This window comes from Halobacillus sp. ABA4_118, assembly GCF_056160205.1.
On sequence record NZ_JBSWWS010000001.1, the window covers coordinates 1,321,569 to 1,436,911 of the forward strand.

General features: G+C 46.5%; 105 protein-coding genes, 1 pseudogene and 1 riboswitch (1 of these 107 only partly in view). Of the genes and pseudogenes, 31 read left to right on the forward strand and 75 right to left on the reverse strand.

Translation table 11 applies throughout. The features are described 5' to 3' along the window. The first annotated feature begins 88 nt into the window (after positions 1–88). A complete protein-coding gene (gene ymzB, locus ACXAGL_RS06450) occupies positions 89–436 on the forward strand; it encodes a protein YmzB (protein ID WP_474970021.1) in 348 nt (115 codons plus the stop codon). Positions 437–491: 55 nt separating this feature from the next. Here ymzB and ACXAGL_RS06455 read toward each other — a convergent pair whose 3' ends face one another. Beyond that, a complete protein-coding gene (locus tag ACXAGL_RS06455; protein WP_474970022.1) occupies positions 492–869 on the reverse strand; it encodes a hypothetical protein in 378 nt (125 codons plus the stop codon). Between the two features lie 224 nt (positions 870–1,093). Between ACXAGL_RS06455 and ACXAGL_RS06460 the strand changes: the two genes are divergently transcribed. After that, positions 1,094–2,596: an esterase/lipase family protein gene (locus ACXAGL_RS06460; RefSeq protein ID WP_474990449.1), complete on the forward strand. Its 1,503-nt coding sequence runs from the start codon at positions 1,094–1,096 to the stop codon at positions 2,594–2,596. Positions 2,597–2,652: 56 nt separating this feature from the next. Here ACXAGL_RS06460 and ACXAGL_RS06465 read toward each other — a convergent pair whose 3' ends face one another. From ACXAGL_RS06465 to ACXAGL_RS06495, 7 genes are all read right to left on the reverse strand, one after another. After that, positions 2,653–4,638 carry an acyltransferase family protein gene (locus ACXAGL_RS06465; protein ID WP_474970024.1) on the reverse strand — a complete coding sequence of 662 codons (1,986 nt, stop codon included), beginning with the start codon at positions 4,636–4,638 and terminating at the stop codon, positions 2,653–2,655. A gap of 473 nt (positions 4,639–5,111) precedes the next feature. Beyond that, entirely contained in the window at positions 5,112–6,440 is a 1,329-nt protein-coding gene (locus tag ACXAGL_RS06470) for a glycoside hydrolase family 68 protein (RefSeq protein ID WP_474990451.1), read from the reverse strand. A gap of 62 nt (positions 6,441–6,502) precedes the next feature. Continuing rightward, the gene (locus ACXAGL_RS06475) at positions 6,503–7,780 is read right to left on the reverse strand and encodes a glycoside hydrolase family 68 protein (protein WP_474990453.1); all 1,278 of its coding nucleotides are present in this window, start codon (positions 7,778–7,780) and stop codon (positions 6,503–6,505) included. Positions 7,781–8,265: 485 nt separating this feature from the next. Continuing rightward, on the reverse strand, positions 8,266–9,717 hold the full coding sequence (locus tag ACXAGL_RS06480; protein WP_474990455.1) for a glycoside hydrolase family 32 protein: 1,452 nt from the start codon (positions 9,715–9,717) through the stop codon (positions 8,266–8,268). Between the two features lie 3 nt (positions 9,718–9,720). Then, complete coding sequence (locus ACXAGL_RS06485; RefSeq protein WP_474990457.1) at positions 9,721–10,677, reverse strand: aminoimidazole riboside kinase; 957 nt, start codon at positions 10,675–10,677, stop codon at positions 9,721–9,723. Between the two features lie 85 nt (positions 10,678–10,762). Beyond that, positions 10,763–12,145 (reverse strand): sucrose-specific PTS transporter subunit IIBC, encoded by a 1,383-nt coding sequence (locus ACXAGL_RS06490; RefSeq protein ID WP_474970716.1) that lies wholly within the window; start codon positions 12,143–12,145, stop codon positions 10,763–10,765. A gap of 207 nt (positions 12,146–12,352) precedes the next feature. Beyond that, the gene (locus tag ACXAGL_RS06495; protein WP_474990459.1) at positions 12,353–13,177 is read right to left on the reverse strand and encodes a PRD domain-containing protein; all 825 of its coding nucleotides are present in this window, start codon (positions 13,175–13,177) and stop codon (positions 12,353–12,355) included. Positions 13,178–13,380: 203 nt separating this feature from the next. On the opposite strand from ACXAGL_RS06495, the gene ACXAGL_RS06500 reads away from it, so the two are divergent. Genes ACXAGL_RS06500 through ACXAGL_RS06510 form a run of 3 tightly spaced genes read left to right on the forward strand, consistent with a single transcriptional unit; the run spans position 13,381 to position 17,002 of the window. Beyond that, positions 13,381–14,109, forward strand: coding sequence for a GntR family transcriptional regulator (locus ACXAGL_RS06500; RefSeq protein WP_474970031.1), 729 nt, complete (start codon positions 13,381–13,383; stop codon positions 14,107–14,109). After that, positions 14,102–15,637, forward strand: a complete 1,536-nt coding sequence (gntK, locus tag ACXAGL_RS06505; RefSeq protein ID WP_474970032.1) for a gluconokinase — start codon at positions 14,102–14,104, stop codon at positions 15,635–15,637. Before ACXAGL_RS06500 ends, gntK begins: the two co-directional genes overlap by 8 nt. An 18-nt stretch (positions 15,638–15,655) precedes the next feature. After that, positions 15,656–17,002 carry a GntP family permease gene (locus ACXAGL_RS06510; protein ID WP_474990461.1) on the forward strand — a complete coding sequence of 449 codons (1,347 nt, stop codon included), beginning with the start codon at positions 15,656–15,658 and terminating at the stop codon, positions 17,000–17,002. 43 nt (positions 17,003–17,045) lie between these two features. On the opposite strand, the gene ACXAGL_RS06515 is transcribed toward ACXAGL_RS06510, so the two are convergent. Further along, on the reverse strand, positions 17,046–18,158 hold the full coding sequence (locus tag ACXAGL_RS06515) for a copper resistance D family protein (RefSeq protein ID WP_474990463.1): 1,113 nt from the start codon (positions 18,156–18,158) through the stop codon (positions 17,046–17,048). A 10-nt stretch (positions 18,159–18,168) separates the two neighbouring features. Then, the gene (locus tag ACXAGL_RS06520) at positions 18,169–18,747 is read right to left on the reverse strand and encodes a copper resistance CopC family protein (protein WP_474970034.1); all 579 of its coding nucleotides are present in this window, start codon (positions 18,745–18,747) and stop codon (positions 18,169–18,171) included. A gap of 422 nt (positions 18,748–19,169) precedes the next feature. Between ACXAGL_RS06520 and ahpC the strand changes: the two genes are divergently transcribed. Then, positions 19,170–19,733: an alkyl hydroperoxide reductase subunit C gene (gene ahpC / locus ACXAGL_RS06525; protein WP_027956005.1), complete on the forward strand. Its 564-nt coding sequence runs from the start codon at positions 19,170–19,172 to the stop codon at positions 19,731–19,733. A 15-nt stretch (positions 19,734–19,748) separates the two neighbouring features. Then, positions 19,749–21,284 (forward strand): alkyl hydroperoxide reductase subunit F, encoded by a 1,536-nt coding sequence (gene ahpF / locus ACXAGL_RS06530; protein WP_474970035.1) that lies wholly within the window; start codon positions 19,749–19,751, stop codon positions 21,282–21,284. Positions 21,285–21,330: 46 nt separating this feature from the next. Here ahpF and ACXAGL_RS06535 read toward each other — a convergent pair whose 3' ends face one another. Both ACXAGL_RS06535 and ACXAGL_RS06540 read right to left on the reverse strand, forming a co-directional pair. Next, positions 21,331–23,535 (reverse strand): hypothetical protein, encoded by a 2,205-nt coding sequence (locus ACXAGL_RS06535; RefSeq protein WP_474990465.1) that lies wholly within the window; start codon positions 23,533–23,535, stop codon positions 21,331–21,333. 277 nt (positions 23,536–23,812) lie between these two features. Next, positions 23,813–24,799: an aldo/keto reductase gene (locus tag ACXAGL_RS06540; RefSeq protein ID WP_474970037.1), complete on the reverse strand. Its 987-nt coding sequence runs from the start codon at positions 24,797–24,799 to the stop codon at positions 23,813–23,815. Positions 24,800–24,939: 140 nt separating this feature from the next. Here ACXAGL_RS06540 and ACXAGL_RS06545 point away from each other — a divergent pair, with 140 nt between their 5' ends. Then, positions 24,940–25,269 carry a hypothetical protein gene (locus ACXAGL_RS06545; RefSeq protein ID WP_474990467.1) on the forward strand — a complete coding sequence of 110 codons (330 nt, stop codon included), beginning with the start codon at positions 24,940–24,942 and terminating at the stop codon, positions 25,267–25,269. Between the two features lie 40 nt (positions 25,270–25,309). Here ACXAGL_RS06545 and ACXAGL_RS06550 read toward each other — a convergent pair whose 3' ends face one another. The 4 genes from ACXAGL_RS06550 to ACXAGL_RS06565 all read right to left on the reverse strand — a co-directional run bounded on the left by ACXAGL_RS06550 (position 25,310) and on the right by ACXAGL_RS06565 (position 30,360). Further along, positions 25,310–25,582 (reverse strand): zinc ribbon domain-containing protein, encoded by a 273-nt coding sequence (locus ACXAGL_RS06550; RefSeq protein ID WP_337192730.1) that lies wholly within the window; start codon positions 25,580–25,582, stop codon positions 25,310–25,312. A gap of 12 nt (positions 25,583–25,594) precedes the next feature. Then, positions 25,595–26,773, reverse strand: coding sequence for a formamidase (gene fmdA / locus ACXAGL_RS06555; RefSeq protein WP_474990469.1), 1,179 nt, complete (start codon positions 26,771–26,773; stop codon positions 25,595–25,597). 152 nt (positions 26,774–26,925) lie between these two features. Beyond that, a complete protein-coding gene (locus ACXAGL_RS06560) occupies positions 26,926–28,221 on the reverse strand; it encodes an acetamidase/formamidase family protein (protein ID WP_474990471.1) in 1,296 nt (431 codons plus the stop codon). 618 nt (positions 28,222–28,839) lie between these two features. Continuing rightward, positions 28,840–30,360, reverse strand: coding sequence for a malate:quinone oxidoreductase (locus ACXAGL_RS06565; RefSeq protein ID WP_474992341.1), 1,521 nt, complete (start codon positions 30,358–30,360; stop codon positions 28,840–28,842). Between the two features lie 411 nt (positions 30,361–30,771). Here ACXAGL_RS06565 and ACXAGL_RS06570 point away from each other — a divergent pair, with 411 nt between their 5' ends. The 3 genes from ACXAGL_RS06570 to ACXAGL_RS06580 all read left to right on the forward strand — a co-directional run bounded on the left by ACXAGL_RS06570 (position 30,772) and on the right by ACXAGL_RS06580 (position 33,280). After that, complete coding sequence (locus ACXAGL_RS06570; protein WP_474990473.1) at positions 30,772–31,311, forward strand: hypothetical protein; 540 nt, start codon at positions 30,772–30,774, stop codon at positions 31,309–31,311. Positions 31,312–31,725: 414 nt separating this feature from the next. After that, entirely contained in the window at positions 31,726–32,628 is a 903-nt protein-coding gene (locus tag ACXAGL_RS06575) for an NAD(P)/FAD-dependent oxidoreductase (RefSeq protein WP_474990475.1), read from the forward strand. 205 nt (positions 32,629–32,833) lie between these two features. Then, positions 32,834–33,280, forward strand: a complete 447-nt coding sequence (locus ACXAGL_RS06580; RefSeq protein ID WP_474990477.1) for an Rrf2 family transcriptional regulator — start codon at positions 32,834–32,836, stop codon at positions 33,278–33,280. Between the two features lie 226 nt (positions 33,281–33,506). Here the strand turns inward: ACXAGL_RS06580 and ACXAGL_RS06585 are convergent, their stop codons facing one another. The 3 genes from ACXAGL_RS06585 to ACXAGL_RS06595 all read right to left on the reverse strand — a co-directional run bounded on the left by ACXAGL_RS06585 (position 33,507) and on the right by ACXAGL_RS06595 (position 34,823). Beyond that, positions 33,507–34,187 carry an LrgB family protein gene (locus tag ACXAGL_RS06585; protein WP_474990479.1) on the reverse strand — a complete coding sequence of 227 codons (681 nt, stop codon included), beginning with the start codon at positions 34,185–34,187 and terminating at the stop codon, positions 33,507–33,509. Then, positions 34,184–34,549 (reverse strand): CidA/LrgA family protein, encoded by a 366-nt coding sequence (locus tag ACXAGL_RS06590; protein ID WP_474990481.1) that lies wholly within the window; start codon positions 34,547–34,549, stop codon positions 34,184–34,186. The genes ACXAGL_RS06585 and ACXAGL_RS06590 overlap by 4 nt, the downstream gene beginning before the upstream one ends. Before the next feature lie 88 nt (positions 34,550–34,637). Next, on the reverse strand, positions 34,638–34,823 hold the full coding sequence (locus ACXAGL_RS06595) for a hypothetical protein (protein WP_474970045.1): 186 nt from the start codon (positions 34,821–34,823) through the stop codon (positions 34,638–34,640). A gap of 111 nt (positions 34,824–34,934) precedes the next feature. On the opposite strand from ACXAGL_RS06595, the gene ACXAGL_RS06600 reads away from it, so the two are divergent. Next, complete coding sequence (locus ACXAGL_RS06600; protein ID WP_474990483.1) at positions 34,935–35,135, forward strand: hypothetical protein; 201 nt, start codon at positions 34,935–34,937, stop codon at positions 35,133–35,135. 130 nt (positions 35,136–35,265) lie between these two features. Then, the gene (locus tag ACXAGL_RS06605) at positions 35,266–35,499 is read left to right on the forward strand and encodes a hypothetical protein (RefSeq protein WP_474970708.1); all 234 of its coding nucleotides are present in this window, start codon (positions 35,266–35,268) and stop codon (positions 35,497–35,499) included. 513 nt (positions 35,500–36,012) lie between these two features. Here ACXAGL_RS06605 and ACXAGL_RS06610 read toward each other — a convergent pair. The 3 genes from ACXAGL_RS06610 to ACXAGL_RS06620 all read right to left on the reverse strand — a co-directional run bounded on the left by ACXAGL_RS06610 (position 36,013) and on the right by ACXAGL_RS06620 (position 38,888). Continuing rightward, on the reverse strand, positions 36,013–36,882 hold the full coding sequence (locus ACXAGL_RS06610) for an alpha/beta fold hydrolase (protein ID WP_474990485.1): 870 nt from the start codon (positions 36,880–36,882) through the stop codon (positions 36,013–36,015). Between the two features lie 122 nt (positions 36,883–37,004). Continuing rightward, positions 37,005–38,114 (reverse strand): GGDEF domain-containing protein, encoded by a 1,110-nt coding sequence (locus tag ACXAGL_RS06615; protein ID WP_474990487.1) that lies wholly within the window; start codon positions 38,112–38,114, stop codon positions 37,005–37,007. A 144-nt stretch (positions 38,115–38,258) separates the two neighbouring features. Beyond that, positions 38,259–38,888, reverse strand: coding sequence for a 2OG-Fe(II) oxygenase (locus ACXAGL_RS06620; RefSeq protein WP_474992343.1), 630 nt, complete (start codon positions 38,886–38,888; stop codon positions 38,259–38,261). A gap of 298 nt (positions 38,889–39,186) precedes the next feature. Here ACXAGL_RS06620 and ACXAGL_RS06625 point away from each other — a divergent pair, with 298 nt between their 5' ends. Beyond that, complete coding sequence (locus ACXAGL_RS06625) at positions 39,187–39,972, forward strand: SDR family NAD(P)-dependent oxidoreductase (protein ID WP_474990489.1); 786 nt, start codon at positions 39,187–39,189, stop codon at positions 39,970–39,972. Between the two features lie 97 nt (positions 39,973–40,069). Here the strand turns inward: ACXAGL_RS06625 and ACXAGL_RS06630 are convergent, their stop codons facing one another. Together ACXAGL_RS06630 and ACXAGL_RS06635 are read right to left on the reverse strand one after the other, a co-directional pair. Next, positions 40,070–41,218 (reverse strand): M20 metallopeptidase family protein, encoded by a 1,149-nt coding sequence (locus tag ACXAGL_RS06630; protein WP_474990491.1) that lies wholly within the window; start codon positions 41,216–41,218, stop codon positions 40,070–40,072. A 28-nt stretch (positions 41,219–41,246) separates the two neighbouring features. After that, on the reverse strand, positions 41,247–42,668 hold the full coding sequence (locus ACXAGL_RS06635) for a YfcC family protein (RefSeq protein WP_474970055.1): 1,422 nt from the start codon (positions 42,666–42,668) through the stop codon (positions 41,247–41,249). A gap of 314 nt (positions 42,669–42,982) precedes the next feature. Between ACXAGL_RS06635 and ACXAGL_RS06640 the strand changes: the two genes are divergently transcribed. The 4 genes from ACXAGL_RS06640 (at position 42,983) to ACXAGL_RS06655 (ending at position 48,680) form a co-directional block, all read left to right on the forward strand. Continuing rightward, positions 42,983–43,660 carry a response regulator transcription factor gene (locus ACXAGL_RS06640; protein WP_474990493.1) on the forward strand — a complete coding sequence of 226 codons (678 nt, stop codon included), beginning with the start codon at positions 42,983–42,985 and terminating at the stop codon, positions 43,658–43,660. Beyond that, positions 43,657–45,000, forward strand: coding sequence for a sensor histidine kinase (locus ACXAGL_RS06645; RefSeq protein WP_474990495.1), 1,344 nt, complete (start codon positions 43,657–43,659; stop codon positions 44,998–45,000). The genes ACXAGL_RS06640 and ACXAGL_RS06645 overlap by 4 nt, the downstream gene beginning before the upstream one ends. Before the next feature lie 79 nt (positions 45,001–45,079). Further along, positions 45,080–48,184, forward strand: a complete 3,105-nt coding sequence (locus tag ACXAGL_RS06650; RefSeq protein ID WP_474990497.1) for an efflux RND transporter permease subunit — start codon at positions 45,080–45,082, stop codon at positions 48,182–48,184. Between the two features lie 361 nt (positions 48,185–48,545). Next, a complete protein-coding gene (locus ACXAGL_RS06655) occupies positions 48,546–48,680 on the forward strand; it encodes a hypothetical protein (protein ID WP_474990499.1) in 135 nt (44 codons plus the stop codon). A 759-nt stretch (positions 48,681–49,439) separates the two neighbouring features. On the opposite strand, the gene ACXAGL_RS06660 is transcribed toward ACXAGL_RS06655, so the two are convergent. Genes ACXAGL_RS06660 through ACXAGL_RS06675 form a run of 4 tightly spaced genes read right to left on the reverse strand, consistent with a single transcriptional unit; the run spans position 49,440 to position 56,243 of the window. After that, a complete protein-coding gene (locus ACXAGL_RS06660) occupies positions 49,440–51,167 on the reverse strand; it encodes an allophanate hydrolase (protein WP_474992345.1) in 1,728 nt (575 codons plus the stop codon). Continuing rightward, on the reverse strand, positions 51,167–54,799 hold the full coding sequence (gene uca, locus ACXAGL_RS06665; protein ID WP_474990501.1) for an urea carboxylase: 3,633 nt from the start codon (positions 54,797–54,799) through the stop codon (positions 51,167–51,169). Before uca ends, ACXAGL_RS06660 begins: the two co-directional genes overlap by 1 nt. Before the next feature lie 50 nt (positions 54,800–54,849). Next, positions 54,850–55,500 carry an urea amidolyase associated protein UAAP2 gene (locus ACXAGL_RS06670; protein ID WP_474992346.1) on the reverse strand — a complete coding sequence of 217 codons (651 nt, stop codon included), beginning with the start codon at positions 55,498–55,500 and terminating at the stop codon, positions 54,850–54,852. A gap of 23 nt (positions 55,501–55,523) precedes the next feature. Next, positions 55,524–56,243, reverse strand: coding sequence for an urea amidolyase associated protein UAAP1 (locus ACXAGL_RS06675; RefSeq protein WP_474990503.1), 720 nt, complete (start codon positions 56,241–56,243; stop codon positions 55,524–55,526). Between the two features lie 54 nt (positions 56,244–56,297). Continuing rightward, a riboswitch (guanidine-I (ykkC/yxkD leader) is annotated at positions 56,298–56,400 on the reverse strand. Positions 56,401–56,744: 344 nt separating this feature from the next. Between ACXAGL_RS06675 and ACXAGL_RS06680 the strand changes: the two genes are divergently transcribed. From ACXAGL_RS06680 to ACXAGL_RS06690, 3 genes are all read left to right on the forward strand, one after another. Next, positions 56,745–58,112 carry an APC family permease gene (locus ACXAGL_RS06680; protein WP_474990505.1) on the forward strand — a complete coding sequence of 456 codons (1,368 nt, stop codon included), beginning with the start codon at positions 56,745–56,747 and terminating at the stop codon, positions 58,110–58,112. 153 nt (positions 58,113–58,265) lie between these two features. Next, positions 58,266–58,436 (forward strand): hypothetical protein, encoded by a 171-nt coding sequence (locus ACXAGL_RS06685; RefSeq protein ID WP_156896506.1) that lies wholly within the window; start codon positions 58,266–58,268, stop codon positions 58,434–58,436. Between the two features lie 20 nt (positions 58,437–58,456). Continuing rightward, positions 58,457–58,747 (forward strand): hypothetical protein, encoded by a 291-nt coding sequence (locus ACXAGL_RS06690; RefSeq protein ID WP_474990508.1) that lies wholly within the window; start codon positions 58,457–58,459, stop codon positions 58,745–58,747. Positions 58,748–58,798: 51 nt separating this feature from the next. Here ACXAGL_RS06690 and ACXAGL_RS06695 read toward each other — a convergent pair whose 3' ends face one another. The 5 genes from ACXAGL_RS06695 to ACXAGL_RS06715 all read right to left on the reverse strand — a co-directional run bounded on the left by ACXAGL_RS06695 (position 58,799) and on the right by ACXAGL_RS06715 (position 64,593). Next, complete coding sequence (locus tag ACXAGL_RS06695; protein WP_474990510.1) at positions 58,799–59,623, reverse strand: PP2C family serine/threonine-protein phosphatase; 825 nt, start codon at positions 59,621–59,623, stop codon at positions 58,799–58,801. 18 nt (positions 59,624–59,641) lie between these two features. Continuing rightward, positions 59,642–61,348: an ABC transporter permease gene (locus ACXAGL_RS06700; RefSeq protein WP_474990512.1), complete on the reverse strand. Its 1,707-nt coding sequence runs from the start codon at positions 61,346–61,348 to the stop codon at positions 59,642–59,644. Beyond that, entirely contained in the window at positions 61,332–62,381 is a 1,050-nt protein-coding gene (locus ACXAGL_RS06705; RefSeq protein ID WP_474990514.1) for an ABC transporter ATP-binding protein, read from the reverse strand. Before ACXAGL_RS06705 ends, ACXAGL_RS06700 begins: the two co-directional genes overlap by 17 nt. 87 nt (positions 62,382–62,468) lie before the next feature. Next, positions 62,469–63,524, reverse strand: a complete 1,056-nt coding sequence (locus ACXAGL_RS06710; protein WP_474990516.1) for an extracellular solute-binding protein — start codon at positions 63,522–63,524, stop codon at positions 62,469–62,471. A gap of 211 nt (positions 63,525–63,735) precedes the next feature. Beyond that, positions 63,736–64,593 carry a glycerophosphodiester phosphodiesterase family protein gene (locus ACXAGL_RS06715; RefSeq protein ID WP_474990518.1) on the reverse strand — a complete coding sequence of 286 codons (858 nt, stop codon included), beginning with the start codon at positions 64,591–64,593 and terminating at the stop codon, positions 63,736–63,738. A gap of 136 nt (positions 64,594–64,729) precedes the next feature. On the opposite strand from ACXAGL_RS06715, the gene ACXAGL_RS06720 reads away from it, so the two are divergent. Together ACXAGL_RS06720 and adhP are read left to right on the forward strand one after the other, a co-directional pair. After that, a complete protein-coding gene (locus ACXAGL_RS06720) occupies positions 64,730–66,904 on the forward strand; it encodes an extracellular solute-binding protein (protein ID WP_474990520.1) in 2,175 nt (724 codons plus the stop codon). A gap of 185 nt (positions 66,905–67,089) precedes the next feature. After that, positions 67,090–68,112: an alcohol dehydrogenase AdhP gene (gene adhP / locus ACXAGL_RS06725; RefSeq protein WP_474990522.1), complete on the forward strand. Its 1,023-nt coding sequence runs from the start codon at positions 67,090–67,092 to the stop codon at positions 68,110–68,112. A 42-nt stretch (positions 68,113–68,154) separates the two neighbouring features. Here the strand turns inward: adhP and ACXAGL_RS06730 are convergent, their stop codons facing one another. The 3 genes from ACXAGL_RS06730 to ACXAGL_RS06740 all read right to left on the reverse strand — a co-directional run bounded on the left by ACXAGL_RS06730 (position 68,155) and on the right by ACXAGL_RS06740 (position 70,472). Beyond that, entirely contained in the window at positions 68,155–68,913 is a 759-nt protein-coding gene (locus ACXAGL_RS06730; protein ID WP_474990524.1) for an HAAS domain-containing protein, read from the reverse strand. Further along, the gene (locus ACXAGL_RS06735; RefSeq protein WP_206934796.1) at positions 68,910–69,242 is read right to left on the reverse strand and encodes a PadR family transcriptional regulator; all 333 of its coding nucleotides are present in this window, start codon (positions 69,240–69,242) and stop codon (positions 68,910–68,912) included. The genes ACXAGL_RS06730 and ACXAGL_RS06735 overlap by 4 nt, the downstream gene beginning before the upstream one ends. A 600-nt stretch (positions 69,243–69,842) precedes the next feature. Beyond that, the gene (locus ACXAGL_RS06740) at positions 69,843–70,472 is read right to left on the reverse strand and encodes a hypothetical protein (RefSeq protein WP_474990526.1); all 630 of its coding nucleotides are present in this window, start codon (positions 70,470–70,472) and stop codon (positions 69,843–69,845) included. 300 nt (positions 70,473–70,772) lie between these two features. Between ACXAGL_RS06740 and ACXAGL_RS06745 the strand changes: the two genes are divergently transcribed. After that, positions 70,773–71,771, forward strand: coding sequence for a tRNA dihydrouridine synthase (locus ACXAGL_RS06745; protein WP_474990528.1), 999 nt, complete (start codon positions 70,773–70,775; stop codon positions 71,769–71,771). 102 nt (positions 71,772–71,873) lie between these two features. Here ACXAGL_RS06745 and ACXAGL_RS06750 read toward each other — a convergent pair whose 3' ends face one another. Then, positions 71,874–72,086, reverse strand: coding sequence for a hypothetical protein (locus ACXAGL_RS06750; RefSeq protein ID WP_474990530.1), 213 nt, complete (start codon positions 72,084–72,086; stop codon positions 71,874–71,876). Between the two features lie 328 nt (positions 72,087–72,414). Here ACXAGL_RS06750 and ACXAGL_RS06755 point away from each other — a divergent pair, with 328 nt between their 5' ends. After that, positions 72,415–72,606: a hypothetical protein gene (locus tag ACXAGL_RS06755; protein WP_474990532.1), complete on the forward strand. Its 192-nt coding sequence runs from the start codon at positions 72,415–72,417 to the stop codon at positions 72,604–72,606. 81 nt (positions 72,607–72,687) lie between these two features. Here ACXAGL_RS06755 and ACXAGL_RS06760 read toward each other — a convergent pair whose 3' ends face one another. From ACXAGL_RS06760 to ACXAGL_RS06775, 4 genes are all read right to left on the reverse strand, one after another. After that, entirely contained in the window at positions 72,688–72,861 is a 174-nt protein-coding gene (locus ACXAGL_RS06760; protein WP_474990534.1) for a hypothetical protein, read from the reverse strand. A 64-nt stretch (positions 72,862–72,925) separates the two neighbouring features. Beyond that, positions 72,926–73,363: a GNAT family N-acetyltransferase gene (locus ACXAGL_RS06765; RefSeq protein WP_474970070.1), complete on the reverse strand. Its 438-nt coding sequence runs from the start codon at positions 73,361–73,363 to the stop codon at positions 72,926–72,928. A 503-nt stretch (positions 73,364–73,866) separates the two neighbouring features. Continuing rightward, positions 73,867–74,121, reverse strand: a complete 255-nt coding sequence (locus tag ACXAGL_RS06770; protein ID WP_474970071.1) for a hypothetical protein — start codon at positions 74,119–74,121, stop codon at positions 73,867–73,869. Positions 74,122–74,517: 396 nt separating this feature from the next. Then, a complete protein-coding gene (locus tag ACXAGL_RS06775) occupies positions 74,518–74,874 on the reverse strand; it encodes a hypothetical protein (RefSeq protein ID WP_474990536.1) in 357 nt (118 codons plus the stop codon). A 613-nt stretch (positions 74,875–75,487) separates the two neighbouring features. On the opposite strand from ACXAGL_RS06775, the gene ACXAGL_RS06780 reads away from it, so the two are divergent. From ACXAGL_RS06780 to ACXAGL_RS06790, 3 genes are all read left to right on the forward strand, one after another. Beyond that, a complete protein-coding gene (locus ACXAGL_RS06780; protein WP_474990538.1) occupies positions 75,488–75,787 on the forward strand; it encodes a hypothetical protein in 300 nt (99 codons plus the stop codon). 89 nt (positions 75,788–75,876) lie between these two features. Further along, on the forward strand, positions 75,877–76,566 hold the full coding sequence (locus ACXAGL_RS06785) for an ABC transporter permease subunit (RefSeq protein ID WP_474990540.1): 690 nt from the start codon (positions 75,877–75,879) through the stop codon (positions 76,564–76,566). Continuing rightward, a complete protein-coding gene (locus ACXAGL_RS06790; protein ID WP_474990542.1) occupies positions 76,566–77,495 on the forward strand; it encodes an ABC transporter ATP-binding protein in 930 nt (309 codons plus the stop codon). The genes ACXAGL_RS06785 and ACXAGL_RS06790 overlap by 1 nt, the downstream gene beginning before the upstream one ends. Before the next feature lie 135 nt (positions 77,496–77,630). Here ACXAGL_RS06790 and ACXAGL_RS06795 read toward each other — a convergent pair whose 3' ends face one another. From ACXAGL_RS06795 to ACXAGL_RS06835, 9 genes are all read right to left on the reverse strand, one after another. Further along, positions 77,631–78,920 carry a TRAP transporter large permease gene (locus tag ACXAGL_RS06795; protein ID WP_206934818.1) on the reverse strand — a complete coding sequence of 430 codons (1,290 nt, stop codon included), beginning with the start codon at positions 78,918–78,920 and terminating at the stop codon, positions 77,631–77,633. Then, the gene (locus tag ACXAGL_RS06800; protein ID WP_027955955.1) at positions 78,917–79,393 is read right to left on the reverse strand and encodes a TRAP transporter small permease; all 477 of its coding nucleotides are present in this window, start codon (positions 79,391–79,393) and stop codon (positions 78,917–78,919) included. The genes ACXAGL_RS06795 and ACXAGL_RS06800 overlap by 4 nt, the downstream gene beginning before the upstream one ends. A gap of 70 nt (positions 79,394–79,463) precedes the next feature. Next, a complete protein-coding gene (locus ACXAGL_RS06805; RefSeq protein WP_474990545.1) occupies positions 79,464–80,495 on the reverse strand; it encodes a TRAP transporter substrate-binding protein in 1,032 nt (343 codons plus the stop codon). 30 nt (positions 80,496–80,525) lie between these two features. Beyond that, positions 80,526–81,182 (reverse strand): bifunctional 4-hydroxy-2-oxoglutarate aldolase/2-dehydro-3-deoxy-phosphogluconate aldolase, encoded by a 657-nt coding sequence (locus tag ACXAGL_RS06810; RefSeq protein ID WP_474990547.1) that lies wholly within the window; start codon positions 81,180–81,182, stop codon positions 80,526–80,528. Positions 81,183–81,194: 12 nt separating this feature from the next. Then, on the reverse strand, positions 81,195–81,752 hold the full coding sequence (gene hxlB, locus ACXAGL_RS06815; RefSeq protein WP_474990549.1) for a 6-phospho-3-hexuloisomerase: 558 nt from the start codon (positions 81,750–81,752) through the stop codon (positions 81,195–81,197). Then, entirely contained in the window at positions 81,715–82,371 is a 657-nt protein-coding gene (gene hxlA / locus ACXAGL_RS06820; protein WP_474990551.1) for a 3-hexulose-6-phosphate synthase, read from the reverse strand. Before hxlA ends, hxlB begins: the two co-directional genes overlap by 38 nt. 9 nt (positions 82,372–82,380) lie before the next feature. Beyond that, entirely contained in the window at positions 82,381–83,334 is a 954-nt protein-coding gene (locus ACXAGL_RS06825) for a sugar kinase (RefSeq protein WP_474990553.1), read from the reverse strand. A gap of 26 nt (positions 83,335–83,360) precedes the next feature. Then, positions 83,361–84,362 carry a LacI family DNA-binding transcriptional regulator gene (locus ACXAGL_RS06830; RefSeq protein WP_474990555.1) on the reverse strand — a complete coding sequence of 334 codons (1,002 nt, stop codon included), beginning with the start codon at positions 84,360–84,362 and terminating at the stop codon, positions 83,361–83,363. 256 nt (positions 84,363–84,618) lie between these two features. Continuing rightward, the gene (locus ACXAGL_RS06835; RefSeq protein WP_474990557.1) at positions 84,619–85,431 is read right to left on the reverse strand and encodes an AbaSI family restriction endonuclease; all 813 of its coding nucleotides are present in this window, start codon (positions 85,429–85,431) and stop codon (positions 84,619–84,621) included. Here ACXAGL_RS06835 and ACXAGL_RS06840 point away from each other — a divergent pair. Both ACXAGL_RS06840 and ACXAGL_RS06845 read left to right on the forward strand, forming a co-directional pair. After that, positions 85,372–85,512 (forward strand): AbaSI family restriction endonuclease, encoded by a 141-nt coding sequence (locus ACXAGL_RS06840; protein ID WP_474990559.1) that lies wholly within the window; start codon positions 85,372–85,374, stop codon positions 85,510–85,512. The genes ACXAGL_RS06835 and ACXAGL_RS06840 overlap by 60 nt on opposite strands. 111 nt (positions 85,513–85,623) lie before the next feature. Then, positions 85,624–85,947: pseudogene (locus tag ACXAGL_RS06845) on the forward strand (family 1 glycosylhydrolase); the annotation flags it as partial. On the opposite strand, the gene ACXAGL_RS06850 reads toward ACXAGL_RS06845, so the two are convergent. From ACXAGL_RS06850 to ACXAGL_RS06940, 19 genes are all read right to left on the reverse strand, one after another. Beyond that, positions 85,850–86,131, reverse strand: a complete 282-nt coding sequence (locus ACXAGL_RS06850) for a family 1 glycosylhydrolase (RefSeq protein WP_474990561.1) — start codon at positions 86,129–86,131, stop codon at positions 85,850–85,852. The pseudogene ACXAGL_RS06845 and the gene ACXAGL_RS06850 overlap by 98 nt on opposite strands. After that, the gene (locus tag ACXAGL_RS06855; protein WP_474990563.1) at positions 86,061–86,660 is read right to left on the reverse strand and encodes an RNA polymerase sigma factor; all 600 of its coding nucleotides are present in this window, start codon (positions 86,658–86,660) and stop codon (positions 86,061–86,063) included. The genes ACXAGL_RS06850 and ACXAGL_RS06855 overlap by 71 nt, the downstream gene beginning before the upstream one ends. 220 nt (positions 86,661–86,880) lie before the next feature. Beyond that, the gene (locus ACXAGL_RS06860; RefSeq protein ID WP_474990565.1) at positions 86,881–89,394 is read right to left on the reverse strand and encodes a DEAD/DEAH box helicase; all 2,514 of its coding nucleotides are present in this window, start codon (positions 89,392–89,394) and stop codon (positions 86,881–86,883) included. 1 nt (position 89,395) lies between these two features. After that, positions 89,396–91,708, reverse strand: coding sequence for a site-specific DNA-methyltransferase (locus tag ACXAGL_RS06865; RefSeq protein ID WP_474990567.1), 2,313 nt, complete (start codon positions 91,706–91,708; stop codon positions 89,396–89,398). Positions 91,709–91,997: 289 nt separating this feature from the next. Continuing rightward, positions 91,998–92,720, reverse strand: a complete 723-nt coding sequence (gene istB, locus ACXAGL_RS06870; RefSeq protein WP_474992347.1) for an IS21-like element helper ATPase IstB — start codon at positions 92,718–92,720, stop codon at positions 91,998–92,000. A 17-nt stretch (positions 92,721–92,737) separates the two neighbouring features. Further along, entirely contained in the window at positions 92,738–93,100 is a 363-nt protein-coding gene (locus ACXAGL_RS06875) for a hypothetical protein (RefSeq protein ID WP_474990569.1), read from the reverse strand. A gap of 291 nt (positions 93,101–93,391) precedes the next feature. After that, positions 93,392–93,634, reverse strand: coding sequence for a helix-turn-helix domain-containing protein (locus tag ACXAGL_RS06880; protein ID WP_474990571.1), 243 nt, complete (start codon positions 93,632–93,634; stop codon positions 93,392–93,394). Positions 93,635–93,792: 158 nt separating this feature from the next. Next, positions 93,793–95,694 (reverse strand): DrmB family protein, encoded by a 1,902-nt coding sequence (drmB, locus tag ACXAGL_RS06885; protein WP_474990573.1) that lies wholly within the window; start codon positions 95,692–95,694, stop codon positions 93,793–93,795. Continuing rightward, positions 95,691–99,221 carry a helicase-related protein gene (locus ACXAGL_RS06890; RefSeq protein ID WP_474990575.1) on the reverse strand — a complete coding sequence of 1,177 codons (3,531 nt, stop codon included), beginning with the start codon at positions 99,219–99,221 and terminating at the stop codon, positions 95,691–95,693. The genes drmB and ACXAGL_RS06890 overlap by 4 nt, the downstream gene beginning before the upstream one ends. Before the next feature lie 17 nt (positions 99,222–99,238). Then, the gene (locus ACXAGL_RS06895) at positions 99,239–100,762 is read right to left on the reverse strand and encodes a DrmE family protein (RefSeq protein WP_474990577.1); all 1,524 of its coding nucleotides are present in this window, start codon (positions 100,760–100,762) and stop codon (positions 99,239–99,241) included. Positions 100,763–100,766: 4 nt separating this feature from the next. Beyond that, positions 100,767–101,750, reverse strand: coding sequence for a hypothetical protein (locus ACXAGL_RS06900; RefSeq protein ID WP_474990579.1), 984 nt, complete (start codon positions 101,748–101,750; stop codon positions 100,767–100,769). A gap of 47 nt (positions 101,751–101,797) precedes the next feature. Next, positions 101,798–102,601 carry a hypothetical protein gene (locus tag ACXAGL_RS06905; protein ID WP_474990581.1) on the reverse strand — a complete coding sequence of 268 codons (804 nt, stop codon included), beginning with the start codon at positions 102,599–102,601 and terminating at the stop codon, positions 101,798–101,800. Positions 102,602–102,739: 138 nt separating this feature from the next. Further along, complete coding sequence (locus tag ACXAGL_RS06910) at positions 102,740–103,888, reverse strand: DNA cytosine methyltransferase (RefSeq protein ID WP_474972402.1); 1,149 nt, start codon at positions 103,886–103,888, stop codon at positions 102,740–102,742. A 233-nt stretch (positions 103,889–104,121) separates the two neighbouring features. Then, positions 104,122–105,684: a hypothetical protein gene (locus ACXAGL_RS06915; RefSeq protein ID WP_474990583.1), complete on the reverse strand. Its 1,563-nt coding sequence runs from the start codon at positions 105,682–105,684 to the stop codon at positions 104,122–104,124. 515 nt (positions 105,685–106,199) lie between these two features. Beyond that, positions 106,200–107,345 (reverse strand): DUF262 domain-containing protein, encoded by a 1,146-nt coding sequence (locus ACXAGL_RS06920; protein WP_474990585.1) that lies wholly within the window; start codon positions 107,343–107,345, stop codon positions 106,200–106,202. Next, on the reverse strand, positions 107,338–108,138 hold the full coding sequence (locus tag ACXAGL_RS06925) for an FRG domain-containing protein (protein WP_474990587.1): 801 nt from the start codon (positions 108,136–108,138) through the stop codon (positions 107,338–107,340). The genes ACXAGL_RS06920 and ACXAGL_RS06925 overlap by 8 nt, the downstream gene beginning before the upstream one ends. Before the next feature lie 377 nt (positions 108,139–108,515). Continuing rightward, positions 108,516–108,959: a hypothetical protein gene (locus tag ACXAGL_RS06930; RefSeq protein ID WP_474990589.1), complete on the reverse strand. Its 444-nt coding sequence runs from the start codon at positions 108,957–108,959 to the stop codon at positions 108,516–108,518. Positions 108,960–109,183: 224 nt separating this feature from the next. Then, positions 109,184–109,348 (reverse strand): recombinase family protein, encoded by a 165-nt coding sequence (locus ACXAGL_RS06935; RefSeq protein ID WP_474990591.1) that lies wholly within the window; start codon positions 109,346–109,348, stop codon positions 109,184–109,186. Beyond that, the gene (locus ACXAGL_RS06940; protein WP_474990593.1) at positions 109,348–109,620 is read right to left on the reverse strand and encodes a recombinase family protein; all 273 of its coding nucleotides are present in this window, start codon (positions 109,618–109,620) and stop codon (positions 109,348–109,350) included. Before ACXAGL_RS06940 ends, ACXAGL_RS06935 begins: the two co-directional genes overlap by 1 nt. A gap of 48 nt (positions 109,621–109,668) precedes the next feature. Here ACXAGL_RS06940 and ACXAGL_RS06945 point away from each other — a divergent pair, with 48 nt between their 5' ends. Next, entirely contained in the window at positions 109,669–110,025 is a 357-nt protein-coding gene (locus ACXAGL_RS06945; RefSeq protein WP_474990595.1) for a hypothetical protein, read from the forward strand. On the opposite strand, the gene rlmH is transcribed toward ACXAGL_RS06945, so the two are convergent. From rlmH to ACXAGL_RS06975, 6 genes are all read right to left on the reverse strand, one after another. Continuing rightward, the gene (gene rlmH, locus ACXAGL_RS06950) at positions 109,997–110,476 is read right to left on the reverse strand and encodes a 23S rRNA (pseudouridine(1915)-N(3))-methyltransferase RlmH (protein ID WP_474990597.1); all 480 of its coding nucleotides are present in this window, start codon (positions 110,474–110,476) and stop codon (positions 109,997–109,999) included. The two genes, ACXAGL_RS06945 and rlmH, sit on opposite strands and share 29 nt — an antisense overlap. Positions 110,477–110,766: 290 nt before the next feature. Beyond that, entirely contained in the window at positions 110,767–112,050 is a 1,284-nt protein-coding gene (locus tag ACXAGL_RS06955; RefSeq protein WP_160837508.1) for a GntP family permease, read from the reverse strand. 36 nt (positions 112,051–112,086) lie between these two features. Continuing rightward, positions 112,087–113,265 (reverse strand): acetyl-CoA C-acetyltransferase, encoded by a 1,179-nt coding sequence (locus ACXAGL_RS06960; RefSeq protein ID WP_474990599.1) that lies wholly within the window; start codon positions 113,263–113,265, stop codon positions 112,087–112,089. A 17-nt stretch (positions 113,266–113,282) separates the two neighbouring features. Then, on the reverse strand, positions 113,283–114,059 hold the full coding sequence (locus ACXAGL_RS06965; protein ID WP_474990601.1) for a 3-hydroxybutyrate dehydrogenase: 777 nt from the start codon (positions 114,057–114,059) through the stop codon (positions 113,283–113,285). A gap of 13 nt (positions 114,060–114,072) precedes the next feature. Next, entirely contained in the window at positions 114,073–114,753 is a 681-nt protein-coding gene (locus ACXAGL_RS06970; RefSeq protein ID WP_206934889.1) for a 3-oxoacid CoA-transferase subunit B, read from the reverse strand. An 18-nt stretch (positions 114,754–114,771) separates the two neighbouring features. Then, positions 114,772–115,343, reverse strand: the 3' portion of a protein-coding gene (locus ACXAGL_RS06975; RefSeq protein ID WP_474990603.1) for a CoA transferase subunit A. It continues 124 nt past the right edge of the window; 572 of the gene's 696 nt are visible here — the last part of the coding sequence; the start codon falls outside the window, past its right edge; its stop codon occupies positions 114,772–114,774.

The window sequence follows — 115,343 nt, forward strand, 5'->3', positions numbered from 1 at the left end:
CCTCCCCCTTCCATTCCCCCCGCGACCACTATTTAACAGCGTAGAGCGGGTTTCCTTTGGAGACGATAAAGTCAGGAGGGATCTCATCATGGATGGACAACCATTAACGATTGAACATTTCAACGAACGCTTCCAGCGATGGAGCGGTGCCGATATTGTCATTACGAAACTGGAACTGAACGATAAGGATACAACAGAGATGCATCTGGATCACATCGCTTACGGGACGGATGCTGCACGTCTGGATGAATACCTGCCTATGCATTCCCTGTTTTTATATGGAGATGGCGAAGCGGAAATCGGCCCTCAGCAGATGGAGCCGCTCCCAGCACCCTATTACGAAATTCCTCTGCAGGATACGACGCAGTACCTATACAGTCCGGAGGGCTTTATTGTCACGACGGACCGGGCAACCTATATCATTCAGAAAAAATAACGGCCTCGGCAGCGGGGCCTTTTTACAAAAATAAAAACAGGGAAAATCCCTGCCGTCAAAATTTATATCCGAACACCACAACATCCACGGCATTCAGCCCCGTTCCTCCATCAGCCTCTGTTTTTATCGTCAGTCCCGTCCCAGGTACATTAAAAACCCTTGTAAACTGCTGTCCCGGAATGACCCGGAAAGAATCCAGCAGGAGGAAATTCACACCTTCCACTTTCACAATCAATTTGAACGTGACAGGCCCTTCCGACACCACCCGGTTGCCGCCGGCCACCCGGATGGAGTAGAACGGGCGGACATCAATGCCGCCGGGCAGATCTTTCGTCACATCCACGGTAGCCCCTGATTCAACCGTCTGACCTCCCGGCTCCGTCATGAAAATTAAATTATTCCCGCGTGAAACAGCCTCAGCCACCTCAACCACTCCTCCCCTCCTCTATCCTATGAAACCATGGGGGATTTAGGGAGTAGAAATCACACCTTTTCGTTTTCTTCCGCTCCTGATGCAGACGCTCCTTCCCTTCCCGGACTTTCTGCCTGTTTCCAATGCACCTTGTCAGATTTTCCAGGTTGCGTACGATAGAAATGGTGGACACCCCTGGATCAAACCTCATGACCTCCTCAATTCAATTGTGAAGGAGAATGTACATGGATCTGCTGACCAAAGGTCTCTTTACCTGCGCTTTCCTGCTTTTCTTTTTTCCCATCACCAGCCACGCCGGCTCCATTAAAGATGGAGCCTCCGGGAATCCCGGGGAATGGTACGTGGGAGACACGCCCGCCTCTGTAACAGAAGAGAAACGCCCCATTCTTTTCATTCACGGCCTCAACAGTTCATCAGAGACGTGGTACGAGAGTAATGATATGTATACCACCGCTCTCGATAACGGCTACGAAACAGCCTTTATCGATTTGTACCCAACAAAAGATATGTGGGACAACGGGGAGCTGCTGGCCGGAAAAATCGAAGACATGTATCATCATTTCGGTGAAAAAGTCGTTATCGTGGCTCACAGCAAAGGCGGCATTGATACACAGGCGGCGCTTGTTCATCACGGCGCCTCTCCCTATGTGGATCGTGTCATTACCTTATCCTCCCCGCACCACGGCTCGCAGCTTGCCGATCTCGCTTACAGCAGCTGGGCCGGATGGCTTGCGGGAATCATCGGCAGTAAAAATGAAGCCACCTATTCCCTGCAGACTGGATACATGAGCTATTTCCGCTCCACCACCGACAGCAGACCAGGAATCGATGCCGTCCCGTTTTACACGTTCGGCGGTACGGAATGGGGCAGCTTCGGCAGCTCCCTGTACTGGGGAGGCTTGTACTTAAGCTCTTACGGCAGCAACGATGGGGCGGTCACAGTGAAAAGCTCACGCCTTCCTTACGCCCAGGAATTGAAAGTTGGAAAATGGGATCACACGAGCATTAAAGAAGGCTCCTCCACGTTTCCCCTTTTCCGTCCTTACTTGAATGAGACCGCTCCGCTGGCGGCATTCGGACTCGAAACAGCCGCTGTGTCAGAAGAATCCGAGCCGGCGGCCGGCCAGTACGTCTCAGGCGGCGAATACACAGGACGCACACGGGAGACCGTTATTGTAGAATCCGGAGCAGACGCCGTCACCTTCGACTGGATCAGTTCCAGCCCGGATGTTGACTTGAAGCTTGTCTCCCCTGATAAAAAAACCTACAGCGGCTTTAAAGCCGCGAAGGATGAAACCGAGGTGCTTGAAGGATCCTATCATCACACATTGAGAATCGATGACCCCGCAGCAGGCAGATGGAAACTGGAAGCCCGGAGCCCTGGCGGAGAATCCTATCTGCTCAACACCTCCTTTGACAGTGAGTTGAACGATAAAATCAGCGCCTCCATGAATGTGGACGAGCTGAAAGTGAAAAACAAAGATACCCGTCTGAAATATAAGACAGATATGACCGTCACCCACTATAAAAACGGACGGGAAAAAGAAACAAAACTGAAAGCGAAGAAGCAGTCGGACGGTGTCTACCAGCTTCCGAAGCTCGGAGAAGGTGTGTACAGCCTGACCATCGAAGTACAAGGAACCTACCAAAAAGAAAAGTTCGCCCGGACGATGATTTCCTCGGTCTATATCGACCAGAACGGCAGAGTATACAGCGAGGACTTTTAAAACGGGTGGACAAATAAAAACGGCAGGAGAACATGTGACGTTCTCCTGCCGTTTTATCAGGATTGTTTCTGCAGCGCTTCCTCTAAAGGCTCCTTCAATGCGGGCGCAAGGGTTTTGGAGTAAGCTGTACTCAAGTGGTGCTTGTCGCGGTAGACAATCACATTACCAATGACAGGCTCACACACTTCTTCCCCGCAGAAGTAATCCGACAAATCCACAAATGTGACATTCTCCGGGATCCCATCCGTGTTTTCCCATGGAACGACATCGGATAAAGCTTCATCTCTGGAAACCGAGCAATCCTCGATCGACCCCTTTTCCTCAATGCAGAGCGGCGTATCCTCTTTCATCCGCGGATTATCACGGACAGCCATGATATGGGTCGTCCCTTCAAGTTTTTTCCACTGTTCAAGATAGCCGTCCGGCACCGTCGTTCCACTGTTGACGGTGGATGTTGTAAAGACAAGGTCCGGCGGGTCCTCCTGGAGATCCTGCAGCACTTTTTCATTCCAGTCCATACATGTTTCGTTCAACAATCCGTCAAAATCATCGTTGGAGAACCGGCAGGCATCCTTATTGTAAAGCTCGATTTTCAAATTCAGGTCATCAGACAGTTCACTGAGGGCCGGGAACCAGTGTCCCGAGTGGGATCCGCCGACGAGGGCAACCGTATAGTCGGGATTCTCCGTTTCTCCCATTGAACAAGTTTTCATCCCTTCTTCACTCGTATACATGAAGCATTCTCTGTCCTCATAAAAGGCCGGCAGCTCCTCCTGCACTTCAATAGTCGATGGATAAGGATCCAGTTCTTCCGCATCTACGTTATAGAAGACGGCCTGAGCACCTGGATAGTCCCCCGCCTCATAAGCCTTTCCCTGCATCTGACTCACGTAAAAATTCCATCCGCCATTGACGAGAAGAACAGGGACAATCAAGGCGGTGAGCGCTTTTCCGATTTTCACCTTCGACGTTTTCACGCTCAAGTTACGAACAGGCGCTTCAATGTAGGTTACCGTTACATAAGCAAGCACAAGGGCAGCTGCTATAATGACCGCCCCGGCGAATATCGATGCCTGACCGGTATCAAACCAGGCAAAATAGAAAATCAAAAGCGGCCAGTGCCACAAATAAAACCCGTAGGAAATGCTTCCGAATTTGAGGAAAGGCTTGGAGCCTAACAGACGGTCCACACCGAAGCCACCGCTGTTTTCAGCCGATATAATAACAAAAATCACGCCGGAGGCCGGTAAAAGAGCGACCCACCCGGGAAAAACAGTAGATACCGGAAGCAGAATACCCGTAAGCGAAATAACGGCCAGGCCGGTCCATCCAAGAATCACAGACACATGTCTGTTCAGCTTCACATAAGGCAGCAGCAATGCGACGATGCCTCCGAGACTGAACTCCCACGCACGCGCAAACGTATCAAAGTAGGCCCACGGCTGGTTTACAGCCGTTTTGTAAACAGAGTACGAGATAGATAGCACGAACAATGTGAGCAGCACACCGAGCAGTGTTTTCCGGACCGGCGTTTTCAAAACCTTCCGCGCAAGAAAATACGCGGCCGTGATGACAATCGGCCAGGTTATGTAAAACTGTCCCTGTACAGATAAGGCCCAGAAATGCTGAAAAGGGCTTGCCTGGTTGTTCTGAGCCAGGTAATCAACGGAACTGAAGGCCAGCTGCCAGTTCTGGAAATAAAACACCGAAGCGAATCCTTCAGAGATGATCTGCTTCCACTGGGCCTGCGGAAGAATCCAGATGGAGCCGGCAAGGGTGAACAGCACGACGATAAACGCCACCGGGAACAGCCGGCGTCCGAGCCCCAGCAGGTATTCTCCTAAATGGATATTTCCCTGCTTGAGCATTTTGGAAAGCAGGGAGGTCGTTATCAAGTAACCGGAAACGATAAAGAATACATCCACACCGCCGGAAACCGATCCAAGCCATATATGGTACACCGCCACAAGGAAGGCGGCAACCGCACGCACGCCTTCGATTTCCGGACGGAATCTTTTCTCAGGGGTCCTTAAATCATTCACTCATCACCATCTCCATTTCTCTCTTCCTCCTATGTATCCCTTCAGCTTATCGGACCCCACCAGAACTGTGAACCTATCAGGAGAGATTTTTACTGGATTTGCAGAGTTTTTACAAAAGGAATCAGAGGTTAATCGCCTGCCCTATTGGCAGGTTTCATTCAAGGTTCTTTGACATCCACGACAATCCCCCCCGCCAAGAAGGATATAATCGCGGACCGTACGCTTTCGGACCGCTTCCTCAGGGAGCCTTGGGAATCTAATCTTTTCTCACAAGCAGAAGTGGGGCACCTTCCCTGACGGCTCAGTCTTTTCCTACACTCCTCCGGTCTCCCTAATCATCTATAACTCTACCATTTATAAAAATAATTGGAATACTTGTGAGAAAATCTGCCAGCTGATCTTTCACAATTGTACTTTTATAACAAATTCAAAAAACCACCGGCTCTTATGAAGAGCCGGTGGTTCAATCGAAGTTATTTAATTTTTCCCGGATGGCCGTCCTTGATGACTTTGGTTTTGTCATTCTGGATCGCGAGCTTGATGGTCGGCGCCAGTGTACCACCGAAGTGGGACATCTGATACTCCGGAGTCGTTCCTCCAAGATCTGAGATGTTCTTTCCATCAAGATCATGGAAGTTATAGAAGCTAATCACTTTTCCGTTTGGAAGAACCATCCAGGAGTAGGATTGGTACGCGTGTTCTTCCGGATTGGCCAGGACTAACCCACTGTCATTCAGCGGCTCATAGCCGGACGTCAGCTCATCGGATGAAAAGCCGTACAGGCCGTCCGGTGCATCGAGGTCCGGACCAAATTTGTGTTCATGTGTATTCGTGAACAGGTAGTATTGATTACCCTTGGTTACGATATGGGGACGCTCAAGCTCCTGGTTGACGTAATTCGCTTCCAGAATTGGTGGTAGAGCTTCATATTCGGTGTAGGAATCGTTCGTTGCTTCAGCAATTCCGATCGCCCCGTTGAATAATTTTGCAAATCCTTCGTCTGTGAAGCTGAAGTCATCCTGGAAAGAACCGCTTCCGATATAATCGGTATCCAGCGTACGCTCCGCTGGTGTTCCGGCTGAGTTTCCTTCAAACAAGATATAGTCTTTCCCTGTTTTTGGATCTTCAAAGAACCATGGATCACGGAACGTGTAGCCGATGTCACCCTGTTCTGCCTGCTCCTCAGTCTGATAGTGCTCGCCTTCAGGCTCAAGGATGATGGAGTGATCGAAGTTTTCGAAGGAAATGCCTTCAGAAGATGCGTTCACTTCCCCTTTAGCAAGAGCAAGACGCTGTTCATAGGTGACGCCCTCCTCCCCTTTACGACCTGTAGCTGTATAGAACAGGTTCAGTTCACCGTCTTCAATCATCGCAGAGCCTGCCCACTGCCTTGAACCGTAGGCGCCTGTTGGATCAAACGCCTCTCCGCCAAGCTCCCAGCTCTTGCCGTCTTTGGAATAGAAGTAGCGGATCGTCGCTACATCATGTCGTTTACCTGGAAGCAGGTCGGACGGAGCCGTCAGGGAGAAAATCACGTAGTAGCCGTTCACTTTGGCGACCGAGCCGTCTTTGTTACGAAGCGGCCACGTATCCCAAACATGAAGTTCTGGAGCAATTTTTTCAAAATCCGGCTCGATATAAGGGGCGGTTGTATCTTTCGTGCGCTCAATCTGTGAGGCATCTTCAATCGTCCAGTTGGAAGTCTGACTGGTTTCTGCAGAAACAGAACTGCCAAATGCCAACGTGGAAACAAGAGCGGTCGTCACTAAAAAGGAACGTTTCATCCATGTATTTGTTTTCATCGTTCTCCTCCTTATTTATAAACAGGGAGCCGGCAGGTCGTGCCGGCTTTGTTCATCAAAACTTACCCGTGAATTTCACCTTCACCCATCTCACGCTTAATTTCAGAAGTATCACCTTTCAACTTCAGTTTAAGCGTTGGGGCAAAGGATCCACCCTGTTGGAAGTTTCCATTTTCATCATGGTATTCGTTCACAAAGCTGATCACCTGTCCGTGTGGAAGCACAGCCCAGGAGTATGCCTGGAATGGATCTTCAGCCGGGTTGGCTATAACAAGCCCCGTATCGTTCATCGGCTCGTAATCACCGAAAAGGGAGTTGGCGTGGAAGCCGTAAAGACCATCCGGACCTTCAATTCCAGGAGCAAATGTGAACTCATGGGTAATCGTGAACAAGTAATAGTCATCACCCTTCTGGACCACGTGTGGACGTTCCAGCTGCTGGTTCACACCATTCGCTTCAAGAAGAGGCGGCATTAATTCAAATTCTGTCAGATCCTCGTTTTCTGCCTTAGCAATCCCGACATTTCCGTTATAGTCTTCAGCGCCGGCAGGAACGTCTTCGTCTACATCACCCAAGTGTTTCTCTTCGAGTGTCTTTTCATCGCCACCGGTATTTCCTTCGAAGATGATGTATTCTTCGCCGGTTTCAGGATGTTGGAAGAACCAAGGATCACGGAAAGAATAGATAATGCTTCCGGTTTTTTGTTCCTGTGTCTCGTAATACTCGCCATCTGCTTCAGCAAGAATCTGGTGGTCGCCATTGTTCGTTACCTGGAAACCTTCTTTGTTGTCGTAATCCATTTCAAATGTCGTCTTAGCCAGACGCTGTTCGAATGTCGGACCTTCATCCTTACGTCCTGCAGCCGTGTAGAACAAGTGGATCGTGCCGTCTTTCTCCATCATAGCTGATCCGGCCCACTGGCGGTAACCAAGCGCCTTGTCCGTGTCATAAGGGACCGTACCCATTTCCCAATCTTTACCGTTCTTAGAATAGAAGTAGCGGATTTCCGCATGATCGTGGCGGCCGCCCCATGTGTATTCTTTGCTCGCTGTCAGCGCGAACTGTACATAGTACCCGTTGATCTTGGCGAAAGAACCATCACGGTTACGAAGCGGCCATGTGTCCCAGATCCAATAGTCCGGGGCAACATCAGTAAAGGAATCAATGTTTGGGGCTGTGTTTTCGTCTGTTAACGTGAAGTTCTGCGCGTCTTCACGGGACCACACAGGTGTGTCATCTGTGGATGCTGCGTGAGAAGTTGTTGGGAGCTGGGCAAACGTGCCGGTCAGGATAAAAGCAGAAAGCGCCAGTTTAGATAAGATCGAATGATTTCGTTTCATGTTTTCTTTCCCCTCCAGAATTGTTAAGTATATGAAGTGTGCTCCGGAACACGTCTTAACTTTACGTGGTAAAACAGGGGGGGTCAACGCCGGAAATCCTGCCATTCACGCTTATGCCAAAAGTCATGAAAGGGCACCTTTCACAAGGATGACAGCGATTTCCCCACTACTGTGCAAAGGATTGCACAAAATGTAAAATTAGGGGAGAAGAGGGATGTGCATTGTAATAAACTTCCATTTAAATGATTCTAAAATCCAGTTTCATACGTCCTTTATACCCCTTTTTTATTTTTATGAATTGAATATAAAGAACCAATATTCCAACGAATGTTTGTTCTTTTCCGAGAATGGTAGAATTACGATTAAATCCTTTCATATCAGTGTTTTCAAGCCGTTTATAACCATTACAATGTGAAGCGCTTTATAGGAAATAAGACATAAAAAAAGACAGACGGGTCCCGTCTGTCTTTTGCACATCTATATACCTAGAAAACTTTTGCAAGGTTCCATTTGTGAAGATAGAAGCTTGCAGCTGCTGAACTGCTGAAACGAATGCTCGTGTCCTGAACAGATGGATAGAACCGGGCGGTCATCACGCAGGCACCATCATTAGCGAAAACTTCGATAGAGGACGTATCTACATATATCCTCAGACTATCAAGCTGCGGTACTTCGATCTGGCGCTTTTCGACGGTTCCATCCACATAGCTCTGACGTTCCAGGGTGAGCACCTGTTGATCGCTGGAATATAGAATCCTTGCATTTCCACCGATGGCCACACTCATCCAGCCCTCTGCAACGTCGATATCACTCATCATCAGTTCAACGACCTTCCCATCAACACCGTCCAAGCTCCGGCTTTCTTTGTTGAGGGTGACTTGATGTTCAACCACTTCCCCCTGACGGAGCGCTTCCAATTCCTGAACCGGCTGTTGGTACAGCTGACCATCCTGCCATGTCAATTCCCGTGGAAGCGTCATGTTGTGCAGCCACTTGTATGCGATCGTCGAGTGATCCTGCTCATTCTGATCCGGTACGCTCATCCAGCCGAACATCAGCCGGCGGCCGTGCGCATCCAAGGTCGTCTGCGGCGCGTAAAAGTCAAAACCGTGATCAAGCTCTGTAAATGCACCATGCTCGTATGTCCCTTCTTCCGGATCGAAGGCCCCTGTCACATAACCGGCTTGATAAACGTTTTGATAGTTCATGCCGTCCGCTTCCAGTCCCTGTGGAGAGAAGACAAGCACATCCCGTCCATCCAGTTCAAATAAATCCGGGCACTCAAACATATACCCGAACTCCCCGAGAGGTTCCTGACCAGCGCCGGCAAGAATACCGGCATGGGTCCAGTCCATCAGGTTCTGTGAGGTGAATAGAGCGACTGCCCCTTTCTCATCTTCCGTCTGAGCGCCGATGACCATAAACCAGCGGCCGTTCTGCTTCCATACTTTAGGATCGCGGAAGTGGGCGGTATAGCCGTCAGGCAGATGGGCGACGGGCCCTTTCTTATCAAAATGAATGCCGCCTTCGGATACAGCGAGACACTGGTAAGATTCCCGGTTTCCATTTTCATCTTTGACGTTTCCTGTGTAAAAGGCATAGAGCTTTCCGTCATGCTCGATGGCACTGCCGGAATAGCAGCCGTTTTTCTCAAACCACTCGGACGGGGTCAGAGCGATCTCTTCATGCGTCCAGTGGACAAGGTCCTCAGACGAATAATGCCCCCACAGTTTAGCACCGTGGTCGGTTTTATACGGCATCCACTGATAGTACAGATGGTACGTGCCCTGGAACTGAATGAAGCCGTTCGGATCGTTCAACAGTCCGACCGGAGGCATGATGTGGTAATGGAGACGATACGGATCACTCTCTACTAGAGACTGATGCTTTTCGATTTCTTCATAAGCGCTCTTTCGCAGTTCTTGATCTTTAGACATCGGTTACTCTCCTGACTGATGAAGGCGTGTTTGAACTTCTTCGATAGTCGGAAGAGCCGTCATCGCTCCCTTTGTCGATGCAGCCAGTGCTCCGGAAACGGCTGCGAACTCTGCCATTTTCACAGCTTCCGAAAGCGTCAGCTCCTCCATGTTCCCCTCATAGCGGTTCAGCTGATAAAGCATACCGGAGACAAACGCATCTCCAGCCCCTGTTGTATCGACCGCTTTTACTTTCATAGCCGGAACGTGCTCGAGGCCTTCTTTCGTAGAAACATAGCTTCCGTCCCCGCCCATCGTAATGAGAACGAGAGGGATTTCATACTTCTCGAGAGCTTTCAGGCCGGGTGTGATTTCTTTTTCTCCCGTAATGAATGCCAGCTCTTCTTCAGAAAGCTTAAGCATATCCGCTTCTCCGAGCATGGAAATGATCGTTTCGCGGGCCTGTTCTTCAGATGGCCAAAGCATCATGCGCAGGTTGGGGTCATAGGAAATCACCATCCCTTTTTCTTTGGCCAGCTCCACAGCCCGCTTCGTTGTATCTTTTACCGTATCTCCGATCATGGATATGGAACCGAAGTGAAGCACCTTGTGTGTATCGAAGTCAGCTTCCTGAAGATCGGAGCGCTCTAAAAACTGGTCTGCACTGGGATGAATATAAAAATCGAAGCTGCGTTCTCCGTCTTCCGCGTTCGTTACGAACACCACACCTGTACGCACATCACCCGTCAACGGCATGGCGTGGGTCTGCACACCGAAATCTTCGAGGGTGGTCTTCAGGAACCGTCCGAGAACATCATCGCCGACCTTCCCTAAGAACGTGGATGGAACCCCGAGTCTTGCGAGACCGACCGACACGTTGGCCGGAGCACCGCCGGGACTTTTCTGGTAATTCACATTGTTTTTATCCAAGGGAATAAAATCGATTAACGCTTCACCGAGCGAGATGACACCATTTTTCATCACTAATTCCTCCTTTGAACCTTTGTATGAATCATACGAAACAAATCCCTACCAGACAAGCTGGTAAGGACTTGAAAAAAGGGGTTTACTTCGCTTCTTCCTTCCATCCAAGAAGAAGAGTGGCAGTGACCGCACCGCCGACAGCGATCAGACAGCCGATGCCGTAGTTGATCGGGTCCTGCGCAATCGCAAACATCGGTATACCTGTCAGACCGATACCGTTTGCCATCACTTTGGTGAAGACGACGTAAGCTCCGCCGAGCGCACCACCAATGGCTGCACCGATGAACGGGCGGCGGTGCTTCAAGTTCACACCGAAAATCGCCGGCTCTGTAATCCCGAGGAATGCGGAGATGGCAGCAGGAAGAGCGATTTCTTTCGTTTTCTTGTTGCGTGTTTTAAAGAAGACGGCAAGTGTCGCTCCCCCTTGAGCAATGTTGGCCATCGCCCAGATTGGAAGCAGGTAGTTTCCGCCGACGTTATTCAACAGTTCCGCCTCAATGGCGTGGAAGCTGTGGTGCACCCCTGTCAGTACGATCGTAGAGTACAAGCCCCCGAAGATCAGTCCGGCAATCGGACCGGCCGTTTCATAAACGACATCAAGAGCGGTTGTCAATCCATTCCCAAGCGCACGGCCGAGCGGTCCTACAACAAGAAGCGCTACGAAACCGGTGAAAATAACAGTCAGGAACGGGGTAAGCAGAAGATCGACCGCGTTCGGAACGATCTTACGGAAATTCTTTTCAAGCCAGGACATGACGTAAACCGTCAACAGAACAGGGATAACCGTACCCTGATAACCGAGCATTTCAACGCCGAAGCCGAAGAAATCAAGGGTTTCCGGCTGGGCATCAGCAAGCCCCCAAGGGTTTAACAGGGCCGGATGGGTCATAATTCCCCCGATAACCGCACCGAGGTACATGTTTCCTCCGAATTCCCTGGCTGCACTGAAACCGATCAGGATCGGAAGAATGATAAAGGACGCTGAGGAGAACATATCCAGCATGACAAACAATCCACTTGCTGGATCCATCCATTCGTACGTACGCATTAAGCCGAGCAGCCCCATCAGCATACCGGCAGCTACGATCGCCGGGATGATCGGAACGAAGATGTTGGAAAGCGTCCGCGCGAAGCGGGCGAACGGGTTCATTTTACTTTTCGCTGCATCTTTATGGGAAACCGAGGCGTCTTTCTTTTCTTCGTCATCTCCCATGGACGCACCTACAAGCGGGCCGAAATGGGCGAACACTTTGTTGACGGTCCCTGTTCCGAAGATGATTTGATACTGTCCGGAGCTTGAAAACGCTCCTTTGACCCCATCAAGTTCTTCCACAGCCGATTTATCTATTTTGCTCTCATCATCCATTACAAGGCGGAGACGAGTGGCACAGTGAGTGGCGCTGACAATGTTTTCTTTTCCACCAAGCAGAGGGACAAGCTGTTCAGCAACTTCTTTGTGATTCATGAAGATTCCTCCTTTATTTTTCCAATAAAAAAGACCTAAAACGCATAAAGAATGCGGATAGGTATCAAAATGAATACACCTATGCTTCTTTACACATTTTAGGTCTTGCCTGCTTCTGCAGTAACAATCCTGCGTTATTTAACTTTAGATTGATTCCTATTTTATACGATGAAAACGCTGTCGTCAACCATTTTCAATTAAAAACAATCACTTCATTAAACGCTGAATATGGAGGGCGATATAGGCGATTTCAGACTCTGGAAAATCGATATTGTACTCCGCTTTCAAGAAGTCTGCCACTTCTTCAGACGTCCGGAATGCGTCGCTGTATTTCATTTTTATCAATTCGAGCATATCTTCGTCAATCGGTTCGAACTGACTGCCTTCCTCCACACGGCTCAGTGCAAAGCGCAGATGGGTGACCAGGCGCTGATAATTGATACTTGTCTCTTCAATCGTAATCCCTGCAGTCTCTTCCACTTTCTCAACAATATCCCTGAGGACCGTCGCTGTCTGAAGCGATTCCCCCATCGACGGAGATCCCATTTTCGCAGTATGGATATGCAGCGCGATATGCGCGACTTCATCAGGTGGAATATCAACACCCATCACTTTCCTGATTTCTTTTTTTGCCCACATCCCCGCCTCAAATTCCTTCTTATAGAGAAACTTGATTTCGTGTGTAAGCTTATTGTGAATCGGAAACCCCTGCTCCAGACGTTCAAGTGCAAACGAAAGGTGATCGGTGAGTGCCATATGAATGTGGTCATTCAAAGGCGCTTCCAAATGGCCTTCTGCATAGCTGATGATCCGTTCAGCGAGATCTATGTGAGCTTCAGGGAGAGTCGAAAGCAGCTGCTGGAACTTCTCTGATGACTGATCCCGAAGCAGGAAGATCTTTTCGATTTTATTTTTCGGGACGATATCGTTGCGCCTCTTTTGAAAGGCAAGCCCCTTCCCCATCACAATCTTTTCCTGTCCTCCGTCGTACACCACAACAGCGTTGTTGTTCAAAATTTTAAAAATGCGCATAAAGCCCCTCCGGTCCATAATATCTCCTACCAGTTTACCACGAATGTATCTCCTTATGACACATTCAGGCCCCATCAGCACAGGACCTGAAGAAAGCGTTTCAAAAAATTTTATTAAAAGCGTTTTCAATTTTTATGATCTATGCCATAATACTTGTATACAAGTTAAACAAGTATACGAAAATCATTAAAGAAGGTGAATCGATGACAGATTCCATCCCTTATTTATATCCTGAAAAATGGCTGAATAAAGCATCGGCCGGCGAACGTGTCGCCTCTGAGCTTCGGATCCGGATTATTGCCGGTTTGATTGAAAGCGGTTCAAAGCTGTCCGAAAACCAGATGGCTTCCGAATTTTCCGTCAGCCGCTCCCCTGTCCGTGAAGCCCTGAAGCTGCTCGCATCAGAAAACCTGATCCGTCTCGAACGGATGGGGGCGGTTGTTCTTGAACTGTCCGAGAAGGAAATCCAGGAAATCTACGATGTCCGTCTTTTAATCGAAACATTCGTATTCGAACGGCTCGTCAAAATGGACACAGCAGGTCTCGTGAAAGAACTGAGCAAGACACTGGAAATGATGAAGATTGCGATCAAGTACAAAGATGCTGATGATTTTTCATTTGAAGATGTCCTGTTTCACGAAACGATCATCCGCGCTATTGATCATTCCCACATTCTCATGATCTGGAAGAACCTGAAGCCGACACTGGAAAGCCTGATCCTCATTTCCATGCGCATGCGCTTCAAGGAAAAGTACGACGATTTCGACCGGATTATCAACAACCATGAATTGTATATCGAAGCGATCCGTCAGAAAGACCGCGATCTTATGGTCAAATCGCTGCACAAAAATTTCGATGACGTCCAAGGAAGTGTCGAGGATTTATGGAGGTCGCAGCAGATCTATTCAAAAGGAGTCGAAAGCGATGACTAACTATATGATGGGTGTCGATATCGGCACCACCAGTACAAAAGCCGTCTTGTTCACCGAACAGGGAGATGTCGTGGAGAAAGCGAATGTCGGCTACCCTCTTCATACGCCGGACATCTCAACAGCTGAGCAGGACCCGGAGGAAATTTTTCAGGCTGTTTTGGAAGCGGTCACACTTGTTAAACAGAAGCATACGGACAAAGCCGTATCCTTTGTATCCTTCAGCAGTGCGATGCACAGCCTGATTGCTGTCGATAAGGACGGCAGTCCGATCACCCCCTGCATCACATGGGCGGACAACCGCAGTGAGAAGTGGTCGGAAAAAATCAAAACCGAGTGGAACGGGCACAACATTTACCGGAGAACGGGGACACCGATTCATCCGATGAGCCCGCTCAGCAAAATTACATGGCTTGTCCAGGAACAACCTGAAATCGATTCCAAAACCTATAAATATATCGGAATCAAAGAATATGTCTTTTATAAACTATTCGGTACCTATGTGATCGATCATTCCATCGCTTCAGCAACAGGGATGATGAATCTGGAGAAACTCGACTGGGATGAAGAAGCCCTTGAGGTTGCCGGCATCGGCCGTGAAAAACTGTCCGAGCTTGTTTCCACGACTTCTCAGTTTACCGGACTGAAAGAAGAATACGCCAAGGTCACCGGTCTTGATTCCAACACTTCCTTTGTGATCGGAGCCAGTGATGGCGTTCTATCCAACCTTGGGGTCAACGCCATCAAAAAAGGAGAAATAGCCGTTACCATCGGAACAAGCGGAGCGATCCGGACCGTGATCGATAAGCCGCAGACCGATGAAAAGGGCCGGATTTTCTGCTACGCGCTCACCGAAGATCAATGGGTCATCGGAGGACCGGTCAACAATGGCGGCATGATTCTCCGCTGGATCCGTGATGAATTTGCTTCATCGGAAGCAGAAACAGCGAAACGTCTCGGCATCGACCCGTACGAAGTGCTGACGAAAATCGCAGAAGGCGTCCGACCAGGATCTGACGGACTGCTCTTCCATCCTTACCTGGCTGGTGAGCGGGCCCCGCTTTGGAACCCGGATGTACGCGGATCCTTCTTCGGACTGACGTTATCCCATAAAAAAGAGCACATGATCCGGGCTGCTCTGGAAGGTGTCATCTACAACCTGTACACCGTTTTCCTTGCGCTGACGGAATGTATGGACGGACCGGTGACAAGAATCCAGGCGACCGGCGGGTTTGCCCGCTCGGAAGTGTGGCGCCAGATGATGGCCGATATCTTCGAATCCGAAGTTGTCGTGCCGGAAAGCTATGAAAGCTCCTGTCTTGGAGCCTGTATTCTAGGACTCTACGCTACAGGCCGGGCGGATTCACTAGACATTGTATCCGGGATGATCGGCAGCACCTTCAAGCATACACCGGAGGAAGAAGCGGTCCATGAATACCGCCAGCTGCTTCCGATGTTCATCCAGCTGTCCAGATCTCTGGAAGAAAACTACGCCACCATTGCCAATTACCAACGAAACTTAACCAACTAAACAAACGGAGGGTTTACGATGCCATTATTAATGGTCGCTATAGGAATTGTCGCGTTACTTATCTTGATTATGGGACTCAAACTGAACACGTTTGTTTCCCTGATTATCGTCTCCTTCGGTGTTGCCGTCCTGCTCGGCATGCCGCTTACGGATATTGTACCAACCATCGAGGCCGGTCTCGGCGGAACACTCGGCCACCTCGCCTTGATTTTCGGTCTTGGAGCTATGCTCGGTAAACTGATTACAGACGCCGGTGGTGCCCAGCGCATTGCCATGACCTTCGTCAATAAGTTCGGAGAAAAGAACATCCAATGGGCCGTTGTCGCCGCATCCTTCATTATCGGGATCGCGTTGTTCTTTGAAGTCGGCCTCGTGCTGTTAATCCCGATCGTTTTTGCGATTTCAAGAGAACTGCGCGTATCGATTTTGTATCTGGGAATCCCGATGGCAGCCGCCCTGTCCGTCACTCACGGCTTCCTGCCGCCTCACCCGGGCCCGACAGTGATCGCTGGTGAGTATGGGGCAGACCTTGGTGAAGTACTGCTGTACGGAATCATCATTGCTGTTCCGACGGTCATTCTTGCTGGTCCGATTTTTACAAAAATGGCGAAGAAACTCGTGCCGGACTCTTTTAAAAAGCAGGGGAACATCGCTTCTTTAGGCGAACAGAAATCCTTTAAGCTTGAAGAGACACCAGGCTTCGGTATCAGTGTCTTCACAGCTATGCTGCCCGTTATTCTCATTGCTATTTCTACAATTATTACGTTGATTCAGGAAACCATGGGTGTAGAATCCGGCGGTTTTCTCTCCGTTATAAACTTAATTGGAAACGCATCCACAGCGATGATCATCTCCCTGCTTGTGGCGGTTTACACGATGGGGATTGCTCGTAACATTCCGATGAAAGACGTGATGGACTCCTGCTCCACAGCTATCGCCCAGATTGGTATGATGCTGTTGATTATCGGAGGCGGCGGTGCCTTCAAGCAGGTCCTGATTGATGGCGGTGTCGGTGATTATGTGGCGCAGATGTTTGAAGGCTCTTCCATGTCTCCACTGCTGCTTGCGTGGATTATTGCTGCCATTCTTAGAATCTCCCTGGGTTCTGCTACCGTAGCTGCCTTGACGACGGTCGGCCTTGTCACACCGCTTCTTGGCCAGACGGATGTGAATCTGGCACTGATGGTGCTTTCGACAGGAGCCGGAAGCTTGATCGCTTCCCACGTCAACGACGCTGGTTTCTGGATGTTCAAGGAATACTTCGGCTTAACGATGAAGGAAACGTTCGCTACATGGACGCTTCTGGAAACGATCATTTCCGTTGCCGGTCTTGGATTCGTCCTTCTGTTCAGCCTTTTTGTTTAACGAAAAAACCCGTACGAGGATCCTCCTCGTACGGGTTTTCCTTTTATACAGCCGTCATGACAGCCAAATAAAACGATACAATCATTAAACTCCCTGCAGCCGTCACTATCCCAAGTGAAGGCCTCTTCACTGCGGAAGCGATAGTGAGCAGCAGGAACAAAGAGCCGATCAGACCGAGCATCCAGCTGACCGGTCCGAACGACATCGTCACTTCAATGAGTTCCGAGCCGCTTTCCCCTGTAAACGCCCGGTACAAAAAGGAAGCTTCGTCTCCTATCGTTCCCTCCTGATTTGGGGTACCTGCCCGCCCCATGGCAGCCGTCAAAGCAAAAGCGCCGAGAGCAAACCCACTTTCCGCCTTCGTCCACGGAAGCGGATTGAAACGCTGATCACCGGCTTTTTTACGGAACAACACCCCGTTCATCAAGGCGAACAAAAGGATGCCGATGACAAACAGGTGCTTGACGAGAAGGGCCTGACCGTAGTTCGATGGCAGGGCTTGAGAATAGCCTTCCAACGCATTCATATCTGGAGCACCGTAGCTGTACAAATCCACGGACATCGTGAAATACCCGGCGGCAAACACGACAACCAGACTGAAGACAGCCGTCGGTGTGTACCACCGTAGAAAGGAACCCCAGTTCTTCTTAGACACCGCAAACCAGCTGACCATCAGGAGCAGGCCGATCCATACGGATGCCCCGAGAAAATGCAGGGTATGAAACACATGCCCGGACGCTCCTCCGATGGATGCCGCATGAGCAGCCATCGAGTAAGAAGCCGTCATCGCAGCGACAAGCCCTAAAGATAGATAGAGCAGACCCGCTTTTTCCTTCACACCTTCTGACGTCCAGATTAGAAGAAGGAGCATAGAGAAAAGGGCGGTCAGTAAAAAGGCACGTCCGACGGCAAACTCAAAAATCACCTGAATGAAGGCGCTCCCCCACCCTTTTGATGATGCAAGCAGATCGACGATGGGCAGCACCGGCAGGAAAGATCCGAACGTCACCAGCAGGGCACATGCCTGAATCAGCCTTTGATCTATGCGTACCGGAGGTTTCAGATGGTCCGGCACAAGCAGCAGGATCAGAGATCCCATTAATAAGGAAAACGAAAGGTACAAAAGCAGCTCAGTCAATCCAATCAGAATCCCCATTGGTACCGACTCACTTCTTGCTGCTGAACAGCTTCACGGCAAGTACGATGACAATGACAAGAAGCAGGAGCGCAACAACAATCATGAACACAGGGAGGCTGTTTTCCTCTTCTGTTTCCTGTTCGCTGTCCACATCTGTTTCCGTTTGTTCCGCATCGGTGTCCGTTTCTGTACCGTCCTCCTCTTCAGGAACCACTTCTTCAGTCGTTTCTGTGTTTTCTTCAGGAGCTGGTCCATCTACAGTAAAGCTGAACTGTTTCTCAATCACATGACCGTCGGCACCGATGATTTCCCAGTTGACGGTATACTCACCGTTTTCAAGGGCATCATCAAACACGGCGGTCATCGTCTGATCAGAGATCGTCACCTCGGACGGTGCAGGAGCCTCTCCTTCCGCTTTCGATAATTCAAGCGTGCTTCCTTCTTCAATGACTGTATTGAAGTTCAGTTCGATCGTATCCAGCGGTTCTTCCACCGTCTCCCCTTCAGCGGGCGTCGAGTTTTCCAATGATGTATGAGCATGGACTGCCGGGGTGAACAACCCAAGAGCGACGACCAGTGCCAGTAACGCAGTAGAAATTTTGTGCATAATTTTTCCATCCTTTCTCCATATTAAGACTAAGTAAATGAAAGCCTTATGATTGGCTATTGCAGCCGGAGTATTTTACTATAGAGATAACGGGTATCATCCCTTTACGGATCATCCATCCCGTGATGACAGACTTCCGTAACCAAGCTAAGTTTATGTGATAGAATCATTCAAAGTCAAAGTTTCTCATCGTTTGTCACAAAATCTCCATGTTCCCCGTTCTATGGGATCCATCCCCTACCTATCCCCTACTCTGCTGAACCGCTCTACACAGCTCTTCAGAAGAAATTCTGACAAAACCTTATAAATGTTGACAAATAAAACAATGTATATAATAATAGTTACTGGATAATAATTATTATAAATAACTGCGCCCATTTTTCTGCAGTTAAATCTCTACCTATATCAGGAGGAATTTTACTATGTCCCTAATCGGAAAAGAAGTACAATCATTCCAGGCGAAAGCATTCAAACAAGGTGAATTCATCGACGTTTCCAACGAAAACTTCAAAGGTCAGTGGAGCGTTGTTTGTTTCTACCCGGCAGACTTCTCTTTCGTATGCCCGACAGAGCTTGAAGACCTGCAGAACAACTATGCAGCTCTTAAAGAACTAGGTGCAGAAGTATACTCTGTTTCTACAGATACACACTTCGTACACAAAGGCTGGCACGACAGCTCTGAAAAAATCGGTAAAATCGAATACGCTATGATCGGGGATCCTTCCCAGCAGCTATCCCGTCAGTTCGACGTTCTTAACGAAGAAGACGGCCTTGCTGACCGCGGAACATTTATCATTGATCCAGACGGCGTTATCCAGACGGTAGAAGTTAACGCAGGCGGAATCGGCCGCGATGCAGATAACCTGATCGGCAAAATCAAAGCCGCTCAATACGTTCGCAACAACCCAGGCGAGGTTTGCCCTGCCAAATGGGAAGAAGGCGAAGAAACACTTACACCAAGCCTTGATCTAGTTGGTAAAATCTAAGGAGTGTCTTAATCCATGGTTCTCGATGCACAAATAAAAGCACAACTGGAACAGTACCTGCAGCTTTTAGAAGGTGACATCGAGCTGAAAGTCAGCGCGGGGGACGACAAAGTCTCCCGTGACATGCTGGCTCTCACCGATGAACTTGCATCCATGTCACCGAAAATTACTGTCCAGAACACAACACTTAATCGCACACCAAGCTTCAGCGTAAACCGCCCTCAGGAAGAAACGGGCATCACGTTTGCCGGCATTCCTCTCGGTCATGAATTCACCTCTCTCGTCCTCGCCCTCCTTCAAGTGAGCGGCCGTGCTCCGAAAGTGGATGACACGATGATTGAGAAAATCCAGAACATCAAGGGCGAGTTTCATTTCGAGACATTTGTCAGCCTGAGCTGCCACAACTGTCCGGACGTCGTACAGGCCTTGAACATCATGAGCGTGCTGAACCCGGGCATCACCCATACGATGGTGGACGGTGCTGCCTTTAAAGAAGAAGCAGAAAGCCGCAACATCATGGCGGTTCCATCCGCTTTCCTTAACGGTGAATTCTTCAATGGCGGCCGCATCAGCCTTGAAGAGATCGTTGCTAAAATCAGTGAAGGCCCTTCTGCTGAAGAATTTACAGAGCGTGAACCTTATGACGTTCTTGTCGTCGGTGGTGGACCAGCTGGTGCGAGTTCTGCAATCTACTCCGCTCGTAAGGGAATCCGTACCGGTATCGTAGCGGAACGCTTCGGCGGACAGGTGCTGGATACGATGACGATTGAAAACTTCATCAGTGTGAAAAGCACGGAGGGACCAAAGTTTGCTGCAAGCCTTGAAGAACACGTCAAAGACTATGATATTGATATCATGAACCTGCAGCGTGCCAAGGATCTGCGCAAAAATGAGGAAGGCATGTTTGAACTTGAACTTGATAACGGCGGCGTACTGAAAAGTAAAACCGTCATTCTTTCCACGGGTGCCCGCTGGCGCGAAACCGGCGTTCCGGGAGAAGACGAGTACAAAAACAAAGGTGTCGCATTCTGTCCGCACTGTGACGGTCCTCTATTCGAAGGCAAAGACGTAGCGGTCATCGGCGGAGGAAACTCCGGCGTGGAAGCAGCGATCGACCTTGCCGGTATCGTCCAGAACGTCACCGTCCTTGAATTTGCAGACACGTTGAAAGCTGATGATGTGCTTCAAGATCGTCTCCACAGTCTGCCAAACGTCGAAGTGAAGACAGGCGCCCAGACAACAGAAATTACCGGCGATGAGAATGTGAACGGCATCACGTACATCGACCGTGCTTCCGGCGAAGAACAGCACGTGGACCTTGAGGGCGTCTTCGTCCAGATCGGTCTCGTGCCGAACACGGAATGGCTCACCACAGATGTTGAAACGAATAAGATTGGTGAAATCATTACAGATAAACACGGATCTACAAGCATTCCTGGTTTGTTTGCTGCCGGTGACGTTACCGACAGTCCGCATAACCAGATCATCATCTCCATGGGAGACGGTGCCAACGCAGCGCTTGGCGCATTCGATTATCTGATCCGCAACTGATCTTTCTATAGAAAATCCCGCATCCAATAAAGGATGCGGGATTTTTTTATGCCTGCTTTCGTTGTTTCGATTCTGACTTAGATGTAGAACGTTTCCTGAAGATAACCCAGCCGCCGATGAGGGCAACAATGACTGCTGCACCTGACAACCAGAAAGCACGATATTTCTGCCATGCATTTTCCTCACGAATGGCCGTGTCTACTCCTAAAGTCGTCAGAACTTCTTCCGCTGGTACATAGAGCTCGCCATTTTTCTCATAAGGGGCTTCTGTGAGCACCGGGGCAGCTTCCAGCTGATCTTCATCACCAGGGGCGCCGCTTCTGGTCACTTTAGCGTCTTCTTTATAACGCTCCATATTCATGCGGTACGTTTTTTCTCCCGGGGTCAGATTCATCGTTTGGTTGTTCACGATAAGCGTCCAGTAATCTGCCGGCTGCTCCGAATCACTATCATACAAGTGAATCGGATATACATCCGCGCTCTTCTCATATAGTTCCTTGACGCTGGATAGTGCGACCATCGTCGTTCCATTTACGACTTCAGTATTCTGATCCAGCTTTACCTGCTCTCCATTCGCTGCGGCACGGGCACTTTCTTTATAAAGGACGGCCGTGTCAGCAGTTTCTGCATTCTCCTCTGCCAGCTGGTCTTCGAAGAAATCAAAAATCGGTTCAAGAACAGCGGCATACGAATAGGAATGATCTCCGTTTTCCACTGTCATGTAACGGGCATTCTCAAGCTTCGGCATGACGGAGGAAACGATGGATCCAGGCGATTCTCCACTTCCAACCTGCACCTTGAAAGAGGTGGTCGTATCTGCCGTCCCCTGGACAATGAGCGCGGGCAGGTCCTTCACAGCACTCAAGTCATAGTCCGTGCCCTCAATGTTCACCATCGTTCCCCCTTCAGGAGCACGATCCGTAATCTTAGGAGCTGCAGGCGCTATCGCTTGGAAACGATCCGGGAAGCGGGCCGCAATTTCCAGCGTGCCGCGTCCACCAAGGGAGTTCCCGGTTATGAATAGATGATCATCCGGGACAGGGAACTGCTGCTGGGTTTCCGCCAGTGACCGCTCTACGGAATAAAGCGCCTGCTTTTCCCTCCACACCGGGTTCTGCGTCCATCCATTCGGAGACAGAAGGATATAATTGTACTCTTCAGCATAGGTCTCTACAGGAATGCCCCCTTTCATCAGACGGTAGGTCGGGGTATGCTCATTCCCCGTTCCACCATGCAGCATATACGTCAGCCGTGTCTTTTCCGGATCATACGTAGAGGGCACGTAGAGGGAAAATGGCACGATACGGTCAGCTTTCACATGGACAGGATCTCCATCTTCATCCTTGAAGGAAGCATCGGAAGCAACATGAAACGACTGCCACAGCCAGCCGGTTTGACGCTCGCCATCATCGACATCTTTCATATAATCCGCCCATGTGTAGGTCTCATCATCCCCGCCCTGCCATGTATTGGACGGCTTCGGAACGACAATATCACTTACCTCGACATCCGGGCGGTCTACAGAAGTGGTCACGTCTGCCAGACCCTCAGACTGGACAGTCAGATAACCTTGTTCCTCAAAGGAGGTTTTGCCCATCCATTCCATCAAAGATGCAAGAGGAACATATACACCACCTTCCTTCTGTTCAATCGAACCGGACGAGAGTGTGAAGGATTTTCCAGTAAAGCCAGCCTCCTCAATCAGCTCATCCGGCGTAACAGCGCCTTTGTTCCTGCCACCTTCCACCGGCTGAAACTCACGGTAATCATAAGTGCCCTCTACTTCAGACAGATCAATCGAAAGGTCCCACACCTTTTTCGTATACTGTATCGTCGTAGATCGTTCACCAATGCCGGAGGTTAACAGCTTGTCAAAAGCGGTGTGCCGGATGCGGAGCGTATCCTCTTCCATCGTGTAATCGAAATACGGGTCGTACATTTTCTTCATATCCTCGATGTGAACCATGAGAGCGTCATCTTCCCCGAAATAATAGCGATGTTCCAATTCGTACGAAGTTAAAGGATCATAGCCTTCCACTTTTACGGTCGGATCAAACGGTGAGAAAAAATCAAAAAAGGCCGTACTCCTATCTCCCCCATCCGTACGGAAAAACCATGTAGAACGGTCACTGGAAAAATCGACGTACGAATGTTCCGGAAGTTCTTCCGCCTGTGTTTTCGTATGTACAGCCAGATCAGCCAGTCCAAAAAGGACCATCGTCACCAGCATATGCTTCATCAAATGCTTCATTGTTATCCTCCTCATAATGATTATGATAATCATTATCATCTATAAACCGAAGACTTTCAATAGGCTTTAGCCTTTTTGTCCCACAAAAAAGCTCCCCTTTGTAGAGAGGAACTTTTGGATTCCATTATTTCCAGACATCTGCACCCATCTCGAGAACATGGCGGATATTCGCCCACTGCAATAAAAAGGGAAACCGCCGATGCGGTTTCCCAAGGCTGTCGATAAAAATAGCGACCGCTTATTTTAGTTCCGAAAAGATAAGATGAACCCTTTTCGTTTATTTAGGTAGTGGTGCCTGCGGGGAAATGAAGCCGCGCTCCACAAGTTCCTGCCAGAAAGCTTCTGGAATGTCGCGCTGGATCATTTCAAGATCCTCTTTAATGCGTTCCGGACGTGTGGATCCAGGAATGACGGATTTCACAGCCGGATGGGCAGTAGAAAACTGCAGGGCCGCCGCTTTCAAGTGGACACCATGCTTATCACCGATTTCCTTCAACTGGTTCACACGGCCGATGATGTCTGCGCCCGCTTTTTCATAGTTAAAGTGGTCACCGCCGAACAAAGCACCGGAGTTGTAAGGGCCGCCGACGACGATATCAATGCCTTTTTCCTCCGCCGTCTTCATCATACGCTCAAGCGCACGATCGTGCTGAAGAAGGGTATACTGGATGGCTGACAGGTTGATGTCCGGACGGTTTTCCTCCAGCTCCATCGCAATCTCGATCGGCTCGGTCGTATTCACGCCAAGGCCCCAGCCTTTGATGATGCCTTTTTCACGCATCTCGGACAGCACACGGAAAGCTCCTGTCCGTGCTTCCTCGAACTTGGAAATCCATTCGTCGCCGTGAAAGTCCGGCGATAAGTCGTGCACATAGACGATATCGAGGCGGTCTGTCTTCAAACGTTCCAGGCTCTGTTCAATTGATTTCCTCGTTGCCTCTGCGGAATAGTCCGTGATGACCTTGTTATTGCGTCCATGCGCAAACAACCCATCTTTGTCTTCTTCCTCCTGCGTCATGTAGCGGCCGACCTTCGTACTTATGACGTACTCATCACGGTCATATTGGGACAAGACATCCCCAAGACGGCTTTCCGCCAGACCCGCGCCGTAAAAAGGAGCCGTATCAAAATAACGGACGCCCTGATCCCAGGCAGTCTGAATCGTTTCCCGTGCTTCTTCCTCCGGGACATCTCGGAACATGTTGCCAAGCGGTGCGGTTCCAAGACCTACTCTATGTTTTAATGCGTTTTCCAACGTTTTCATAATGAAGATTCCTCCTTTAGAAGACTATATTTCTATATCCGTTCCTATCTTATTTCAAACGAACCTTCAGGAGCAAAGGTTTCCACTTGAGGCGAAAAAGGTATAGATAGAAAAAGAATAGTGAAATGGAGGAGAACACCGTGACGACGTGTATCCAGTGTAAGCAGCGATGGAGCTTTCGGGCAGCGTTCAGCCAGCAGCCACTCTTGCTGCAGGAGAAAAAGGCTGCCTGTCCCCACTGTGCTTTCGAACAATATTTGAGACTGGATGATTCTGTTTTCCTGTTCTTCATTTTTCTTCCCATCGTCCTTGTGATCTTGAAAGTCACATTCGGGCTGCCCGGATCGTTTTACGGGTTGGGAGCCGCCGCGGGATTCATCTCCCTCTCTCTATTGACTCCGTTTCTGACCAAAGCAAGGGCATGGAAAGAACCCTCCCCATGGGAAGGATTCCGAAGAAGGAAAGCCTGAAAAAGCAGCGGACATCAAGCGTCCAGCTGCTTTTTTTGACTTAATGACCAGCCTGCCACGGCCGGGCTGTTGTCTGGCGCCGCGGGCGTGAAGCTGGAAGGTCCTCACGCCTGACGGTCCGGGGCTCCATGCCGTTTTCGATCCGCTGTTTGACGCGGCTGTCCATCCTGGACGTCATCGGCGGCTTGAAAACCCGCTTTGAAACGCCCTGACAATCCGGACAGGAAGCCTCTCTCCTGCTTTCTTTCATGCCGGTCATCCAGATTGTGAATTCTCCGCACGCTTCACATAAAAAAGAAAAATGGGCCAACACGTATCCGCTCCTCTACTTCGGCAGAATATCTTTCGTGAAAATTTCCTTCGGCAGGGCCAGTGTACAGCAGGAATTCGGGATATCGACGACGCCGGCCAGATGCCCCTGCACAGGTGCCGTTCCAAGCAGCATGTACGCCTGTTCACCCGTGAATCCGAATGTCTTCAAAAATTCAATGGCATTCAGACAGGCATTGCGGTACGCCGTATTGGCATCCAAATACGTCTGCTTGCCGGAAAACTCGTTGACGGACACGCCCTCAAAGACGAGGAATTCGTTATAGTGTGGCATCACGGGACCGGGGCGGAACGCCGGATTTCTCTTAATCTGGTATTTGTTCATGCCGTCCTTGATGACTTCGACCTTCAAATCGATCCATCCGGGCATCTCTATTCCGCCGCAGAAGGTGATTTCGCCGTCCCCCTGGGAGAAGTGCAGATCACCGACAGACAGCTTGGCCCCGTCCACAAAGACAGGGAAATAGATTTTCGAACCTTTAGAGAGATTCTTAATGTCACAGTTTCCCCCGTTTTCACGCGGGGGTACTGTCCGTGCCCCTTCTCTGGCGACTCGGTCAAAGTCGGCTCCCTTCAGACTGCCTGCAACGGCGTTCTCCTTAGTCGGCAGGTTGGCCAGTGGAGGAACGCGGTCCGGATCCTGGCTGACGAGCTCTTCTTCTCTTCTGTTCCATTCATCCAGCATCTCCTGGGACGGGGCTACACCGATGAGGCCCGGGTGGATGATGCCGGCAAATTTGACGTTCGGTACGTGGCGGGAGGTGGCGTAAATCCCTTCAAAATCCCAGATTGACTTAGCGGCTTCCGGATAGTGATCCGTCAAAAAGCTGCCGCCGTTTTCCTTGGAAAAAATCCCGTTAAAGCCCCACTCATGGGAGGAAAACGTGCCGATATCGAGAATATCGACGACTAATAAATCTCCCGGCTCCACGCCATTGACGTAAACCGGTCCACTAAGTACATGCACCCGGTCGAGATGGACGTCCCTGATATCTGAAGGGTCATCATTGTTCTTAATCTGTCCGTCCGTCCAGTCGAGGCATTCCATACGGAACGATTCTCCGGGATTGACAGAAAAGACAGCGGGAATATCCGGGTGCCAGCGATTATGTCCTACAACATCCTGTTCATCCATACGCTTGTTCAAATCGACTTGAAAAATCTGTTTCGTCATCGACTCATCCTCTCTTCCTAGATCGGTTCGAGCGCCAGTGACTTCCGGAAATAGGACATACACCTCCCCCATACCACAAATTATTACACTTCTTCCCCCGCTTCTGGAAAGCTAAACGGAAGATTTTGTCACCAATCACCTGGCGATCTGCTTTAAAGCTTGTAATAACCCCTTACAAGCGTCTCCAGTTTTATTTTTTCCAGGTAGTGGGCCGGTGCAAGGAACGTCACCGTAACCACACCAGGGTGCCGGCCGATATCGATTGATCCGGTAATGGTGGAACGGTTCATCACTTCAGGAACATCGATTCCAAAAGCCCTGGCTGCCCTTTCCATGCCATTCGCTGTCGCTTCATTCAAACCCGCCCCTGTTCCGATGAAGGAAACGGGATAGGAATCCTCCAGCTGTTCCACCTGCCATTTCTCCGCAAGTTTCAAGGCCTGCTGTTTTTCTTTTTCTGTGAAAGGCTTGGCGAGGTACGGCAGGTCTTCCTCCACCGGAAGCAGCACCGGGCCCTCCAGATTTACGCCTTTCAACACATCGATCTTCAAGCTGACAATACCCGAAACATCTGTCGTGTGGCCGGCGATTTCGCCGTTCCCCTGCATCGCATGCATATCGCCCACATACACACCTCCGCCTTCCACTTTGACGGGGCAGATGAGGACAGCCCCTTCGCGGACACGATTGATGTCCATATGTCCGTCCGTTCTCTCTTCAAGCTCCTCAGCTGTTAAGCCGAAATCGTGCGGGGCATCAATCAAAAATTGTCCGAAGTCACCAGCGTTGTGGGAATCTGGAATCGGACGGGAGGGTGTAGTTCCGAGCTGGCCTAAAAACGGACGCAGACGAGCCACGGCTCCGACGATATCATGGGGAGCGAACGTGACAACCGGGTTTTGGATTGATTCCTCCGGTGTCCGCATGTAAGCCTTGGCATCGCGGGCCACTTTTTCAGCGGCTTCCTGGTGGAGCGTGAGTCCAAGTTCTTTCTGTTCATCGAAAGCCATCGTGTACGCATTCGTAAATACAAAGGGGGTGACGTCTTCTCCACACACTTGACAGCGGACCGCCTGCTGGCCGATTCCTTCGATATACGTATCCGGATTTTTCGTCCCGCAGCTCGGGCATTGGCCATCGACGAAGGGGTCGCCTGTGAACCGGCCTTCCACCGGCTGATCATTGCCGGAGGCTGTGGCCATCGACGTCACTTCTATGGACTGGATATGAATGACGACAGCGTCCCCCACCTCGGCCCCTTCAACATACACAGGCTTCGTCACTTCATGACCGCCCTTCAACGCCGGCGTAATCATCGGCCCCCAGCACCCGGGCGTCGTATTGGCGATAATATGTCCGCCGTCCTTCACTTTGTATTCCATAGCTTTACCTGGGTCCAGCACTCCGTCTGTAAAAGTATTCACATACACGGTCTGTTTCGCTTCCACATGATCTCCTCCTTTTCTAAAATTGTAAAATTATTCTGATATTTTTACAATAAAAGTGACTTTTCTACATACAAAGCTTTGTTAAAGTCTGTTGTTGATATTTTAAATGATTACTAAATTGTCTCCGTCTGGAATCAGGGGTCCGGTCCGTTGTTTACTTAGAGCATGGGATGGCAGGGAAAACCGTCCGCTTTCCGCGGGGAACGATGAGCCTCCTCGAACTTCGTTCTCCGGGGTCTCCCCTTGTTCCTTTTTCCCGCAGGAGTCTACCTGTTTTCCCTGCCATCCCTTTCGTAGTGGTGTAACGGACTTCGGTTATGTCCTTTCTAACCATCCTTCTTTGAAGAGGCGGCCTTGGGAATGGCGAGACTCCTGTGGGATGAAGGTACATCGTGAGACCCCGGAAGGCGCTGCCTGAGGAGGCTCACGGTACCCCACGGAAAGGGAGTCATTCCCAAGGCCGCCTCATACATATCCCATGACAGAAAGGAGTGATATAAGCTCACATGTTAAATAACAACACCAAGCAATAACAGAGCCACATACAAAAAAGCCCTTCATCCGACAAAGATGAAGGGCTTTGATTTCTCATTCAGCTGCTGAGGCGGTCACCTCTCCTCAATTCATTACGAGCTTTTTTTCCGTCAGTCCGAGCGCTTCGCCTGTCTCAGCATGGATCTTCTCAACGAGAGACGGGTCGTTCTGAAGGGATGTGCCGTAGCTCGGAATCATTTCCTTCAGCTTCGGCTCCCACTGGGCGAACTGGTCCGGGAAGCAGCGCTGCAGCACATCAATCATGACATGGACAGCGGTGGATGCTCCCGGGGATGCTCCAAGCAGGCAGGCGACGGTTCCATCGGAGGAACTGACGACTTCCGTACCGAACTGAAGCGTCCCTTTTCCTCCATCCTCGGTATCCTTGATCACCTGCACACGCTGACCGGCAACAACAAGCTCCCAATCTTCACTTTTCGCATCGGGAACGAACTCCCTCAATGCTTCCATCCGCTGCTCCTTGGACTGGAGCACCTGCTGGATCAAATACTTCGTCAAGGCCATTTCCTTCATACCGGCAGCCAGCATCGTCATGACATTGTTGGCATTGACCGATGTCAGCAGGTCCATATTGGATCCGGTCTTCAGGAATTTCGGTGAAAAACCGGCAAACGGTCCGAAAAGAAGGGTCTTCTTATCACCGATGTAGCGGGTGTCGAGGTGCGGCACACTCATCGGCGGTGCGCCGACCGGTGCTTTGCCGTACACTTTAGCGTGGTGCTTTTCTGCGACCTCCGGTTTGTTGCAGACGAGGAATTGTCCACTGACAGGAAAACCTCCGATGCCTTTTCCTTCAGGAATCCCCGATTTTTGAAGCAGATGGAGACTGCCTCCGCCTCCTCCGATGAAGACGAACTTCGTTAAGTAGCGGGTGGTCTCCCCGTTGGCATTTTTCACTTTCACACTCCACGTACCACCGCTCGTCTGCTCGAGGTTTTCGACGCTGTGGTTATAGTTCATCGTCACGTTCTCATGCTCCAGGTGGTCGAACATTTTGCGTGTGAGGGCGCCGAAGTTCACATCCGTACCGGCATCAACTTTTGTTGCGGCTGCAGGCTCTTCCGACGTGCGCTCCTGCATAATCAACGGCATCCATTTTTTCAAGGTTTCCGGATCATCAGAAAACTTCATATCTTTGAAAAGTGGGTTCTGCGCCATCGTTTCATGGCGTTTTTTCAAAAACTTGATGTTCTCGATTCCGTATACGAGACTCATGTGTGGAAGCGGCCGGATGAATTCCTCCGGCTTTTCTATACGGCGGTTGTTCACGAGATAAGACCAGAACTGCTTGGAAACTTGAAACTGTTCATTGATTTTCACGGCTTTCGTCATATCAATCGAGCCGTCCGGCTTTTCGCTTGTGTAATTCAATTCACAAAGGGCAGCGTGTCCAGTGCCTGCGTTATTCCATTCGTTTGAGCTTTCCTCACCTGTACGGCCGAGCTTTTCAAACACGGTCACCTTCCAGTCCGGGGCAAGCTCGTGGAGCAGCGACCCAAGTGTCGCGCTCATGATTCCAGCGCCAATCAAGATCACGTCTGTTTCGATTGCTCTGTTGCTCATGTCTACCATCCTTATAACTATGATTTTGCAGAAAAACCACCGCCGGATGCAGCCGCTTTTCTGTTAAGATATACTCGTTACCTCTATGATAACGCTTTATAGATGGAAAAGTCACGATAATCTAAAAATTCCCCACACGAATAATGTAAGAAGAAACACCTCGATCCGTGACGATTCGGACGAGCATACCCGGAAAATTTTTCATTTCCTTCTTATTCTTCTTATAACCTGTCCGGTTTATTCCAAAACGAATGGATGCCTTTTCCATACATGAAGTCCGTGTGAAACGATATCTTTATTGATTCGTATAGAAACGGGAGCGTATTCCTGCAGAATATAAGGTTTAGAGAGAGGTGGGAGATGCTGACGACCTACAATTTCCCACTCAAGAAAGGCTGACAAAAACATTTGGATAGGTATGGGTGAGATGGATTGAAGAAATTAATATATGCCATAGTTCTTCTTGCAGTGAGTTTTATCAGTTGTACAGGGTATATAAATACCCAATATACCATCGATGCTGGTGAAATGGATGTACAACAGAATATAAAGGAATGGCTGAATAGAACATCAGGGAGTGTGGAGCCGGAGATGATCACGATTGTTCAATTGGACGATACAACATCCTACGCAGCTTTATTTGAAACACAGCAGCATGATCTTGGGTATGCCCACTTGATTAAGGGGTGGAATGGGAAATATAAAATCGACCATTCCGGATATGGTTCCAACTCCGTTTCCTACGAAGAAATAAAAACAAATCAAGGCAGTTATGCTATCCTGACAGGGAAAAATCCTGATTTAAAAATAGAACACGTAAAAGCTGTATCAATGAATGAGAACTACACATTCGTATCGGATGTCTCCAGTGATGAAAGATTTTTGAAGTATGAGAAGCTGCCTGCTGATGTGGACCATACTTTTCCGGCAGAAGTGACGCTTTACGATAAAAATGATGATGTCATTAGATAATGAACCCTGGTTATTAAGCCATTTTCAGTTAAACTATGAAAAGTTCAGGCATCAAATACGTCTTGAATATGCACAAGAGGCGCTCTAATCAAACCTGGAGTGCCTCTTTTCATGAGCCTCAACACTGGATTAGTGAAGATGATCAAAACGGACGGTCCCGCCATGGCCGGTGCTGATTACGAATAGACACAGCTTCTTTTGAAGAGCGGATTAAGCTGATTCATTGACTCCATGATTACGTAAGAGCTACTATTACAGATATACATTGTCTATAATTAAAAAACTTGGAAACGGGTGCTTATTCTAGATAAAGGGTTACAAAACCATAGTGCTGTGTAAAAGCACCTTTCATTTTTTTAATTTAATTATAGATATAATGTGTCTTTAATATCTATTTATAAGGAGTTGGTTAAAATGATGTTGGATTGTGCCATTATCGGTGGAGGGCCGGCGGGTTTGAATGCTGCCCTTGTATTAGGGAGAGCAAGGAGAAAAGTAGTCCTAATAGACAGCGGTTCTCCGCGAAATGCGGTTACCCACGAATCCCATGGATTCATCACAAGAGATGGTGTGAAGCCGGATGATTTTAGAGATGCCGCCCATGAGGACATAAAAAAATACCCCTCCGTATCATTCGATAACTCAAAAGTGTCTCATGTAGAACAAGATGGAAACCATCACTTTCGATTGATAACAGAGGATGGGAATTGTTACTACAGTCGTAAGATCATTCTTGCTACCGGATTAAAAGAAGAGCTTCCAGCTGTAAATCGAATCTCCGAATTTTATGGGAAGAGTCTATTCAGCTGCCCCTATTGCGACGGATGGGAATTAAGGGACCTGCCATTGGTGGTCATTGCGGAAAGTAAAGCAGCCTATGATAAGGCGAAAATTGTCTCCAATTGGAGCGGTCAGTTGACGGTCTGCACAAACGGCCGGGATGTGTTATCCGAAGAAGAGATAAATACTTTAAACAGTAGAGGAATACAAGTGAAGGAATCCCCCCTTACAGCTCTGGAGGGAGAAGCAGGACAATTACAGAAGGTGACATTCGAAGATGGTACGGAAGCAGCTTGTAAAGGAGGCTTCGTTATTCCAAAAGTAGAACAAGCTTCGAATTTCGGGGAGAAACTCGGATTGGAACGGACGGAAAATGGAGGAATAAAGACAGACAATATGGGGAGGACCAGTGTTAAGCATGTGTATGCTGCTGGAGATACCTCTCAAGCCGTAGCCCAGCTTATTGTAGCTGCTGCAGAAGGCAGTAAAGCAGCCATTGGTGTGAATCATGATCTAACCTTTGAAGATTTTGATTAACAATGGAATCGAAAAGATACTGCTCTGACAAAAGTTCCGGCCCTATCGTGGGCTGGAACTTTTCATTTTAAGTTGGATCTTTCAGTTGAATACATTCCCTTATCCCACCAATAGCTCCGGGGTTGTCTTTAAGTTTGACCGGCTGATGAAGAAAACTTATTCTGTATGATAGATGATGAATATCTATAAATAAGGGTGATCACTTTTGAAATATACAAAAGCAACGAACTATGCGCTCCATACCATTTATTTTCTTTCCATGGTTCCTAAGGGAAAAGCAGTTAGTGTTAAGCCATTATCGGAGGTTTTCAATGTTTCCCCAACATACCTTTCAAAGATCATTACGAAGTTAGTGAAAGCAGGGTATTTAGATTCAACTCCCGGAGTGAAGGGTGGTTACACATTAGCTAAACCTGCTTCCGATATTACTTTTTTGAATATTATTCATACCATTGAAGGAAAAGCCGCTCTGTTTAAATGTAATATCGATGGGGAATATCATGCACCCGGCGAAGACCATTGCCTTATTCAAGATGTGATGGATGAGGCAGAATCGAAGATGGAAGAATTACTAAACAATAGAACCATCGCTGATCTACCACCTTTGACGAATCATAAGATTATAAGTTATATGGAGTCTCAGACGACTTAGTCTTCTCATCCTAAAACGAATGGGCTGAAGGACGCTTGAAAGAACCCTTACCCATTTCGGATAGAGAAAAGAAGGTTTAGATGATGCACATGTGCATGGGATCTCAGACGTTGAAACATTCTGAACGACCATTATTGAAAAGTCCACATAGCGAAGAGGCACTTCCATTCCATTTGAAGTGCCTCTTCTTTCTTATCAACACCCTCTTCATAAGGGAGGGTCCTTTTCACATGAACAACAGCGTAAGACCAGGAGCGATGATGGAGACGATGACAGCACTCAGCACCATCGCCACGGTGCTGATCGATCCTTCCAGCGTATCGCGCTCCATCGAAGCGGATGTGCCGATGGCGTGGGAGGCGCTGCCCATGCCGACACCACGGCCGATCCGGTGGGTCAGACCGCTCACTTTCAACACGAACGGGTGAATCAAAAGGCCGCCAATGCCGGCAATCATAACGAATACGGCTGTGAGCGGCATGACCCCGCCCGTCGATTCTGAAATCGACATCGCCACAGGCGTCGTTACCGATTTTGGAACGATCGAATGGATGATCAAGTCACTGAATCCGGCCCATTTGCTGAGCAGCAGTCCGGAAACGATTCCAACCACCGCACCAATTACCGTTCCTGTCATAATCGGAACGAACATCTTTTTCAAAATGTCCCGGAATTGATAAAGCGGGTACGCAAGCGCAACGACCGCGGGCCCGAGCAGCCGGTCAATCCATTTTCCGCCGGTCATATACGTTTCATATGGCAGATGAAAGACTAATAGAATGATGACAATCAAAGCAGTAGAAACGATAACGGGTGTTGTGTACAGCCGCCTGTGTCTGCGGTAGACGAACAGGGTCGCTATGTAAATGGCAACTGTCATCACCATCATCAAAAGAGCGGTACTCATGCCTCCTCCCTCCTTTTGACGAGCGTCTGGGTCACCCGTCCGGAGACAGCCATGACCAGCGCTGTACTGAAGAGACCGATGGCAATAAGCAGCAGGCCTTTCCCTTTAAACACGTAGGCGTAGCTGATGATTCCGACGGTTGCCGGTATGAAAAAGAACGGCAGGTGACGGATCATAAACGCCACGCCCTGCTGGAGCAGCCGCTCCGGAATAATTTTCAAAGATAAAAGTACAAACAACAGCAGCATGCCGATCACACTGCCCGGAATGAACAATCCAAGCGCCTGCTGGACCCACGACCCGGCAAGATACAGCGCGTAAAGACCGGCAATCTGCAAGACGACAATGACAACTCTATTCAACGTACATCCTTCTTTCCCATGGTTAGAATCTTTCATTATGATAACACTATTTCAGGAAAAACAGGCGGCCAGCCATGGAAGGAAGCATTCAGGATTTATTTTTATTCATCTCTGTAAACGCACGCTGGACAACGAACCGGACGATGAATCCTGCTGCCAGTCCGGTACCCATTACGACAAAAATGTTTTCCGAGAAAGACATCCCGGCGAGCACCCCAATAAACAGCGCTGTTCCTATCGCCAGCCCTAAAATGATCTGCTGCGTTTTATTCAAACTCCATCCCTCCCTCACACGTGTTACTAACGGTTTCCCTTATTTGGAAAAAACGACACACGTATGCTCTACTAGAGATAACACGGATACATAAAGGAGACGGAAGCTCCCATGAAAACAATCGCTTCGATCATTATTTTTCTCTTCTACTTTTCTGTTTTATGGAAAATCACAGGGGAGATCTGGGAAAGAGTGGTGCCATTAACCTGGAAAACGAACCTGATTGCCCTTCTGGTCGTTCCTATACTGGTCACGACCGCCTATCTATTCTCTTCGTTGACCTTAAAATGGGTAAAGTACGGGCGGAATTGAAATCCATTGATTGAATGAAGACCATTATGGAAGGAAATAAATTTCATTCGATTGAAACGTAAGGTTGAATGTGCGGGATCAACCATAAATAATGAGCAGGGGAAACATTTAGCAGAGGAGTGGTTTGAACGTGGTTTATATGAAGTATGGCTTATTTCTTTTGATAGGTGCTTTTGCTCATTACACTCTGGTCATGATGTATACCCAATGGATCATGTTACAAAGATTAGACATAGCAGGATCTGCAGGCCCGCTGGAAGCAGAAGTTTTCCCGGGATTCTCCTTGATTTTCAAAGTAGAAATTGGAATCGCAATGGTGTTCATCGCATTAGGCATCTACCAGATCATCAAAGAAAATCGATAGTTACACAGCATAGTGGTGTATAAGTGTAAGGAGCTGTCTATCGTAGGCAGCTCCTTTGGCTGTAGAAAAAGCCTGTGTTAATCAGTTAGAGTTGGCCATTTGTCGTATGAAGGGTCACGTTCCGCTTATCGGTGGATGCTTGCCGCGGGCATCACCACCGAACGCTCCTCGTGCCGACGTTAGTGTATAGGAAAGAGATTGTGCCCTATGCAGATTCAAAAGAACAGGCGCTGATGACAGCTGCCTCCCGTACTATGAAAAAGATTGTCCTCCATCCAGCAAGGGCGAGCAGGGTGAAGGAGACTTTGTCGATGTTAAAGAACTCCCAAGGAGCGGTTCCCCCTTCCACTCCTGCGGAAGAACGAGTGGTCCGTGATCGCCGAGCGTGGGTGTTGCGAGGGCGCTCGGGCGCGGAAAGGGAAGGGGCTTTCGCTCCTGGCGGCAAGAAAGAAAAAAGCTTGTAGAGAAACCTCTGAAGCCAAAAGGCCGTCCCATGCAGGAACGGCCTTTCTATTATTTCTCCGCTAGAAATTCACGCATCAACCGGTTCACTTCGTCCGGTTTTTCAAGGTGCGGCGCATGTCCGACACCCGGGAAGCGGTGGATGGTCAGATCAGACAGGTACTCTTCCATCCCGTCGAGGTTGCTGTTTTCAAAGGCGGCGTCCGCATCGCCCCAGAACTGCAGCACCGGCTGATCAAACTGCTCATAAGGCAGCTGTACCGGCTGTTTCACATGCTCTTCAAACGGATAGAACGAAATCGCACGGTAATAGTTCAGCATCGCCTTCATAGCACCGGGCTGCTTCCAAGCCTCTATGTACTTCTCGACCTCCGCCTCGGTCATCGCCCCTTTTGCCACGAGTGGATCAAACAGCATCTGGCGCAGCTTCTCTCCATCGTTGGCTAACAGACGCTCGTGGGAATCCGGGCGCTGGAAATAGCCCATATAGCTCGACGCCTCCCGCTGTGCCGGATTTTCAGCCAGCTCACGGCGGAATGTGTACGGATGCGGCGCATCAAACATGATCAGTCTGCTGATGTATTCCGGACTTGAGTAGGCAAGTGTCCATGCGACCGCTCCGCCCCAGTCATGGCCAACGAGGATGCATTCCTTTTCCCCAAAGGCTTCAATCAGCTTTTTTACATCATCCACGAGAATTGACATGTCATAGGAAGCCACATCCTCCGGTTTGTCCGACAGGTTGTAGCCCCGCATATCGACAGCCACCACTTGATAATCCTTGGAGAATTCTTCGATCTGATGGTGCCAGTTGTACCAGAAGTAAGGAAAACCGTGCAGGAACAGCATCAGCTTCCCCTCTCCGGCTGTAACATAGTGCAGGTCCACGTCATTGATGGTTACGTAATCTTCTTTCCACATCGCTATCCATCCTTTCTGAACATTCTATCATCGAGACACATTACGCCTCTTGGATGAATTTCACAAACGAGAAGGGAGGAATTTTGGAAAAATAGGAATTAAAACCTACTGCAAAAAGGCAGTCAGATGGACCGTCCTTTCCGCTTATCCTTATACATTTTCTGATCGGCTGATGTATACAGATCTTCCATCGACATACCCTCTTCGTAACAGGACCATCCATAGCTGAACTGAAGGTTTCGGATGAATGGATCCTGGTACGTCTGCAGACGGGCAGACACTTTTTCCATGGATTCCCTGACCAGATGTTCTCCTTCATGAAAGACGATGACGAACTCATCCCCGCCCAGCCGGGCCGGCAGCCCATGGTTTTTGAACGTTTTCTCCAGCACCCCCGCAAACTCAATAAGCACCTGATCCCCCTGCTGGTGGCCGAAATGGTCATTGATTTCCTTGAAATGATCGAGATCGATGAGAATGATCCCGAAAGGCCGGCGGATTTCGGTCATATGATTGAGGTAGATTTCATAGCTCTGCCGGTTATACAGTTTTGTGAGGAAATCCTGCTCTGACGTCGTCGATTCCAAAAACGTATAGGCGACGAGAATTCCAAGCACGATCGACGTCCACGAAAAATACAGCTTGGAATCGAACAGCTGGACAATCATGCCGCCAATCGGCAGTGCAAAGAAAACGGTGAAAATCCAGTACGTCGAGCGGCTGACTCTTGGTTTATTCTTAATCAGTAACCGGAACATCGAAATGTAAATGCCGGCAAGGATGAGGTAGTGAAATTCTTTGAGCGGTCCGCTGCTGAAACCGTTGAAGACAGGGTCCACGTCAAAGTAAACAGGGTAAAATACATTGATCAGGAGAACAACGAACGTGAAGATGGTCATGTGCTGATAAAACAGCTTCTTATACACACGCGAAGGGGCTTTGAAGAGATGATAATCCACATACGAAAGCATCAGACCACCGAGGACAGGGCCGATGAGAAACAAGCCGAAGTTCGTCCAATACTCCAGCAGATACGCTCCGAAAAAAAGCTTCCGGTCGAAGATCCACGTGAGCGGTTCAAGGATGACAGCCGCTGCAGTGGCTGCCATAATCATCCGGAGCAGACGCTTTCCGAAGCTTTCCACCTTGGATTTCGTTCTCATAATGACATACAGGACAGCCAGACAAAGAAGCGCAAATACGTTCAACTGGAACTGTACAAAATAGTCCATCACCCTGCTCCTCTTTTTCGATGCCTTTCGTGGTGCTTTCCGCCTATTTTTCTATATCATACTTCGAAAATTCAGGCTAGTCAAAACATTATAATGAACAAAAAGGGTAAAAAAACACCCTCCTCTATTAGGAAGGTGTCTGCTTTATCTGTACTGTTTACGTCTCACCCACATCGTTGCTGCCCACTTTTCCCCTTCAATGACAGGCGATCCGCCGTGAAGCGTCCGTTCATTCAACTCCCTATCATTGTAGAAGTATTCAAAGTAGACCGCCATCCCTTTTTGCGGGGATACCGATAGATTCATATGCGGAAAAAACGTCTCTCCGCCTTCCTCGACATCGTTCAAGTAAATCACCAGCGTAGAAATCCTCGGATTGGCCGCCGCTCTTGAATTGGCACGGAAATAATCATAATGGGCCTTATATTCCTGGCCGGGCTTATAGTTCAACATGTGAAGTCCTTCTCCATGTTCGACGGGTACGTTCATGATCTGCGCCATCCGCTTCTCGACTCGTGCCTTCACATCGTCTTCCGGAATAAATGTGCTGCTGCTCGTCCGGATCTCGCTCACATCACGGCTGGAGCCGATTTTGGAACGGTCCATCCGGTCTTTGGACAGCTGGATGAGACTGTCGCATTCTTCATCACTGACCACATTTCCCAGAATGACGATTTTCGGATCCTCCATCTTCGCAATCACAGAAATTTCACGGTCGTCGGTGACAATCCGGTTTCCCTTATGGTCGAAAATAGATACTTCTTTCACTTGCATATTCACGTGTCCTTCACCTTTTCCTCATAATGATGAAACGCTTTCAAAAAAGCGTTCGCTCCTGAATGGATTTTCAGGATATGAGAAGTATTTTACCATCTTTTTACTTTAATTTCCTTAATTTTTCAAAAGATTATTGAAATTGGTCACAATGACCCTTCCTTCTTTATTGAAACCATACGCCTTCCCGGGCTCCCCTCATGTTTGATATGTACAGCCTGTGGGAATTCATCTCTCATGCGCAGATGCTTGATAACGAATAAGTATGGTTCCCTATATATTTTGAGGAGTGGTTACGATGACAGATAGAAAATTAGTAATGATTACAGGATCTACATCAGGGCTCGGTTTTGAACTGGCTAAATTATTTGCGAATGATGGCTATGATGTGGCTATGTCCGGGTCCAGTGAAACCATCTATCAATCCGCAGAGGAAATCGAAGAATTAGGAGTAGAAGCTTATCCATTCCAGGCGGATGCATCGACGTATGATGGGGTGGAGGCTTTCTGGCAGTTTGTGAAAAACAAGGGAAGAAAACTGGATGCGGCTGTTCTCAATGTCGGCATCGGCATGGGAGGATCCTTCTTGGAAAATGATCTACAAGAAGAGTTGAAGCTCATCGACATCAATGTCTCAGGAACCGTCCATATGGCTAAGCGCGTCGTTCAGCATATGGTCCCGAATCAAGCAGGCGACATCATGATCGTCTCTTCGGTATCAGCGACATTACCTACGCCTTACGAAACGGTCTACGGTCCATCCAAAGCCTTCGGATTCATGTTTGCTGAAGCATTAAGAGAAGAGCTGAAAGAAACCGGCGTCAATGTGACCGCCATGCTTCCTGGTGCCACAAACACAAGCTTCCACCACAATGCCGGTATGGATGATACTTACTTTGGAGACGAGAACAACAAAAACGATAAAGAACTAGTCGCCAGGCAGGGGTATGAAGCTCTGAAGAACAAAGTGGATCAAGTCGTCGGTGGAGATGAAGCGACGAAAAAAGAAGCCGAGGAAAATAAACGAACGGCCGAAGATGTTCTGGCAGCGAAGCATGCGGAAAAAGCCAAGCCTCAGCAGTAATATTTTCTTTTCATAAAAGGGGGGATCTTCTGTTTAACAGAAGATCCCCCCTTTTGTTCAATTCTCATTTTCAAAAGGATATGAAAATACGCTTCTATTATCCTCTCAAAGCCAGCTGAATCATCAGCTCAAGCCCCGTCGGAATGGTATCTTCATCCACATCAAACTTCGGATGATGGTGGGGATACGCACTCTTCTCCCCTGCCATCCCGACATTAATGAAAGCTCCGGTTTTCTCCTTCAAGTAATAGCCGAAGTCTTCCGCTCCCATCGTCGGTTCGACCTCTGTAAACACATCGTCTCCGAACGTCGACTGGATGATGCCGCGGGCCGTGGCACAGGCATCCGGATGGTTGTACACCGGCGGCGTGCCTTCGATGTAATGGTAGTGGCCGACAGCGCCGAAGCTGTCGCTGATTTTTTCTGTCAGCTCGACCGTGCGCTTGTACATCAGCTCCTGACCTTCAAAGCTGAGTGCACGGATCGTCCCTTTCAGCGTCACCTGGTCGGGAATGACGTTGTAGGAATTGCCCGCTTCCATCTTGCCGAACGAAATGACGCCGGGGTGAAAAGGATTCAGGTTCCGGCTGATGATCGACTGGAAGCTCTGGATCAAATGTGTCGCGACATAAATCGGATCGACCGTATCCTGCGGAATGCCGCCGTGGCCGCCGTTTCCTTCGATGACAATGTCAAAATCGTCACTGGACGCCATCGAAAAACCTTCCGCAAAGCCGACTTTCCCCAAAGCTACATTGGACATGTAGTGCAGGCCGTAGATGGCATCCACGCCTTCAAGCACTCCGTCTTTAACGAGCTGCTGGGCACCACTCGGCGATTCCTCCTCGGAGCTTTGGAAAATGAGCACGATGTTGTTTATCACAAGCTCCGGATGCTCACTCATCCACTTCGCTGCTCCAAGCAGTGTCGCCGTGTGGGCATCGTGCCCACAGGCGTGCATCACGCCGGGAACCGTGGAAGAGAACGGCTTTTCCACCTGCTCGTGCACCGGCAGGGCGTCCATGTCGGCTCTCAAGGCCACCGTCCGGCTCCCTTCGGTTCCTTTGAAGAACGCCACGACGTTCGGCGCTGTGAAGCCGTCAAGCAGGGGAATGCCGAACGCCTCAAGGCGCTCCTTCACATAGGCGGCGGTATGATGTTCTTGTCCGGAAAGCTCCGGATGTTTATGGAAATGACGGCGCTGCTGCACCGTCCATTGGGTCAATTCAGCTGTTGTGTGTGTCATGACGTGTTCCTCCTGTTATAAAGACTGATCAGAATGGGCCGTACTGGATGGTGTGGGCGATGAATAAAAATACAAGCGCAAGTCCCACTTCAATAAGGATGAATGGGAAAACCCATTTCGCCCACTTCGTATAAGGGATGCCTGCCATCGCAAGGCCGGCAATCAAGACGCCGGAGGTCGGAAAGATCGTATTGGAAATCCCGTCCCCAAGCTGGAAAGCAAGAACAGCCGTCTGTCTCGTCACTCCAACAAGGTCGGCGAGCGGCGCCATGATCGGCATCGTAAGCGCCGCCTGTCCGCTTCCGGATGGGATCAGGAAATTCAAAAACAGCTGGACGAAAAACATGCCGGCTGCGTTGAACACCGGAGGCAGCTGATTCAGTACGGAAGACGCAAAATACAGGACAGAATCCATCAGCAGTCCTTCTTGGAAGACGACGAGGATCGCCTGGGCGAACCCGATGATCAACGCTCCTGTCATCACTTTTTTCGCCCCGTCCATCAAGCTGTCGGCCATTTCGTTCGGCTTCAATTTCCCGATGGCGCCGACGATGATGCCGAACAACAGGAAGAGAGCGGCGATTTCGGTAATGTACCAGCCAAGCTGAAGCACACCGTAAATCAGCACGACAAAGTTTAATAGAAAAATAGTCAAAATCACTTTGTGACGCGTTTCAAGCTTCGCCGGTCCGGCCATTTTCGGCTTGTTCTCGGAAAACGTGCCCATGTAGCGGAGCTCCGGATTTTTCTTCACTTTTCTCGCATAGCGGTAAATGTAAAGCACGGCGGCTACGTAAAAGGTGGCCAGCAGCACGAGACGCAGCCCCATGCCGGAAAACATCGGCAGTTCTGCGACACTCTGGGCCACACCGACGTTGAACGGGTTGGTCAAAGCACTCATAAATCCGATGTTCGCCCCCAGGGCAACCACCGCATAACCGACGATGGCATCAAACCCGAGCGACATCGCAAGCGGCACGACGATGGCAATGTAAATAATCGTTTCCTCGGCCAGCCCCATCAATGATCCCATCACCGCAAACAACAGCGTCAGTGCTGGAATCAACAGCAGCTCCTTGTCGCCAAGCTTTTTCGTCAGCGTCCGGATCAGTGCATCAAGCGCTCCTGTCGCACTTAAGATCCCGAAAGACCCTCCGACGATCAATACGAAAAAGATGATGCCCGCGCTATTGACGAGCCCTGTATGAACACTTGTAAAAATATCAAAAAATCCGACCGGCGACTGTTCGGTGAACTGGAACGAATCGGGTACGACGACGGTACGGCCGTCCTGATCGACTCTTTCATACTCTCCTGCCGGCACGATGTACGTCAAGATGGCAGCCAGGACAATCACAGAGAAGATCAATACAAAAGCGTTGATGTTGATGCCTTTTTTCTCCTGTTTCTGCTGTGGCTCCCGGGCAGTCTGTTTTTCATTCTGTAACATGTTGTGCTCCCCCTCTTTTTCTATCCAAACAAAAAAGCAGCGAGGACCCGCTGCTGAACCATACTCATTTCCTCTATACATATTGAAGTCACGCTTCGCTTGTATCCTACCACTGAGTGTCTGGCTGTCTGTTTGTCCTGATGTGTGAATCTATGAATTTTTATTCATGTTATTGTATTTCATATTCATAGATTTTGCAAGCCCCTTTTCCCAATCGATGGCAGAAAAAATGAAGATCCTTCCAAAAGAAGGCGGAAGCAGATGAGACGGCTGTGGTACACTACAACTAAAAAAGGAAGCAAGGAGGACGGCTGATGATCCATATTCTCGTCGTCGACGACGATCCGCATATTCAGCAGCTGATCACCATGTACATAAAAAACGAAGGGTACGAAGCGCTGACCGCTGATGATGGCGAGCAGGCGCTTGACGTGCTCGGCTCCACCGCCGTCGACCTCGCTGTCATCGATGTGATGATGCCGAACATGGACGGCTATGAGCTGTGCAGAGAAATCCGCCGCTTCTATGAAATCCCGGTTCTTATGGTGACAGCAAAGGGAGAGGTCCAGGATAAAGTGAAAGGATTCGAACTTGGGACCGATGATTACATCGTGAAGCCGTTCGAGCCTGTGGAGCTGATGATGCGCATCAAAGCGCTGCTGCGGCGCTATCAGATCCGTGCCTCCCAAACCATTGAAGCCGGCAGCGCCATCCTTAACGAAACGAACAAAACGATCACCATCAACGGAGAAAGTGAACTGTGGCCGCTGAAGGAATTCGAGCTGCTGTATACCCTCGCTTCCTATCCGGAGCAGATTTTCACTCGCAACCAGCTGATTGAACGCATCTGGGGATTCGAGTACGAAGGCGATGACCGTACCGTTGACGTTCATATCAAACGGATCCGCGACAAACTGAAGAAAAAAGGCGCCGGCATATCCGTGAAGACGATCCGCGGTGTCGGCTACCGGATGGAGGAGGTCACGCCTTGAAAAGTTTGTATGCTCAAATTGTCGTGACATTCATCGCTGCCATCGTCATCGGGCTCGTCATCACGTTTTCGATTTCCGGACGACTCCACGCCCTGCAGGTGGCCGAGAAACTGGAAACCCAGATGGTGAATATCGGGAAGGAGTTCATCGAGCTGTATAAAAAAGAGCCCGACACCGATGCCGACCTCTATCTCGACGCCATGAGCTCGGGCAGTTTTGAAGTGCTGCTGTTTAAGGACGATGCGGAGGAAAGCCTTTATTACGAGGAAGGACAGGACTGGGATATCGATCAGGCCGACGTCGAGCGCGTTCTGAACGGCGACGTCCACAATGAGTACCTTCTTCCTCCACGGATCAACATCGGACTCCCTTTTGAAAAGGACGGCAGCTCCTACGCGTTGTTCCTGCGGCCGGATTTTGAATTCTTTTTCGAAGGCTTCCGTCAGATCGTCCTAATCCTTTTCCTGACCGTTCTATTGATTGGAAGCTTCGTATTCATTCTTTCGACGCGCTGGATTGTCAGACCGATCAAAGCGATGACGGAAACGGCCGGCGAGCTTGCCAAAGGCAACTTCGATGTCCAAGTGGAGACAAAGCGGAAGGATGAGCTCGGCAGCCTGGCCCACAGCTTCAATCAGATGGCCCACGGCCTCGGTGAACTGGACGGCATGCGCCAGCAGTTCGTTTCCAACGTCTCGCATGAAATCCAGTCACCGCTCACATCCATCCAAGGCTTTGCCCGGGCTTTGAAGGATGGCGTTGTTACGGACGAGGAAAGCAGGCAGGCCTACTACGACATCATCGAAAAGGAAAGCCGCCGTCTGTCAGTCCTCAGTCACAATTTATTGAAGCTTGCCACTCTCGACAGCGACCACCCGCCGTATGAGCCATCCTTCTACAAGCTGGATGAACAGCTCCGCCGGGTGCTCGCCCACATGGAGCCGCAGTGGTCGGATAATAAAATCACCATCGACGCAAATCTTGAGGATTGCAGCCTTTATGGAGATGCCGACCAGCTCGAGCAGGTGTGGGTGAACATCCTCAGTAACGCTATCCGCCATACACAGACGGAAGGAACGATTGCCGTTCGTCTGAAGGCAGATACGGATGGTGCAGAAGTGACCATTATAGATGACGGTGAAGGCATGAGCCCCGAGGATCAGCAGCGAATTTTCGAGCGTTTTTACAAAGCGGACAAATCAAGGACGAGAAAACAAGGCGGAAGCGGCCTCGGCTTATCGATCGCCGAAAGAATCGTCCAGCTTCACGACGGAACCATCCATGTGACGAGCCGGCCCGGAGAGGGGGCAGCTTTCACTATCCATCTCCCCCGCCGCTGAAAAAATTTTGGTTGTTCATATTCAGTTCATACAACGGTTTTATGATGAGGCTACCATCTTGAAAAAGGAGCCATGATGTATGAACTGGTTAACAAAATTCAGCTTGAAAAATACGGTCGCCATCCTGATTCTGACGGTCCTTGTGATCGCCATGGGAATCTTTGCGACGAACAAAATCAAAGTGGAAACCTTCCCGGACGTCAGCTTTCCTGTCCTGACGGTCCAGACGGTCTATCCGAACGCCTCGACGGAGGAAGTGGAGGAAAATGTGACCACGCCTCTCGAGGAAGCCCTTCTGAACATGGAAGACTATGACGCGATGACGAGTACGTCTCAGGAGAACGCGTCTTTTATCACCATCACCTATCCATTCGGTGAAGATATCGAAGAAGCTCAATCAGACATCACCAATGCAATCGCCGATGTAACGACACCGGAGGATGCGGACACCGAGGTGACCGCCCTGTCGATCAACTCGACACCGATCTACCAGGCCGCACTTTCCTCCGAGGACCTGCAGGCGCTGCAGGCCGATGTAGAAGATACGATCGTTCCGACGCTTGAGAACCTTGAAGGTGTAGCTGGTGTGCAGGTGACAGGAAGTGAGGAATCGAAGCTGCAGATCGAAGTGGATGAAGAAGAAGCTTCCACGTACGGACTGACCCTGTCTTCCATCCTTGAGGCTGTTGAGCAGTCCGAATACAAGCTTCCCGCCGGATCCCTCCAGCAGGACGGTCTGTCCACGCCGGTGGAAATCTCAGGAACACTTGATGATGTGACCGCTCTTGAAGACCTCACCATCCCGGTTTCACCAGCGGGTGCTCAACAGCAGCAGCCATCACAAAAGGCAGGGTCTGAGGCTGCCGCAGGAGCACAGGCAAATGCAGCTGTACAGGCGGAAACCCCTCAGGAAGTGACCCTCGGGGAAATCGCCGATATCACTCAAGTGACCGATCGCAGCGAAGTCTCCCGCTTCAACGGGGAAGACAGTGTATTGATTGAAGTAACAAAAGCCCAGGACGCCAACACCGCCGACGTTGCCGATGCGGTGAAGTCCTATTTGAATGAAGAAGTGGATGACAGCGGCTATGAGCTATACACCGTCCTCGACCAGGGCGAAGAAGTGAACAAATCCATCTCCGCATTGTTGAAGGAAGGCGGATTCGGTGCCTTGTTCACCGTCATCGTCATCCTGCTTTTCCTAAGAAACATCCGGGCGACGATCATCGCGATCCTGTCGCTGCCGATTTCGATTCTCGGATCGATCGCCCTGCTTGAAACATTTGATTACACCTTGAACATTATGACGCTCGGCGGTATGGCCGTCGCCGTCGGACGAATCGTCGATGACAGCATTGTCGTCATCGAGAACATCTACCGCTGGAAACAGCAGTATCCGGATATGAAGCAGCGGGATGTCGTCTTCAAGGCGACGAAGGAAGTGCTCGGCGCTGTCGCCTCTTCCACGATTGCGACCCTGATCGTCTTCCTGCCGCTCGCCTTTGTCGGCGGTATTCTCGGTGAGTTTTTCCGACCGTTCAGTCTCGCCGTCGTGTTCTCGATCACCATCTCCCTGCTGGTCGCGCTGATGCTCATCCCTGTGCTCGGCAAGTTCTTCTTCAAGGACGTGAAGCACGAGGAAAAATCGAGCCGGCTGGCCACATGGTATGAAAAATTCTTAAGAGGATCCTTGAAGAAGAAAGGACTCGTCTTCACCCTTTCGTTTGTCCTGTTGTTCGGATCGTTCTCCTTCATTCCGGCACTCGGCGTATCGTTTCTGCCGAGTGAAGGCAGTGAAACGTTCGAAGTCGAACTGACCCTTCCGGATGAGACGACGTTTGAAGAAACGACAGCGCTTGCGCAGTCGATGGAAGCCACCCTTCTGGATGACGATCAGATCGACTACACGCAGGTATCCATCGGCTTTTCCAGCCAGCAGCAGCTTCCAGGCATGAATGCATCTGTTTCTGAAAACATCGCCCGCTTCTACGTCCAGCTTCAGGAGGACGTCCAAGCCGATGCAGTAATGGACGACTATGAGGAAGATCTGCTTGCCCAGGCGCAGGAAGCCTACCCGGAGGCTGTTGTAAGTGCTGCGGAAGTCCAGCAGGATGGACCGCCATCCGGCAATACGATTGATGTGAATTTGTACAGTGATGAAAATGAAGATTTGAGAGAGGCCGCCAACCAGGTCGTCCAGCTTTTTGAACAAAACGATCAATTAAAGAATGTATCCAACGATATGGAGGATACGCAGACGAAATACGATATTTCCCTTAATGAAGATGGCAGAGAGCTCGGTGTGAGTCCGTATCAGCTGATGCAGCCGATCCGCGAACGGCTTCAGCCCCTTGATGGCGGCACACTCACCCTGACTGAGGAATGGGAGATGGAGCTTGCCTTCGATGAAGCCTTCACAACGAAGGCGGATATCGAAACGTATACCATCATGACACAGGACGGGGCCAAAGAGCTGCAGGAAATCGCTTCGATTGAGGAAGTGGAGGTGCCGAAATCCATCAAGCACCAGGACGGTGAAACGGCAAGCACGGTCTCCGCGACGATCATCGGAGACGACACCGCTGCCGTTTCCCGTGACGTGGAGGCCGATGTCGATTCCCTCACCCTGCCGGACAGCGTGGAAGTGGAACTGACCGGAGGACTGGAAATGATTAATGAAGGCTTCGCCGACCTCGGGCTTGCCATGGCCGCTGCTGTCGGACTCGTGTTCCTTGTACTCAGCATTACATTCAGGGGCATCCTGACACCGATTGTCATCCTGTCCTCCCTGATCTTCATCCCGATCGGCTCGCTTGCCGGCTTGTTCCTATCCGGCCAGACGCTGTCGATGAGCGCAATGATCGGAATGCTGATGCTGATCGGAATCGTCGTCACCAACGCCGTCGTGCTGCTTGACCGTGTTGAAAGCAACCGCCGCGAAGGCTACGAGCTCACAGAAGCGATCGTCGAAGCGTCCCGTACGCGCCTGCGTCCGATTCTCATGACCGCCCTGGCCACAATCTTCGCTCTCGTGCCGCTCGCCCTTTCGAACTCGGCTTCCGGGCTGATATCCAAAGGACTTGCGATTACGGTCATCGGTGGCCTGACGACATCGACGCTGCTCACCTTGATTTTTGTACCGGTCTTCTATTATGCGGTTGGGAAGTTCCGGAGAATGGAATAGATGATGGAGCCCGCAGGCCTTTGAGGTCTGCGGGTTCTTTTATCGCGTTTTTTGAAATTTTTTATCGTGATTTCAAGCGACAAAAAGCTGATTATTAATAAGAATATACACAGCGCTGCTTATGTATTTAATTCTCTTTTTCTTGGATTTCAATAGATTTGTTCGTTATTCATTCCTAAACTAACTACCTTTACTGAAATTCACTAAAAGGCTTTAAAAAGGGTATCGAAGTATGAAAAAATAACCAACGAAATAGATATAAAAAAGATTTAGAGTCGGCGCTATCAGTGGAATTGCCGGCGGTGGTGTGCACCACCTTGGCACCTGCTGATGGTAGAATACTACACAAGGTGGTTTTGTAATGAGCGATAAAAGAGACAATTCCAATGAAATCAACATGAGTAAAAAACGATTTTACATAGTGTTCGGTGGCACGATTGCTGTCGTTATCCCTCTTTATGCAATCGTTACTCAAGGTATTGAAAGGCTGTTTTAATAAAAAGCCCTTATTTACAGGGCTATTTTTTCAATGCAATGGGAAAGGGCTGGGGGGGGGGAAGTAGAGAGCTTTAATAAGGCAGCTATCAGCTCTCCTGGTAGTCAGGATAGTCTTCCCCGACTTAAATGAAGGCATCCTTATCTGGCGGCCTGCTGCCAGGTTGATCACCATAGGCCAAGAATATTTACATGGGAGTGGGAATGATGTCATCGATGGAGAGGAAAGCCCGAATATTACAAGTCTTATCTATTATTATATTAATCATTGCCCTATTCTTATATATTAACGGAGCAGGAGAAACGGTTTATTTTGCATCAGCAATGATAGCTGCGCTGGGAGTACTTTTAAAGTGGTCCATGATCGACCACAAGATCAAAAAGCAGGAACGAAGCAAAAGTGAGTGATACGGATACACCTAAGCTGATCACCTCATCATGAATCGACGTATTCAACGATAGCGGCTTTAGTTAAATAAGCCGAAATCATTTAGACTGACCTTTCTTCATGTGAACTCTGTATACGAATATCTCTATTAAAATTAATATCAGCACCCCTAAGATAAACACAGGCAGTTGATTCCAGATTAATAAGAAAGATAGCACGAATACTAATAGTAAACTTCTTATCCACTGTTTATATAATAAACTCATATAGAACCCCAATCCTAATGTGAATTTCTCTTATGGCTTATATACGAAGCCTATTCTTTTTCGTTTCATAAAAAAACCGGAAGAGAACCCTCTTCCGGTCACCCATTCACTTTACAGTCTGAAGATTCCTCCACCCGCCAAGCTCTGAAATATCTTCTGCGATTTCCCCCGCATAGCCTTCACAAATAAACCCGGACACTTCTGATCCATCTTCCAGTTCAACCTTTCCGATACCCAGCGGCGCAGGAATGGAAGTGGTGAAAGCACCGAGTGAATGGAGAGGCATGTCCCAGATTTCCACCTCCACCGAAGGGCCGCTGTGAAGCTGCTTGATCATGCCCGGCTTTTCCGGTTCACCCGGAAGCTTCACAAGCTGATAGCGTGCGGCGGTTTTCTCTTCTTTTACAAAAACCGCTCCCGCTTCAATCATCTGTGTCTCTAATGGGAAGCCGCGCATATGCAGTCCGCAGACGGCGAACGGAATGGTTTCTCCATAGGAGGACGTAAAAAGTTCCGCAGCTTCAACCATGAGGTGTTCCTGCTCGGCAAGGCTGAACAGTGTGAGGCCGAACGGCAGGTCTTCACCGGCCCAGCCGGCAGGAACGGAGACGCCGGCCATATCCAACAGGTTACAGTGGTTCGTATAGCGTCCCATGTCACTGTTGGCTGCAACCGGATTTTCCCTCACCTGTTCCCTCGTCCATGTGCCTCCGCACGTCGGCATGACGAGCACAGCGTCCTTGATCAGTTTTTCTGCTTCCAGCTTCAGCGCCTGCAGCTGATGCATCGCATCGAATAAAGCGGCGGCGTCATACTGATCCGGGGCGCCGGAGCGGAGGACCTGTTCGGTTACAGGATGGACGGCCCCCGGGTTGTTTTCCACGAAACTTCCGACAGCTGACCAACGCTCGGCAATCCACGGTCCCCCGTACAAAATCTCCGCGGCCTTTTCAAAGAGTTCCGTGTCGACATAGGCGACCGGGACGCCCAGGCGTTCAATTTTCTCGACCGCTTTTTCCCACGCCTTCTGATATTCCGCGGCATAGCTGCCATAAAAGGCCGGTGTCTCCTTAGGCAGGCAGAAGGTTTGCAGCGATCCTTCCGCTGCTTTTGAAAAGTCCTTCGACCATGGGTCGCGCTCATCACGGACGCGCACTTGTCTATCAACCGTCAGAGCGTCATCAAGGGAATGCGCGAAAACGGAGATCGTATCGATGCTTTCACAGGCCGGTACGACCCCGCGCTTCGACCAGGCCCCAAGACTCGGTTTATAGCCGACGAGGTTGTTCAAGGCCGCTGGGACGCGCCCGGACCCTGCCGTATCTGTTCCAAGTGAGAATACCGCCTGGCCGCGGGCAACGGCGACGGCTGAACCGGAACTGGAACCGCCGCTGATCAGTTCCGGACGAAGAGCGTTATGTGCCTCGCCGAACGGACTTCTCGTACCGACGAGCCCTGTTGCAAACTGGTCGAGGTTCGCTTTCCCGATAGGAACCGCCCCGGCCTTCACAAGTTCAGCCACCACCCCTGAGTGCTCCTCAGGCGTGTACGTATAGTCGACGCTGCCTGCGGTCGTCGGGATTCCAGCTACATCAATATTATCTTTAACGGCAAAAGGAATGCCCCAGAGCGGTGCCTCCACCGGGTCAAGGGTATCCAGGTTTGTCAGATACCCTTCAATATGCTCAAAGTCCGGCGGCGTAATCCAGATGTTCATCTCTTCATCACGCCCGGAACGCTGGATGATTTCCTTCATGACCTCACGTGGAGTGAGACGGCCATTTTCATAGTTTTCCTTGAGCCACTGGATCGTCAGTTCCTTTGGAAATGTCATCAATGGACAGACACCACGCTTTCTTTTTCTTCTTTTATACTTGCAATCAACTGGCCGGCCTGTACCTGGTCCCCGGGAGCCACATGTAAGGAAGCGACATAGCCGTCACACGGCGCTGTCTGTGGAAACTCCATTTTCATACTTTCCTCGATTAAGAGGGTATCACCCTTCTGCACATAATCCCCTGGAGCAACGAGCACCTTCCAGACGCTTCCCGGCATCTGTGACCGCGCAGCTGTCTCCCCTTCCGGTACTTCTTCCTCCATAATGGAGCGGCCATCGTCCTCGTCCTCGACGTGTTCGGCAATGCCCTGTTCCTTCCAACGTTCACGCTCTTCCTGGAAGGCGGCCTGCTGGCGTTCTTTGAATACGGCAGCGCTGTCTTTGATGGATTCCTGAAATTCCAGGTATTCACCGAGGTTGAATGTCGTTTCGGTAATATCCGCTTCAAACCGGCCGCGAAGGAAGTCCTCTCTCATGTCCATCAGCTCATCCGCCGTTACCGGATAGTACTGGATCTGGTCAAAGAAGCGCAGAAGCCAAGGTTTACCGGGCTCAAAGCTTTCTGTGGACTGCATCGAATTCCACACTTGAATCGTCCGGCCGACAAACTGATAGCCTCCAGGCCCTTCCATGCCGTAAATACACATGTACGAACCACCGATCCCGACGGCATTTTCCGGTGTCCACGTCCGGGCAGGATTGTATTTCGTCGTAACAAGACGGTGGCGCGGATCGGTCGGTGTAGCAAGCGGCGCCCCGAGATACACATCCCCAAGGCCAAGCACAAGATAGTTGGCATCAAAAACGATGCGCTTCACATCCTCAAAGCTGTCGAGACCGTTAATACGACGGATGAACTCCAGGTTATCCGGACACCACGGGGCATCCGGCCGGACATTCTGCTGGTATCGTTCGGTCGCCAGCTGTGTCGATGGGTCGTTCCAGGATAACGGCAGGCGCACAATCCTGGAAGGGACCTCGATTGATTCCAATGGAGGCAGATCAGCATCAAGCGCAAGCACGTATGCGGCCGCTTCCTTCACAGAAATTCGGGATGGGTCGATGTGGATCTGGACAGAGCGGACACCGGGCGTCATTTCAATGACCGGAAGCGTGTTCTGCTTTTCGATTTCTTCCATTAACACCTGCACTTGAAAACGGAGCTTCAAATCCAGCTCCATCTCCCCGTACTCGACAAGCAGATGCTCTACGCCGCTCAAACGGATGGTAATCGGGAAGTTATGCCCCGTTTCTTCATATTGGAGGACCGGATAATCGGACGATATCTCCGGATTCACTTCCGGAAGAGCATCTGCCTGGGTGAACCCGCCTTCTCCGATGCGCTGGAGGTTCTCTTCCTGAGCATTTCTCAACTCTTCGGCTTCTTCCACACTGATCAGCTGAAATTGGATTTTATCTCCAGGAAATAACTGGCCCACCTTCCAGAATTCTGAGGTGGCTGTGGTGACCGGGCAGACGAATCCCCCGAGACTCGGACCGTCGGCACCAATCAAGATCGGCATATCCCCCGTCAGGTCGAGAGCACCGACAACATAGGCGTTATCGTGGATGTTGGATGGGTGCAGCCCGGCTTCACCGCCGTCCTCCCGCGTCCATAAGGGGGCCGGTCCTTTCAGACGAATGCCGGTCCGCGAACTGTTGAAGTGGACTTCCCACTCGGTTTCCGTCAGCTGATCCAAATAGTCTTTCTGCAGGAACTCCTCCGTACAATGCGGACCTGGAATGACGCCGATCGTCCACGTATTCACAAGCTTGGGACGAGCTTCTTCTTTCAGTGCTGATGTTCCGACGGGTTCTGTTCCTTTCTTCACGCCGAGCACGTCACCCGGGCGCAGTTCGCGGCCGCCGTGACCACCGAAACCGCCGAGCGTGAATGTGGAGGAGCTGCCGAGGATTTTCGGCATATCCAAGCCGCCTTCTACGAGAAGATAGGCGCGCATCCCTTTTTTCGATTCATGGAACGTCAGCGTCTCTCCCCGCTCTGCTTTCACCGGCTGATACAGCGGCACATTCTCCCCATCCAGATCCGCATCCATATCCGCTCCGGTCAAACAGAACCACATAGCACTTCGGAACTGGTAGGCGCCTCCCTTTAACGTCAGCTCAAGTCCCGGAGCGTCCTCGTCGTTACCGAGCAGCTGATTGCCGATACGGAACGAGTAGGCATCCATCGGCCCGCACGGCGGAACGCCGACATCCCAGTGGCCGGTGCGGCCCGGATAATCCTGCACAGTCGACTGCACGCCTCCGTCGATCACCTCAAGCGCCGGCTCTTCCGGATGGAAGTCAGCAAGCAGCTGTGTGAACACATCCCCTTTGACAAAAGCCTCCTCCTCAAGCAGGGCGGTTACGTAGGAAATGTTGGAGGTCAATCCGTACATCTTCGTGTCACCAAGAGCCTCCTTCAAACGGGCAATGGCAGCTTCACGGTCGTCCCCGTGGACGATGACTTTCGCAAGCATCGGATCATACAGCGTCGTGACGGTCACCCCATCCTTCACCCACGTTTCATTACGGGCCTGTTCAGAAAAAGTGACCTGATCGAGCGATCCTGCACTCGGACGGAAGTCGTGATGGCAGTCTTCCGCGTATATCCGTGCCTGAATGCTGTGGCCCTGTGGACTGGACAGAGAAGTCTCGTCGTCCGTGAGATCGCCGGACGCTTCCTTCACCATCCACTCAACAAGGTCAACATCTAGCACTTCCTCGGTAACACCGTGCTCCACCTGCAGCCGCGTATTCACTTCAAGGAAATAAAAGGCTTCCGTTTCCGGATCGTATAAAAATTCGACAGTACCCGCACTCCGGTATCCGGAAGCCGCCGCCAGACGTTTCGCCGCCCCGGACATCGCTATGCGCGTCTTTCCCGTCAATCCAGGAGCAGGACTCTCTTCGACGACCTTTTGGTTACGACGCTGGATCGAGCAGTCGCGTTCTCCGAGTGTAATGATTTCGCCATTGGAGCGGCCAAACATCTGCACTTCGACGTGGCGGGCTTTGGGGATGAATTTTTCCAAAAACAATCCCCCGTCCTTAAAGTTCGTCTCCGCTAAGTGACGGACTCCGGCAAACGCCTCCTCAAGCGCCGCTTTGTCCTGACAAACCCGCATACCGATACCGCCGCCACCGGCGGTACTTTTCAAAATGACCGGATATCCGATCTCCTCCGCTGCTGCTTTCGCTTCTGTCACGTCCTCGATCAAATCCGTTCCAGGAAGAAGCGGCACGTGAGCCTTTTCCGCCATCGCACGTGCCGAGTGCTTGAGCCCGAAGATTTCCATCTGATCGGCGGTCGGCCCGATGAACGTGATGCCCTTTTCTTCACAGGCTTTCGCAAATGCAGCATTTTCACTCAAAAATCCGTAGCCCGGGTGGATGGCTTCCGCTCCTGTATCGACGGCTGTCTGCAGAATCAGCTCGGCGTTCAAGTAGCTGTCTCCGGCTGGACCCTCCCCGATTTCCACCGCTTCATCCGCATGAGTGACATGCAGGCTGTCCTGGTCCGCTTTCGTGTGGACCGCGACAGAGGCAATCCCCAGCTTTTTCAATGTGCGTTCAATGCGGACAGCAATCGGTCCACGGTTGGCAATCAATACTTTGTTAAACATCAGATGACCTCCTGTTATGGTTGGAATATTTCGATAATTAAAGGTAAAAATTATTGGTCCCAGATGAGCAGGCGGATGGCTGTCGGGTTGAAACCACTGCATGGGTTGTTCAGCTGCGGACAGTTGCTGATCAGAATTTTGACCCGGCGTCTGGCAACCATCTCGACATAGTGCCCGGGGCCTGAAATCCCGTCTTCAAAAGACAATCCGCCCTCCGGCGTCACCGGAACATTCATGAAGAAGTTGATATTCGGGGCGATGTCACGCTTCGTAAACCTTTCGCCGTGCTTGGCCAGCTGGTGCATGAACGTGTCGCGGCAGTTGTGCATCGGCAGCCGGTCATGCGCATAACGAACTGTGTTACTTTGTGCTGAGCAGGCGCCGCCTAATGTATCGTGTCGTCCAACAGTGTCTCCGATGATCTCCAACAGCTCTTTTCCGGATTCAGAGAGCAGCTTCGATCCGGTTGTCAGGTAGACATTCTCCTGAGCCGCAATCGTCTGGATGGCGCTGTAATGGTCTTCCGGATGCTCCGCGTCATAAAACAATGTATCCGCGGCCTGGTTTCCTTCGGTGTCGACCATGCGGAACACCTGGCCGGGCTTCAGTTCATACATCCAGCCTTCTCCGGCAGGCAGACTGTAATCATACAAGGCATCTTCAGCTTTACGCGTCTCTTTCTGGTCGGTCATTGTCGTCATCATTAAACTCCTCCTTTATTGGTTTACAGCGTGACAAGAGCTTCGTAGTTCCATGTATTTTCATAGGCCCGTTTATTTTCAGGGCGGTAGGTGACGCAGTAATCATCTTCTTTGACCGGGGCAGCCTTCATGACGTCGATTTCTACGGGAACGGATGGATAAGAAGAACGCGGATCGAGCGGATGCGGCGTATTCGATACGATCAGGATGACATCCATTTCGGTTCTCAGCGTAATTGTATCCCCTTTTTGACTGTGGTTTTCGATGTACTGCATACCGCCGGCCTCATCGACCTGAATCTTGGAAAAGAGGTTGAACACCGGGACCATGTCACGGAATTCCAAGCCGTTTCTCATCAGTTCTATCGAAAAGTTCTCCTCCCCGCTCCGGTGCCAGTCGTTCAAGTTTTCCTGAAAGGAGGTTTTTCCGTATTTGTCATCGGTCTTTCGGCGTGATGTATAGCCGCCGATCGGATCGTGCCAGCCAAGATCGTCTTCCACGATGCCCGCCATCGCCCGGCCATTATCACTCATAAGTACGTTTCCTCTCGTCAGGCGTGACGTGTGCTGGGCCTTAAGCGTATCCGGCATGTTGTAGCTTTCCGATACATCCGCCGCGTTATAGAGGAGACCGGAGACGTTCGCCCCGTCTTCCATCGCCCGGAAGCGGATCGTTTTCCCCTTCGAAATGCGTCCTGACCATTTGGCTCCTGCTTCCAGCGTCAAACTCCACAGCTTCTCCATCATGATTCCTCCTCAAGAATTTGGATAAAAAAATAAAAGCCCGGGAGATTTGTCATCTCCCAGGCTTTTGTCCCTCCGTGTATACAAGGTTTCCCTTGTACCGCCTTCTCTCGGACCAGACCTGACACTCGTCAGCGGAACCCTAGAAGGCTTGCTCCCCCAATCCATGGGGCCGATATGGAATTTTTTGTTGTTGAATGCAGTATAGCGGGCTTTTGAAAAGGGCCGCAACACTTTTGTTAGATTATCTCACACACTTTTTTTAAGCTGATTTTTCCTTTTCTGGATCCGTATATTTTACTGAAAAATTAAACAAAACATAAAACCTCGGCATGACAATCATGTAAGGGGATACAAAACTTGGCCGTTTCAAAAAAGTATGTGAGAAAACCTTACATAATCATTGCATTTTTTAGTTTCCCTTTGAAAAATGAAGGCAGTACGAAGGGTCGAACGCATCATCTAAAAATCCAAGCCTTCTTCCATTTGAAAGGGGTCATTATGAGCACTCAAACCGAACTGAAAAGGACACTGACGTTATGGCAGGTTATCTTTCTCGGCCTTGCCTGGAACACCCCGATGATTTATTTCTCCGTTTTCGGCGTTGCCTATGAAGGGTCGGGCGGCTTCCTGACAGCCGCGTATATTGTAGCTGTCACGGCCGTCTTGTTTACAGGTGCCAGCTACGCGGTGATGGCGAAGAAATATCCCATCTCCGGATCCGCCTACACGTTTGCAAGAAAAGCAATCCACCCGAACGCCGGGTTCATCGTCGGCTGGGTTCTGCTGCTCAACTACTTGTTCGCACCGATCATTGCCTGCATCACATTCGGCATCTTCCTGCATGCTGAATTCCCGGCCGTACCCGCCTACATATGGATGATTGGACTGATCGTCCTGCTTGCCGGCATCGCCATCCGCGGTGTGAATTCCTCAGCCAATATCAGTCGGATGTTCGTCATTCTTCAGATGATCTTTATGGTGATTTTTTGCTCCTACCTGGCTTATGGACTGTTCAGTGACGGTGGCGCTGCCCACCTTGTCTCCACAGCTCCATTTATCGATGTCGATATGTCCCTGCCCGTCGTACTTGCCGGTGCTTCCATCGTCGTCTTTTCCTTCTTAGGATTTGATACCATGACGACCCTTTCGGAAGAAACCATCCAGCCGAAAAAGACGATTCCCAAAGCCATCTTTATCATGATCGCCATTGTCGCCGTCCTTCACGTCGGAACGTCTTATTTCATCCAGACGGCCCTGCCGGAATTGATTTTTTCCGATCCTGATTCTGCGGCCCTCGAACTGATGAGCATGGTCGGCGGCAGTCTGCTGCGCTCCATCTTCATTACAGTGCTGATTGCGGCGATCTTCACTCAGGGCCTTGCCTCCGTGACGAGTGTTTCACGGCTGCTATATGTGATGGGACGCGATTCCATCCTTCCGAAAAAATGGTTCGGATCGCTTCACCCGAGCTTCAAAACACCGGTCCTGAATATCATCGTCGCTTCCGTCGTTTCCCTGCTCGCGATCTTCATCAGCATTGATGATGCCTTACGATTCGTAAACTTCGGAGCGCTCAGCGCCTTCTTCTTCGTCAATGTGTGTGTGATCCGGTTATTCTTCAAAGAAAAGAAAAGCCGCTCCTTTACAGGAACGATGAGGAACCTCGTTTTCCCGCTGATCGGCGCCGGATTCATTGCCTGGCTGCTCGCTCTTCTGGACACCCCGACCATTGCCGGAGGGCTCATGTGGGTCGGTATGGGCGCGGTGTACCTCATCTACTTAACGAACTTCTTCCGCAGGCCGCTTCCGGAAGTAGAAACAGGTGAGAGCGTCGAAGCTCCGCCAGCGACGAAAAAAGCAATCTAATGATAACCCCCGATCCTTTTTTAATTAGGAACGGGGGTTATACTTTTTTGTTTATCTAAATAATCTAAATGGTATTTAATTCCACATCAAGCAACCTATGATACACTAATAATATCCAATCGAAGATGGAACTCAGTCTCTGGAGGACCACTTATGAAAGAAAAATACTTGATACCCATCCTGATCTTTTTCGTCCTGGGTTCCGCTGCAATTAGTCGTATCCATTCGCTCAGCCAAACGTTTAAATCGTTCTTTTACGGTACCGCTTTAGTCGTTCTCCTTGTGATAGGGATGATACGCACCTATCACTATTTCAAATCCTGATGGTAAGGAGTTGATCGTAAATGAAGCTGTTTAGGATCGGTGCAGGCGGGCTCAAAATGGCCATTCTTTATATCGTTCTTACCCTCCTGTCCCCTTTCATCCTCCATCTGACAGGGAGACGAAATGTCCTGTCTGAGCCTGAATGGATGGGCGGAAACCTTTGGTTCATTGAAGTGAGTGAAGATCAAATGTATGCAACAGCAACAGCAACGGGAATTGGCGTTTCCTTTCTTCTTGGAGTAGTTTTGTATACCCTGCTTCACTTTTTCTTTTCCTTTAGAAAAAAGAAGCAGAACGTCATTCCTTCATAAAACAAGAGCACCTGTGTCCATCTACACAGGTGCTCTTTTAGCCAGGAGCGGTCATGACAGCTTCATCCTTACGTACGTCCGGTCATCGTAGGAGATATGTGGGGACTGCACCCCTTTGGTGGATTGGAAAACCCGATGGCACAGCGGATCTTCCTCAAGAGTCTCCGCCAGTCGTTGTTCTGTTTTTTCAAGGTTTGGAAGTAATGAAGGATATCCGTCACTGGCCAGAACCAACTCCTCCACGTCCTCTGCCGGAACAATTTTGATGTCGCTTTTGTTCATCGGAAAGCCGTCGGCAACCGTGTATGCGAGCGGTGATTCCGACGGAAGATTTTGATAGAGGTACTGCTGTTTTTGAAACGGTGCAAGATCACGGGCGCTGAGGTCGCGCTCCACAAGGTCCTCGACTGAATAAGATTGGAGATAGTGGTCCAGAAGCTGGACGCGTATGTCAGCAAGGAGCTGGTCCACCAGTTTTTCATTCGTCTCCACCCGACCGTCCAGCATACACTGACAGTCACCGATCATCCATACTTCCATGTGATGCTTTGAATAAAGAATCAGGTTCGCTCCCATCCGTTTGTGAGGATGGACTGTGACTTCTTCAACAAGCTGGTGCTCAACGTAATAGGCGTTCAAAGCAGCTTCTAATTGCTCCGCCGCTTCTTCCATGGAAACGTCCGCCTGAAAATGCCGGATGGTCTCCACGATCCGCTTCACAGCGATTCTTGCCGGAGAGACGCCCCCGTATAAATCCTTTTCTTTTGGCGTCATCCCATCAATGACGGCGGCAAAGTCATTCGTCACCACATAAGCGTCTTCATTGTTTTCTTCCCTCCCTGTTTTGGACAGGGTCAGTGCTTCTACCATCTCCATGTGCCCACTCTCCTTCTACTACTTGGATTTCCTGCCGTACACAAAGTACAGCGCCACGGATGAAATCACCATCAGAACGACTGAATAGACGAGCATAAGCGCCTTTGCATCCGTGGACGCCTGCGGATCGGTACTGCTTTTGATGACGATGCCTAAAGGTTCAAGCAGCGGCTGGAACAGGAATACCGTCAAATCATAATCCGCCAGCATGTTGTTGAAGTTCAACACCATAACCGCAAGCGTGGACGGAAGGATGACGGGAAGCAGGATTCTACGGAACGTATACATAGAAGAAGCTCCTAAATTTTTCGCTGCTTCTTCCAGGGAATGATCGATGGTGAAAAATGCCGCCTTCAGCATGCGCAGGGTGAACGGAAGCTGGACGATAATATAAGCGACCAGTAGCATCCATACCGATCCGGTCAGCACCTGGTTTCCGAGCAGGCCGTTCGGTTTATCATACGTAAGAATCAGACCGAGCGCAATCAATGTTGATGGCAGCAGCCAGGGAATCATCATCGAATATTCCAACAGCTGGGTGTAGATGTTTTTATGCCGCTGCAGAATCCGGGAAACGAGCAGCGTGATCATCACCACGATGAAAGCGGACGCCGCCGAATACGCGATACTGATGAAGTACGGGCGGAACGCAGAAAAGTCCGTAAACAGCAGCAGATAATTGTCCAAGGTGAAATGGTCGAGAGCCAGTGTCGCATTTTCGATGCTGAACGTATCGGTAAAGGAAAAAATGATGATCAGCACAACAGGCAGCGCATAAATGACGAATAACAGATAGGCGGCGATATGAACAAGCGCATTGGCCCATTTGTTTTCGATCTTCTGCTTTTTGATTGTCGACTTCACCTTCGATACGGAAATGAAATTGCCGTTGTTCTCCATCCGCTGCATGAACATAAGCAGCACCATCGTCGCAATACCAAGAACAATCGAGAGAATGGCCGCGATATCCCGGGAGGTGACGCTTTTGGCAAAGGTCAGGATCATCGGGTTGATTGTCTGAAACTCCTGTCCGCCGACAATCAATGGAGCGGACGTCGCACTCAATCCAATCAGAAAGATGAGGATGGTCACGGCAAATATTGTCGGCTTCAAGACAGGAAGCACCACTCTCCGGATAATATAAAAATCGGAGGCACCCATGCTTTTGGCCGCTTCAATCGTCTGATAATCCACCTTCTTGATCGCGTTCGACAGGAAAATGACGTGGTTGGAGGTAATCGCAAACGTCATGACAAAAAGAACTGCCCCATATCCTGTAAACCATCCTGTATCAAAGCCCGGGAAGATCCCCGCAATCAGATTGGTCAAAAATCCCTGCTCCCCGTAAAGGAATTTATAGCCGGCCACAAGCACCACACCACTGTAGATGAGCGTCGTGTAGTATCCGAGCGAAAGCACCCGGATGCCTTTGATATCAAAGTAATTCATCACAAGGACGAGGAAAATCCCGACGATGTTCACCGTCATGACAAGCGAAACCGCCAACAGGAAGCTGTTGATCAGACTCTGCACGGCCCGGCTGGAGCTCACCAGCTTATTGACCGCCTCCAGGGACAGCGATCCGTCAATGATAAAGGTCGTTTTCAACAGGTTCACATTCGGATAGATCAGAAAAGCGACGATGAACCACGCAAAGAACAAAGCGATGAGCAGGCCGGCGAGTTTGGTTGAAGCCGTCCCCCTCCATTTATTGATCCACTGCATAGCTGTGTCTCTCCCGATAAGTCATCACATCATGAATATCGATATAAATATCCACTTCGTCCCCGATGTTGTGAGGGGCTCTTCCATCTTCCCTCTCAATATTCTTTATAACGGTGCCGTTGACGAGAAACGAGTATTTCGTATACACGCCGTAGAATTCCGCATCCTCCACCCGGCCTGTCAGTTTGAGAACAGACGCTTCCTTTCCGCCTCGCCACTGGCGGGTATGGACCCGTTCCATCCGGACATAGTGACGCTCATGTTCCAGATAACCGCCGCCTATCTGCTCATTCAGCTCTTTGACGACAGGAGTCTCCAGATGGTTGATGTCGCCGATGAAATTGCAGACGAACTCGGTTTCGGAGTGGCTGTAAATTTCCTTGGGTGTTCCGACCTGCTCTACGACACCCTTATTGAAAACGGCAATCCGGTCCGAAAGCGTGAGCGCCTCCTCCTGATCATGCGTCACATAAATGGCGGTGATCCCGAACTGTTTCTGCAGATTTTTCAACTCTCTCCTCAACTGGACACGCAGGCGGGCGTCGAGGTTGGACAAGGGTTCATCCAGCACGAGGATACGGGGCTTAAGGACGAGCGCTCTCGCTATCGCCACCCGCTGCTGCTGCCCACCGGATAGCTCGGACACCTTCTTTTTCAGCTGTTCTTCACTGAGGTCGACCTTGGCCGCCATGTCGCGGACCTCCCGATCGATCTCCTGCTTCGGCACTTTCTTCACCTTCAAGCCAAAGGCGATATTTTCATAGACATCAAGCGTCGGAAACAAGGCATAGCTTTGGAAGACCATGCTGACTTCCCGTTTTTCTACAGGCAGCGATGTAATGTTCTCGCCGTTCAGGAAAATCTCGCCTTGTGACGGATGGACAAAGCCGACGAGACTGCGAAGCGTCGTCGTTTTCCCGCACCCGGACGGACCGAGAAGGGTGAAAAATTCCCCTTCGCGCACGTTCAGGTTCAAATTCTTTACTGCTACGAAATCTCCATAGTTGATCTGCACATTTTTGAATTCAATCACAATCGCTTATCCTCTCTCTATAAAATTCCCTCACTCATGGAAAGAGGAACAGCCCAAGTATTGGACTGTCCCCCATGCTATTCCTTCTTAAGGAAGCAGCTGCAGTTCAACCTTTTCGACCCATTGATCTATGTTTTCTGAAACGAATCCCCAGTCAATATCCTGAACAGTCACGGACTCAGCAAGCTCCTTCGTCGCTTCATCTGCATATTCCAAGGCTCCTTCATTCGCCGGCAGGGTGGAGAATTCCTCCGTCCACTTTCCTTGGACTTCACTGCTGCCGAACCAATCGACGAACGCTTCCGCCGTGTCCTGCTGTTCTGTACCTTCTACAATGGCCACCTGCTCAACGACGTGTGGAACGCCCACTTCCGGCGTGGCATACGCTACATCCACACCGAACTCTTCCTCTTTCGGCACGATGCCGCTCGACCAGATGCCTGAAATCGGTACACTTCCATCAGCGACCTTCGCGAAAAAGTCTTCCCCTTCTGCCGGGTGATAGCCGTTCGTTAAGTATTTTTCAAGCTCGTCCCAGCCTTCCTGGGAAATCCCGTACTCGCCGTTCTCATCCTTATAGCGGTTCAAGATGCCAGCGATGATCGCCCGGCCGGTTCCACCTTCATGGCCGAGGATGGCATACTGTCCGTGGTACTCAACGTTGTTCCAAAGCTCCGGCCAGTCTGCCGGGGCAGAGGAAGCGTTATAGTTCTCCGTATTGTAAATCATAAGAATCGCCTGTTTGACGATGGAATGATAGTAGCCTTCCGGGTCATTGATGTCACCCTGGATCTCTCCAGCCCAGGATGGAACGTACTCAGCAAGCATGTCCTGCTTTTTGAAATTTTCATAGTCCATCGTGGACAACCCGTAAACGACGTCGGCGACCGGGTTGTTCTTTTCTGCGACAAGACGGTTGGCGATATCTCCGCCGCCACCCTCAACGATTTCAATATCAAAGCCCTGTTCAGAAGCCTGTTCCTTCAGCCAGTCGCCACGTCCGTCAGAAGCGGAGTTCGTATAGACCACCAGCGGCTCCTTCGCCGACTCCCCTTCCGCTGCCGATTCCTCTGTTCCTCCACATGCCGCAAGAAGCGTCGTCAAAGCCAAGCCTGTCGTCAACATCATGTTCTTTAATTTCATCTCATCCATCTCCTTAAGTATCCATATGAAATAAAAGCGGTCCTTCCTTGTGTTCGTCCTTCCTCTCATTTTTGGAACGTGTCAATTTTGATTCTAGAACCAAAAACCCCTGCGGTAAATACCAAAAACAACTTCTTTACATACTCTTAGCAATCCATTTACAAACAAAAAAACACCCGCTGCAAAAAATGCAGCGGGTGCCTGGTATGGTTTATCGATTCAATTTTCCATCGATGTACGGAACGAGAAGAGACGGCCAGTCGGTTTGAATCATGTCGACACCCTTATCGATCAGTCTGCCCCAGCCGTGCTCAGGGCCGTGGATCAATGACGTGTTGTCATCCAGACCAGCATACAATATTTTTTCATCATCGAGGGTAATGGCATTCGCCCAGACGAACAAGCCGGCGTCATGCACCCGGCGGATGACAGCATCGTCAAACAGCGGGTGGTCCTCAGAATCTGCAATCAGCTCGATGCCGACAAGGTTGATGCCGGGACTGCTCATGACCAGCTCCAGCTCTTCCACCGTCTGAACAATCGGCATGTACATGTATTTCCGCTCATGGTTCTGCAGCTGCCTGAGATAATCGCGGTGGACAGGACTCTTCAAAATGAGCTGATCCATCATGTCATAGCCATCCAGCAGCGGCAGAAGCTCTGCCCAGTCCTGCCAGGAGCGGTCGATGTTCAGGAGCGTATCCCCTTTCAGAAAGCGCAGGCCGTCATCCAGACTCTCGACCCGATAGCTCACAGGCAGCGAAAGGCTGTTGTAATACGTCATGGCGGCCACCGCCTCCGTCGTCATCTCTCTTATATTCTGATCCACGCCGAAAAGACGCTTTTCCTCACCATCATGGAAAAGATAAAAATTCCCATCAGCTGTCCTGGAGACGTCGATTTCCAACGCGTCACTCCGCAGACGGAGCGCAGCCTGAAAGGCCGGAATTGTATTCTCAATGATGTTTCCTCCAGGCAGACCTCTATGTACCGCTGTAAGCACCTGCTTTTCCTCAAGCTTCCGGCTCAGCAGCCCGTTGATGTGCTGATACTCCTTTTTCCCTGCCACAAAACCCCTCCTCCATCGTCTTACTATTTTCACGGATAAATATATACATGATATTGGAACGTGTCAATACTGGAATCCCATGTTATATTAGAAAAAGATACATACGGATACACCGCAGTAATGGAGGTTTGTAAGAGTGACAACAATTAAAGATATCGCTAAAAAAGCCGGCGTTTCACACGGGACGGTTTCAAACGTATTGAACAAAAGAGGCAATGTGAGTGTAAAAAAAATCAAGATGGTGGAAGAGGCGGCCCACGCCCTCGGTTATAACCTGAACCGAAAAGCCCATACGCTGCGCTCAGGGACGAACCATGCCGTTTCCCTTATCCTGCCGAGCCTCGAGCAGACGGAGTATGTCCAATTTTATGAAGGCGTAAAAAAAGCCTTACGTGAACAGGGCTACTCCGTCCACCTGTATATCACCTATGACCTCCCCCACTATGAGGAAAAGATTCTTGAGGAAATCGCCGCCGAACGGGTGACAGGGGTTCTGGCCGTTTCCTGTCTTGATGATGCCCGTACCTATTATGAAAAACTGCACATTCCGGAAGATCACGTCGTGTTCATCAACCGCCAGGTCCGGAACAGCCGGGCGTCTGTATCGTTCGACTTCACCGAGGCGGGCAGAGATATCGCCGCCTACATTTTAGATCAAGGCTTTGAGTCCGTCGGTCTGTTTACAGGGGAGGAAAAACACTCCAATGAGCGCAGCTTTACAGATGTGCTGGCGAGAGACCTCAGTTTTCTTCCGACCCGTATTGAACGGACAACGTTGCAGCAGGCGCACAGCTCGGCGTTTTCCTTTTTCAAGGACCAGTCCTTCGATGTTCTCGTAACAAGCAGCCCGAACTTTGCCGATCACTTACGGAAGGCGCACACGTTCGGGTCACTACATCCTATGCCCGCGCTGATTACCCTGGACCCGTCCACACGTGGATCGGGGGCGGGTACAGTTTCTTATCTCCAAAACTATCAGCTTCTCGGAAAAAAGACGGCCGGCTGGCTGCTGGATCATGTCCATGATGTGAAGACGATGGAGCCTCACGTGATTCTTTCAAATAAAGGGTTTGTAGATACGGAGGTTACAGCATCTGAAAACGATTCCGATACGATCAAGCTACTCACCCTGCCCAGTCCGACTACAGATGCTCTGCAGAAGATCCTGCCCCATTTCCAGAAGCAGACCGGGATCCGTGTCGAGGTGGATGTCCAGTCGTTCGACCAGATGTACGAGGAGTTAATGTCCAAATCGCAGGAGAGGGATCATGACTTGATCCGTCTCGATATGGCCTGGCTTCCTTGGCTCGGGGAGGAACTGTTCACCCCCCTCCAAGGGCTGGATGGAGAAATCGACGACAGACTCGCGTCACTGCCCAAGTATTTGAAGCGCAACTATTCAGAAGTGAACGGCCAGGCGCTCGTCCTTCCTTTTGATCCAAGTCTGCAGATGCTCTTTTACCGGAAGGATTTATTTGAGGACCCGAAAATCAAGCGGATGTTTTATGAAACGTATAAAAAGCAGCTGACGATTCCGGAAGACTTCGAGTCGATGAATGAGATCGTCCATTTCTTCTCTCGCGCCTCATACAGCGATTCACCGATCGAATACGGGACAGGGATGATCTTAGGAAAGCCTTCAATCATGGCGCTCGATTTCCTCGCCCGCTACTACGAGCGAGGCGGCCGCCTCGTCCAGGAGAATCATTTGATGCTCGATCCAGCTAAAGCAGAAGCGGCGCTGGAGAACTACTTGGAAACGGTGAAAATGGCTAAGCCGTTCCTGAACCAGTGGTGGACCGAGGAGGTAAGCAGCTTCGCCCGCGGCGAGATGGCGATGATCATCGGATTTATCAACCATGCTTCGAAAATTTCCCTGAGTGAAGTCGGTCCGCTGGTCGGTTCCGCCCTCCCGCCAGGAGGCTCTCCGATTTTAGGCGGCGGTGTTATCGGTCTTTCCAAGCAGAGTAGAAAAACCGACGCGGCTCTCACCTTTTTGAAATGGATCCATGAAGATTCCGTCGCCGAACAGATCACGATGCTCGGAGGTACGACAGCAAAGCTTGAAGTGTGCGACAACCAGACCATCCACTCGATGTACCCGTGGCTGTCCAATTCGTATGATACGAAGTTCAAAGGGATCCGGGAAAAGCAGTTCAAAGACGGCTCCTATTTCAATACGAAAGCGGTCGAAGAAATTATCGGGACGTCCCTGCAGCGTTCCCTCAGTCAAAAACACGCGGTTTCCGACATCATTGCGGAAATCAACGCCAAGCTCGAAAACTACGCGGATACTTTTGTCCGATCATAACTGAAGAAAAGAAACGCCCTGCTTTTACACGGAAGCAGGGCGTTTCTGATTGGTTCTCCTCAACGTTCATACTTTGTTCAATATTTCACAAAGTTTCCTTCGTTACTAGTGCTATGATGAATATGTAAGGAAGATCTTCTCCACACACCATTCCATTATTCATTGAATATAAGGGGGAAACGCATATGAAAGCTGTTGTAGTCAATCCACATGCGAAAGCCAACGTTGAGGTTATTGAAAAGGATGTCCGTCCACTGCAATCCGGGGAAGCCCTCGTCGATGTGGAATACTGCGGGGTCTGCCATACGGACCTGCACGTCGCTGCCGGTGATTTCGGTGATGTCGAAGGTCGTGTTCTTGGGCATGAAGGCATCGGCGTTGTTTCACAAATCGCTGATGATGTCACAAGCTTGAAGGTCGGCGACCGAGTGAGCATCGCTTGGATGTTCCATGCCTGCGGGCGCTGCGAATACTGCACGACCGGACGGGAAACGTTCTGCCGGAATGTCCAGAACGCCGGTTACAGCGTCGACGGCGGTATGGCCGAACAGTGCATCGTGACAGCTGATTATGCGGTAAAAGTACCCGACGGACTCGATCCGGCTCAGGCCAGCAGCATCACCTGCGCCGGCGTGACGACGTATAAAGCGATCAAAGTATCTGATGTGAAAGCCGGTCAGTGGATCGCCATCTATGGCTGCGGCGGCTTGGGCAACCTCGCCATCCAGTATGCCAAACACGTCTTCAACGCCAAAGTGATCGCAGTCGATATCAATGACGATAAGCTCGCCCTCGCCAAAGAGATCGGCGCCGACATGACAATCAATCCAACAACGGATGGAGATGCAGAGAAAATCATCCAGGAGCAGCTCGGCGGTGCGCACGCCACTGTCGTTACGGCGGTTTCTAAACAAGCGTTCAACTCTGCTGTCGATGCCGTCCGCGCCTGCGGTAAAGTCGTAGCGGTCGGACTGCCGTCTGAAACGATGGATTTGAACATTCCAAGACTCGTCCTTGATGGCATTGAAGTGATCGGCTCTCTTGTCGGTACGCGTAAGGACTTAGAAGAGGCCTTCCAATTCGGAGCCGAAGGAAAAGTCGTTCCTGTCGTGCAGACACGCCACCTCCACGAAGTTCAGGACGTCTTCGAGGAAATGGAGCAGGGGAAAATCCAAGGCCGTATGGTGATCGATTTCCATCAGCACTAAACATAAAAACCGCCCGCGCCTGCTCCGGCACGGGCGGTTTCTTTATGTCGTCTGCTTTCTTTTTTCCATAAAGGTATGAATCACGATATACAAAAAGATCAGCCCTAAAGGAAGGAACGCTTCAACCATCAGGCTCGTATCAGCCTGGACGCCTGCTGCTTCCAGGAGCAAAGGCGGCACATAGTAGACCAGCGCCACGAAAGCCAAGAAGAAGCTTTTCCACTTCCAAGAGAGCGCCGCAAGGGTCAGAGCGGATAAAACGAGGATGACCTCTTCCGCTGTCGGTCCAGCCGTCCATACAGCCGGTATCGAAAGCGTTTGATCCATGAAAATCAATCCTAAGAACAACAGCATGAACCCGCTGCTGATGACCGCATAGAAGGTGAATTCCTTTTTCTTTGTCGGACGCTTCGAGGATACGTAGCGGAAGGACAAAATAATGGCTCCTAAATAAAGCAGGGCGATGACAGGATAGCCGATCAGTTCGAGAAGCGAATACGACAACTCCCCTTCCAAAGCATCTCCAAGCAGCAGGAAGGCGGCGATACCGAGGATAAACCCCTGGATCCACCCGGCGATCTGTTTCTTATCCAAAGGCATCTCCCCCGCCAGTTCCTTTATATACGTTTCCGGAGACTTTCCAGTAATATGCTCCGTGCTTTTTCCTTCTTGTTCAGCTTCAAGGAGATGATCCTCAAGCTCTTCTGTAATCTCCTCCACCTCGGCTTCATTCCTGCCACTCGTAAGCAGATACAGCCTTAAATGATCGACGAATTCCCGGCTTTCCTCTGATAAAGTCATATACGCTCTTCCCCTTCCAGTAAATTCTCAACGCCACCGGAAATGCTTTTCCACCGGACTTTGAAGGCTTCCAGCTCGTGTCGGCCTTCTTCAGTAATGGCGTAGTATTTCCGCTGCGGGCCGCCGGACGGATGCTTTTTCTTCGTTGTGGTAACCAGCCCTTCTTTTTTCATTCGCAGAAGCAGCGGGTAAATGCTTCCCTCCTTGACCATGGAAAAGCCATAGCCGTTCAGTTTTTCAATCATTTCATAGCCGTAGGTCTCCCCTTTACCGATAATGGCGAGCAGACAGCCTTCAAGAATTCCTTTCAACATTTGGCTCGACGACATCCAGACGTTCCCCTCCATTCTTGCATTGCAAGGTAGTTAGGCAAAAAATAAAAACGTTCTATATTGTTATGCAAGTTAGTTTAAGCTTACAGGTTTAACCCATTTATTTCAAGGATACTTGTAAATATTTCCTATAAATACTTTTGAAGTCTTTTCAGGTACTACTCTAATTATGGAAGGAGTTTCAGAAAGGACATGGGTAACGTGATTCTTCGATTGCTTAGTGTTGCAATAGTGGAAATACCTTTTATCTTGTATTATGACGACCTGCCTGAGGAAGCGATAGCCTTAAACTACTATTTTCTAGGCTTTTGTGCTGTCTATTTGTGCTCCGAAGCCTTTGATCCCTTTGGCAAAAGAACGCACTGGATCCACATCTTTCAGATCAGTGCGCTCATCATTCTGACGACCGGAATGCTCCGAAACTTCGATTTTATAACAAACACCATGTGGAGGGACGTATTTTTTATATTGTATGGTGCCTATATCGTATTTAAATTGATCGAGGTTATTATTTTAAGAAAAAAGCAGAAAGAAGATTATTCTTCGGAGTATAAGCAGAACAGATGCGTCCTCTTCCTGTTCTGCTTTCAAACGTTCTCAATACTCTTCTATAATATTTTCCTTTTCGAAACTTTGATCATCCACTTTCAGCCCGGCATGAGGGATTTCGAGCTCATTTTTCAAGATATCCATTAACTCATCCACTCTTCTTTGATCGCCCTCTTCCGCGTCCCGATCGAGCCAGACGATGATGGACGGAGAAGCTTCCAGTTCACGAATCTCCGGAAGGTCTACTTCACCCTGAAATTTTCTCTGGATCCCTTCATCGTATGAAACCGTGACCATCCCAATAGGACTAAACCTCTGTTCTATATCGTCAATGATCATGTCATACAATTGATCTTCGTAATATCTGACCGCATAGTCGTCGACCATCCTGCCGCTGCTTCCATCTTCATAGACTAAGAAGCTCACGTCGTTATCATTATTCGTTACCTTGGCAGCGTACTCAAACCCAGCGAAGTTTCCCATGTTATCGTACAGCGTATCGAAGATTTCCATTTGACCGGAATACGTCTCTTCCAAGTAAGCGGCTGCTTTTTCCTTCACCTTTTCTTCTTTTGATGAATTTGGTGTCATATCGATGATAAAGATAACGATCAGGAGCCCGATACAAGCTGCCATAGAACCAATCGTGATTAGAATCCATTTCCCCGCTTTATTCATAAGTTTCCTCCTGCCCCTCCGGATTACTCATGCATAAATTTTACCATATTAAGGAATTTGATGTGCCGGAATTTGGAGTAAGACCTATTCCATAAAAAAGAACCCCTCTACCCATTACACAGAATATGACTTCATGTGCATTTATACCCAGCCAAACCATCTCGTTCCCTTGCACTTTTCGTAAGATACTATTAAAGTATATACTGGTTGAAATCCATTCAATATGGTAATGGATATAGATAGCGTCGCTTTTTAGCTTTGGGAATCAAACTTCTCATAAAGAAAGGGTTCAGATATATTATGAAAGATAATTTTTGGCATGAGCTGCCCCGGCCGTTTTTCATTCTAGCGCCGATGGAAGCCGTGACAGATGTTGTGTTCCGTCATGTGGTGACGGAAGCAGCACGACCTGATGTGTTTTTCACTGAGTTTACAAATACAGAAAGCTACTGCCATCCGAAAGGGAAGGACAGCGTGCGCGGCCGCCTGACGTTCACAGAGGATGAACAGCCGATCGTCGCCCACATTTGGGGAGACAAACCTGAATACTTCCGCGAGATGAGTATCGGCATGGCGGAGATGGGCTACCGTGGGATTGATATCAACATGGGCTGCCCGGTTCAGAACGTAGCCGGAAATGGAAAAGGCTCCGGCCTGATCCGTCGTCCGGAAGTGGCTGCTGAAATCATTGATGCAGCGAAAGCCGGCGGACTGCCTGTCAGCGTGAAGACCCGTCTTGGCTACACGAACCTCGACGAATGGCGTCCATGGCTGAAGCACCTCTTGGAACAGGACATCGTCAACCTGTCCATCCACCTTCGGACGAAGAAGGAAATGAGTAACTTCGATGCCCACTGGGAGCTGATCCCTGATATTATGGCGCTTCGCGATGAAGTGGCTCCGAACACGCTGATCACAATTAACGGAGACATCCCTGACCGTCAAAAGGGACTGGAGCTCGTTGAAAAATACGGCGTCGACGGCATCATGATCGGACGCGGTGTGTTCCACAATCCATTCTGCTTCGAAGTGGAGAAGAAGGAACACACAAGTGATGAACTGCTGGACCTTCTACGTCTGCAGCTGGATCTTCACGACAAGTATTCCGAAGAGCTGGAGCCGCGTCTTTTCAAACCGCTCCGCCGCTTCTTCAAGATTTATGTCCGCGGCTTCCGTGGAGCCGGTGAGCTGAGAAATCAGCTGATGGGCACCCATTCTACGGATGAGGTACGTGCGCTGCTGGATGAGTTCGAGGAAAAAGGTGGCATAAAGGAAGAAGAAGGATTCACGATTTCTTAATCAGACGAAAGAGGCGAGCCTTACAGGTTCTCCTCTTTTATTATTTGGCTGATTCAACTAATGCCTTCTTGAAGACTCAGTCGTGAGATCTCCCACCTTTTGCTATCCTTCGTTTTTATAACGTTCCTCATTGAAGAAGTTTGATATGATTAACATCAATAATCCTATTACAATCATTGGGATGAATGCAGACCTTAACAAACTTGGAGTACCTTCAATTCCTATAATTTCACTAAATGCAAATCCCGCAGCAAACATCCATAAACCTAAATAAGCCAGCCATTTTCCCGTTGTGGTTTTCCCCTTTGAAAACATCTGCATTCCCCTCTCTCAGCTATTGTGGTTTCACTTCATTTTTCAAAGTGATTTGATGAATGAATCAATAAGATGTAAATGTATCATACCAAATATGCAGTTTTATGGAAAAAACACCCATGTTAATTGTATGCTTATTCTCCCCGCCACCGATTTTTGCACAACCCGGGCCTATTTTCAGTTTAAAAAAAGCGATTATATTTTGAATAATCGCCCCGGTTTTATAAAACTCCATTACAAGATACATTTATAAACGACAACAAACATCTCCCACTTAGTTTTACACAGAAAGGAAAAGGATACTGGATATGTAAAAGGAGGTAAATGAATGGAAGTATTAGCTGTCGTTTTAGTTATGATTGGTATAATAGCTGTCCGAGTGATCAGCTTTTTTTATCCAGATTGGAAAGCTGTTCAAGGAGAATACTTGTCAGAACGTAAACATCTTGGATACAGTGTGTTAGGCATTGGTCTATTTCTTGTAATGTTTATACTGAGTCAATTCATTCTAAGAATATAGGACAATGGCATTTATTGAACAAACGTCCCTGTTACAGGGAGAATAGAATTCGCGATACTTCCATCGCTGCGGTACTCCATTCTATAGGATAGATACGAGCACATCGACTAACAATGGTGCCAAAAGTAAAAGTCCGGCAATGCCGACTACAATTATAACCGGCGTTGTGAATGGAATAGGTTCATTTAATTTATCAAGCTTTTCATTCATTTTCTTCATTTCATGTAAGATTTCTTTTTCATTCTCTTCAGACATAGGATCACCCGTCAGCTTAAGACTTAAATTATAGGTAAATATTGGATAAATAGTTCTTAACTTTCTATTTTATAACTTTATACATAATGACATGGGGACCAATTGGATGGTAATCAAAAACTTCTCCAAAAGGCTTAAATCCCAGCCTTTCATAATATTTTTGGACAGAAGTTCTTCCTTTACACCAAAGAAAGTCAGCTTTACGTTCTCTCAAATCCCTCTCGGCGAAATTCACTACCTCCCTCCCCGCTCCCATACCTCTAAACTCTTCCACAGTAGCCATAGCCCTTAATCTATATTGGTGAGAGCTTCGAAATTCAGGATGGGATTCAAGATAAAAAGAAGCCACACTTATCAAACCTTCATCATTAAACGCCCCGATATGGAAAGCATCATCGTCATGATCTGTATGATATTGACATGCCTCGAACGGTTGATGAGGTCTAAGTATTTTGTGTCGGAGATTATAAGTTTGTTCTGCTTTTATCCTTTGTACTTTCAACTTGATCTCCCCCGTTAACAGTTGAGTTATACATTCTGGATTTGGTAAAAGAGACGTTTTCCTTTGCTACAGTAAATCCGACGTAACAGGAAGGTTTGGTTTCAAGATGTTCATTACTTATTCCTTGTTCAGAAATAATTTATATAAGTGATAAGTTGTGCCCAAAATCGCTAAAACAATGGTAAGGATTAGTAAAGCCGTGTTATCTACAGATATACCGTTATCATTTACTAACACAAAAGTCACTAACCCCCAAAGAACAAGTAAACTTATGAATCTATTGGCAAACTCAGACTTTAGCAACTTCTTCTACCTCCCCATATGTAGAGAATGAGCAACTTATAAATCAATTCCAATTATTTCAAATAATTATTTTCAACTCAAATCTATACGAAATACATCTTAAAAGAATATCTGGAATCAGGCTCTTCAAATAACCTGACCCTTAAAGAATCGATTGCTCATATTAAAAAATCGCTTCTTTTAGGGTCAGTTTCAAGACATTATATTTTGGCTTTTAAAAACGGAGGATGTTTGGTAAAGACAAATGAAACGAATAGTCCAACAGCAGAAAAAATAGCTGAGTTGATACCTTCAAACCCACTCAGAGTAAAGGTTTTATAAATAGACCAAGCTGTAATTACACTTATAATAAAGGCAGGTATATAATGTTTGATATGTTTATCATTTTTAACTTTTACCGATAAATATAAGAGTTGGAAAAGAAGAAGCGTTAAGAGTACCACCTTAATGTTCATTTTCTTTCCCCCTCTCAATAGGATAACCTTCAATGTTTTGTTTGTTGGCTATAGAAATATTGAACAGTTTATGTCGGCTTCCAGTATTCATAACGTTCCAACACCTCCATTTTAGAAGTACGATAGTTATCCTCGTTCACCTATATTGAAACTCCTCATATTACTCATACGATACTTCTCCAATTTAGTTTCAAAATACCAAACATAAGGAAGATGAGTCTTCAAGATTAGCAAAAAACCAGTGGTGTTAGAACATTAGACACTTACCAATATTGAACCCCCATCAGCATCGACGGCTTGTAAGCATTCGATGCTGATGGGGGTTCAAAGGTCAATTTCATTAGTTAAAGATGCAAAACATTTAACATATGATTCTAAGATTACGCTCGCTAAAATTTACTCCAGTGTTAGTTTTTCTGTTTGCTGTGGACGGCCCCATTGAATTTCTACTTGTATAGGGTCACCTGATTCAGGCGTGCAGCCTGAACATTGAGAAGAGATCGTCACTGTTCTTTTATCCAATGCTGCCCATGTTTGAACAGTTTCTCCCTCATTGATCGTAATTTTCAAGTCTTTCAATTCTTCATCTTTCTTGTAATGGAACGTAAATTCTCCATATTCTGTATCAGGTCCGTTATCTGCCGAGTATTCTCCCTCCCAGCTGCTGGATTCACCTGACAACCTAATGGTTTGGTTTGTACACCCAGCCATGACAAACATCAAGATAAACAAATAGAAAAATAATTTCTTCAAGTTCTGTACCTCCATTGCTATCACTGTAAATGAATATTGGTTGTAATGATTCGATTCTCAAGTTTCAGAACCTCTGTTTCTTTTGTATAGAATCATGAACTAAAATTTCTTAGATGTTTGAGAAGAGGATTGTATAATCCAGGCCACTAACAGAGTCTTCGTAAAAAATCGGGACTCTAAGCCCGAACCTCCATACAAATGGGGTCACACGGATAAGTCTTCCTCGTAAAGAACATTTCCCTCTCGATCAAGTGCACTCAATGGTGGCGTGGCCATCTTACTGATCGGTAAAATACAAAACCATTTTCACGTTCCCAAACTCTGTCACATCCGCGACTTCCATAGACGAGCTGTGTCCAGCTTCAATCACTTCTTCCACAGATTGATGCTGACAACCCGTGAGCGGAATAAATATAAAGGCTGATCATAGGACGTTGGATTTCAAACGTTGATGCCTCCCTGAATCTTATGTATGAAACTCTCCAAACCGTATCATCAAGATTTATAGGCGTGAAGGGCTAGGTTCGGATCATCGTATAAGCATTGTTTTATATTGGGAATTTATTGAAACGAAAAAGATGATCGTCCGTATACGTAGTAAGGAGGCTGAAGGATGTTCATTACAGGTGTAATATTGATTCCGATTTTCATCTATTTTCTCGTCATTTTGTTTACCTTTGCGTGGGGAAGAGCAGGAAGAACCGAACAGGGAAAGAAAGTCCTCAACAAGTCGATGGCCACCGCCGCTCCTATTCTGCCGATCGGCTGGCTGCTGCTCGAGAGTTATCACTCCATCATCCAGAGCCTCACCCTGTCTACATACCGCGACACGATGTGGGTGTTGATCATGCTGACGTTCATCGTCGTTGGAGCAAGCATTTTACGTAGGAAAAAGTCCGCTGTTCCTGCGTAATCAAAGAAAAAGCAGGCGGTCATTTTTACATAAGAAGAGTATTGAAAAGAAATTCTATCCATTGTAGTTAACGAAGGAGATTTGCCCTTATGCTGACCATTAGTCTGAAAGAATTTAAAAACCTATTTCAAAGCATACGTTCCATCATAATCATCTGCATCCTCTTTGGAGTCACCTTAGGAGCCGCCAAACTAGTCAGTAATTTTCAAGGCCAGCTTGATCAACTAGGTTTTGGAAACAATGCTTATGCCACTGGAGCGACTATCATTGTGATCCTTGCCGGACCGCTTTTCGTTTTAAGCTTATCGCATAATGTGATCAATCAAGAGCTCAGTTCCAGAACAATAAGATTTATAGCTACCAAAACGACGAGGTTTAACTTTGTAACAGGTAAAATGCTGGGCGTTACCCTTTTTTGGATCACCTGCTTACTCATCGCTTTCCTCCTTATCATTCCGTTTTCCAAAGCATTCTTTTTCCTGGAATTCGCTCGAACCTTTATTTTCATCTTATATTACGTCGGTCTTTCGATTCTGTTATCGACGCTGATTCCTAAACCGTCCTTATCCATGTTTATAGGGGTTAGCGGCGCTGTTGCTTTTACTGTGCTGGGGTTCTGGAGTATGGCTTCCGATAACATTTTTCTAAAAATATTCAGCTTTATCACTCCTTATTTTTACTATAGTCATGGGGAGGAGTATATGGCGTTTCCTGTCCTTTTGTTCCCGATAATATTTCTAGCTATCAGCCTATTCGTTTTTAAGAGGAGAGATTTGTAATGTACGCGGTTGAAACCTACCAGTTGTCGAAAGTCTATGGAGATAAAAAAGTCGTAAATGAAATCAACTTACAAGTGAAAAAGGGAAGTATCTTCGGTTTTTTAGGTAAAAACGGAGCCGGTAAATCTACTTTTATTAATATGATAACCGGATTAACCAACCCTACTTCAGGTTCTTATACTCTCCTGCCAGACCAAGGGTCCAGTGCAGATGAATTACGCAGCAGGATCGGGGTATTACCTGACTACTCTACGTTTTACGATGATTTAACAGCCCTGGGACACTTGAAATACTTCAGCAGAATATTAGGACTGAAGGTAAGCAAAAGCCACATGGAAGACTTATTAAAAAAAGTGGGACTGGAGGATGCAGTCAACCAAAAGGCGAAGAAATTCTCATTCGGTATGAAAAAGAAACTCGGCCTTGCGCAGGCTTTAATCAATGATCCTGAACTTCTTTTTTTAGATGAGCCGACTTCAGGTGTGGATGCGAACGCCATTCTGAATATCCACGAAATCATTCAAGATATTGCGGCCCAGGGAACCACCATCTTTCTAACCTCCCATAACCTCGATGAGGTAGAAAAGTTGTGTGATGAAATCGCGATTATGGATCAAGGAACAATAAAAACCCAGGGAACTATGGCACAGTTAAGGGACGATTTTCAAAGTAATATCACGGTTCATATCAAACATAGCGAAATACAGGCTGATGTGAAAACACCTCTCATCCAAGAGCTTAAAACCTATGGTTCCGAAGTGGAAGTATCCAGTAAACATACGGGCCTTGTCGTATCAAATGAGCAGACCATTGCTGCAATCAACAGGCTTTACTTAGAAAAGGGTATTGATATATTCAGAATAGAAGTTAATGAACCTACATTGGAAGAAATATTCTTAAGCACAGGTGAAAATAAACAAAGTGCTTAACTGTCCTTCAGAAGACCGGCCGATGTGTGAAGCCTTCAGGGCCGGCTGCCACCGATAAACGGAACATGATCCTCCCCATTTAAGATAGACATTAATCCATGAAAAAGAGGTGGAGAATATTCTCCACCTCTTCATTCAAAACATCCCCGGGTTAATCATTTCCGGAATATAGAACGCGACACTAGGAATAAATGCGACGACGAGCAGGACAATGACGACGACCGTAATATACGGAACGACAGCCTTAAACGACCGTTCAATCGGCAGTTTTCCGATTTTCGCTGCCAACAGCAGACACAGCCCATACGGTGGTGTCACCAGGCCGACGGCGAGCGTCATGATCGTTATGATCCCTAGCAGGACAGGGCTGATATCAAACGTCAGCGCCACTGGAAGCACAACAGGAATGAACAGGATCATCGCTGGTATCGCATCCATGAACGTACCGACGAACAGGAAGAAAGCGATGATGATCAGCAGGAAGACCCACTTGCTGTCGATGTTATTGGCAAAGAACTGCTCGGCCCACATGGACAACTGGTAGTAGCTCATCAATTCTCCGAGTGCGTTGGCAGCCGCCAGAGCGAACAGGGACAAGGAGCTCAATGTGAGCGTATCGACTAGGATTTTCGGGAAGTCCTTCAGCTTCAACGTCTTATAATAGAACATCCCGACGATGACCGTATAGATGGAAGCGAACGCGGCCGCTTCGGTCGCTGTGAAAATCCCTGTGATGATTCCGCCAATCAGGATAACCGGCGTCATCAGTGCAGGAATAGCGTCGAGAAACTGTTTCATGAAGTTGGACATCGATGCTTTCTGATACGTCGGATACCCGCGTTTCAGCGCCAGTATGTAGACGATGACCATCATGCTGATTCCGATGAGCACGCCTGGAATGATCCCGACAAGGAACAACGCTCCGACCGACACGTTCGTCAGCCCGGCATAAATGATCATCGGAATACTGGGCGGGATGATGACTCCGATCGTTGAGGAGGCAGCGGTCACACCGACTGCAGTGCCTGTGTCATACCCCTGCTTTTTCATATTCGGAATCAAAATTTTCCCGACACCCGCGGTATCCGCCTGGGACGCTCCGGAAACACCCGCGAACAGCATCGATACTAGAATATTGGCGTGGGCAAGACCTCCGCGGATGTGGCCGACCATCGACAGCGAAAAGTCGATGAGCTTCTGCGAGATCTGGCCGCTGTTCATCAAGTTCGCGGCGAGAATAAATAACGGAACCGCCAGCAGCACGAAGGAATCGAGTCCGTTCAGCATTTTGACAGGGACGGTGACTTCAGGAATGTAAGGCACGTTGATGATTCCGGTCATGGCGACGATTCCGATGACAAAGGCGATCGGAATGCCAATGATCATCAACAAGACGAACAATAAGACTAAAATAGGACCAATCATTCTGCCACCTCCTCTGTACTGAAGTTTTTAACGTTGCGAATGATATGGGCGAGGGTGTAGATGGCCATCGTACCACCCATGATCGGAACGGAAATCCAGACGTAGCCCATTTTCACCTGTGGCAGGGAGACCCAGTTGTAGTTCCAGAAATTCTGGCACGCTTCGATGCCGTAATAGAAAATGGCGATACTGAATACGAGAAGAATGAGATCATTAAGCAGGTAAAGACTGTTTTTCCCCTTTCCTTTCAGCTTCTTCAACAGGAAGTCGAATTGGAAATGCTCTCTTCTGTTCAACATGACAGCTGCTCCCATAAAGACGGACCAAATGAATGAATACGTGGCGACTTCTTCTGTCCAGACAGCGGAAACCCCCATGAACCGGGTGGCCACCTGGATGATGATGGTGACGAAAAAGGTGATCAGAAACAGGACGCCGACGGTCAGCTGAATTCTTTCTAACCATTTAATCAATATCAGAACCTCCTTGGTTCAAAGAAGATAAAAGGAAAGGGCACAGCGACCGTGCCCGGGCTTCCCCTCTTTACTTTATTTCTCTGATTTTCTCTAAAAGATCGGTCACGCCGATTTCTTCGGCACGTGTATCCTGGATCGGTTCAGCAATCTCCATGAACGGCTCACGGTCGATTTCGTTCACTTCTGCTCCATCATCGATCGCCTGCTGTTTGTATGCTTCTTCCTGCTTATTCACCTCAGCACGTTCTTTTTCTACAGACGCCTCAGCAGCATCCATGATCGCCTGCTTCTGCTCGTCACTGTAGTTCTCGAACTTCTTGCCGTTGATCAAAAGAAAGCGTGTCGTATAGTCGTGGCCGGTTTCTGTGATGTATTTGCCGTTATCTGTTTTGTGATGGTTCTGCTGCACGAAGTATGGGTAGGAGTTTTCTGCTGCATCGACAACCCCCTGCTGAAGACCTTGATACAATTCACCCCAAGCGACAGATGTCGGAACAGCACCGGTTTCTTCCCAGTAGTTCGCGACGGCACCGGACGTCTGTGTGCGGTATTTCATCCCTTCCAGATCAGCCATGGATTCGAGCGGTTTTTTGCCGTAGTAGTGACGGACACCCGCGGACCAGTAGCCGAGCAGTTTGAAGTCGTTGTTCGATTTCTCATTGATCGTCTCGGCCATCGTTTCACCGACTTCCCCGTCCACGACACTTTCCCAGTGGTCATAGTTTTCGAAAACATATGGAAGGGCGAAAAGATCGATTTCCTCGATGCCCGTCTTGGACATGAAGCCTGGAGATACGAGCACAACATCTGCTGCACCGAGCTTCAATTTTTCAACAAGTTCCGATTCACTCGTTCCAAGAGTTCCGGCGTGGACTTCCACTTCGATGTTGGCGTCCGCGCTTTCAGCCGTTTCCTTAAAGGCTTCCATTCCCACTTGATACGGGTTCTCCGGAGACGTCTGGTTGTGGGCGGCGACGATTTTCAGCTTGTCTCCGTCACCCGTCTCTCCGCTCGCTTCCTCTTCGCCACCACTGCATCCCGCTAAAACGAATACCCCGGCGAACAACATGAACAACAATAAAGATAAGGTCTTTTTCACTTTTACTTCCTCCTTTTTAGTTGAATCCGCTTACACATGGAGCGGCAATTGCTCGTGAAACTGCTGGGCACGATCCACGTACATTTCCGCTTTTTCCTGGAGTGCCTGATAATCGCTGTCGGTGTTCAGTGCAGAAGCTTTCACAAGCTGGCTTCCGATGCCGACGATGCCGGCTCCATTGGCGAAGTACTCTTCCATATTATCGAGATGGATGCCGCCGGTCGCCATGATGGACACTTGCGGGAGCGGTCCGAGCACATTTTTGATATAGGAAGGACCGACTGTACCGGCGGGGAAAATTTTCACCGTTCCGGCTCCTGCTTCCAGTGCGGTCTGGATTTCCGTTGGTGTCAAAACGCCTGGAATACACGGCAGACCATATCGGTGGACGAGCTCGATGGTTTTCACATTCAGTGTCGGAGCAACGACAAAGGCCGCACCAGCTGCAATCATTTCTCTCGCTGTCTCCGGATCAAGCACCGTGCCTGCCCCAACGAGCAGCTTCCCTTCAAAAGCATCGGCCGTTTTACGGATGAGTTTCGCCGCATCCTTCGTTTCTGCGGTGATTTCAATCGCCTGGATACCGCCGTTGACGAGAGCTTCAGCAATCTTCAGGATATTCGTTTCATCTGCCTGGCGGATGACCGGGATGACCCGGGCCTGCTTCAAACGTTCTGCTGTATTCATTGTCTTCCCCTCCTATTCCAAATTCGCGTGGCGTGCCGTCATTTGTTCGTTGGAATCTTCCTGATGCGATACCGCCTGAATAATCACGGCATCCAGCAACAGATGCACCGATTGATCGAACTGGTTGCCGAGTGGCTGAATGGTTGCCGGTTCATCGGGAAGGCGTTTCTTCGTAGCTGCCGGGATGACGAGTGCCGAGTCACTGAGCTCAGCGATGGGGGACGTTAGATTGGTTGTCACAGCGGCAATGGCTGCTCCTGCTTCCTTCGCTTTTTCGGCAAAGGATTTCAAGGATCCGGTCGTTCCAGATCCGGAAATAACGACAAGCAGGTCACCTGCTTCGATGTTCGGTGTAATCGTCTCTCCGGTAACGTAGACGGTATAGCCGGCGTGCATGAGACGCATCGCGAAGGCTTTGCCCATCAAGCCGGACCGCCCTTCGCCGGAAACGAAAATCCGCTTCGCTTTCTGCAGCTGATCCGCCAGATTTCCGGCCTGGGATTCATCTACATTGGCCAGCACTTCCTGGATTTCACCGCTGACTGTACTGATGGTGGTTTTCATAGTCATTCATGGCTCCTTTCAGGGACTCCGCTGCTTTTTTCGTGTTGGCTTGTTTCGTAATCGCACTTCCGACAATGATCGTATCCGGCCCTTCCTTCAAAATCCCGGGAAGGGAATCGGCGTTAATCCCACCGGCGACCGCGACTTCCAAATCCGGGTGTTCCTTTACGAGCGAAAACAGATCCTCTTTTTTCATATCACCGGTCTGCTGCATGTCTTTACCGAAATGGAGGCTGACTAAATCGACACCCAGTCCGGTCAGCTCCTCGATCCGTCCCGGGTCGGTGACGCCAAGCAGATCAATCATGATTCTGCCTCCTGTTTCTTCCGCCACCTTCAGCGTATCGACGATCGTCTGATCGGCGGAAAACGCCATGACCGTCGTCATGTCAGCACCGGCGCGGAAAGCCTGGGCAGCTTCATGTTTTCCTGCGTCACACGTCTTCATATCTGCGACGAGCGTTTTATCCGGGTATCTGTCTTTGATCTCACGAACGACCGCCATCCCGTATTCCTTGATGACCCCTGTTCCAACTTCGATCCAGTCGATAGTTGGAGCGGTCTCATCAAGAATGTGGAAGCATTCTTCCCTAGTCAGGCGGTCGAGGGCCAGCTGCAGGTTCATCTTCTCACCTCACCTTTCCACTAATTCTCGTTCACCTAATTGAACAAGGACATCTTCCAGTTCCGGTAGGCCTTCATTATCTCCGTACACACTGACGACCATCGATCCAATCGTGTTGGCGAACTGCAGCGTCCGCTTCAACGACCAGCCGTGCAGGACGCCGTAGATGAAGCCGGCATCAAATCCGTCTCCTGCACCAACCGTATCGACGACCTTTTTCGGAGGGACCGCGGCCAGCCGCAGCGATTCTCCGTCCATCGAAGCGAAAGCTCCTTCACTCCCCTGCTTAATCGCAACCGTTGAAATGCCGTAGCGCTGGCACGCGGCAACGATCTCTTCCTCACGCTCCACACCAAGCAGCAGTTCCGCTTCCTCTACGCCCGTCAGCATAATATCGACGTAAGGCAGCAGCTGTATCAGCGCTTTTCTCGCTTCCTCACGGCTCCACAGTTTAAGACGGATATTCGGGTCGAAGGAAATGAGAGCGCCGTGATCCTTGGCGACGGTCACTGCCCGTTTCAACAGCGGTATGTTTTTCTCCGGCTCAATGGCCGCAAACACCCCTGTAATATGTAACACCTTCGTCCTGCGGAGGGCTTCAATGTCGAGTGTCTGCTCAGTCAGTGTCTTCGTCGGGGAGTTCTGCCTGTAATAAAACGTACTCCCACTGCCATCCTCCTTGATTTCCTTAAAGTTCAGAGACGTTGGATAGCCGTCCATCAGCTTGACCGCGGAGATATCGATGCCTTCCCCACGAGCCGTGTTGCGGATGTACCGGCCGAACTCGTCATTTCCGAGGCGGCTGATCCACCCCGTTTTCAAACCAAGGCGGGCACAGCCGATGGCGACATTGAATTCCGCCCCTCCTGCTTTTCGTTCGAATGTATGCACATGCCGCAGCGGGCCGTTCTTTGATGGATCGAAGGTGATCATCGCATCCCCGATCGTCATCACGTCATTCATGTCCATTCCTCCTCCCTGTAGACTCGTTAGACGGAATCCCGGACCATCAGCTTCGGCTCGAAGCGGTAGAACGGACTCATCTGTTTATCCTTCTTCTCGATCTTATCCAGCAGAAGCTCTGCGCCCATCCGTCCCATTTTGAACGTCGGCTGGGCGACCGTTGTAATCGACGGGGTATAGAAGCTTGCGAACGATACGTCATCGATGCCGATGATGGCGAGATCCTCCGGTACCCGTAGACCTTTGTGCTTCACATATTTCAAAACTTCGATCAGTACGAGATCGTTTCCGGCAAGAATCGCTTCCGGCGGCTGTTCCGTCTGCAGGAGCTTCTCCAGCGCCTCCTGCATCTCATCCTGATCGGCGCTGACGATGTATTCCTCCTCAACGGCCAGACCGTTTTTGCGGAGGGCGCTTCTATACCCTTCAATCCGCTCCATCCTCGGTGTGACATGATTGAAAATCGATGTCGTCATCAGGCTGATCCGTTCGTACCCCTTCTCAGCGAAGTGGTCGACCGCAAGCTCTGCCGCCCTTTCGTTATCCAGCATAACGGCGGTCACCGGCATCTCCTCCACCTTCCTGTCCAAAAAGACGACCGGATAGGACGCATCCAGCATCTGCTGGTACAAGTCGCGGTTATCTCCGGTAGGGAAAATGATAAGCCCGTCCACTTGCTTGGCCCGGAGCATTTCGATGTAGTGCTTCTCCTTCACCGGATCATCATCCGCATTACAGATGATCGTGTGAAAATCCGCACCGTGACAGGCGTCTTCAATCGCTCTCGTCACTTCTGTCGTAAAGTTGTGCAGGATGTTCGCCACGATGACGCCGATCGTCTTCGTCGACTTCTGCTTCAGGCTCCGGGCGACGAAGTTCGGCTGATAGCCAAGCTCTTCAATGGCCTCCTGGATACGTTTCTTCGTTTTTTCTCCCATGTAGTCATAGCGTTTATTCAAATACTGCGAAACAGTACTTTTAGATACTTCTGCTTGTTTCGCAACGTCTGCGATGGTTATCTTTTTCATTGGAATCTCCACATTTCTGTTTTACTAAATCGGTTTAGTAAATCGATTTAGTTGTATTATAGATTTTTTGTAAGCGTTTTACAAGGGGGTTCGTGGATATTTATCTAAATTAATTGAAAATTAAATTGTTCCTTTTACAAATAGAGGATGAAAATACAGCATGAACGACTTTAATTTGAAATATATGATTAAAAGAGGATATTAGGATAAAAGGGGAAAGCATCCCCTGCTTTCCCCTTCCAAAAAATAAAGTCCATCATCTATGTCCAATTTCAACCCTGTCGCTTACCCGTTCATAACGCATAAACCGGCTGTCATCCGGAGAAATCCCGGCCAACTGGTAGACTCCCACGAACCGGTAGCGGTGAAAACCGAGGTTGTCCTTGTATTTTGCAAACACCGCCCGTTCCTGTCGGGACTCCACCTCTGTTTGATACGTTTCTTTCCGCCCGGCTACAATCTCCTCATCTTCATGCGACTCATCAATATAGGACCAGTCATCAGCAAGGACATTCAGCCAGCCCGCCGCTGCTGATTTTGTCTGCCCTTGGTCAACGATTGAAAGCTTCGGACACCAGAGCCACATGTTTTCACGTATCCGAAAATAACTGCGCTGGTACCTTTTCGCGTTCTTTCCGAAAATCGTATTGGCGATATCTTGAAAGGTGATGGAATCATAGATGGACAGATGCGACTGCCTCCGGCAAAGCTCTAACTCTTCTTCATACGTATGCCAATGCAGCGGTTCTTTTTCCATCTGCTCACGAATACGATCCGTTACTTCAACAATACTCGCATGCAGGGCTTCTATAGACAGCGTGGCATCCAAACGGAACACTTGGAAATTCCCGATATCCTCTTCCTTCACTGCTGATAGGATGTCGTCCATCCGCAATCGATCCTGCGTTTGATGGTTTTTATGAAAAGCTTCATCCACTTCTATCCCGATCTGCAGCTGTGGGAAATACAAGTCCATCAGCGCATAGCCCTCACGACGCTTCACATACTGTTGTTTGCTCGAACGAAAAAGAAAGACTATGAAAATTACATCCTGACAGCGATCTGGCACAAGCTGGACAATCTCAACCTCAAACCCGTCACCAGAGGAGGAACTGAAATGGACTATTCATATCCGGAAGGATTTCTATGAGGAGCCGCATCCTCCGCCACACAAACCGAAGGGGCTTCACAGGAAGGCGGGAAAGCACAGAACATCTGGGATTACTGGTATACCATCGAACCGGAAAAATTTTTTCACGATCAGCCGCGCCGTATACAGGCGAAAGAACATCCGGTATCCAATCCTGCTCTTCCTGAGCATTTCTTCGATCCGTATGTATGGGCGGATCGCCGGATGAATCCATTCAGAGGTTGGGAAATCTATGAAAAGGGACTCTATGATATTGCGTTGAATATAAAAGATCATTACAACAACATTCCGTGGTACGTCGTAGAAAACGGCATGGGTGTCTCAGAGGAAGAGCGCTTCATGGATGAGAACGGTGTGACTCATGATGATTATCGGATCGAATTCCTCCAAGAGCATTTGAAGTGGCTCCATAAAGGGAGCGGGGAGAGATCGAATCCTGAAGATGCAGAGGCTTATCAAGATGATTGAGGTTGATTATCGGCCGGATGCCTTTTTCCAACAGTTCATCAATAAGCGATTGATAAAACTGGACCACTTCCGGATTAACGTTACGGCCGTCCGGAATGAGGCGCGCCCATGACAGGGAGGTGCGGAAGGAGTTCATTCCAATGTCCGCCATCCGCTGGACATCTGTTTTGAAATGCTATCTCTCGGTAACTAAAATCCGGATAATCATATATAGTCTTTAGCGGCTGCCTTTCCGAATCAGATAGTAATTTATTATTAAGGATTTCTTCCATTAGTGTTTTCTGCACAACTTTTTCTTCAACATTCACAGGTTCATCAGCTATATAATCAGCCGTTTGTTGTTGAAGAGGCAAAAGTGTTGATTCAAAAATTCCTCGCTGTGTCTTGACCTTTCTAGTAATATCGATAGCCCTTCTATGCAAAACCAGAACAACATATTCGAAAAAATAAAAATCACCATAATAATTATAACTATCTAGTAGCTTATATACTTCTTCCATAAAAATACTTAGAAAATCATCGGCCTCTATTCTTTTACCTGCCCATCTCCTACCCAATGGCAAAGCATTCATTTTAATAGGGTATTCAAGTCTATTTAATACCTTTTCAGCATTTTCCTCATTACGATCATAGGCATAGAGTTGCCATGATTTTTCTACGCTTAATATATAATTAAACAATTTTGGTTTACGTGCCCAAAGTCCTTCTTCTTTCTTTCAATAAACGTTTTCTTCTGTAACTTTCCTTTAGTAACTAAATTCACCTTTCCTTCACCTCTTTTTTTGGATTAGAGACTGAGTCTCTTTGGTGAGGTACTTGCAAAATAGGTGAAAATAGGACATGAAAAACAAAAAAAGTTAGCTATCAGGAAATATCCTTAATAGCTAACTTTTATAATCTCTATATAGCATCGGTATTAAATATAGTATTTAAGTGTCCATTTGATGTAACTGTCAGCACCCTTTGCCTTATGATGTCGTCATTTAAATCCAACCTTTTTAATCGGTTACCTACCTTTCTAATAAGTTCAATTCTTCCCAAACTCGCCCAATGTGTATCTGCATATTGGGCTAATCCAACCGCTTTAACCCAATTATCTTCTAAGTCCTCCCTATGTGGTTCTAGTATATCTATTAAATACTCTTCATTTTCTTTTCTCACAACAATGAAGTCAGGGTACAATGGTTTATATTTACTGCTTTGTATATATGGTATAGATAGTGACCAATATTTTCTATCATAATTCCTAATCCAAGTGACTACATTTTCTTTATCTATTTCTTCTTGTATAGTATCGAATTCCCAACTGTTTAATTTTGTAATAAATTCACCCTGATCATCGACGTAAAGGTGCTTCTCGACTCTTCTATTTTGTGGGTGTCCTTTTTCTAAGTTCACTAATATTTTTGATGGGGTTAAGAATTCATTATCTTCAGGAGTTTTGGCCTGTTCCCGAATTTTATGATATTTTTCTTGTTCTGAACTCCTAAGTTTTCTTATACTACTCTTATATCTATCAAACAAATCCTTTAGCCTCTGTTTACAGACTTCTTCAATTTCATCAAACACTTCTTTATGCTGCAAAGTCAAAAACAATTCTAATTTAGCAATATTAGGATTGCTTCTCTCATAGTATTTTGACCAATAATCCATATGAAGACCTTCCCCGAGTCGTTTTCCACATCTGGTAAATAATTCTGAGATATTAGCATCGGATATTTTCACCTTAACAGGTTCACCTGGTACTGCCTCCCAAACTCCTTGTTTTACCACAACAGGGGTTATGTATATTTCATCAGCTTCATTAAGTTTATAATCAAATTCAGCATCAGCTTGTCTTAACTTTTCTTTAAAGGAATGTATTTTTCCTACAATAAGTTCTTTTGACTCATCTAATGCACCCGCATCGATGTTATGAAAAGATGTTAACAATCTAGATAACTTCATAAGCCTTCTTGCATAGGAGGTTTTTCTAGCGCTATCGATTTTATAAGTCGGTATTCTTTCAATAGCTTTAATTATTTCCTCATTCTCACAAGATCTTTTATACAACTTTTGATTATTCCCATCCGTCATATTAGTCGGAGGAACTACGTCAGAGTCTGCCTTCATGTATTTAATTACGTCATTAAGCCCTTCTCGGTCATAATAAGGCAAGTATAAAGAGACAGAATTTAAGGCCTCTTGTCCCTCAATTCTTCTAGCAAGAGGTGTCCTCACCATCCTACCTATTAACTGTGCAATAAGCGTATGATCCTGTGCTTTTCTAAAGGACATCATAACTTCAGCCCTGGGACAATCCCATCCCGTTGTTAAACTCATTTTAAAAAACACAAACTTTATCCTGGTTTTTTCTTGTATGCGTGATGGTTCAATCTTTTTAATTTTTTTGTCACCCACTGATATATCAACATCTTCTTCGAAACAATGTGCTATTTCATCTTCGTCTAGTGGACCTACTACTTCTTCAAGACCATCAATCACCTTTTCAAGATCAGTTTTAGAAATAGAAGTTTCACTTCTATCTTCTACCTGAATAATCATAGCAGGTGACTGAGGTTCAATACCTTGGCTTGTAGTATAATTGTTCCATTCTTCTTTCATTGCTTTCCATTGTTTAGCGGCGGCAGATAGTAAGGTCCAATCGGAAAATTCTTCTACCTCAGGATGAAACAATACAATTTGGTCTTTTAATAACCCAGAATTTCTGACTTCTTCAGGGTTTACTTGAATAATCCTAGGGATTCGTCTATTTGTGTACTGTTCAGTACCATGAAGAACATCTAAAAATCTTTCAGGTGTTGCAGATATACCAAGGATCATCTTAACCGGTTCAACACCCTCGGATTCATCACCCAATATCAACTTTTGAACAATTGTTCTAGATAAGTTCTTCTCTCTTGTAGTTGCATTCATTCCTCTGTGTGCCTCATCTATAACTAGATAGAATTTATCGCCATATTTATCTGATGTATTCTGTATAGTTTCCCATATAGTAAAAGCCCTACTATCCCCTTTTGTAACCAATATTTTATCTTTACCTAATTTCTGAGTGTTTATAAAATAAAGCTTGCCGGAATCAAAGCAATCCTGGTCGAATTCAGGACCAATAATTTCTATATCGTTTTCTCTTATTCTGTCAGAAGTATTTAGGATTTTCTTTCTTGATTGTTCATTTAACTCGGGTTGGTCAGAAAACCAAAGAAAAACTGCTTCCTCTGATGGTATTTCATCAGTTCCTTGCAAAATATCTTCAATCAGTGATGTCGTAATTACAGTTTTACCAGACCCGGTGGGAGAAGATAAGACTACTGCCTGCAAGCCACCTTTAAGAACCTCACCCTTGGCATTCCTCAATTCTTTGAGAAGTTCAGACACTGCTTCCTCTTGGAAATCTTTTAATCCTATGTTCATTTTATCTCCCCCTCGCGAATCTGTTTATCTCAAAATTCTTCAGGTAATTTTTATATAACATATAAACATTCTTGTTACTTATCTCATCTTTCATATCAAAAAAGGCTTCCTCCGAATTACTAATAATGAATATATAGTCTATATTCATTTCTTTTTGATTTAATTTAGATAAGAATTCACCGAAATATTTTTCTCTAAATAAGATAGCAAATGAAGAATCTCCTTCTCCTAAAAAGTAATTTTCATTGCAATCAACATCTGGTAACTTACCTTTTGCACCCGATATCATCCAGAGAATAGGAAGTAAGGATTCAAATTGCAGACCTAAAGCAACCTCATCTGAATCTAAAAAATCTAACTTAAAGTAAGATATATTCGCTGAAAACCCTTCTGAATACAACTTCTTACTTTCTTCTTCAAGATAAATGGGACCAATCTCTTCGTTGATTGCAGCCTTCATCTTTCTAAAATCAGAAGGCTTTTGCACAACTATATATATATCTTTCACTTTATTGTGTTCCCCTAGTTCAGCTAAGAAACTTTCAAAGGAATCAGGATCAAATAAAATACTCGCTTCGCTATTTTCATCAACAAAATACTTGGTATCACCTTTTATTTTTGATTGAGGCACACCATCTATAAGGGCGGCAATTTGTTTTTTCTTTGTAGCATTGAGTTCGCCTCCAACAAAGCCCAATTGCTTAATTGATCGTGGTTTTTCCCTAGTTATATATTTACCTGTTAAATATTCGCCTTCTATCTCCGTTCCATCTTCTCGTCTTCCTAAAGTGACATTCTTAACTCTTGGAAACGTTACTGACCTACAAATACCATTTCGTTCCCATTCCTCTTCCCCTGGGTAAAAACCTTCCTCTTGCAACCTCTCTGCTTCTTCTCCAGAGACCTCATTATTGGTTACCAATATACATTGATGGTTGCTGTCTAACTCTTCGTTCAACATCATGACTGAATGTAGAGTAGTACCACTACCTGCAAAGAAATCTAAGATAACTGCATCTTCTCTATTTCCGACAACCGCTTTTATACAGTCCTTCACTGAATAAATAGATTTAGGAAAATCAAAACTTGCATTATTACCAAGGATTTTATTTAACAATTCCGTACCATAAGTACTCGCATCTAATGTGGATTTACTCCATACAGTTTTTACTCTTCTTGATTTTTTCTCACGAAGCGTATAATAGACTTGAATACCGTAACTTTGTTCCCTAGCTTCTAATTTTCCTTCTTTAATTGCTTCCCTCGTCCTTGTCACACCATAGTGCCAGTTTTTTTCCCTTCCATCTTCATCAATGGGCCATATAGTAACTATATCTCCTTCTTCTTCATAAGACGGTTCCCCACCTAAAGGTAGAGAGTCTCCTGCCCCAATAACTTCTAACGTCTTTTTGTTAACAAATATAGGATAGAACTTCCTCCACCTTTGATGCCTCATTGATCCGCTACCAGTCCTTCTGAGATTCCTAGTTTCTCCACCAATAGCTTCTTGTAAGATCTCCTCTTGTATAATTTCTCTTCCTTTTGGAACCAAAAATATTGCGTACTCATTGGTCTTTGCGAAGTTCTTACCTCTCCGCCCCCTCCGATTATGTTCAATAGTAATTATATAATGATCGTATTCTGGAAATATCTCTTCTAGTAAAGTGCCAACGTGATATAGTTCATAATCATCAATGGTAAGAATTAAAACTCCATCATCTTTAAGTAGTTGTTTGGAAAGTGTTAGCCTTTTCTGCATCATTGATAACCATTTACTATGCCTATAAGCATCATTGTCGTCCACATAATTGTTATTATATTTCCAGTCACGTGCCCCGGTGTTATAAGGAGGATCTATGTAAATACAGTCTAATTTTTTTGGATAAATGTACTCTAGCAATTGTAAAGCGTGGTAGTTATCAGATTCTATGAGAATGTGGTGTAGTGGATCTTCACTATTGATAACTTCTCCCTGTTTAATTAAAGATGGAAAAATAGGTTCCCCAAACCTTTTTACAACAGTAACCATCTCTAAAGGAACGGTCTTAATTTCTTCGTTCATTCCATCTTTTAATTCAACTTCATTACCGTTAACCCCTGCGACTATATAAGTATCACGCATATTCCCTGTTTTCATAGCTACTACTGAACCTTTTCTTACAGTTGCACTAAAAATTGGTACCACTTCAGGTATATGTTGTTCAAATACCAAACCAAATTGTTTACCTGTTTTTAATTTTCTTATTTCTTTCATGATAGTTTCACGAAGATTCATATCAGGTATCTGGTCTATTTTATCTTCCAAAAGTGCCATAACAACTCTCCTAACCATGAAAATAGTCTGTATTTCTTGTAGTCTATTATAATACAAAAATAACTATTTTTTACATAAGAGTTATATTATTTAAATTTTTTCTACAATATACCTGAATTAACTAGATTGTCTAGGAAACATAGGACATAAAAATGACTACCTATAATCACAAAAAATTGTGATATAAGTAGTCATCATAATTCTGAATTGAACTGAGTTTCTGAGGGTTTGTCAAGGGCGTTTAATTATATACAAAATCGTCGGGTTAAAATTATACAAATCTACCGCCTTATTCGGCAGACATGGCTTTCATCCTGAAGCTTGGACCGTCAATTGAAAATACCCTTGAGTGGTGAAGCAACCCATCCAATATTGCTGTCGCAATAATTCCGTCTCCCAACACTTCTCCCCACTGGCTAAACGTCTTGTTGGACGTTAAAATAATAGAGCTATTCTCATATCTCCGGCTGATTACTTGAAATAAGTAATGGCCTCCGTTATCCGATAGATATAAGTATCCCATTTCATCGATAATCAGGAGGGAGGGCTTAGCGATTCCCCTCATTTTCTTATCCAATTTCCCTTGGGCATCTGCTGTCTCTAGTGACGTAACGAGCTCCTGTGCTGTCATGAAATATGTCTTCAAACCTTTACTGATTGCCTCGAGGGCAATTGAAACCACAAGATGTGTCTTTCCCACTTCAGGAGGCCCAAGAAAAATTAAATTCTGGTTTTGTTCGATAAAGCTGAGATTCATGTATTCTTCGATGTCCCTTTTCGACAAACCGTTAATACGTTGAAAGTCAAACGTATCTAAAGTTTTCTTAAAAGGTAAGCGAGAAAGCTTAAGTAGAGTTTGTCTACTTCGCTCTATTCGTGCTTGATTCTCCAATTCTAATAGTCGCTCAAGAAAGACGTGATATGGTATATTATCTTTAGAAGCTTCTTCCGTGAGGGTACGCCACTCTGATTGAATGGTAGATAATTTAAGTGAATCACAGTATGTATCAATGACTTAATTCATCACTTTCACTCTCCCTCTCGAAGAAATTGGTCGTAGACGCTTAGTGGGTGAACAGCGACCTCTATATCTGATGCAGCGTGGAAGGTGTCAGCCTTTAAACGCTGCTTTTTTCTTATCTGTTCGGAGAGTGATAGGATCTTATCATCCTTTGTATAAGCTAAAATGGCTTCCCCACGATGAAAAACAGTGATCTTCCCCTCATTTGTTTCCTTAAAGATTACTTCTTGCCCCGCATAAGGGGAGTTCATGAGTATTTTCCGAGCGTGATAATTCATGACGCCGTCTTTTCCTATCTTTCGATAGGTTAGATAACTCACTTCATACTTTGTTGGAAGAGAATCGAGAGATTCTTTCATCCAAAGTTCCACAGGCTTTCGTTCTGTCGTAGAGTGAACACGTCTAGAAGAAATTCCAGCCTCTTAAGGTATAGCCCTATCCATGCTACAAATTTTTATGATGTTCAGAAATCGTCATTAACAAATCATTTATGGCAGTTTCTTTAGTTATTGCCTCAGCTTTAAAGTACCGATTTTGGTAAGTAGCCATTGCCATACATTGATCCCCTTGCAGAACCTCAATGAAGATTGGTGAACATTTAATCTTAAGGTATACGTACTCTTTAGAAAATATGTATGCTCCCTCCCTGATTGAATGACATATTAATCCGGCGTTTTATCGATCTCTACTAGTAACTTTCCAGGAGACACCTCAAGAACATAAGCAATCCTATAAATTACAGGTATTCTAGGACTCCTTACCCCACGTTCAATAAAACTCACATAGGTCCGGTCAATCCCTACCTGAAAAGCAAATTCTTCCTGAGATAGTCCTTTTTCCAATCTCAAAGCCTTGATCTGCTTCCCTACAGCTGCACGAACTTCTTTATCATATTCTTTATCCATACTGAAATCTTCTAATTGTCTATAGAAGACCACCACGTACGGAGAGTCACATATTTTCTTATCACTAAATAAAAAAAGAGAAGGGTTTGAATACACCTTCTCATTACACCAATTATTATTTCAAACCAGAAAGTATATAGACTCTCTAAGCAAGGGACTTATACATCTTTAAATAAGCCTATTTTTTCATCTATCAATAACGCTCTATCTAAGAATAAATTAGCTGATTCACATGAAGTTTCCGGTAAATAAGTACAACTATGACATGAAGCCCCATTTATATTATTTACTCCTTGCCCTGTTTCTCTGCCTACTTCTGAACATACAGGGTCAGCGCTACACCACCTTGCTTTATCTAACGCCCGTGTTATAACTTTAAAGAACGTCTTATGGTTTCCCATTCTTACAAGTCCCCCAAGTGTACCGTCTATATCTCCAGAAGAAGTATAAATAAGGATACCTGCCTGATCTTCGTCTAAGTATAACCTTTCTTTAATCGATGCTGTATTATAGCCAGCCATTAAAGCAAGTTCATTAATAATTGTATGAGCTAACGTATGGAGCATTACTTGAGAAGGCGTTTGAAACATATCGAATAAATAAGATTCAGACCTTTCCGCTTGGGTAAGCATCCTGTTAAAATGTTTTTTCACCACAGGATCACTCTCCCAGTCCTTCAAGGCACCCTTATCTAATGTTAGGAACACACCTTCTCCATAAACTTTATACGCAGGCAACCAGTTATTTTCTTCTTTCTCAGGTTCTTTGAATAACATATTTTTACCTTTATTGACTTGTTGGACCCTTAGGTTGCCGCCATCAATCTTAAGACGGTTAAAGCCCGTAAGCACCATTGTCTCTTTTAATTTAGTTACTTGGTTGATCTTACAGAAAAAACTCTCTAATACGTTAGGTGAATGATCCTTTTGAACCCAATCTGTTTTAATTTTTAAGTTCTCATTATTTATTTCTGAATTTAATGTGTCAAACTCTTTTCGACGAAGAAGGTATTCAATACCTTCTATATTCCTCTCTTGAGATGTATCAAATTCTATTTCACCTTCAATAAATAAAATAGCGAGTTCTATGTCATTATCATCAAAATCTTCTAACAAGGAGGGACAGAATTTCTTAGCATATTTAATCTTATCTCCTATTGTCTCCTCCCCTGTTATGTTTAGGAAAGAGGATGTAATATAGTTCCTCTCAAAAATGTTAAGTATCTCTTCAACTTGTTTATTTCCTCCAGGGATATAAATGGCGCTTAATTTATTCGGGAAGTATACATTAATTGAATTCTTAAGAACGGCAACAGGATATGAGTTACATGGTTCATGTTCTTTCTCTGAACCATACCATGGCTTATTACCAGGACAATTAAATAATTTGTCTGAGTCATTTAGCATTTTACTGAGCTCGCTTACTCCTTCTTCCTCGTGCTCAGTGGCATTTCTTCTAGACATAATGCCTCTTAGAGACCGCTCTTTACTACAACCACATGTGATTTTAAGTGAATCCAATGTAGCTCCTCCAGTAGAGACGATTTTCATTAATTCATTGCAAGTAGTATTTTCACCTTTATGAACCCACTCTTTCCATGGAAAATCTGCCAAATGACCATGTTCACAAACTATAACAAAAGGTACTTGTATCATTTTACTTTTCTTATTACACCCTTTACACATAAGCCAACTTGACCTATGAGAAAGCTGTGCTTGGTGAAGAGTTTTACAGTATTGACAATACTGCCAAGTTGGGAACCTTAAAAGAGGAATATATAGATCAGTATTAGATTGATGGTTTACTAAATCATCACCCGAAAAACGGAAGCTTTCCCTAAAATCAGGGGGCATCAATAATTTATCCACCTTTAATGCTGACCTGAGCCTGGGCTCCACTATTTCAAATTCATTCATATCCTGTGCTTTATTATTATGAATATCATAAAACCATTTATCTAATGAACCTATTAATGCCGATTCACCCGTTGGACTTATAACGAGAGATCCCGGGCCGAACGTAGTAATTAGTTGACTACTCCTTAAAGGAATATGTTTCATGATAACAAGTCCTCCCAGGTACTATTTTGCTCATCTTCATTCATTGTTTGATACAAAGATACGATTAAACCTCTAGCTTCTGAGTCAACGCTTCGAAGTGAGTTGATCATAGGCAAAGAGTTTTTCTTCAATGCTGGAGGAACTTTCTTTCCTGCTGGATACATATACCCCTCTATATCTCTGTCAACTTCCCATGAATTATACGCCCCTAATTGTATATTTTTCAGGACTTTTTTAAATCTCTCCTTTAATTCATCTTCTTGTTCTCGATCTACAAATTTAACTCTATCTACCAGACGGTTATAAAAAGGAGCGATTTTATCCTCTATGTGTTTTTCTATTTCTCTCCAGTCAGGAGTATAAGCTATATAATGAGTGAGTTTTTGACGAAGGAAACCAACAATAATTGCTTGCAAACCTTTATCTAAACAAGCGTCGGAAAAAGGGGTCACACTAGTGGGCTCCACTTGTGCGTAAAGACGTTGATGATACTCCATAAAATGCTCAAAATGCGATTTATCCCTTGATTTTGTATTCGAATATAATGTGAAGACAAGCCCTGGACGTTCGCTCCACTTTCTTCCTACACGCCCGCTCACTTGAATATATTGGGCGGTCATTTTTGGCTGACCGACAATGGCCATAAGTGATAAACGATCAATATCCACACCAACTTCAATAATGTTGGAAGCCATACAGAGATCAATTACTTGCTTATCTTTGTAATCCTTACTTTTATCATAGGATACCTTCATATCATCAATCGTTTGGGCGATTTCATTACTTTGCTTTCTCGATGTTAATTCAAGAGAATTATTTATATACCTTATATCTTTTATAGTTCCTTTTCTTCTTACTATAGAATTTGAATACTGTGGTATATCAGTTTGGGTTAATGTGAGTCCTCCCCCTAATTCTCGAAGCGTATTATAAAAAGTAAGCAAGGTCCAGTAAGGATCCCTTTCATTTTCATTAATTTCAGATGATGATTGCAGAATAGATGAGAACGTCATAACTTGCGACATCATTAACTTAACATTTTGAGTATAAACACCCACATATTTTCTGCCTGGCATCGGAATTTCAGCGGCTTCATCATAATAGGCAGGTGAAGCGAAAAAAGAATCTTTGTTGTCTAACCCTGGACTCGGGAATAGCCTTGCCTGACTTCTGCCAAACAATGCTAAAGCTTGTTCTTTAAATTGATTGATAGTGGCAGTAGCCGATATAATCTTAGGTTTAATTATCTGTCCCTGAATATTTTGTAAACATAATTCCTCTACCAGAGATTCAAACAACCCCGCCAAAGTCCCTAAAGGACCTGATATTAAATGCAGCTCATCCTGTACAATCAAAGATGGAGGACTTACAACTCTTTCTCCATTTCTTCCGAGACCAAACAATGATCTGGCCTCTGGTTTCCAAACTAATTGTACAAATTTATCGATTGTTCCTATTAAAAAAGTTGGCTTGTTCTTATAAATCGATTCATCAACAATATGAATCGGAAGATAGTTACTATAAATACACTGTTTATCAGGACAATGTAGAACTAATTCTGAGTTATCTGGATTTAATTTATAGCCCAAGTAGTGTTTCTTCTTGCTTTTCTCTTCTTGGTAATATCCCATTTTCGCTCCACACCACGGGCAACTGTTCACTATAAATTCTTGAGAGTCTTTAGATCGCTTCCTTAATTTTTCTAATTGCTGTTTTGCACTACTAATCTTATTCGGAGTAGTCTTTGACCCTACCCAGATTCCAATTGAGAAAGGAACATCACCTAGAATATCGGAGTTTGATTTCCTAATATACTCTAGTGCACATATAAGCCTGGAAGACCTCTGGAATTGATCAGCCGTTAACAACCTTAGTGTATACCTCATTATTACATCTACCCCGGCATTTTCAGGGTCTTTTATCCGTCTATATATCATTTGGAATGCAGCTGCCCCTAAATAAGCTTCAGTTTTCCCGCCACCGGTAGGAAACCATATAAGATCTACAATTTCTCTATCTTCTGAGTTTTCATTAACAAAAGAATCTAAAGACATTAAGATGAATGCAATTTGAAATGCTCTCCAAGAATTATCGGCATTTACTAGTTCCTCTTCGCTCATCACATTCTCTTTATATCCTTTAGTAAATTTTATTCCTTCGACATTATAGTAACCATCTCTTGAATTCACACCATTTATTTGTTGCAAAAGAACTGCTAAGTTTGCTAATTTGAATGCCTTAAATACATTTTTATCCGCAAGGAGTTCTAAGCCTTTCTTCATTCTTCTTAGTGATTCTTCGCATTTGTTTATATGTTTTAAGCCCACTTTCTTTAAAGGCTCAGGGATAGAATTAATTTCATCTTTCTTAACATTAATCCACATGCTGTACCCTTCAATTAATGGTTCTAATAAAACCCTTGGGTCCTCACTTGAAGATATACCAGCTAAATCTCCCATTTTAATCTTTAATTCAACCTTTTCATTTTCTTTTTTCACAAATACATTCGGAGTCATACTTAATGACTCATATTCAGGCATAAATGTTGTGGAAATATACTGGATTGTTTTTTTATTTTGCTCCCAGTAAGTTGAGCATCCATGACCAAAAGCATAAGTATATTCATTTCTATACAATAATTCAGTAGAAGCTTCTACCTCGGTCATGGTTTCTCTTAATTGATAATCTTTCGGGTAATAAGAAAAATTAAAAGGATTTGAGGTAGCAATGGAAATCTGTGATTGAAATAATATTTGCTGTTGATAATTAATACTATTGTCATTCGTGGTACGATTGGTTAAGCTGATAGTTACAATATACTTATCGTTAACTTCTCGAATCCTACCCTGTATTTGCATATTTAAATGGGTAATTTTCTCTCCTTTAACATTAACCATTTGTACATCATGCTTTGCTTCTCTTTTTATGATGAATTCCTTTATGTCAATTACCCATTCTCCACATACCCCTTCACGCAACCACCATTTATAAGACTTTTGACCTTGGCTTTTCTCATATACATTATGAGGGTAGTAAGTACCCCCTTCTACATTAACCTGCAAAAAGGGAACTTCTTTATCAATACAGAAAGTAAGGCCCATTGTCGAAGGAAGAAAATCATCAGATTGAGAAAATAATTCTGTCTCTCCATGTTCCTCAGAACTTTCTTCATTATCTGTATCAGTAATAGCATCTGCAACAAATTCGTTAACTATATTAGTTTCTTGATCATTCTCATTTACTATAGGCATTTCTATTGAAGGGCTATGGGAAGCATTAGACTTTAAAGGATACAACATCCCGCTAACATATCGTTGACTGGGAAGCTCTCGCTTTAAGACCTCTTCCTTTGTGTCGCCAACCTTCCAATAATGAGGCTTATAAAATTCTTCTCTAGTGTCAAAGGTGGTATTGCCTGTAGGTTTAAACTGAACATAATGATCACGTATCTGGGAAGGGCCTATAATTTCTTCCCTTACATTCCTTAGCACTTTGTCTCTATTTTCTAGTGAGCCGTTAAGTTTCATAATCAAGTGCCTCCTCATTAATCAACACACATAATTTTCATAACATACGAAGCAGGGATTTTTTTCTTTTTTTTATCTATGAAAACAATTCTTTCAATATTAAAAGACGCTCCATCAAATTCATTTGAGTTAAATGTAAAAAAACCATTCTCTTGGAGATCGACACTTACACCATTAGATAGTTCACTCACTAACCTCCTTGATATAATATTACCTGCTTTAATATGTGCTCTCCTTATAATCTGCATTGACTCAAAGATTTCTTTTGCATCATTCGAACTAAATTTCAAAGCAGGTAATAATTTATCTAATTCTTTAGGGCAAATAGAATCTTCACTGCACCAAAACCTCACAGAATTTGGTGCTGAAGTTTCCATTTTGTATTTCCTGGATAGAATATCACTTACGGTTTTGACCCCTTGTTTCCTAACCGCAGATCTCAACCTTTTTTTCCAGCGGACTTGCAATTCCCTAAGAAATACAGCATCTTCTTTCAAAACATCTTTATCAGCTATTTCTGCGATTAATCTACTTTCCCTCTCGTTTCTTATAACTATAAAGTTATCCTCTTCGATACTAGTAAATTTTTTTTGATCAACAACCTGCTTATTACTCTCTGAGTAAACTCTAACGCTGGCATCAGGTGGTATAAAAATAACCCTGTTATTCTCTAGCATGACAACGTTTACTTCTACTACACGATCAGATGCTTCATTGTTAACTTTCACTCTTTCTATTAATGCATTAACCACTTGCTCATGTGAATCATCTTTAAATAAGGTTATCTCTTTCCTAGCGTTAAGACTTTCATTTAAACAAACATTATTATAGATAGTACTGTATGTGTTATTACCTGCAATAGATCCAAGAATATTATGAGGTTCAAATCCGTTAGCGAAAAAATCATATGATAAAAAATAGGTTTCCTTACCTCTGAAATTAGTTTTTGCTGAAATACCAAAGTAATCCGGATTCCCTATGTAAATTATTAAGTCAAATAACTCCAGGCTTCTTCTTAAACCACTATAAGTTAAAAAAACAACATTAAGTGCTGATAAGCTCTCATGATTTTTAACGATTGACTTATCGCTTTCGCTTAATGCTCCTTTCGAAACAATAGCAATTTTCAATCCCATATGTTTTTGTATTGGTTTTAACAGGTTTTCTATGCTCTCGTATAGAGGGTTATAGCTGATCTCTGAAATATCCTTAAATAAAATAGCAATATCTTTACCTAATGAATCAAAAAGCTCTGGAAAACTTTTTTTGATTTGTAGAAGATACATTTTCACTTCTTGTTGAAGGTCTTCATTCATAATGTCTCTATAAGGTTTCAAACGGGTTATGATTTTATGTGTGAATTTTTTCATTAAGGTCAAAGAGCTTAATAAATACTCATCTCGTTCGTAGTTAATTTCAATTTCCTCTTTGAATTCATTAAGTCTCATCACTAACTGATATAAAGAATCATTACTTACATGACGAAAAAATATCTTGATATTATTTACTTTATAAAGTCTGTTAACATCCTCCATAGTCATTCCGTTACCTCCACCCTAAGATATCAACTCCATTTGGTATACTTACCATAGCATCTTCTAAAAAGGTAATTATTTCATCAGTTACTAGTTTGTTGAGAGTATGAAGAAACTCAACTTTCAACTCTTCTAATATTTCGACATTTTTTCTTTCACTTTCAGCCCGACTCACGATAATTAACTGAGGGTTATTAGGGAATTTGTGATGTTGTCTAAGATAACTGTTAGAGTCTGTAAAGATAACAGGTGAATAGCAGTTAATTTCAAAATCAAACTGTTTCTTTCTTAAATATGATATTAGTTTTCCATTCGTATAGGTGTTATTAGAGGTTAAGTATAAAAAATCACTCAGTTTACCTTTTAAGCCATTAACGGATAAAAATTCTTCATTTATCCAAGTATCTATTTCTGACATGTTACCTACTAAGTAAAAATAATCTGCTGGAAAAAAAGAATTTCTGTTAAGTAGGTTCCCTTGGTATATATTTTTCAAGAATTTATTTGTACTTACTCCAAGTATTTTTCTGTCCTTCACTTTCATTGTTTTTTTTATAACATCATGATCCTCATCTAAAATAATCACTTTTTCCAACCATTGTCGCTCTGGTATTCCAAAAGAAACCTTCCCATCTTTAACCATCAAAAGCATTTCTCCATTTTTTATTGGACTTTCTTGTAAGGACAGCACTGACATTGCTCGAGTCTTATCTTTATCTACGTAAATGATTCTTTTTCCAGTTTCAAGATTCAAAAAATTCTCTCGTATTTGTGTTGACTTAGGATTCAGTGAAAACTTATAATTTGCAATCCCCATCGCAGCGAATAATGAAAAAAAATGATGCGTAGGTAGAGATACTACGATTTTAGTTGGTTCTCCGCCTTCATATCCCAATCTATACAAATACTCTCCAATCAGATTTGCAAATCTAATCCAGCTGGGATATTCTATATCAGTTCCGTTTTGATACAACTTTAAGTGTTCAATCACCATAAACAACCTCCCCAGCCTCATATAATTGTAAGCGCTTAAAAATAAATTTAAATATTTATTTTAGGAGTACTATAGTCTCGTAAAATAGTAACGAATTTCTTCCAATCTAAGTGCGTATTTTTCACCCAACTTATTGGAAGACCATAATTTAATTTGCAATCGAGTTCAGGGCCAATATACGACATTTTATCAGTTACTATTTTCTGAATTTTATTATGAAAGTTTTTAATATCAATCTTTCTGTGATCCTTGTTTAGATTTCTTATATAGTATGGTGAGTACAATCTATCTCCTGCACGAAATTCAAACCAACCTAAAGAGGTTCGATCATCAAATATATCTTTATTCAGAATATATCCAAGGATCTCAACCTCCCAGTCCATAGAATTATACTTATCTATATTATTTATGAATTCATTACCTGCTGGGATATTCTTTACTACACCTATAATATAGATCTGAGTATGAAACATTTTTAATTTATGACTTTCCACTAATAGCCACTGAGAATTGCGCCTGCTTCCTTTTATGTCTGTTTTGTATGAGAAGTGACGTTCTTCGCCATCAATGTAAATGGTATTCAAATCATTCCCGTTATCATGTCTGTGTTCATCTTCCCATATATCAAAATCAACTTTATATGAAATTTGAAAATTATTTATTAGAAATTCATTAAAAGCTATTTCCACCGACTTTCCTATTACTTGGTCGGCCACAAAATCATTTTTGCTACGTATAATTTCAGTTCTTCCAAATTGTTTTAGACTGGATGCTTTTCTCATGTAAACATCTTCCCCGAATTCATAACATTTATTTACGTCATTATTAGAAACATAGAAAAGTTTTTTCATATAAAAATCTCCTTTTCAAGCAAGACTTAAGTTTTACTAAAAAGAAAATAATGAACTAAAAGCATCACCTTATACTCCATTATATTACAATATATTGAAAATTCCAAAAAAATAAAGATCCCCCTTAGGAGATCTTTTTTAAACAAGAGCTGCTAATTCTTTAGCTGCATCTTTTTTACTTTGTTTTTCTTTTAAATTTTTCAGCTGGACTTTAGGTTCTGGCATTATATAATCATACTCTATACCAGCAAAAGACTTCATAATTGCTTGGAAAATAATTTTAGCACCCTTTACAGGTACAGCCATTCCAATCTGTTTCCTAACTGATTCTTTACTTCCTACGAACTCAAATCCATCACCAAAGGTCTGCAGCCGTGCTCTTTCCCGGTTGGTAAGAGCTCTATTCTCAGACCAATGATACATATGAGTTCCACCGCCACCGCTTCCAGTAACTGTATATGCTGGTTTTTCCGGATCCAAACGCTTATAGATAGAACTTAACCTGGCACCCTTCACTTTTAATCTTAAATGTTCTGGAATATTCTCATGCCAAGCATTACCCCCAGGAGGAATATGTGATAACATTTCTTGTACCTTTTGAGAATGTTTTGGATACTCGTGGTTTAATGAAAAATCCAGTATAGGGGGGTCTATAATTGCATTTTTAGATGTAACATAATGATCTGGTGTCGTAGGAGCAGGGACCTTAAACTCTACACCTTCTTCATGAAGATCATTTCTAATACCCACAATTAAAATTCGATGTCTTGATTGTGGAACACCGTACTCTTCAAATTTATATAGGTGAGGGGTTAATTGATAACCACACTCTTCTAACTCACTCAAAATTTGAATAAAAGCTTTCCCTTCATTAGCGCTTTGAAGACCTCCAACGTTTTCAGCTACAAAGAACTTTGGTTGATACTTTTGGATTGCTTTAACTCCATAAGAATATAAAGGCCCATACTCTCCTTCTAGACCATGCTTTTTACCCACCTGACTATAATCATTACAAGGAAATCCAAAAGCTAAACAATCTATATCAGGAAGTACGTCACGGTTTCCAATAGGCAGTTTCTCGACCGGTCCCAGGTGAACTGTACTTGCCTCTTCGTCTCCGCAAATATTTTTACCAAAAGTTTTACATGTATCTTTATCAAAGTCATTTGCCCATTGGTGTTCAATATAAAACAATTCATTTGTTTCTGGATGGCGTATAGAAGCTTCGTGAGCACCTTGACTCATACCTCCAGGGCCACTAAATAGCTCGCCCATATAAAATTTCAATTATATCACCCCTATTATACGAATGTGTGTTCTAGCATATGCCTCATGTGTTCTATTCTACATGTTTTTACGAATTTGTACACCTAAAAATATCATTCAAAAAAGCGGTGCTTATGTAAGCACCGCTTTTTTGAATAATATCGATTTATAACTAGCAATAATTATTATTCTACTACCTAACAATTTGATATTTTTAAATAGTTTAAAGTAATCCTGGTACAAAAACCCACTATTTATAATGAATTAATATCAAAAATAGTTACTACCTCGTTGCTTGTGAACAAGTTTCTAAGTGAAGAGTGATCAATTGTAGCGAATTTATTCCGTTGTAAAAGCCTGATAATGTTAGATGCAGTTATCACTGTTCCGTTAACATTAGTTTCTTGAGCAATACTTTGCAACTGTGAAGTAATATTAGAACCAAATCCATCTGCTATGTACATAAAGAATATTAACCCTTCATCTTTGTAAGCTGGTATATAGTTTCTGACCATTCGATTTCTATGGTCATTTGTAATCGAATATTTTCTGTAAGCCTTAGTATCAATGATGCCGGAATAGGTTAAAGGTGATTCTACATAAATATCAGGATGTCGTGGTTGAGTCCCTACATGCTGAGTATTAAAACCTAACTGTTCAAAAACATTTTGGGTAGCCAATTCAAACTCGGTAGCAAGTTCCCTGCCGCTGACAGCCATGTTCATGTAAGTAGCTTCAAATAGCGAAAATGTATCTGGCCTAAATCCCTCTAGTGCTCCTGCTACTTCAGTTTTCGTATAACCTGTGGCTGAAGAAATTTTATTTAATATCTTATTTGTTATATCAGAAACTGGGGTCGTACCCGCTATGTGTAGAAGCTCACTACGGATTCTCCTTTCTTTGTAAATACCGTCAGTAATGTTTTGGCCAACGAAATTACGATTATCGCGGGTTTGCCCTGGAGCTAATCCGAAATTTCTTTGAAAATTTTCAATACCAAACTGATGGTTAGTGTCTAATCTTCTAAGTGTGGTTCCATCATTCATAATTAGTTGCACGTCTTCATGTCTTTCAGGCAAGATGAATATACTTCTATTTTCATTCCTGCTTATAAACTGGGTGTATTCTAAATAATTGATCAGAGTATTAGCAATATCCTCTAACCCCTCGAGAGTTTTTTCTCGACTTCTTACTCCTGTAGTACTACTTGGATAAAGCTCTTCAAAGTTCTCAGGTAAAATACTATCCCCTAATGACCTGTAATCTAAAATACGTTGAACAACGTTCTCAAAGCAACCTTGTGTTTCATTTTCTCCTTCTGTTATTACAAATCTTCCAATCTCTTCTTTAGACAAAGTATGTACACGATCATCCAATAAAAGTTTTAATAGAAAGCGAAATGGCCGGATTCCAAAGCGGGGGTTAATATTCACTCTCTTTCTTATAGAGTAAGGAGAAGGATATTGCAACTTCATTAATTGATTTGTGACGATAGGAACTGGTGGATCCCCAGAAAGTAACGCGTCTCCTGCTAATGTAGTACGCGTGATGTTAGTATCTGTTTCGGTATAAACAAGTCCTAAATTATATAGCCATGATTCGTATGTTCTTGCCCCTCCCCCCCTCCTATCCCTACGTTGACCAACTCTTTTCAATCCATATCTCTCTAATTCCATTTCAAAATCTAACTGACGGGATAAAGTCCCTCTCCAAATTTCACCCAAATTTTGTAATGTGAATAATGATAATATATCTACAACAGGAAAAAGTCTTCGTTTATTTCGAGGTACTTGCCAATTGTTAATTATATCTATCACTCCGATTCATAGAGACTATAGTTATGTTAAATAAAACCTTACCAATATTAGGTTATTTTTGTAAAGCTAGAAACTTCAACAAATTATATTGAATCGGCAATTTATATGACTTATATTGATTTCTCTTATATTATTACACCTCAGCCCTTTGAACCGAGATATAAAAGGTATTGGTATAAAATAAATAGATTTGAAGGTCCTAATTAAATATTTTAGAGTTACAGTGTGATTATTATCTTTCTACAATCTTTTCGTATAATAATCGGTAATAATGTTTTCATTACATTTGTACTGTGAAATTTATTAGCAAAATTAAAGGAATACATTTTTGAATATTGTATTCCTCTAAATCAAATCCTAACGTACATCCGTTTTTAATTATTTCCTTAAGGGAACGCGCTATTACTTATGATAAGGTTCATCGAATATCACATAAACACAATGACCACAAAGTGTATATAAATATCCAGAAAAAATAAAACCAACCCATTTTTTTAGGGTGGTTTTATGAATGATTACTTAATTACTTTTTTCACTTCTTCCCAAATGCTTTCATATGTTTTTTGAACTAATTTTGGTTCAGTTGTAGAGCTTGTAATTAGATCAAAACCACTGCTTATAAATCCATTTTTAATAGCTACACTTAATTCATCTAATTTAATTTCCGCATAATCATTTTCGATAATTTCTTTATAGATTTGAGTCATAATCATTAAGATACTAGTTTGGAATTTGTGATTCCGTTTATCAATAGTTTTATATATTTCCTTGGAAAAAGGATTTTTTATTCCTCTCTCTATATATAGCTTAAGAATTAAATAATTTAATCTATCTAGAAAGTCATCAAACTTATCTATCCACAATTGTTGTTCTGTTTCATCTAACTTAGACACATACTTCATAAACTCATCAATGTACTCCGTAGAAGCATAATAGTTAGGGTTTATACCTTTATCATATATAGAGAACATGACGTACATTTCTCCATGTAAAGTTTTATTTTTAAAGCGGGTCTTAGTAGTGTTATAAACTTCAGATAGATATCTATCTTTTGAAAAGCTCTCAACTTTATCATTTAACCAATCATTAAACTTACTACTAAGAACAACATTACGAATCTCTTGTGGTGTTAATGGGTGTGTACCTTTATTATATCTAGTGAAAATTTCCAATTCTAATTCTGGGTTATTTTGAACATGGATAAATTGAAGTGTTAAACTTACTTGATACATCAACTTATTTTGGATTGTAGGATTGAGGTCTATAAACTTCTTAAAATTTAAAAAATGATACTTTTCTAAACCTGTTAATGCAAATTCATTATTTATAAACCTATAAACAGCAAATAATCTATGCTGACCATCAATTACGTTACTGATGTGGGGTACTTTTGTTGTATCAGAGGCAAGATATATTGTTGGAATTGGTATCCCTGCCAATAGAGACTCTATTAACAAACTCTCGTCTTTTCGAGTAAATTTATATTCTCTCTGGTAAAAGGGTTTTAAATTAATTCCACCATATCCTCTATCTACATTGTCTATTTCCATACAAACCGTTTTTAAATTTAATGTTGTAGTATTTGACAGTACTTCCCATTCCTTAAGTTTGTTTTCCCCTTCTTCTAGCATGCTATTTCTCGGATTATTCTCATTAGACATTTACAAAACTCCCCCTTTCATAACTATACTCAACCTTTATATCTCGTGATATTGAATCTAGTTCTGGATAAATCAAAGTGCTATTTATACCTAAATTAAATAGCTGACTTCTGATCTTTGATATATATTCATTATTAATTTTTATTCCTTTTAGGTATGTATCTGCATCAGGCATCTCTTCTAAAGGAACATCACTAAAACTAAATAACGTAAAAACCCCTCTTTGGGCATTAATTCGTGTACTATTAAACGGACCCGCTATAGCTAATGGATAATTCAACTTAGTAGCTTTTCCTAAACCATAATATAAATCTATAGTCTTAGAATTTAAATCATCACCACCAACGTAAGGAACTTCATTTTGTATATCTATACCTTCAACCTTTCTATTCAGATTGTATGGGTCTAAACACCAAACTATCGGGGAGTCAGAAGGTTCGTATTCACCAAGCTCATTTTCAATAGCAAAATATAACGCTATTAGAGGGCTTTCAGTCCAATCTAATAATCGAGTGGGGGTTTTATAGTGTTGCATTAAAAATAACCACTCCCACTCATTTGAAGGTTTATAATTTAAATATGGCATAGCCCTAGACTTAAACCTATTATAAAAAATATTCTCTGCTTCATCATCGTAAATTCTTTCGCTATTTTCATTTCTTCTCAACATTCCCGGTAAAAGACTATATTTTTCATGTGATTGCTGCCCTCTAAAAAAAAACTTACTATCTAACGCATCCACCTCTGCAATAAACTCTTGTACCGAACATACCTCATTAATTTTAATAGTCATTTGCTCCTCCTAATTCCCCTATTTATTACAAATATTGTATCATATTCAAAAATATAATTACTTAAAATCATTTTCTGAACTTTAGTCGAGAAAGTACAAATGCGTTTTACGGTACCACTCTAATAGCCACCCCTACTAAATAGGGATGGCTAACTGTGCTTAAGTATGTTTTTAAACACCCTTATCCCAAATCATGTCTTGTAATCTGTTTTTTTCTTTCTCCAAGTAATTTTTTGCACCTTCATAGAAATTTTCATCTCTAATAATCTTATAAGCCCAAATTTCTTTAGAACGATTGTCAGTACCGATGATATAGACTTCCGACCCTTTCGTTGCTAGAATATCACCCAAATTCTCAGCACTGTCATTTACGGTTGTTAAAGCAATTTTCTCCCTGGGTAAAAAATTCTAGGTCTTGCATTAGAACCATCTATTCTAGGTCTAATACTAAACTCGGTAACATTGGATTGAATTTTAAGACACTCGCCTTCAACTACAGAAAAATTAGAATCAATTAAGTTTAGTAAATATATTAGCGGAGCAATTACATAACTCGATTCATTATGATATTCCTTTAAACTTTCAAGCAATGTACGCTTTGTGCCTCTAGATTTATTTGCTATTTGATAAAGTTCTTCTTGAACTTCCTCAGCTACTATAAACTTCTTTACATTAATTACACCCTTTGAAATAGCTTCCCTTAAAACAGTTTTATGCTCCTCTTTGTAAACCGCTCCCCTAGTGCTATCATTGTATAAATTCTTATAATTAAAGTCTTTTTCTAATTCCACCTCTTTAAGGCATAAATTCTCTATATTCAATTAGCTCATCCTTTCACACTCATATTCTTGATTCAATTTACGATATTAAATTATACAATCCCTATTATACCAATTACCCCTAAATATACCTATAAATTTTCTATCTACTAGGGCGAATGGTGTACTAGTGTGTTTCGGTATATGATACACCCGTCCATTCTGTAATTTCTCTAACAGAGTACTGTTCTGAATCATAAAGCTTCAAGGATTTATCTATGTCTTTACTATCTTTTTTGATCTACCACCCATACGCCCTCTAGCTCATGCACCAAACCCGCTTTAGTACGTTCTGAGATTAAATCACGTTCCATTTCAGACAGTACAGCTAGCATCCTAAACATAGCTTTTCCGACTGCTGTAGTAGTATCTATATTGTCTTTAACACTCATTAATTCAATTCCCTTGGATTGCGGTCTTCAGAAAGATCAATCAACCTCTTTGTGGAACGCCCTAAACGATCTAACTTGTAAACAACTATGACATCATCTCTTCTTGCGTAATCTAACAATTCTTGTAGGACTGCTCTATTATCTTTCATTCCAGTGTACGAAAGGCTACACGAAGTTACTAATGATTCTTCAGTATTCCAATCGATAGTAGATAAGGTAAACGCTAAAATAGGCAAACTTAAAGAACCGCTCCTACACCAAATAGAAAACATAGACCTTAGATTGGATACTTTAAAAAAACAATCAATAGGTATCTTAAAGTGATTGAATCTACTGACACACCACCTTCTTCAATCTTAACGAACATAACCTCTTTAGAAAGTGAACAAGTTGATTTAGAGAACCAGAAAAAAGATGCTGAACTACAACTTAGAGAACCTACTATAAAAGAAGTTAACTCTAAACAAGTACAAAACATACTCAGAAATTTTGATAAAGTTCTTCCAAAAACAACTCCCGAAAAACAGAAAGACCTTTTGCATACTATTATAAGCAAAATAAATGTAAATGAAGGTGAAAAAATCGATGACAGAAGCGTCAAGAATATTGAGTTATTCTTTGACACTTCTGTTCAAAACGACTTTGCGCTTACTTATGGTACGGCTCATTCCGATTAATCTTAAACGCTCGATACACCTGCTCCACCAGCATCAAGCGCATCAACTGGTGCGGGAACGTCATATTCGAAAACGACAGTCCGAAATCACTTCTCTCCAATACCTCATCACTCAAACCCAGTGATCCTCCAATTACGAACGCCACTTTGCTCTTTCCGTACGTCGCAAGCTCGTCCATCTTTTTCGCCAGCTTCTCAGACGTCAGCTGCTTCCCTTCAATTTCAAGCGTAATGACATAGGTGTCCTGGGAGATCTTACTCAGGATGCGCTCGCCTTCCTTCTGTTTCACCTCAACCATCTGCGCTTCACTCAGATTTTCCGGCGCTTTTTCGTCGGGCACTTCGATTACCTCGACTTTAGCGTAGGGGCCGAGTCGCTTCACGTATTCGGCGATCCCCTGCTTCAAGTATTTCTCTTTCAATTTTCCTACGGTGACAATGGTTAGTTTCATGGTGCTTCCTCCAGTACGATCTGTTTTCTTTAGTTTACCATGACGATTCCAGAAATAGAAAAACACCACAGGATACCTGTGGTGTTCGTTCAATCTGTAGAGGGTGTTCTTTACCTCTCTTTTAAGTTAAGGTCACGAGCAGCGTTCGGTGGTGACACCTGCGGGAACAGCACGGAATGAAGATCCACTTGGGCAGATGGTTTTCTGCTCAAGTCAGCTGAGGTCGTGCCCGCGGCAAGCAGCCACCGATAAGCGGAACGTGACCATCATCATGACATGTTTATCTCTCTTTATAGAATGCCAATCGTATTCAACAGAATGACGACCGCAACGGAGATGACCGGAATCAACAGCGCGACAACGAAGATGTCGCGGTAGCTGTCCTTGTGGGTCATGCCGGTGATCGCAAACAGCGTGAGCACCGCTCCGTTGTGCGGCAGCACGTCGAGGCCGCCGGAGGACAGGGAAGCGACGCGGTGGAACGCTTCGGCGCTGATGCCGGTGTCCTGGGCGATTTGATAGTACTTGGAGCCGAGGGCTTCAAGGGCGATGCCGAGGCCGCCGGAGGCGGAGCCTGTGGCACCGGCGAGGACGTTGACGGCGACTGCTTCGGAGATGAGCGGGTTGCCTTTGATGCCGACGAGGATCTGCGTGAGCTTCTCAAAGCCGGGCACTTCGCGGACGACAGTCCCGAAGCCGACGGCGGCACTGGTATTGATGATGGCGATGACGGAGCCGCTCGCCCCTTTGTTGATCGATGTGACGAACTTTTTGAACAAGGTGATGTTCAACAGCATGATTAAGAGAATTCCTGCGATTAAGGCGGTGACGACGTCCCATTGCAGCAAGTTGAGTGTCAGTAACACGGTCAGCAGCGGCAGAATCGACAGGATGAAGTGCGGCTCGCGCTCCACGTCACCGAGTGAACTTTTATCCTCCGGTTCGACGAAGATGTCACCTCTGTCGCGCAGCTGTTTCTCTCTAAAGCGCAGGTACAAATAGCCTCCGACCGCCATGATGATGGCGGCGACGATCCCCATGACCGGGGCCGCGGATGCGGTTGTACCGAAGTATTCCATTGGAATGAGGTTTTGGATCTGCGGTGTACCAGGCAGGGCCGTCATCGTGAAGGTGAAGGCGCCGAGCCCGACGGTCGCTGGTATGAGCTTCCGGCTGATGTTGGCTTCCCGGAACAGCGATAAGGCGAGCGGATAGACCGCGAAGACGACGACGAACAAGCTCACCCCGCCGTACGTTAAGACGGCGGCGGAGACGAGTACGCCGAGGATGGCGCGCTTGGTGCCGATCACTTTTGTGAATGCGACGGCGACCGAGCGGGCCATGCCGGTGTCCTCCATCAGTTTTCCGAAGATCGCCCCGAGCATGAAGACCGGGAACCATGATTTCGCAAAGGCGACAAAGCCGCCCATGTACGTATCTTTATAAGCATCGAGCAGGTCGAGACCGCCGGTGACGGCGACGACGCCGGCAGCGATCGGTGCGACCCAGATGATCGACCAGCCGAGGTAGGCGAGCGCCATCAGGACGATGAGACCGAGTAATATCCCGAACATTGGTGTTTCCCCCTAAATGATTTTTACGTTAAGATTTTAGACGGTTTCGACGACCATGGCAATCCCCTGTCCGCCTCCGATGCAGAGCGAAGCGACTCCGTAGCGTCCGCCGCGGCGCTTCAATTCCTTGATCATCGTGTACAACACGCGGGTCCCGCTGGCGCCGACCGGGTGGCCGAGCGCGATGGCGCCGCCGTTGACGTTCACTTTTTCACGGTCGAAGCCGAGCTCTTTTTCCACCGCCAGATACTGCGCGGCAAAGGCTTCGTTCACTTCGATAAGATCCATATCCTCAAGGGAGAGCTCCGCTTTTTCAAGCGCCTGACGAATCGCCGGCGCAGGGCCGATGCCCATGTAGTGCGGATCCACACCGGCCACGGACCAGGAAACGATTCTTGCCACAGGGCTTAAGCTGTGGTCCTGGACGTAATTTTCACTGGCCAGAACGACGGCTCCAGCGCCGTCATTGATGCCGCTCGCGTTTCCGCCTGTGACACTGCCGTCTTTTTTGAAGGCGGGCTTCAGCTTGGCCAGCTTTTCTGAATTCGTGTCTTCCCGGATGTGCTCGTCCTGATCGACGACGGTCGTGCCTTTGCGTCCCTTCACTTCCACGGGAGCGATTTCCTCAGCAAAACGGCCGGAGCGGCGGGCTTCGGCAGCACGCTGGTGACTGCGGGTCGCATATTCATCCTGGGCTTCGCGTGAAATTTCATAACGCTCGGCCAGATTCTCCCCTGTCATGCCCATGCCGGCACCGATGTACTCATCGGTAAGCGCGGACCAGAGCATATCATCAACCTTCGGTGTGCCGAGCTTCGTACCAAAACGGCTGCCGCGGAGGGCGTACGGGGCGAGACTCATGCTGTCGACACCGCCGGCAAGCGCGGTTTCCCCTTCCCCGAGGAGAATGGACTGGGCTGCGGAAACAACGGACTGCATGCCCGAACCGCAGAGGCGGTTGACGGCAAGGGCCGGGCTTTCCATCGGGATACCTGTCTTCAGTGCAATGTGGCGCGCCATGTACGGTGCGTTTTGAGATGAATGAATGACGTTGCCGATGACGGAAAAGTCGATGCTCCCAGCGTCGATGCCGCTCCGCTTCAACGCTTCTTTTCCTGCGGTGATGCCGAGGTCTGTCGGCTCCACGTCTTTGAGGGCGCCGCCGAACGTACCAAACGGCGTGCGCGCTCCTTCTACGATATATACGGATTTCATTGAAATACCCCTTTCGGTTACTGGGTCGTATAGCCACCGTCGATGACAGCCGCCTGACCGGTAATGCCTTTCGCTTTGTCACTGGCTAAAAACAGCGCGTAGTCGGCGATTTCCTGAACTTCCAGGAGACGCTTCTGCGGCACGAGCGGGTAGATGACTTCCTCAAGTGCCTTATCGAGCGAGACGCCGCGGTTGCTGGCGAGATCCTCAAGCTGGTTGCGGACGAGCGGTGTATCGACATAGCCCGGGCAGATGGCGTTGACGGTAATGCCGTCCTCCGCGCCTTCCAGAGCGGTCACTTTGGTGAGACCGATGACGCCGTGCTTGGCGCTGTTGTAGGCGGACTTGCCGGCGAATCCGATCAGGCCGTTGATCGAGGCCATGTTGAGGATGCGGCCGAAGCCCTGCTTTTTCATAATCGGGAATACGTGCTTTGTCGCCATGAACGGGGCCACGAGCATGATCTTCGTAATCAGCTCGAACTTCTCTGTCGGAAACTCCTCGATGGACGAAACGTGCTGGAGGCCGGCGTTGTTGACGAGCACGTCGAGACGTCCGTACTTGTCCACCGTCTTATTGATGGCGTCCTGGATATCCTTTTCCTTCGTCACGTCACAGACGAGACCAGTGACGTCATACCCTTCTGAAGATAGCTGCTTTTCGGCTTCCTTCACTTTTTCCTCGTTTATATCGCTCAAGACGACCTTGGCGCCGTTCTTGGCGAATTCGGTGCCGATTTCATAGCCGATGCCGCTGGCCGCGCCTGTAATCAAGACGACTTTATTTTCTACCATCCGGTGTCCCTCCTCACGTGTTGGACTGGATTGTCATCAGTTCGTCGCTGACAATCAGATCCGCTTCTGTCGATGCCTTGATTTCGTCTACCGTCCAGCCTTCAGCGATTTCGATCAGCTTCAGGCCTTCCTCTGTTACGTCCATGACGGCGCGCTCGGTAATGATGCGGTCGACGACGCCTTTTCCTGTGAGCGGGAGACGGCATGCCTTCAGGATCTTCGGATCGCCGTGCTTGTTCACGTGGTCCATGATGATGACGACTTTTTTGGAACCGTGGACGATATCCATCGCCCCGCCCATGCCTTTGATCATTTTTCCGGGGATCATCCAGTTGGCGAGATCACCGTTCTCTGCGACTTCCATCCCGCCTAAAATCGCAAGGTCGAGGTGCTCACCGCGGATCATCGCGAACGATTCGGCACTGTCACAGTAGGCGGCCCCGATGGAAGCGGTGACGGTTTCCTTTCCGGCGTTGATCAAGTCCGGGTCGACTTCCTCTTCATACGGAGAGCGTCCGATGCCGAGCAGCCCGTTTTCCGACTGCAGGACCACTTCCTTATCGGAATCAATGTAGTTGGCGACCATCGTCGGCATTCCGATTCCAAGGTTCACGTAGTAACCGCTTTCAATTTCCTTTTCAGCACGTCGGGCAATCAGTTCCCTGACTGCCGCTTTATCCATTTCTACGGCCATAATAGCCCCTCCTTTTTGTTATGCGTGAGTGCGTACGGTCCGGCGTTCGATGCGTTTTTCCTGCTGTCCTTCAATGAGTCCCTGTACGTAGATGCCTGGTGTGTGGATCTGATCGGCATCAAGTTCGCCCGGCTCGACCAGCTCTTCAACTTCGGCGATCGTGACAGCCCCGGCAGCGGCCATCATCGGGTTGAAGTTGCGCGCCGTTTTGTTATAAATGAGGTTGCCGTGCTTGTCTCCCTTCAGGGCACGGACAAGGCTGACATCAGCGGTAAGTCCGGTCTGCAGCAGATAGTCCCTGCCGTCGAAGGTGCGCACTTCTTTTCCTTCCGCAATCGGTGTTCCGACGCCTGCCGGTGTATAGAAAGCCGGAATGCCGGCGCCGCCTGCACGGATGCGTTCTGCGAGTGTTCCCTGCGGCGTGAGCTCGACTTCCAGTTCGCCTGCGAGCACCTGGCGTTCGAATTCCTTGTTTTCGCCGACGTAGGAGCCGATCATCTTATCAATCTGTTTGTTTTCCAAAAGCAGGCCGAGCCCCCAGTCGTCAACGCCGCAGTTGTTGCTGATGACAGTGAGATGCTTCACGTTCG

Excerpts from the sequence above, each read along its gene's own strand:
- ymzB (WP_474970021.1), top strand. The coding sequence starts at position 89 with ATGGATGGACAACCATTAACGATTGAACATTTCAACGAACGCTTCCAG.
- ACXAGL_RS06460 (WP_474990449.1), top strand. The coding sequence starts at position 1,094 with ATGGATCTGCTGACCAAAGGTCTCTTTACCTGCGCTTTCCTGCTTTTC.
- ACXAGL_RS06470 (WP_474990451.1), bottom strand. The coding sequence starts at position 6,440 with ATGAAAACAAATACATGGATGAAACGTTCCTTTTTAGTGACGACCGCT.
- ACXAGL_RS06475 (WP_474990453.1), bottom strand. The coding sequence starts at position 7,780 with ATGAAACGAAATCATTCGATCTTATCTAAACTGGCGCTTTCTGCTTTT.
- ACXAGL_RS06480 (WP_474990455.1), bottom strand. The coding sequence starts at position 9,717 with ATGTCTAAAGATCAAGAACTGCGAAAGAGCGCTTATGAAGAAATCGAA.
- ACXAGL_RS06485 (WP_474990457.1), bottom strand. The coding sequence starts at position 10,677 with ATGAAAAATGGTGTCATCTCGCTCGGTGAAGCGTTAATCGATTTTATT.
- ACXAGL_RS06490 (WP_474970716.1), bottom strand. The coding sequence starts at position 12,145 with ATGAATCACAAAGAAGTTGCTGAACAGCTTGTCCCTCTGCTTGGTGGA.
- ACXAGL_RS06495 (WP_474990459.1), bottom strand. The coding sequence starts at position 13,177 with ATGCGCATTTTTAAAATTTTGAACAACAACGCTGTTGTGGTGTACGAC.
- ACXAGL_RS06500 (WP_474970031.1), top strand. The coding sequence starts at position 13,381 with ATGACAGATTCCATCCCTTATTTATATCCTGAAAAATGGCTGAATAAA.
- gntK (WP_474970032.1), top strand. The coding sequence starts at position 14,102 with ATGACTAACTATATGATGGGTGTCGATATCGGCACCACCAGTACAAAA.
- ACXAGL_RS06510 (WP_474990461.1), top strand. The coding sequence starts at position 15,656 with ATGCCATTATTAATGGTCGCTATAGGAATTGTCGCGTTACTTATCTTG.
- ACXAGL_RS06515 (WP_474990463.1), bottom strand. The coding sequence starts at position 18,158 with ATGGGGATTCTGATTGGATTGACTGAGCTGCTTTTGTACCTTTCGTTT.
- ACXAGL_RS06520 (WP_474970034.1), bottom strand. The coding sequence starts at position 18,747 with ATGCACAAAATTTCTACTGCGTTACTGGCACTGGTCGTCGCTCTTGGG.
- ahpC (WP_027956005.1), top strand. The coding sequence starts at position 19,170 with ATGTCCCTAATCGGAAAAGAAGTACAATCATTCCAGGCGAAAGCATTC.
- ahpF (WP_474970035.1), top strand. The coding sequence starts at position 19,749 with ATGGTTCTCGATGCACAAATAAAAGCACAACTGGAACAGTACCTGCAG.
- ACXAGL_RS06535 (WP_474990465.1), bottom strand. The coding sequence starts at position 23,535 with ATGAAGCATTTGATGAAGCATATGCTGGTGACGATGGTCCTTTTTGGA.
- ACXAGL_RS06540 (WP_474970037.1), bottom strand. The coding sequence starts at position 24,799 with ATGAAAACGTTGGAAAACGCATTAAAACATAGAGTAGGTCTTGGAACC.
- fmdA (WP_474990469.1), bottom strand. The coding sequence starts at position 26,773 with ATGACGAAACAGATTTTTCAAGTCGATTTGAACAAGCGTATGGATGAA.
- ACXAGL_RS06575 (WP_474990475.1), top strand. The coding sequence starts at position 31,726 with ATGATGTTGGATTGTGCCATTATCGGTGGAGGGCCGGCGGGTTTGAAT.
- ACXAGL_RS06585 (WP_474990479.1), bottom strand. The coding sequence starts at position 34,187 with ATGAGTACCGCTCTTTTGATGATGGTGATGACAGTTGCCATTTACATA.
- ACXAGL_RS06600 (WP_474990483.1), top strand. The coding sequence starts at position 34,935 with ATGAAAACAATCGCTTCGATCATTATTTTTCTCTTCTACTTTTCTGTT.
- ACXAGL_RS06610 (WP_474990485.1), bottom strand. The coding sequence starts at position 36,882 with ATGTGGAAAGAAGATTACGTAACCATCAATGACGTGGACCTGCACTAT.
- ACXAGL_RS06615 (WP_474990487.1), bottom strand. The coding sequence starts at position 38,114 with ATGGACTATTTTGTACAGTTCCAGTTGAACGTATTTGCGCTTCTTTGT.
- ACXAGL_RS06620 (WP_474992343.1), bottom strand. The coding sequence starts at position 38,888 with ATGCAAGTGAAAGAAGTATCTATTTTCGACCATAAGGGAAACCGGATT.
- ACXAGL_RS06625 (WP_474990489.1), top strand. The coding sequence starts at position 39,187 with ATGACAGATAGAAAATTAGTAATGATTACAGGATCTACATCAGGGCTC.
- ACXAGL_RS06630 (WP_474990491.1), bottom strand. The coding sequence starts at position 41,218 with ATGACACACACAACAGCTGAATTGACCCAATGGACGGTGCAGCAGCGC.
- ACXAGL_RS06635 (WP_474970055.1), bottom strand. The coding sequence starts at position 42,668 with ATGTTACAGAATGAAAAACAGACTGCCCGGGAGCCACAGCAGAAACAG.
- ACXAGL_RS06640 (WP_474990493.1), top strand. The coding sequence starts at position 42,983 with ATGATCCATATTCTCGTCGTCGACGACGATCCGCATATTCAGCAGCTG.
- ACXAGL_RS06650 (WP_474990497.1), top strand. The coding sequence starts at position 45,080 with ATGAACTGGTTAACAAAATTCAGCTTGAAAAATACGGTCGCCATCCTG.
- ACXAGL_RS06655 (WP_474990499.1), top strand. The coding sequence starts at position 48,546 with ATGAGCGATAAAAGAGACAATTCCAATGAAATCAACATGAGTAAAAAA.
- ACXAGL_RS06660 (WP_474992345.1), bottom strand. The coding sequence starts at position 51,167 with ATGACATTTCCAAAGGAACTGACGATCCAGTGGCTCAAGGAAAACTAT.
- uca (WP_474990501.1), bottom strand. The coding sequence starts at position 54,799 with ATGTTTAACAAAGTATTGATTGCCAACCGTGGACCGATTGCTGTCCGC.
- ACXAGL_RS06670 (WP_474992346.1), bottom strand. The coding sequence starts at position 55,500 with ATGACGACAATGACCGACCAGAAAGAGACGCGTAAAGCTGAAGATGCC.
- ACXAGL_RS06675 (WP_474990503.1), bottom strand. The coding sequence starts at position 56,243 with ATGGAGAAGCTGTGGAGTTTGACGCTGGAAGCAGGAGCCAAATGGTCA.
- ACXAGL_RS06680 (WP_474990505.1), top strand. The coding sequence starts at position 56,745 with ATGAGCACTCAAACCGAACTGAAAAGGACACTGACGTTATGGCAGGTT.
- ACXAGL_RS06685 (WP_156896506.1), top strand. The coding sequence starts at position 58,266 with ATGAAAGAAAAATACTTGATACCCATCCTGATCTTTTTCGTCCTGGGT.
- ACXAGL_RS06690 (WP_474990508.1), top strand. The coding sequence starts at position 58,457 with ATGAAGCTGTTTAGGATCGGTGCAGGCGGGCTCAAAATGGCCATTCTT.
- ACXAGL_RS06695 (WP_474990510.1), bottom strand. The coding sequence starts at position 59,623 with ATGGAGATGGTAGAAGCACTGACCCTGTCCAAAACAGGGAGGGAAGAA.
- ACXAGL_RS06700 (WP_474990512.1), bottom strand. The coding sequence starts at position 61,348 with ATGCAGTGGATCAATAAATGGAGGGGGACGGCTTCAACCAAACTCGCC.
- ACXAGL_RS06710 (WP_474990516.1), bottom strand. The coding sequence starts at position 63,524 with ATGAAATTAAAGAACATGATGTTGACGACAGGCTTGGCTTTGACGACG.
- adhP (WP_474990522.1), top strand. The coding sequence starts at position 67,090 with ATGAAAGCTGTTGTAGTCAATCCACATGCGAAAGCCAACGTTGAGGTT.
- ACXAGL_RS06730 (WP_474990524.1), bottom strand. The coding sequence starts at position 68,913 with ATGACTTTATCAGAGGAAAGCCGGGAATTCGTCGATCATTTAAGGCTG.
- ACXAGL_RS06735 (WP_206934796.1), bottom strand. The coding sequence starts at position 69,242 with ATGTCGTCGAGCCAAATGTTGAAAGGAATTCTTGAAGGCTGTCTGCTC.
- ACXAGL_RS06740 (WP_474990526.1), bottom strand. The coding sequence starts at position 70,472 with ATGAATAAAGCGGGGAAATGGATTCTAATCACGATTGGTTCTATGGCA.
- ACXAGL_RS06745 (WP_474990528.1), top strand. The coding sequence starts at position 70,773 with ATGAAAGATAATTTTTGGCATGAGCTGCCCCGGCCGTTTTTCATTCTA.
- ACXAGL_RS06750 (WP_474990530.1), bottom strand. The coding sequence starts at position 72,086 with ATGTTTTCAAAGGGGAAAACCACAACGGGAAAATGGCTGGCTTATTTA.
- ACXAGL_RS06755 (WP_474990532.1), top strand. The coding sequence starts at position 72,415 with ATGGAAGTATTAGCTGTCGTTTTAGTTATGATTGGTATAATAGCTGTC.
- ACXAGL_RS06760 (WP_474990534.1), bottom strand. The coding sequence starts at position 72,861 with ATGTCTGAAGAGAATGAAAAAGAAATCTTACATGAAATGAAGAAAATG.
- ACXAGL_RS06770 (WP_474970071.1), bottom strand. The coding sequence starts at position 74,121 with ATGAACATTAAGGTGGTACTCTTAACGCTTCTTCTTTTCCAACTCTTA.
- ACXAGL_RS06780 (WP_474990538.1), top strand. The coding sequence starts at position 75,488 with ATGTTCATTACAGGTGTAATATTGATTCCGATTTTCATCTATTTTCTC.
- ACXAGL_RS06785 (WP_474990540.1), top strand. The coding sequence starts at position 75,877 with ATGCTGACCATTAGTCTGAAAGAATTTAAAAACCTATTTCAAAGCATA.
- ACXAGL_RS06790 (WP_474990542.1), top strand. The coding sequence starts at position 76,566 with ATGTACGCGGTTGAAACCTACCAGTTGTCGAAAGTCTATGGAGATAAA.
- ACXAGL_RS06795 (WP_206934818.1), bottom strand. The coding sequence starts at position 78,920 with ATGATTGGTCCTATTTTAGTCTTATTGTTCGTCTTGTTGATGATCATT.
- ACXAGL_RS06810 (WP_474990547.1), bottom strand. The coding sequence starts at position 81,182 with ATGAATACAGCAGAACGTTTGAAGCAGGCCCGGGTCATCCCGGTCATC.
- hxlB (WP_474990549.1), bottom strand. The coding sequence starts at position 81,752 with ATGACTATGAAAACCACCATCAGTACAGTCAGCGGTGAAATCCAGGAA.
- hxlA (WP_474990551.1), bottom strand. The coding sequence starts at position 82,371 with ATGAACCTGCAGCTGGCCCTCGACCGCCTGACTAGGGAAGAATGCTTC.
- ACXAGL_RS06825 (WP_474990553.1), bottom strand. The coding sequence starts at position 83,334 with ATGAATGACGTGATGACGATCGGGGATGCGATGATCACCTTCGATCCA.
- ACXAGL_RS06830 (WP_474990555.1), bottom strand. The coding sequence starts at position 84,362 with ATGAAAAAGATAACCATCGCAGACGTTGCGAAACAAGCAGAAGTATCT.
- ACXAGL_RS06850 (WP_474990561.1), bottom strand. The coding sequence starts at position 86,131 with ATGGCGGACATTGGAATGAACTCCTTCCGCACCTCCCTGTCATGGGCG.
- ACXAGL_RS06860 (WP_474990565.1), bottom strand. The coding sequence starts at position 89,394 with ATGAACATAGGATTAAAAGATTTCCAAGAGGAAGCAGTGTCTGAACTT.
- ACXAGL_RS06865 (WP_474990567.1), bottom strand. The coding sequence starts at position 91,708 with ATGGCACTTTTGGAAGATAAAATAGACCAGATACCTGATATGAATCTT.
- ACXAGL_RS06880 (WP_474990571.1), bottom strand. The coding sequence starts at position 93,634 with ATGGATAAAGAATATGATAAAGAAGTTCGTGCAGCTGTAGGGAAGCAG.
- drmB (WP_474990573.1), bottom strand. The coding sequence starts at position 95,694 with ATGAAACATATTCCTTTAAGGAGTAGTCAACTAATTACTACGTTCGGC.
- ACXAGL_RS06890 (WP_474990575.1), bottom strand. The coding sequence starts at position 99,221 with ATGAAACTTAACGGCTCACTAGAAAATAGAGACAAAGTGCTAAGGAAT.
- ACXAGL_RS06895 (WP_474990577.1), bottom strand. The coding sequence starts at position 100,762 with ATGACTATGGAGGATGTTAACAGACTTTATAAAGTAAATAATATCAAG.
- ACXAGL_RS06900 (WP_474990579.1), bottom strand. The coding sequence starts at position 101,750 with ATGGTGATTGAACACTTAAAGTTGTATCAAAACGGAACTGATATAGAA.
- ACXAGL_RS06905 (WP_474990581.1), bottom strand. The coding sequence starts at position 102,601 with ATGAAAAAACTTTTCTATGTTTCTAATAATGACGTAAATAAATGTTAT.
- ACXAGL_RS06920 (WP_474990585.1), bottom strand. The coding sequence starts at position 107,345 with ATGTCTAATGAGAATAATCCGAGAAATAGCATGCTAGAAGAAGGGGAA.
- ACXAGL_RS06925 (WP_474990587.1), bottom strand. The coding sequence starts at position 108,138 with ATGACTATTAAAATTAATGAGGTATGTTCGGTACAAGAGTTTATTGCA.
- ACXAGL_RS06935 (WP_474990591.1), bottom strand. The coding sequence starts at position 109,348 with ATGAGTGTTAAAGACAATATAGATACTACTACAGCAGTCGGAAAAGCT.
- ACXAGL_RS06940 (WP_474990593.1), bottom strand. The coding sequence starts at position 109,620 with ATGTTTTCTATTTGGTGTAGGAGCGGTTCTTTAAGTTTGCCTATTTTA.
- rlmH (WP_474990597.1), bottom strand. The coding sequence starts at position 110,476 with ATGAAACTAACCATTGTCACCGTAGGAAAATTGAAAGAGAAATACTTG.
- ACXAGL_RS06955 (WP_160837508.1), bottom strand. The coding sequence starts at position 112,050 with ATGTTCGGGATATTACTCGGTCTCATCGTCCTGATGGCGCTCGCCTAC.
- ACXAGL_RS06960 (WP_474990599.1), bottom strand. The coding sequence starts at position 113,265 with ATGAAATCCGTATATATCGTAGAAGGAGCGCGCACGCCGTTTGGTACG.
- ACXAGL_RS06965 (WP_474990601.1), bottom strand. The coding sequence starts at position 114,059 with ATGGTAGAAAATAAAGTCGTCTTGATTACAGGCGCGGCCAGCGGCATC.
- ACXAGL_RS06970 (WP_206934889.1), bottom strand. The coding sequence starts at position 114,753 with ATGGCCGTAGAAATGGATAAAGCGGCAGTCAGGGAACTGATTGCCCGA.